The 115,343-nt window shown below is 43.2% G+C and carries 80 protein-coding genes and 1 tRNA gene (1 of these 81 only partly in view); 42 read left to right on the plus strand and 39 right to left on the minus strand.

Features of this window, described 5'->3' with window-relative positions; all coding sequences use genetic code 11:
* Positions 1–52: 52 nt before the first annotated feature.
* From BY457_RS07605 to BY457_RS07665, 13 genes are all read right to left on the minus strand, one after another.
* Positions 53–1,060: an NAD(P)-dependent oxidoreductase gene (locus tag BY457_RS07605; protein ID WP_106152740.1), complete on the minus strand. Its 1,008-nt coding sequence runs from the start codon at positions 1,058–1,060 to the stop codon at positions 53–55.
* A 249-nt stretch (positions 1,061–1,309) separates the two neighbouring features.
* Positions 1,310–1,765 carry a cold-shock protein gene (locus tag BY457_RS07610; protein ID WP_106152741.1) on the minus strand — a complete coding sequence of 152 codons (456 nt, stop codon included), beginning with the start codon at positions 1,763–1,765 and terminating at the stop codon, positions 1,310–1,312.
* 110 nt (positions 1,766–1,875) lie between these two features.
* Positions 1,876–3,159, minus strand: a complete 1,284-nt coding sequence (locus tag BY457_RS07615; RefSeq protein WP_106152742.1) for a DEAD/DEAH box helicase — start codon at positions 3,157–3,159, stop codon at positions 1,876–1,878.
* 59 nt (positions 3,160–3,218) lie between these two features.
* Entirely contained in the window at positions 3,219–3,404 is a 186-nt protein-coding gene (locus BY457_RS07620; RefSeq protein ID WP_106152743.1) for a hypothetical protein, read from the minus strand.
* Between the two features lie 376 nt (positions 3,405–3,780).
* Positions 3,781–4,890, minus strand: coding sequence for an ABC transporter permease (locus tag BY457_RS07625; RefSeq protein WP_106152744.1), 1,110 nt, complete (start codon positions 4,888–4,890; stop codon positions 3,781–3,783).
* 71 nt (positions 4,891–4,961) lie between these two features.
* The gene (locus tag BY457_RS07630; RefSeq protein WP_106152905.1) at positions 4,962–6,071 is read right to left on the minus strand and encodes an ABC transporter permease; all 1,110 of its coding nucleotides are present in this window, start codon (positions 6,069–6,071) and stop codon (positions 4,962–4,964) included.
* A 6-nt stretch (positions 6,072–6,077) separates the two neighbouring features.
* On the minus strand, positions 6,078–6,812 hold the full coding sequence (locus BY457_RS07635) for an ABC transporter ATP-binding protein (RefSeq protein ID WP_106152745.1): 735 nt from the start codon (positions 6,810–6,812) through the stop codon (positions 6,078–6,080).
* 407 nt (positions 6,813–7,219) lie between these two features.
* Positions 7,220–8,125 (minus strand): ABC transporter ATP-binding protein, encoded by a 906-nt coding sequence (locus BY457_RS07640; RefSeq protein ID WP_106152746.1) that lies wholly within the window; start codon positions 8,123–8,125, stop codon positions 7,220–7,222.
* Between the two features lie 65 nt (positions 8,126–8,190).
* Entirely contained in the window at positions 8,191–9,108 is a 918-nt protein-coding gene (locus tag BY457_RS07645) for an HlyD family secretion protein (RefSeq protein ID WP_106152747.1), read from the minus strand.
* Positions 9,109–9,128: 20 nt separating this feature from the next.
* Positions 9,129–10,385 carry a TolC family protein gene (locus BY457_RS07650; RefSeq protein ID WP_258176658.1) on the minus strand — a complete coding sequence of 419 codons (1,257 nt, stop codon included), beginning with the start codon at positions 10,383–10,385 and terminating at the stop codon, positions 9,129–9,131.
* 334 nt (positions 10,386–10,719) lie between these two features.
* Positions 10,720–11,352 (minus strand): TetR/AcrR family transcriptional regulator, encoded by a 633-nt coding sequence (locus tag BY457_RS07655; protein ID WP_106152749.1) that lies wholly within the window; start codon positions 11,350–11,352, stop codon positions 10,720–10,722.
* Between the two features lie 257 nt (positions 11,353–11,609).
* Positions 11,610–11,813, minus strand: coding sequence for a transglycosylase (locus BY457_RS07660; RefSeq protein WP_106152750.1), 204 nt, complete (start codon positions 11,811–11,813; stop codon positions 11,610–11,612).
* A 13-nt stretch (positions 11,814–11,826) separates the two neighbouring features.
* Positions 11,827–12,759 (minus strand): N-acetylmuramoyl-L-alanine amidase-like domain-containing protein, encoded by a 933-nt coding sequence (locus tag BY457_RS07665; protein ID WP_106152751.1) that lies wholly within the window; start codon positions 12,757–12,759, stop codon positions 11,827–11,829.
* Between the two features lie 315 nt (positions 12,760–13,074).
* Here BY457_RS07665 and BY457_RS07670 point away from each other — a divergent pair, with 315 nt between their 5' ends.
* The 10 genes from BY457_RS07670 to BY457_RS07715 all read left to right on the plus strand — a co-directional run bounded on the left by BY457_RS07670 (position 13,075) and on the right by BY457_RS07715 (position 24,667).
* Positions 13,075–14,685 carry a carboxyl transferase domain-containing protein gene (locus tag BY457_RS07670; protein WP_106152752.1) on the plus strand — a complete coding sequence of 537 codons (1,611 nt, stop codon included), beginning with the start codon at positions 13,075–13,077 and terminating at the stop codon, positions 14,683–14,685.
* Between the two features lie 20 nt (positions 14,686–14,705).
* The gene (locus BY457_RS07675; RefSeq protein WP_106152753.1) at positions 14,706–15,491 is read left to right on the plus strand and encodes an enoyl-CoA hydratase/isomerase family protein; all 786 of its coding nucleotides are present in this window, start codon (positions 14,706–14,708) and stop codon (positions 15,489–15,491) included.
* A gap of 16 nt (positions 15,492–15,507) precedes the next feature.
* Complete coding sequence (locus tag BY457_RS07680; protein ID WP_106152754.1) at positions 15,508–17,520, plus strand: acetyl/propionyl/methylcrotonyl-CoA carboxylase subunit alpha; 2,013 nt, start codon at positions 15,508–15,510, stop codon at positions 17,518–17,520.
* Positions 17,521–17,551: 31 nt separating this feature from the next.
* Positions 17,552–18,697: an acyl-CoA dehydrogenase family protein gene (locus BY457_RS07685; RefSeq protein ID WP_106152755.1), complete on the plus strand. Its 1,146-nt coding sequence runs from the start codon at positions 17,552–17,554 to the stop codon at positions 18,695–18,697.
* A gap of 85 nt (positions 18,698–18,782) precedes the next feature.
* Positions 18,783–19,775 (plus strand): type 2 isopentenyl-diphosphate Delta-isomerase, encoded by a 993-nt coding sequence (locus tag BY457_RS07690; protein WP_106152756.1) that lies wholly within the window; start codon positions 18,783–18,785, stop codon positions 19,773–19,775.
* Between the two features lie 264 nt (positions 19,776–20,039).
* Positions 20,040–21,338: a hydroxymethylglutaryl-CoA reductase gene (locus BY457_RS07695; RefSeq protein WP_106152757.1), complete on the plus strand. Its 1,299-nt coding sequence runs from the start codon at positions 20,040–20,042 to the stop codon at positions 21,336–21,338.
* A gap of 1 nt (position 21,339) precedes the next feature.
* Positions 21,340–22,287 (plus strand): GYDIA family GHMP kinase, encoded by a 948-nt coding sequence (locus tag BY457_RS07700; protein WP_106152758.1) that lies wholly within the window; start codon positions 21,340–21,342, stop codon positions 22,285–22,287.
* Entirely contained in the window at positions 22,277–23,317 is a 1,041-nt protein-coding gene (gene mvaD / locus BY457_RS07705) for a diphosphomevalonate decarboxylase (protein ID WP_106152759.1), read from the plus strand. Before BY457_RS07700 ends, mvaD begins: the two co-directional genes overlap by 11 nt.
* A 12-nt stretch (positions 23,318–23,329) precedes the next feature.
* Positions 23,330–24,319, plus strand: a complete 990-nt coding sequence (locus BY457_RS07710; RefSeq protein WP_106152760.1) for a mevalonate kinase family protein — start codon at positions 23,330–23,332, stop codon at positions 24,317–24,319.
* Positions 24,320–24,322: 3 nt separating this feature from the next.
* Entirely contained in the window at positions 24,323–24,667 is a 345-nt protein-coding gene (locus BY457_RS07715) for a phenylpyruvate tautomerase MIF-related protein (RefSeq protein WP_106152761.1), read from the plus strand.
* Between the two features lie 295 nt (positions 24,668–24,962).
* Here the strand turns inward: BY457_RS07715 and BY457_RS07720 are convergent, their stop codons facing one another.
* Positions 24,963–25,313: a P-II family nitrogen regulator gene (locus tag BY457_RS07720; protein ID WP_106152762.1), complete on the minus strand. Its 351-nt coding sequence runs from the start codon at positions 25,311–25,313 to the stop codon at positions 24,963–24,965.
* A 15-nt stretch (positions 25,314–25,328) separates the two neighbouring features.
* A complete protein-coding gene (locus BY457_RS07725; protein ID WP_106152763.1) occupies positions 25,329–26,651 on the minus strand; it encodes an ammonium transporter in 1,323 nt (440 codons plus the stop codon).
* 362 nt (positions 26,652–27,013) lie between these two features.
* Between BY457_RS07725 and BY457_RS07730 the strand changes: the two genes are divergently transcribed.
* The 6 genes from BY457_RS07730 to BY457_RS07755 all read left to right on the plus strand — a co-directional run bounded on the left by BY457_RS07730 (position 27,014) and on the right by BY457_RS07755 (position 34,470).
* A complete protein-coding gene (locus BY457_RS07730; RefSeq protein ID WP_106152764.1) occupies positions 27,014–27,394 on the plus strand; it encodes a hypothetical protein in 381 nt (126 codons plus the stop codon).
* Between the two features lie 313 nt (positions 27,395–27,707).
* Entirely contained in the window at positions 27,708–29,831 is a 2,124-nt protein-coding gene (locus BY457_RS07735) for a TonB-dependent receptor (RefSeq protein WP_106152765.1), read from the plus strand.
* 133 nt (positions 29,832–29,964) lie between these two features.
* Positions 29,965–31,164, plus strand: a complete 1,200-nt coding sequence (locus BY457_RS07740) for an MFS transporter (RefSeq protein WP_106152766.1) — start codon at positions 29,965–29,967, stop codon at positions 31,162–31,164.
* Positions 31,161–32,531, plus strand: coding sequence for an oxygen-independent coproporphyrinogen III oxidase (hemN, locus tag BY457_RS07745; protein WP_106152767.1), 1,371 nt, complete (start codon positions 31,161–31,163; stop codon positions 32,529–32,531). Before BY457_RS07740 ends, hemN begins: the two co-directional genes overlap by 4 nt.
* A gap of 286 nt (positions 32,532–32,817) precedes the next feature.
* Positions 32,818–34,251, plus strand: coding sequence for a protoporphyrinogen oxidase (gene hemG, locus BY457_RS07750; RefSeq protein WP_106152768.1), 1,434 nt, complete (start codon positions 32,818–32,820; stop codon positions 34,249–34,251).
* A 134-nt stretch (positions 34,252–34,385) separates the two neighbouring features.
* Positions 34,386–34,470, plus strand: a tRNA-Ser gene (locus BY457_RS07755).
* A 182-nt stretch (positions 34,471–34,652) separates the two neighbouring features.
* Here the strand turns inward: BY457_RS07755 and BY457_RS07760 are convergent.
* A complete protein-coding gene (locus BY457_RS07760; RefSeq protein ID WP_106152769.1) occupies positions 34,653–35,111 on the minus strand; it encodes a DUF7713 domain-containing protein in 459 nt (152 codons plus the stop codon).
* A gap of 137 nt (positions 35,112–35,248) precedes the next feature.
* Positions 35,249–36,085, minus strand: coding sequence for an ADP-ribosylglycohydrolase family protein (locus BY457_RS07765; protein ID WP_106152770.1), 837 nt, complete (start codon positions 36,083–36,085; stop codon positions 35,249–35,251).
* Positions 36,086–36,653: 568 nt separating this feature from the next.
* Here BY457_RS07765 and xyl3A point away from each other — a divergent pair.
* Together xyl3A and BY457_RS07775 are read left to right on the plus strand one after the other, a co-directional pair.
* Positions 36,654–39,257 (plus strand): xylan 1,4-beta-xylosidase, encoded by a 2,604-nt coding sequence (gene xyl3A, locus BY457_RS07770; RefSeq protein WP_106152771.1) that lies wholly within the window; start codon positions 36,654–36,656, stop codon positions 39,255–39,257.
* A 396-nt stretch (positions 39,258–39,653) separates the two neighbouring features.
* Entirely contained in the window at positions 39,654–40,847 is a 1,194-nt protein-coding gene (locus BY457_RS07775; protein ID WP_106152906.1) for a Gfo/Idh/MocA family protein, read from the plus strand.
* A gap of 3 nt (positions 40,848–40,850) precedes the next feature.
* Here BY457_RS07775 and rimK read toward each other — a convergent pair whose 3' ends face one another.
* A complete protein-coding gene (gene rimK / locus BY457_RS07780; RefSeq protein ID WP_106152772.1) occupies positions 40,851–42,227 on the minus strand; it encodes a 30S ribosomal protein S6--L-glutamate ligase in 1,377 nt (458 codons plus the stop codon).
* Between the two features lie 681 nt (positions 42,228–42,908).
* Between rimK and BY457_RS07785 the strand changes: the two genes are divergently transcribed.
* Together BY457_RS07785 and BY457_RS07790 are read left to right on the plus strand one after the other, a co-directional pair.
* Complete coding sequence (locus BY457_RS07785) at positions 42,909–45,179, plus strand: hypothetical protein (RefSeq protein WP_106152773.1); 2,271 nt, start codon at positions 42,909–42,911, stop codon at positions 45,177–45,179.
* Between the two features lie 26 nt (positions 45,180–45,205).
* On the plus strand, positions 45,206–46,195 hold the full coding sequence (locus BY457_RS07790; RefSeq protein ID WP_106152774.1) for a hypothetical protein: 990 nt from the start codon (positions 45,206–45,208) through the stop codon (positions 46,193–46,195).
* A 231-nt stretch (positions 46,196–46,426) separates the two neighbouring features.
* On the opposite strand, the gene BY457_RS07800 is transcribed toward BY457_RS07790, so the two are convergent.
* On the minus strand, positions 46,427–48,343 hold the full coding sequence (locus BY457_RS07800; protein ID WP_106152907.1) for a S9 family peptidase: 1,917 nt from the start codon (positions 48,341–48,343) through the stop codon (positions 46,427–46,429).
* A 125-nt stretch (positions 48,344–48,468) separates the two neighbouring features.
* Between BY457_RS07800 and BY457_RS07805 the strand changes: the two genes are divergently transcribed.
* Positions 48,469–48,609 (plus strand): zinc ribbon-containing protein, encoded by a 141-nt coding sequence (locus BY457_RS07805; RefSeq protein WP_106152776.1) that lies wholly within the window; start codon positions 48,469–48,471, stop codon positions 48,607–48,609.
* Positions 48,610–48,737: 128 nt separating this feature from the next.
* Here the strand turns inward: BY457_RS07805 and BY457_RS07810 are convergent, their stop codons facing one another.
* Positions 48,738–50,288, minus strand: coding sequence for a PAS domain-containing hybrid sensor histidine kinase/response regulator (locus tag BY457_RS07810; protein ID WP_106152777.1), 1,551 nt, complete (start codon positions 50,286–50,288; stop codon positions 48,738–48,740).
* A 139-nt stretch (positions 50,289–50,427) separates the two neighbouring features.
* The gene (locus tag BY457_RS07815; protein ID WP_106152778.1) at positions 50,428–50,772 is read right to left on the minus strand and encodes a DsrE family protein; all 345 of its coding nucleotides are present in this window, start codon (positions 50,770–50,772) and stop codon (positions 50,428–50,430) included.
* Between the two features lie 873 nt (positions 50,773–51,645).
* On the opposite strand from BY457_RS07815, the gene BY457_RS07820 reads away from it, so the two are divergent.
* Together BY457_RS07820 and BY457_RS07825 are read left to right on the plus strand one after the other, a co-directional pair.
* Complete coding sequence (locus BY457_RS07820; protein ID WP_106152779.1) at positions 51,646–53,085, plus strand: PQQ-dependent sugar dehydrogenase; 1,440 nt, start codon at positions 51,646–51,648, stop codon at positions 53,083–53,085.
* Positions 53,086–53,344: 259 nt separating this feature from the next.
* Positions 53,345–55,606, plus strand: a complete 2,262-nt coding sequence (locus BY457_RS07825) for a TonB-dependent receptor (protein WP_106152780.1) — start codon at positions 53,345–53,347, stop codon at positions 55,604–55,606.
* Here the strand turns inward: BY457_RS07825 and BY457_RS07830 are convergent.
* Positions 55,593–56,378: a PhzF family phenazine biosynthesis protein gene (locus BY457_RS07830; RefSeq protein ID WP_106152781.1), complete on the minus strand. Its 786-nt coding sequence runs from the start codon at positions 56,376–56,378 to the stop codon at positions 55,593–55,595. The genes BY457_RS07825 and BY457_RS07830 overlap by 14 nt on opposite strands.
* Positions 56,379–56,528: 150 nt before the next feature.
* On the minus strand, positions 56,529–57,146 hold the full coding sequence (locus BY457_RS07835) for a YiiX/YebB-like N1pC/P60 family cysteine hydrolase (protein WP_258176659.1): 618 nt from the start codon (positions 57,144–57,146) through the stop codon (positions 56,529–56,531).
* Positions 57,147–57,471: 325 nt separating this feature from the next.
* Between BY457_RS07835 and gdhA the strand changes: the two genes are divergently transcribed.
* The gene (gene gdhA, locus BY457_RS07840; RefSeq protein ID WP_106152783.1) at positions 57,472–58,830 is read left to right on the plus strand and encodes an NADP-specific glutamate dehydrogenase; all 1,359 of its coding nucleotides are present in this window, start codon (positions 57,472–57,474) and stop codon (positions 58,828–58,830) included.
* A gap of 372 nt (positions 58,831–59,202) precedes the next feature.
* On the opposite strand, the gene BY457_RS07845 is transcribed toward gdhA, so the two are convergent.
* Positions 59,203–59,907, minus strand: a complete 705-nt coding sequence (locus BY457_RS07845) for a head GIN domain-containing protein (RefSeq protein WP_106152784.1) — start codon at positions 59,905–59,907, stop codon at positions 59,203–59,205.
* 151 nt (positions 59,908–60,058) lie between these two features.
* Here BY457_RS07845 and BY457_RS07850 point away from each other — a divergent pair, with 151 nt between their 5' ends.
* From BY457_RS07850 to BY457_RS07865, 3 genes are all read left to right on the plus strand, one after another.
* Positions 60,059–61,267, plus strand: a complete 1,209-nt coding sequence (locus BY457_RS07850) for a uracil-xanthine permease family protein (RefSeq protein ID WP_106152785.1) — start codon at positions 60,059–60,061, stop codon at positions 61,265–61,267.
* A gap of 102 nt (positions 61,268–61,369) precedes the next feature.
* Entirely contained in the window at positions 61,370–63,829 is a 2,460-nt protein-coding gene (locus BY457_RS07855) for an AMP-binding protein (RefSeq protein ID WP_258176660.1), read from the plus strand.
* Positions 63,830–64,127: 298 nt separating this feature from the next.
* Positions 64,128–64,691, plus strand: coding sequence for a DJ-1 family glyoxalase III (locus tag BY457_RS07865; protein WP_106152787.1), 564 nt, complete (start codon positions 64,128–64,130; stop codon positions 64,689–64,691).
* Here the strand turns inward: BY457_RS07865 and BY457_RS07870 are convergent.
* Entirely contained in the window at positions 64,688–66,172 is a 1,485-nt protein-coding gene (locus BY457_RS07870) for a radical SAM protein (RefSeq protein ID WP_258176661.1), read from the minus strand. The genes BY457_RS07865 and BY457_RS07870 overlap by 4 nt on opposite strands.
* Positions 66,173–66,231: 59 nt before the next feature.
* Here BY457_RS07870 and BY457_RS07875 point away from each other — a divergent pair, with 59 nt between their 5' ends.
* Positions 66,232–67,512, plus strand: coding sequence for a DASH family cryptochrome (locus BY457_RS07875; protein ID WP_106152788.1), 1,281 nt, complete (start codon positions 66,232–66,234; stop codon positions 67,510–67,512).
* A 59-nt stretch (positions 67,513–67,571) separates the two neighbouring features.
* Entirely contained in the window at positions 67,572–67,766 is a 195-nt protein-coding gene (locus BY457_RS07880; RefSeq protein WP_106152789.1) for a hypothetical protein, read from the plus strand.
* 222 nt (positions 67,767–67,988) lie between these two features.
* On the opposite strand, the gene BY457_RS07885 is transcribed toward BY457_RS07880, so the two are convergent.
* Positions 67,989–68,807 carry a head GIN domain-containing protein gene (locus tag BY457_RS07885; protein ID WP_106152790.1) on the minus strand — a complete coding sequence of 273 codons (819 nt, stop codon included), beginning with the start codon at positions 68,805–68,807 and terminating at the stop codon, positions 67,989–67,991.
* Entirely contained in the window at positions 68,794–69,420 is a 627-nt protein-coding gene (locus BY457_RS07890) for a YdcF family protein (protein WP_258176662.1), read from the minus strand. Before BY457_RS07890 ends, BY457_RS07885 begins: the two co-directional genes overlap by 14 nt.
* Positions 69,421–69,935: 515 nt before the next feature.
* On the opposite strand from BY457_RS07890, the gene BY457_RS07895 reads away from it, so the two are divergent.
* Positions 69,936–70,307, plus strand: a complete 372-nt coding sequence (locus BY457_RS07895) for a nitroreductase family protein (protein ID WP_258176663.1) — start codon at positions 69,936–69,938, stop codon at positions 70,305–70,307.
* Here the strand turns inward: BY457_RS07895 and BY457_RS07900 are convergent.
* Positions 70,294–71,292: a DUF6588 family protein gene (locus BY457_RS07900; protein ID WP_258176664.1), complete on the minus strand. Its 999-nt coding sequence runs from the start codon at positions 71,290–71,292 to the stop codon at positions 70,294–70,296. The genes BY457_RS07895 and BY457_RS07900 overlap by 14 nt on opposite strands.
* A 516-nt stretch (positions 71,293–71,808) precedes the next feature.
* On the opposite strand from BY457_RS07900, the gene BY457_RS07905 reads away from it, so the two are divergent.
* The 8 genes from BY457_RS07905 (at position 71,809) to BY457_RS07940 (ending at position 84,180) form a co-directional block, all read left to right on the plus strand.
* Positions 71,809–73,851, plus strand: coding sequence for a M3 family metallopeptidase (locus tag BY457_RS07905; RefSeq protein ID WP_258176665.1), 2,043 nt, complete (start codon positions 71,809–71,811; stop codon positions 73,849–73,851).
* A 126-nt stretch (positions 73,852–73,977) separates the two neighbouring features.
* Positions 73,978–74,541 (plus strand): helix-turn-helix domain-containing protein, encoded by a 564-nt coding sequence (locus BY457_RS07910; RefSeq protein WP_258176666.1) that lies wholly within the window; start codon positions 73,978–73,980, stop codon positions 74,539–74,541.
* 622 nt (positions 74,542–75,163) lie between these two features.
* The gene (locus BY457_RS07915) at positions 75,164–77,329 is read left to right on the plus strand and encodes a starch-binding protein (RefSeq protein ID WP_106152793.1); all 2,166 of its coding nucleotides are present in this window, start codon (positions 75,164–75,166) and stop codon (positions 77,327–77,329) included.
* An 88-nt stretch (positions 77,330–77,417) separates the two neighbouring features.
* Entirely contained in the window at positions 77,418–79,994 is a 2,577-nt protein-coding gene (locus tag BY457_RS07920; protein ID WP_106152794.1) for an alpha-amylase family glycosyl hydrolase, read from the plus strand.
* Between the two features lie 344 nt (positions 79,995–80,338).
* Entirely contained in the window at positions 80,339–82,774 is a 2,436-nt protein-coding gene (locus BY457_RS07925; protein ID WP_106152795.1) for a heavy metal translocating P-type ATPase, read from the plus strand.
* 143 nt (positions 82,775–82,917) lie between these two features.
* Positions 82,918–83,124 carry a heavy-metal-associated domain-containing protein gene (locus BY457_RS07930; protein ID WP_106152796.1) on the plus strand — a complete coding sequence of 69 codons (207 nt, stop codon included), beginning with the start codon at positions 82,918–82,920 and terminating at the stop codon, positions 83,122–83,124.
* Between the two features lie 159 nt (positions 83,125–83,283).
* A complete protein-coding gene (locus BY457_RS07935; RefSeq protein WP_258176667.1) occupies positions 83,284–83,730 on the plus strand; it encodes a methionine-R-sulfoxide reductase in 447 nt (148 codons plus the stop codon).
* Positions 83,731–83,760: 30 nt separating this feature from the next.
* Positions 83,761–84,180, plus strand: a complete 420-nt coding sequence (locus BY457_RS07940; RefSeq protein WP_146130962.1) for a Dabb family protein — start codon at positions 83,761–83,763, stop codon at positions 84,178–84,180.
* Positions 84,181–84,506: 326 nt separating this feature from the next.
* On the opposite strand, the gene BY457_RS07945 is transcribed toward BY457_RS07940, so the two are convergent.
* The 4 genes from BY457_RS07945 to purB form a co-directional block, all read right to left on the minus strand.
* Positions 84,507–86,003, minus strand: coding sequence for a right-handed parallel beta-helix repeat-containing protein (locus tag BY457_RS07945; protein WP_106152797.1), 1,497 nt, complete (start codon positions 86,001–86,003; stop codon positions 84,507–84,509).
* A gap of 90 nt (positions 86,004–86,093) precedes the next feature.
* Positions 86,094–86,708 carry a hypothetical protein gene (locus BY457_RS07950; RefSeq protein WP_106152798.1) on the minus strand — a complete coding sequence of 205 codons (615 nt, stop codon included), beginning with the start codon at positions 86,706–86,708 and terminating at the stop codon, positions 86,094–86,096.
* 75 nt (positions 86,709–86,783) lie between these two features.
* Entirely contained in the window at positions 86,784–88,604 is a 1,821-nt protein-coding gene (locus BY457_RS07955; protein WP_106152799.1) for an ABC transporter ATP-binding protein, read from the minus strand.
* Positions 88,605–88,681: 77 nt separating this feature from the next.
* Entirely contained in the window at positions 88,682–90,037 is a 1,356-nt protein-coding gene (purB, locus tag BY457_RS07960) for an adenylosuccinate lyase (protein ID WP_106152800.1), read from the minus strand.
* Between the two features lie 506 nt (positions 90,038–90,543).
* On the opposite strand from purB, the gene BY457_RS07965 reads away from it, so the two are divergent.
* The 3 genes from BY457_RS07965 to BY457_RS07975 all read left to right on the plus strand — a co-directional run bounded on the left by BY457_RS07965 (position 90,544) and on the right by BY457_RS07975 (position 97,192).
* Positions 90,544–91,098, plus strand: a complete 555-nt coding sequence (locus tag BY457_RS07965; protein ID WP_106152801.1) for a helix-turn-helix domain-containing protein — start codon at positions 90,544–90,546, stop codon at positions 91,096–91,098.
* Positions 91,099–91,473: 375 nt separating this feature from the next.
* A complete protein-coding gene (locus BY457_RS07970; RefSeq protein WP_106152802.1) occupies positions 91,474–93,129 on the plus strand; it encodes an AMP-binding protein in 1,656 nt (551 codons plus the stop codon).
* A 283-nt stretch (positions 93,130–93,412) separates the two neighbouring features.
* Entirely contained in the window at positions 93,413–97,192 is a 3,780-nt protein-coding gene (locus BY457_RS07975; RefSeq protein ID WP_106152803.1) for a hybrid sensor histidine kinase/response regulator, read from the plus strand.
* A gap of 176 nt (positions 97,193–97,368) precedes the next feature.
* Here the strand turns inward: BY457_RS07975 and BY457_RS07980 are convergent, their stop codons facing one another.
* From BY457_RS07980 to BY457_RS08015, 7 genes are all read right to left on the minus strand, one after another.
* The gene (locus BY457_RS07980) at positions 97,369–98,088 is read right to left on the minus strand and encodes a hypothetical protein (RefSeq protein WP_106152804.1); all 720 of its coding nucleotides are present in this window, start codon (positions 98,086–98,088) and stop codon (positions 97,369–97,371) included.
* Between the two features lie 200 nt (positions 98,089–98,288).
* On the minus strand, positions 98,289–103,007 hold the full coding sequence (locus tag BY457_RS07985; protein WP_106152805.1) for an efflux RND transporter permease subunit: 4,719 nt from the start codon (positions 103,005–103,007) through the stop codon (positions 98,289–98,291).
* Positions 103,004–106,078, minus strand: coding sequence for an efflux RND transporter permease subunit (locus BY457_RS07990; RefSeq protein ID WP_106152806.1), 3,075 nt, complete (start codon positions 106,076–106,078; stop codon positions 103,004–103,006). The genes BY457_RS07985 and BY457_RS07990 overlap by 4 nt, the downstream gene beginning before the upstream one ends.
* 491 nt (positions 106,079–106,569) lie before the next feature.
* Positions 106,570–107,628 (minus strand): efflux RND transporter periplasmic adaptor subunit, encoded by a 1,059-nt coding sequence (locus BY457_RS07995; protein WP_106152807.1) that lies wholly within the window; start codon positions 107,626–107,628, stop codon positions 106,570–106,572.
* A 483-nt stretch (positions 107,629–108,111) separates the two neighbouring features.
* A complete protein-coding gene (locus BY457_RS08005) occupies positions 108,112–109,599 on the minus strand; it encodes a TolC family protein (RefSeq protein ID WP_106152808.1) in 1,488 nt (495 codons plus the stop codon).
* Positions 109,600–110,039: 440 nt separating this feature from the next.
* On the minus strand, positions 110,040–113,447 hold the full coding sequence (locus BY457_RS08010) for a golvesin C-terminal-like domain-containing protein (protein ID WP_106152809.1): 3,408 nt from the start codon (positions 113,445–113,447) through the stop codon (positions 110,040–110,042).
* A gap of 3 nt (positions 113,448–113,450) precedes the next feature.
* Positions 113,451–114,326, minus strand: a complete 876-nt coding sequence (locus BY457_RS08015) for an ABC transporter ATP-binding protein (RefSeq protein WP_106152810.1) — start codon at positions 114,324–114,326, stop codon at positions 113,451–113,453.
* A 319-nt stretch (positions 114,327–114,645) separates the two neighbouring features.
* Here BY457_RS08015 and BY457_RS08020 point away from each other — a divergent pair, with 319 nt between their 5' ends.
* A protein-coding gene (locus tag BY457_RS08020) for an ATP-binding protein (protein WP_106152811.1) crosses the window boundary here: on the plus strand, positions 114,646–115,343 show its 5' end (the start). The gene runs 1,546 nt beyond the window's last position; the window shows 698 of its 2,244 coding nt (coding positions 1–698); its start codon is at positions 114,646–114,648; the stop codon falls past the right edge of the window.

The raw sequence follows: 115,343 nt of genomic DNA on the forward strand, positions 1-115,343 counted from the left end.
AAGCATACTATCATCTAAAAGACTAATTTGGGAAGATTATGGGTCTTTTACTCTATAAAATATTCTCCTGCTTAAATTTGTATTGATCAGAATCTAAAACCCCTGGGTTTACCACAGGAATGCCGGTCATACCCTGGAAAAAATCCTCAATAATACCAACCACCTGCCGGCTCATGATCTCCCGGGTTTCATGAGTAGCACTTCCCACATGCGGGGTCACTACCACATTATCCATTTTCAATAACTCACCTGGGATTTCCGGTTCATTCTGATACACATCCAGAGCAGCACCTGCTATCTCTCTGTTCTTCAAAGCTTCAATCAAAGCACTCTGGTTCAATACAGCTCCGCGTGCAGTATTGATAAGAAAAGCCGATGTTTTCATAAGTTTCAACTCAGAAAGTCCTATCATACCGTTGGTTTCGGGAGTCAGCGGCATGTTTAAAGATACAAAATCCGCATTTCTCAACAGATTCTCCAAATCGGTATAACGGGCCTCCAGCTTTTCTTCAGTTTCTGCAGAGACTCTGTTTCGGTTATGATAGATAATATTCATGCCAAAGGCGGAGGCCCTTCGGGCGAGTGCCCGACCGATAGCCCCCATACCAACAATACCAAGAGTCTTACCCTGAAGTGTGGTACTCAGATTTTCCATAACTCCCCAGTTACGAATAGTACCTGCTCTGAGTTCACGATCCAATTCGGAGATCCTGCGAGCCACATCAAGGATTAATCCTATTGCCAGCTCAGCAGTTGGTTCTGTAACAGCGTCCGGTGTATTGGTAACGACAATACCTTCCCTGTTCGCTGCTTCCAAATCAATATTATCCACTCCGGCTCCATAATTGGCAATCAATTTAAGTTTCGGAGAAGCTTTTATCATTTCTTTTTTGAATGGCTTTCCAAAAACAGTAACCACAGCATCTGCATCTTTCAGATTTTCCAACAAGTCATCCCGGCCAAATGTATCCCCATCGGGCCAGACAATATCAAACCTGTCTTTCAGTGCAGAAAAAGGTTTGCCGGGAAGTTGATGAGTAACAATAAGTTTATTTTTCATCACCTGGATTCAAAAAACAAAAACAATAAAAGAGACAAAAAAACCAACTACTTAGTGTTTGTCTATAAAGCCCAACTTCTGCGTTGATGCTCAAAATCTAAATCCTCATCCCGATTGTGCTTTTTGTTGGTTTTTTGTTCAAAAAACCTTAAAAAGCTACTTCGGGACTGCAGTTTAAATTTTTCGCACGTCTGGAATTTGAACTTTCTAATTCAAACACGTGAAAAACGCTTAGTTTATAGACAGACTCTACTTAATTTGTTTCACATTCACGGCAACCGGTCCTTTTGGTCCCATTTCCACTTCGTAACTAACCAGGTTGCCCTCAATAACATCGTCCACGACATTACTGACATGAAAGAAAACACTCTCCTTCGTTTCAATATCTTTAATAAAACCAAATCCCTTGGAGTCGAAAAATGCATTCACAGTGCCTTTACGAACCGGATCTTCCTCCTCTTGTTCACTCTTCTTCGGAACACTTATCTGGATATCATCCACATCAATCTCTTCCTTCTTTTTAGTAGGATCGGGAGGAGTTGATGTAATATTTCCATGCTCATCAACGTAAGCAATCATGTCGTCAAGATTACCGCTCTTATCTCCCTCTTTGCGAGCAAGACGTTTCTGTTCTTTCTCTTTCCGCTTCTTCTCTTTCTTGTTTCTAACTTCCTTTTTGTTAAACGATTCTTGTGATCTACCCATAAATTAATTTATTTGATTTAAAATTTTCATAAAAATACGGCAATTAACTGCCTTAAACAAGCTCATCCGCCATGCAAAGAACGAAACAAATTCAAATGCCTTGCGGAATATTAATTTCCCGCATTGCGGTTTCGCTTTTGTTTTCTATATCTGTTTCCGGACTGCTGGCTTTTAAAAGAACTTTTCTTACGATTCCCCAAAGGCTTTTCCTCAACTTTTACCTCTGTGTTGGTATCAGGCTGAGGCAAAAACGGATGACCATCAATCACGGGAATGCGTTGATTGATTAACTTCTGAATGTCCTTAAGATAAGGCTTCTCCTCCACATCACAAAACGAAAGTGCCGTTCCCTCTGCATTGGCCCGACCGGTTCGTCCGATTCGGTGCACATAAGTTTCCGGAATATTTGGAAGATCATAATTGATGACCCTTCCCAATCCGGACACATCAATACCCCTCGCAGCGATATCTGTGGCCACCAAAACACTGGCTTCACCTGATTTAAAATCTCCCAATGCCTTTTGACGGGCGCCCTGAGATTTGTTTCCATGAATTGCCAGCGCATTAATTCCCGCCTTCTTTAATATTTTAACAATTTTATCGGCACCATGTTTAGTTCTGGAGAAAACCAGAGTGGAGTCTTCAGGATTTTCTTCCATCAGGTGTACCAATAATTTTGACTTACTTTTCTTGTCAACATAATAAATGGACTGATCCACTTTTTCGGCAGTATTCTGCCTGGGGGTAATGGTTACTTTTCCGGGATTTCCACCTAAAATTTTACCGGAAAGTTTAACAATCTCCGGTGCCATTGTAGCAGAAAAGAACAAGGACTGCCTTTTGGAAGGAAGCAAGTTGATAATTTTCCGCACATCATGAATAAACCCCATATCCAGCATTCTATCAGCCTCATCAAGCACGAAATATTCAATTTCGCGAAGATTGATAAAACCCTGGGAAATCAAATCCAGTAATCTGCCGGGAGTGGCCACCAAAATATCTGTGCCTCGCTGCAACGCTTGTGTTTGGGCACCCTGCTTAACCCCACCAAAAATCACTGTGTTTCGAATACCGGTATGTTTCCCGTAATCCGTAAGACTTTCGCCAATCTGAATGGCCAATTCTCTTGTCGGAGTGACAATAAGAGCCTTTAAACCCGGTTTTCTTCGCCGTCTGGATTGGTGATCAGAAGGGGTATTCAAGTAAATGTTCTGAAGTATCGGAATTGAAAAAGCTGCTGTTTTCCCTGTACCTGTCTGGGCACATCCTAATAAATCTTTACCGCTTAATAAAATAGGAATGGATTGTTCCTGAATTGGTGTTGGTTGTGTATAGCCTTTTTCCTGAAGAGATCTCAGAATAGGATCTATAATTTCTAAATCTTTAAATGTCATCTAATAGTATTAAAAGCACAAAGATATTAGAATTATTTGGATAACAGCTGCTTTTACGACTACATATAAATATATCTCAATGCTTCATACACCAGAAAAGCGGGCCATACCAACGCTTTCAGAAAACCTAACACCCCCATCCAGAAGGTCGTTGCCTGCGAAATATAAAATACTGCGGCACCAATCAGTCCCAGGCCATAAACGGCATTGCCGCTTTGTGAATTACACACATTCTTGTTGCTCATGATTTCGGTTTTTAACATTACAACTGTGTCAGACTCAAAAGTATAAATTTAATGAAATTTTTTATTCTTGCTTAAAGAAGTGTTTTCGTTCGTAAAGATTGCTTCGGGCATGGCCCTCGCAATGACAGATTAGGTGCGGCGGATTCCGATCCCCCGAACCTGCTTCACAAATAATCTTTCCTGGAGTTTTAATTGAGCATCTCAGCTTGTCATATTCCCATTATGCCTCAAAATTTAATTGAGGTGCGAACTCGCAATGCCCCGCTCCCAATCCGTCTCTATGCTGAGGTCATTGCGAGGGCTCCGCCCGAAGCAATCTCGTTACCCCCAACGCAACAATACTAAAGCTAACCAAACCATTAATGGATCAAAGAAATCAGGAAGCTTTTCGGTAATTGAAAACAGCAAGCGTAACCAGTGTGACAGCCAAAAACGAAATGCCCCCCACCTGACGCCATAAATCGGCCAAACCTGCGCCTTTCAACAGAATACTGCGCATCACATCAATAAAATAGAAAAAAGGATTTATCAGATTTACATTCTGGCCCCATTCGGGCATATTGTCAACGGAAGTAAAAATACCACTCATCAGAATAAAAACAAGAAGAAAAAAGTAACTGACAAAGGTCACCTGCTGCTGCGAAGATGAAAAGGTCGAGAGCAATAACCCCAACCCAAGCAAACCGATAAGGTAGAGTGTTCCAATTCCGAAAATAAGCCAGAGACTCCCTTCAATGGGTACATCGTAAACAAGTTTTCCTATTATAAGTCCCAGCCCCAACTCAAACAGTCCAATGATTAGAAAAGGTAATAACTTGGCAACAATAAAGGTCGATTTCCTTACCGGCGTAACATTTATCTGCTCAATGGTTCCCATTTCCTTTTCACGAACCAGATTCATTGAGGTAAGAAACATACCCACAACTGATACCAAAACCACTAAAATTCCGGGAACCATGAAGAATTTATAGTTGAGTTCCGGATTGTACCAAAAAGCCGAGGTAGTGGAAATTTTGGATTCAGGTTCAACGCCCTTCATCTCTACTGCAAAGTTTTGCATTGACCGATGAGCAACCTGCTGCAAATAAGCATACCCCAGTTGTGCCTGTTGCGAATTTATGGCATTGGCCAATAACTGAATCCGGGATGTTTGTCCGGCTATTGCCTCTTTTTCAAAACCGGCTGCAATTACCAACAGAAAATCAACGGTGCCCTCCTCTATTTGATGGATACCCGATTCAACATTCCGGGGCTCGGGAGACAATCTAAAAAACGGTGATGCATCCAGTTCACTAACTAACCGGTTACTAAGGGCTGAGTGGTCGTTGTCACAAACAGCTATGTGAAGATTATTCATCTCCAGGGTGGCAGCGTTAACCAGAATCAGCAATTGAACCACGGGAAGAACAATGATAAGCCTGAGGATGGTTTTGTTCCTGCGTATCTGAATAAATTCTTTCTGTAAAAGAGCCAATAGAATTCTCATTGTTTTAGTTTTTAATATCTCCGATATTGCCTATCTCTAACTTCCTATTTCTATAATTCTAATGCTATGCCTTATTCTAACCTGACTTTAAAATTACGGATACTCAAAAGCAAAAAGGCCCCCAGAAAGCCGGTCATTATGAGCACCTCTTTCCAGACAACAAACAATCCTGCACCTTTAAACATCACGTCCTTAAGTGCTGATATGTAATAGCGTGGCGGCATAATATAGCTGAACCACTGCAACCATACGGGCATATTCTCGATGGGATAAATAAAACCAGACAACAAAATGGTTGGCAACATCAGTGCAAACAAAGAGATAAACATGGCCACCATCTGATTGGGGGCCACAGTTGAAATAAAAATTCCCAATGAGAGAGACAACAGGATATACAACAGACTCACAAAAGCGAGTACCAGATAACTGCCGGACATGGGCACCTGGAACACAAAAACACCAACAGCCAGGATGGTAATGGCATTGACCAGTGAAAGAATTACATAGGGCGCAACTTTCCCAAGAATTATCTGCCAGGGCTGCAATGGAGATATCAGCAACACCTCCATGGAGCCATATTCCTTTTCGCGGGTGATGGAAATGGAGGTCATCATGGCTGACACAAGAATCAGAATCATGGCCATAATGCCGGGAACAGACATCAAAACCCCTCTCAGGGAAGGGTTGTAAAACATCCGGGCCTCAACAATAAGTGGCGCAATCCGTCTGCTTGAAACCTCGGTGGATTCAAATTCATAACCGGCCACAATTCCCTCTGCATAATTGACCAGCATACGCGCAGTATTGGCATCTGAAGCATCAGCAATAAACTGCATATTAGCCCCTCCCGGTCTTTCCATGCTACTTCCGAAATCGGGAGAAAAAACCACTGCCATCTGAATGTCGCCCTTGCGAAGTGCACTTTCCATCTGCCCGCGACCCGAATAATAATCCTGAACCATAAAATACCCAGAAGAAACCAAACGGTCGATAACCTGACGACTGGAATAATCCCGTGCATGATCGAGCACCCCTATTCGCGCATCTTTAATCTCGGTGGAGATGACATATCCGAAAATAAGAATTTGAGCCAGCGGCATGACAAACAAAACAGCCAGGGTCCGTTTATCCCGTAAAATGTGTCTGGCTTCTTTTCTGATAAAACTCCAAAGTTGTTTCACATTCAATCAGTTTGGACGGGTTAATTTTAAAAATACATCATTCATCGTATCGCAATCCAGTTGAGTCTTCAAACCTGCCGGAGTATCCAGCGCAGAAATTCTCCCATCCACCATAATGGTCACGCGATTGCAATATTCTGCTTCATCGAGATAATGCGTCGTCACAAACACCGTAATTCCCTCATCGGCTGCCTGATATATCAATTCCCAGAATTGTCTTCGGGTTATGGGGTCCACCCCACTAGTAGGCTCATCAAGAAAAACAATTTTGGGCCGATGCAACACTGCCACCGAAAAAGCCAGTTTCTGTTTCCATCCCAGCGAAAGGGTACTTAACAATCGGTTACGTTGTTCCTCAATGCCAAGTCGGGAAAGCATTTCACCGGAACGTTTCTTAATTTCACCCGATGACAACCCATAAATGGTCCCGAACAATCGGATATTTTCAAAAACCGTTAAATCGTCATACAAAGAAAACTTCTGACTCATGTAGCCGATACTGCTTTTGACCTTTTCGGGATGTGTTTTCACATTGTAACCGGCAACTTCCACCAGGCCGGAAGTAGGCAATGACAGACCACACAATATTTTTATGGCTGTTGTTTTGCCGGCTCCGTTGGCTCCCAAAAAACCAAAAACCTCTCCTTTTTTAACTTGAAAATTCAAGTGGTCATTGGCTGTAAAATCTCCAAATTTCTTAACCAGGTCTTTGACATTTATTACGTGAGATGATGTTTCCATTTTCTAAACCTAATGTTAGTGACGACTAAACACGACATGCTATTTCCCTTAAGTAGTTTCTGTCCATAAAGTACCACTTGCGTCCCCGAAGGATCGGGGCAGGCTGTTACGCTTGCCGCCAAAATACTCATTTACGATTAGTAAACTCCGTTTTTGGCGGCTTCGCAAGCCTGGCAATTGGCATTTTCTGACCAGAAACAGCTCTAAGAACAAAATTTGCTTAGTTTATGGACAGGCACTAATTAGAGTCTGTCTATAAACTAAGTAAAGTTTCTCAAGTTCGCTGTGTCTGTTCAGAAGGTTCCGTTTACAAGGCTTGCCATTAGCGGAAATGCGGAGTTTACTTGAGTAAATGAGCAATTTCCGCTAATGGCGTAACGCAGTAAACGGGACTTTATGGACAGACTCTAGGTAGTTCCCATTAAAGCCATAAACCGGTCTTCAATACCAGGCTGGATGGCCCGAATTCCAACCTCATCGTTACCTCGATTCTTCAAAAACTCAAGCAACTCAGAGCTGCGGTCCCCTCCACCGTTAAAAGTCAGATGGATTTCTTCCCCAAACGGGAATACCGTTTCAACAGGCTCAAAATCGCGGCAATCAAGAATCAGCCGATACATATTTCCGCCCGAAACACCAAACAACGCTCCCCGAAAACTATCCACAACCTCCTGTGGTGAAGCCACTTCAAGAATTTTGCCCTGTTGCATAAGTGCCACCCGGTCACAAAGTGACGCCTCATCCATGTATGGTGTTGATACAATAATGGTTATTCCAAACTCTTTCAACTGATGAAGCATAGACCAGAACTCACTTCTGGAAACTGCATCAACACCTGTGGTAGGTTCATCCAGGATCAGGAGTTCGGGTTGGTGGATAAGCGCACAGGAAAGTGCCAGCTTCTGTTTCATTCCTCCGGAGAGTTTTCCTGCAGGCCTTTTTCGAAACGGTTCAATTTGCTGATAGATATCTTTTATCAAATGATAGTTTTCTTCAACCGTGGTTCCGAAAACAGAAGCAAAAAAGTTAAGGTTCTCTTCTACCGACAAGTCTTCGTACAACGAAAAGCGTCCGGGCATATACCCTACAATTTTTCGTAACGATTTGTAATCCTTCACAGGGTCCAGTCCCTTAACGCTAATTTTACCTGAATCGGGAAGCAGCAGCGAGAGAATTATCCTGAACAAAGTGCTCTTACCTGCTCCATCGGGACCAATAACACCAAACAACTCGCCCTTTCGAACCTTAAAACTCAGGTCATGAAGGGCAGGAACCTTTCCGTAGTTTTTTGATATGGAATCTATGTCAATCATAAATAACAAACAATAAGGTCGGCTTCAACATCCTGTTTCATTTTTGGACAGGATTGAAAAACTAATTAAAAGATTATTTCTCCCGGCATTCCAATTTTCATTTTTCCATCGGGATTGGGGACTCTTACTTTTACCGCATACACCAAATCCACACGTTCCTCTTTGGTTTGGATGATTTTTGGGGTAAATTCCGCCGAAGAAGCAATCCATGAAACGACCCCACGGGTTTGATGCTCACTTTCAGTATCCTTATCGAACTTTACGGTTACCTCCTGACCAATCGTTACATTATCCAGCTGAGATCCGGACACATAAACCCGAAGTGTCAACTCGTCCAATCCCGCCATTTTAAACAAAGGCTTACCGGCGGTAGTAAATTCTCCCTGTTCGGCATACTTTTCGAGAATAGTACCCGCCACCGGAGTATTGATGCGACAACGAATCAATTGCTCTTTCGCCGCATCAATCCGGGATTGTGTCATGGCCTTTTCTGACTCCAGCACCAACCTTTGAGATTTAACCTGTTCCATTTCCCGAAGTGCCACGTTGTATTGCCCGGCCACCTCATCGTATTTTTGAGTCGGGATAGCTTGCTGTTTATGCAGATTGGTAACTCTGTTGTACTCCTTTTTCAACACAGCAAGCCGTTCCCTTTGTACATCAATACTCCGCTGAAGTTGAGTGATACGGGCATCCACCCCTTTTGCAGAAGCAAACAACTGTTCCATTTCAAACCGGGGCAAAACAGTATCAACGAGACCCACCAAAACACCTTCATCCAAAACATCTCCCTCATTAACATTCAATTGAACAATCGTTCCGTTGGCACGGGAACTGACCACCACCTCTTCAGCCTCAAAATTCCCATAGGCATCCGACAAAGAATCATCTCCATTACAGGAAAGTAAAAAAAAGGCTGCCAGTCCGGTCATAAAAAAGATATTAAAATGCTTTTGCGCAGATTGAAAAATTTCTGAATTCATAACATATTAAGATTAGGTCGTTACTCTTTAATTTTTTTATCTCCCGTGAGGTACTTCATGGTCATTCTCTGTAAATACTCAAGCTGATGCAAATCTTTATTAATTTGTGCACTGATGTAAGCATCCAGGTCATCAATGTAGCCGGAAGTGGTGATGCTACCATTTTTTAGCAGGTGGCTACTGTTTTCTTCGATTCCACGGCGGAGTTCCACAATTTCACTGTCCAGTTCAATCAATTGCTGATAACGCAACAAATCCCCATCCAGTTGATTAACCGCGCGTATTTGGTTTACCCGGAACGTTTCCTCCTCAATATCCACCAGGCGAATCCGGTTTTCCAACACCATTTTGGTGCGTTTAGTTGAGCTCCAGTCCCAGGGAGTCCATTTCAACCTCAGGCCTACCACATAAAAGATATCAAACTCATCCTTCAGCATATTGTAACCAGGATTTCCATAACCTCCCTGTCCAAATGCAGCCAGTACCGGCCAGCGATTTCTTTGCTGCAATTCGGTCATTTGTTCCAGCCGTTTTTTCTGAAGCGAAAACAATGAATATTCAGGACGCGGTTCAGGAGTCAGCAATTCGCCAACAGAGGGTTCTTTCAATACCGAGGCACGCTCCACCGTCTCTCCCAGAAACGATGAAAGATTTGCCAGTAAGGTTTCTTCGTTGGTTTCAACAGAGATTACCTGTTGCTGAACCAGAAGAACCTCCGCTTCAAGTTTCTTAAGGTCACTCTCAGAAACTGCTCCATTGGCCAGCAAAGCATCCAACTCTGTCCTGCGACTCTCCAATACTTTTAATTTATGATTGATTTGTTGCTTCTGCTCCTCCAGCATCAAAATGCTGAAAAACAATTCTGCAACTCTTTTGGAAACATCAAGCATCTGTACTTCAATATTCTGAACTTCTATATCACCTGCCAGTTTCTCCACGCCAACTGCTTTTCCGGTTCTTCCACCATCGTAAAGTGTCTGACTAACATCCAGAGCAACTTTGTATTGGTCTTTAGGGGCTTGCGGAACAGAGAAACCTGGAATCTGAACATCAGCGGTCATCGAAGGAACATCACTTTGCCAGGAAGCCTGTCCGGTAACTTCCATTCGGGGCAACCAGTTGTTTTTAAGATTTTGAATATTCAAATCTGATGATTTCAGCAAAACCTCCCTGCCCTTGAGCAATGGAAAGTTTTGCTCCGACTTATCGAGGCAATCAAACAAAGTAAGAGTTTGCGCAGATATTTGCTCTGAGGCGAGAATTAACCATAAAATCATTATGCCCATAGCGACTTTCCTCCCAGGGAAGGAAAAAAGGAACCACCGGAAAACCCGAAAAATAGTTATTGCACTTTTACCAATAAAGAACCGATTTACTATGTACGGAAACATCATTTGCTGTTTTAGTTTTATTATTAGATACTCCTGATTCAACACTCCGCAATCCGGGAAATCAGATAACCAACAAGCCCGTCAGTACTTTCATATATTCATTTAAGACGGAATTAACCCTTAAATTCAATAAACCACACCCAAATGGAAAAACACAATAGGCTCAAAACAAATACCTTATCTCTATTCCCCTTTGATTTTTGTTGTTTTTTCCGCCCTTTCATGACTGATATTCAGTCAAAACACTTCGACAGATGAACTCAAACAAATCAGTCCTCCTGTTTTCCAAAAATTTAAAAAACTCTTCATCCGATTGGAAGAACATACGCGACAACAACGGTCTGGAAATAAAAGGAAACAGAGACAATCCCACAATATTAATAAGCAATGAGCGAGGTTCGAGAGGAATCACTTCACCCCGGTCAATACCTTTTTGAATGACATCAAGAACAAATTGGGGATTAATTCCCGTTGCCAGCAACAAATCCTCCATTCGTTCGGGAGACCGGTTTATTTCTCCGATCACAAATGCTGGCAGAAAAGGCATCTTCATCAATAAATCTGTATAAGAATGAACAGCTGCCCTGATCAATGACTTTACTGTTCCGTTTCCCCGCTCCAGTTCCTCCTTTACAGAAGGCCAAAAATTCCTGAAGGCCTCTAAAAATATCTTATCAAAAAGCTTTTCCTTACTCCGGAAATAATAATGCAACAAAGCCTTATTGATACCTGCCTCATCAGCAATTTCCTGCATCCGGGCACCTTCATACCCTTTTCGAACAAAAACCTGCCTTGCCGCAATCAGAATCAACTCTTCAGTATCCTCTTTTTCAGACTTTTTCTTATTAACCATATATTAAAACCATTTAGTTTAACCACTTGGTCAAATTTAGTGTGTATTTTTTAAAATGCAAATAATTCCGCCTGTTTTTTTAACTCATTGGCTTCCTGAAAAGAGTTAAGATTGCATCACTGCTTCAGTAATGATGTGCTTTTGCAGTACATTGAGGATTAACAGGAGTTGATTCTGAACATACCGAATCAGAGAAACAAAAAAAAGTGCCACAAAATGTAACACTTTTCAATCATTCAATTATCGATACGATAGAACTACCTCTTTTTCGAGAAAATCATAAGTACAGCTCCTACCACAGTAACCACACCACTTACAATCACGGGGGTCCAGTCGGCTTTACTTACAGCAACATCAACCCCAACCACACTGAAAGATTCAGAGTCCTGAGAGGCCTCAATTCCAAAAAATATAAGTCCGATGATTCCGATAATTAACAATACAAGTCCAATTTTTTTCATGACTATTTCCTTTTTAGTTAAACAAAAGATCTTCTTGCGGCCTTGCAACCAGAACGCCATCTATGTGTTTTTGAGAATTCACATATTCCTCCAGGGTCTGTTCTGATATCCGCACCCTGTTGCCATTGGTCGAGGCATGAATAAACCTGAGCTGCCCATTAGTAAAATATGAAAAACCCAAATGTACGATATCCAAACCATCTATATTGGTTGAGAAAGCTACAATGTCGCCATCATGAATAGAGTTGGTGACATTCGAAATGTGGCCGGGTGAAACTTTCTTAAACTTAATAAGAGATACCAGCTTTTCAACAGACCTCATTTCGTCAACAAAGGAAGAATCATTTGCAAGTGCAGGATATCTGGAAAAATTCTCACTCATAAAGTTTACGGATGCATCAAAATCAGCATCACCAAAATCATTACTAACCACTCTGACAATACCTATCTGCTCATTATCATACAACCAGTCGGTAAAATAATGTAATCTGGAAGGATAACCGGAAAGATTCCCATTTCTGTACCTCAGTTCCTTAAGTAAGTCCACATAACGATCGAATGAAGCATCACCTGATTTTACCACCCATGACAGTGCCAAAACATTTTCAACAAAAGTAGTGCAATCAAATTCACGCAAATTAACCACCAGACATTCCTGATCGGAGATTTCCAGGGTATGGGCAACATAAGGGGCATCCTCAAAGTACAATGCAATATCCACAACAACCTCTGACAACTCCCTTGTTTTAAGATTTTCAAGATCCAAATCAGCAAGCAACTCCTCAAACACCACAGAATCCTGAGCGCTTGAGATTACAGCAAAATCACAATCGGCTGATGGTTCTTTCACATTATTTTCCTGACCTTGATTTTCCTTATTTGCGGAAAAACATCCGATAAACAGGGTAACGGTCATCAACAGAATTATATATTTCAAATGCTTCATTCAAAAAAGTAACAATAAAAGAATTGATCCTATCAAAATTATATCATTCTGTTGAATACTGCAAACCTGTTCCTGAAACAGTCCCCATTCTTTCAGGAAAGGCAACTGCTCTTTTAATTAGCAAAGCTCATCATAAGTTAGTGCCATTCCTGATTAAGATAGAAATTATCATTTTAATAAAACAGGTTAAATAAATTGAGGTAACAAAAAAACAATTCAGTATCTTCCGGGTTAATAAAACGCCGGGGAAAATTCAGGCAACCTCCGTCAGAGAAATATTTCAAAGGCAGCAGCCAATCAATAAAACCTGTCAAGATGCAGTTACTTAAAAGTGAACTAAATACCGATACTGAAGCCTATATCAAAAATCTGGAGGCGAACAAAGCTCTTATAGCCACCTTAAAAAACACATTGGAAACAGCCGCAACTGGTGGGCCATCAGGAATGAGAGAGAAACATACTTCACGGGGAAAGCTGCTTGTCCGCGAAAGAATAGAAAAGCTGCTGGATCCGCATACCGCTTTTTTGGAGCTTTCGCCACTTGCTTCGATTGGGCAATACAAGGATCAATTTCCCTCGGCCGGTATTGTCACCGGAATCGGCACAATTCATGGACGCCAGGTAATGGTGGTTGCCAATGACGCCACAGTCAAAGGTGGAACTTATGTCAAAGAAACCATAAAAAAACACCTCAGGGCACAAGAAATAGCAGGCGAAAACAATCTGCCATGTATCTATCTGGTTGATTCCGGGGGCATTTTTCTGCCACAGCAGGCAGAAGTTTTTCCAGACAAAGATGATTTTGGAAGAATATTTTACAATCAGGCCCGACTTTCGGCACAGGGCATACCGCAAATTTCAATAGTAATGGGCTCATGTACTGCGGGAGGAGCCTATATCCCCGCTATGAGTGATGAAACCATTATTGTAAAAAACCAGGGGACCATTTTTCTTGCCGGTCCCCCATTGGTTAAGGCAGCTACCGGAGAAGAAGTATCCTCAGAAGAATTGGGTGGCGGAGTGGTACACACCAGCATCAGCGGAGTAGCCGACTACCTGGCAGAAAACGACGAACATGCACTCACCATTTGTCGCGACATTATAGAATCATTTGGACCGAAAGAGCCAAAAAACCAAAGTGGTCAGAACAATTACGATGAGCCTGTTTACTCCGCTGAAGAACTCTACGGATTAATTCCCACAGGAAAAGCCCCCTTCCCCGATGTAAGAGAGATTATAACCAGAATGACCGACGGAAGTCTGTTTCATGAATTCAAGCCCGATTACGGAACCACGCTGGTGACGGGGTTTGCCACCATTCATGGATACCCAGTAGGTATTCTGGCCAACAACGGAGTCCTATTCTCAGAATCCGCTCTAAAAGGTACCCATTTTATAGAATTATGCAATCATCGCAAAATTCCAATGGTCTTTTTACAAAACATTACCGGATTTATGGTAGGAAAAGAGTATGAACAGGGAGGAATTGCAAAAAACGGAGCTAAAATGGTCCATGCTCTTGCCAATTCTGTGGTGCCATTTTTCACAGTCATCATAGGAGGATCCTACGGAGCAGGAAACTATGCCATGGGTGGCCGTGCATACAATCCACGCTTTTTATTTATGTGGCCCAACGCACAAATATCTGTAATGGGTGCACGTCAGGCAGCAGGCGTTTTAAAAACCCTGAAGAAAGATCAGGCACAAATAAAAGGTACAGACGTTAGCGAAGAAGAACTGCAAGCCATAGAAGATGAAATCAACCAAAAATACGAAACGGAAGGATCTCCCTGGTACAGCACCAGCCGCCTGTGGGACGATGGAATTATAGATCCTGCAGAGACAAGAGATGTCATCGGACTTGCCATTCAATCAGCTACAGGAAGTACCATTTCCCATCCACGCTACGGAATCTTCAGAATGTAACCAAACATCCACAAATACTTATGAATCATTTAACGAAAAAATACGCTCAGAATGTATGCTACCTTGAGATGAACAGGCCGGAAAAAAGAAATGCCCTCAACAAGGAGTTGATGGTGCAGTTAACAGATTATCTGAAAAGCACTGCCGACAGCAATCAGTTCCGGGTGCTGATGATATCAGGAAGTAATCATTTCTTTTCGGCAGGGGCTGATCTTGCATGGATGAAAGAGGGCAGAGAGCAGAATGAAACACAAAACCTGGAAGATGCAGAATTATTCAACCAGCTCTACCGTACACTTTCAGAATACCCCAAACCGATTATTGCGTGTGTAGAGGGAGGTGCTTATGGAGGTGCCATCGGGTTACTGGCATGTGCTGATATTGTTACCACCACCCCCGATGCGACATTCAGGTTTTCAGAAACTGCCATCGGCCTGGTTCCGGCAACTGTAGCCCCCTGGGTTATTCGCAAAACAGGAAGTGCCTTTGCCCGATCTGCTCTGCTCTCAGGCCTTTCGTTTTCAGGAACCGAAGCACTTAGCAGCGGACTAGTGCAATACCTGTTTCCAAAAGACAAAATAGTTCCCAAAACCCGTGAGATTGCCAACCAAATAGCCCGTAACAGTCCTGAAGCAACTAAAGAAACAAAAAATCTTCTGAACAGAATCGACCATCAGTTTGTTCCAATTGACGAAGATTTAACCCAGTATTGTTCAACAAAAATTGCAAGGGCAAGAATATCTGATCAGGGACAAGAGGGAGTAAATGCCTTTTTTGAAAAGAGAAAACCATCCTGGAACAATTAAAACCATCAGGCAACCAATGAGCCAACGACACATACATAAAATACTGATTGCCAATCGCGGGGAGATTGCATCGCGCATCATCTCCACGGCAAAGAAAATGGGAATCTCAACTGTATTGCCTGTTACAGAAGATGAAGCAGGCTCCCTGCCGGCACGTCAGGCAGATGAAATCTTTATTTTTGACACTTCCAATCTGTCGGACACCTATCTCAATGCCCAAAAACTCATTGATGTTGCCATAAAACACCAGGCAGATGCCATCCATCCGGGCTATGGATTTCTTTCTGAAAATGCCAAATTTGCTTCGGCAGTTGAACATGCAGGCCTCACCTGGATTGGTCCAGCACCGCTTTCGGTAGCCCAAATGGGCAATAAGCTGGAAGCAAGGAAAATTGCCGAAAAAGCCGGGGTCAGAGTTACAAAGGCTCTTTCCGGAACCATTGAGGAAATCCTCAACAATCAGGCGAAACTTCATTACCCTCTTCTGATTAAAGCTGCTGCCGGAGGTGGTGGAAAAGGAATGAAGATAGCTCAAAACGGCAGTGAACTCAGATCCATGTTGGAAGACACCTCGAGAGAGGCTTTGAATTACTTCGGCAACGCGACTGTGTTTGTGGAAGAATACATTGAAAACCCAAGGCACATCGAAGTTCAGGTTTTGGGCGATCAGCATGGCCACATTTTGCATCTTTTTGAGCGTGAATGTTCAATCCAAAGAAGGTATCAAAAAATCATTGAGGAAGCGCCCTCCCCTTTTGTGAAACCTGAACTAAGAGAGAAACTCACCTCTGATGCCCTGAAACTTTGTAAAGAAATAAATTATTACAATGCCGGAACGGTTGAATTTCTGGTAGATGATAGAGGAAACCACTTCTTTCTGGAGATGAACACCCGCCTTCAGGTGGAGCATCCAGTAACTGAAGCAATTACCGGAATTGATCTGGTTGAAGAACAAATAAAGACCGCCATGGGATTACCGCTCTCATTTACGAATGTGGACGTTATCATGAACGGTCATGCTGTGGAAACCCGCATTTATGCAGAGAATGCCCTAAATGATTTCAGTCCGGAACCCGGAACAATAAATTTCATCAGGTGGCCTGAAAAAAGAATTGCCCGTACCGACACTTTTTTTGACAGCAGTACAGAGATACAACCCCATTTTGACCCCATGCTGGCCAAGATTACTGCCTGGGGCCATTCGCGGGAGATGGCAATAAAAAAACTCACCGCATCATTGGAACAAACCACCATACTCGGTGTTACCACCAACCTCCCTTACCTACGGGAAGTTTTAAAAACGGAAGCCTTCAATTCCGGTGAAACCACAACACAATTTACCACGCTTCATAAGGAAGCGCTGAAGCGAGCCATTCATCCCAACGGCACAGACAAAACAAATCTGTTGTTGGCAGGATATCTGATTTGGGTTCTTAATTTCAGAGACCAAAATGCGGACAATCTGTTTTCTCGACTGGGGCATCGTCGCTGGAACGGACATTATAACGTCCGCTTCAGCGAGGAAACCTTTTCTCTGGCCGTAACCAAAAAAATGGATAAAACACTCCAATGGTCAGTCAACGGACAACCAATGGATGAGATCAGGTTACTCAGCTTCGAAGAAAGCGGCATGAAATTTATAATAAGAAACCAGGAACAGATACTCTCATGGTATTCATTGGCCAGCGGAGAACTGATGCTGGGGACCGGAGGATATACGTATCGTTTAAAACCCGGATTTATGCTTTCCGCCAAAAGTCATCTGCCAGAGAGTAATCCTGATGCCGAAACGGACATTGTAGCACCCATTCCCGGAAAGATCACCTCTATCCCCGGACATAAGGGAGATACCGTTGAAAAAGGCTCGCCCATAGTAGTTTTAGAGGCCATGAAAATGGAGAATACACTGTCAGCCATAAAAGGAGGTGTCATCGAGGAAATCCTGGTAAGTTTAAATGAGCAGGTAAAAGCGGGACAATTGCTTGCCAGAATTCAGGTTCCGCAGCTTGTACAATCACATCAGAAATAACTTTCATACAATCAATCATAAAACAGCAACAATGATATTCACAACCGAAGCACACGAAGCTTACAGGCAAAAAGTGCGAGAATTCGCAGAAACCGTCATAAAACCAGAGGCAGAGCGACTGGACAGGGAAGAACTATTTTCTGCAGAACTGACAAAAAAAATGGGTCAGGCCGGATTATTTGGCATAACACTACCAAAAGAATATGGCGGACAGGATCTTGACACCCTCTCCTACATCATTGCCATCGAAGAGTTATCACGAGTGGATGCTTCGCAGGCCGGCACAATTGCAGCGCACAACAGTCTTGGCATCACACCCATCTTCGAGTACGGTACTCAGGAGCAAAAAGAAAAATACCTCCCGAAACTAACCACCGGAGATCATCTTTGGGCCTTTGGTCTGACAGAAGAAACAGCAGGATCAGATGCCAGAGGGACGAAAACACGCGGAGTAAAAGAAGCGGATGAATGGGTCATCAACGGAAGTAAACGATACATAACCAATTCGGCCAACGAACTGACGCTGGGTGTCACCCTTCAGGTAATGACAGCGGATGAAAACGGAAAAGAGAAACTGACCACCATCCTGGTGGAAAAGGACACACCCGGATTTTCGTCGGAAAGAATGACCGGAAAAATGATGTGGAGAGCATCTGATACCGGTCGTATAAATCTCAATAACTGCCGTGTGCCAGTCACCAATACACTTGGGAAAGAGGGTCAGGGTGCCCGCTATATGCTGAAAACACTGGATGCCGGTCGTTTGTCCATTGCAGCCATGGGCGTTGGTCTGGCGCAGGGAGCCTTTGAAATGGCGCTGGAACATGCCCATAAAAGAGAACAATTCGGTCAGCCCATTGCAAAATTCCAAAGCATCAGTTTTAAACTGGCTGACATGGATATGAAACTGGAGCTGGCACGAAACACACTCTATAAAGGCTGTATGCTGAAGGAACAGGGAAAACCATTTGCACGCGAAGCTGCCATTGCAAAACTATACAGTTCTGAAATTGCCCGTGAAATTGCTGATGAGGCCATTCAGATCTTTGGCGGTTCCGGATTGTTCAAAGAGAACCCCATTGAACGGTTCTACCGCGATCAGAGAATTCTGCAGATTGGTGAAGGGACATCTGAAATACTGAGATTTGTAATTGCAAGGCATTTGGGAATTAAGTGAGTTCCGAGTTTGGAGTTCCGGGTTTGAACACAACCCAGAACCCAAAACACGAAACTCCAAACCCAAAACACCACAACTCATAAAAATGACAGACAGAAAAAAAGACCATATCGATTTGGCATTCTCTTCGAGAACTGAAGCAACGGATGCCGACAGAAGGTTTCATTATGAACCCATGCTGGCAGCACATCACAACGGTCAATTTGATGAATTTGATTTTGCAGGAAAAACCATGAAGTTACCCATCTGGGTAAGCAGCATGACCGGTGGCACCCAGCGTGCCGGCACAATTAACCGCAATCTGGCAACCGCCTGTGGAGAGTTTGGGATGGGTATGGGACTTGGCTCCTGTCGGTCATTATTAGATGATGACACTCATTTCCCTGACTTTGATGTCCGTCGGTATATGGGGAAATCCGCACCGCTTTATGCAAACCTGGGAATTGCCCAGATAGAGAAACTGATCGCAACAGGGTCTGAAGATAAGGCAGAAGTGCTGGTTCACAACCTCCAGGCTGATGGACTGATAATTCACGTAAATCCTCTTCAGGAAGCATTTCAACCCGAAGGTGATATCCTAAAGGCACCACCTATCGAAACAATCGAAGCTTTTCTTGCCAAAACCGACCTGAGTGTTATAGTTAAAGAGGTGGGACAAGGAATGGGGCCCGCAAGCCTTGAACGATTGATGGCCCTGCCACTGGAAGCAATAGAATTCGGAGCCTTAGGTGGAACGAACTTCGCCCGGTTGGAATTATCCAGGGTAACCGGCGATAAGGCATCTCACTTTGATGCATTCGGCAGAATAGGCCATACAGCTTCGGAAATGACAGGATTTATTAACGAAATTGTAGCAAAACGAGCTGCAAAGTGCCAACAAATTATAATATCCGGTGGTATCACCAATGTACCTGACGGGTGGTATCTGACGCAACAAAGTAAGTTAAAAGCAGTATTTGGAATGGGATCCGCATTTTTAAAGCATGCCATGGACGACTATGAAACGCTGCAAACCTTTGTAAAACAACTCAGGAAAGCACTGGGTATTGCTCAGAATTTCATGAGACCAATATATTAAAACACTGATTCATTCAAATGATGCTTAGTGACAAGAAATAATTTTTGGGGCCACAAATTTAACGAATGAAACGAGCATGATATTTTTTAAATATAAATATCACAAGAGAATATGTTTAAAAGAATATTATGCGAGAGCGAAGCGGTTCCATTCGTTCTCAAATTTTTAATTAGTTCTTTATCACATAATTACAAAATTTTAAACGAATGAAAAAATCCGTCAGTCGTTTTAATACTCGTTTATATTTTTGATAAACCAATATCTATGGACCAGATTATCAAAGGATTTTCCAAATTATCAAGAGAGGAAAAAATAGAAATACTGAGGAGACATTTTCAACTACCTGAAGATTTCGCCGAAATACTCAAAACCTTCCGGCATCCTGACCGGCAGGAACTTTTTGATGACTTCTCGGAAAACACCCTTTCAAACTTCTACTTACCATTTGGTGTAGCGCCCAACTTTAAAATTGACGACAACATGTACGTGGTCCCCATGGTCGTTGAGGAGAGTTCTGTGGTTGCAGCTGCAAGCAGAGCGGCTTCTTTCTGGGCAAAAAACGGGGGATTCAAAACCACCATTCACAACACCCTGAAAAAAGGACATATCTGGTTTAAATGGGACGGACCTAAAAGCTTTTTCGCGAATATGCCCGAAGGATTAGAAGAGAAACTGCGAGAAGCAGTTGTCCCCCTTACTGCAAATATGGAAAAAAGAGGAGGTGGAGTCCGGGCCATGGAAATTATTCCTTTGGAAGGTGAGTACGGATTATTCCAACTGCATATAAGTTTTGAAACGGTGAACAGTATGGGCGCCAACTTCATCAATTCCTGTCTGGAAGAGATGAAAGAGCCGTTAAAAGAGTTTTTCAACATCAATAAAGATTTCAAACAATACGGTGAAACAGAAATCATCATGGCCATCCTGTCCAATTACACTACTGAATGTCTCGTTACCAGCACCGTGGAATGCCCCATTGAGGCACTCAGCCCTTTCAGCGCAGGAATGGAGCCGGCCGGATTTGCACAGAAATTCAAACGAGCCGTAGATATTGCTTTGTCAGACACATCCCGCGCAGTTACCCACAACAAGGGCATATTTAACGGTACCGACGCAGTGGTAATAGCAACAGGAAATGATTTCAGAGCAGCTGAAGCAGCAGGACATGCCTGGGCTGCAAAAGACGGAAAGTATCGTTCGCTTTCCAGTTGCGAAATCACTGAAAAAGGCACCTTCAAAATGGATCTTACCCTCCCTCTTGCTTTGGGGACCGTTGGTGGCCTGACCCGCCTTCACCCCATGGCGGCACTGGCCCTCGAGATGCTGGGAAATCCATCAGCAGATGAATTAATGGGAATTGCTGCTGCCGCAGGTCTGGCCAATAATTTTTCAGCTGTCGCCTCGTTGGTTACAACAGGTATTCAAAAAGGGCACATGAAACTGCATCTATCCAATTTGCTAAAGTCGCTCAATGCAACTGAGGAAGAACAGAAAGCAGCAATGGACCATTTTAAGAATGAAACGGTTTCTGCGTTGAAGGTGAAAGAGTTTTTGAAAAGATAGTATGCAACAAGAAAGCAACCGGAATTCTTTAAAATTTCATGCCAACGGGAAATTACTGCTCTCGGGTGAATACGTGGTACTCTACGGTGCCAAAGCTCTGGCAGTACCTTTAAAATACGGGCAGAGTATGGAAATAAATGAACATTCCGGAGCAGATTTCACATGGAAGGCAACTCATCCCAAAGGAGACTGGTTTGAGGCCCGTTTTACCCCACAACTGAAATTATTAAGCACCAACGATAAAGCAAAAGCCCTAAAATTAAAGGAAATTCTCTCAGAAGCCGGGAAACAGGCCAAAAACCCTGTTGGTTTTTCAGGAATCACAGTCAACACCCATCTGCAGTTTGCTCCTGAATGGGGCTGGGGCAGTAGTTCAACTCTGATCAGTAATATCTCCCGCTGGATGGATGTGGATCCATACAAGCTTCTGGAAAAAACATTCGGAGGTTCAGGATACGATATTGCCTGTGCAACAAACCACTCGCCCCTCTTCTATTCTGTCACCAATGAAAATCCAAAAGCAGAAACAACCATATTCTCCCCTCCTTTCGCAGATAAATTTTGGGTGGTTTATCTTAACCGGAAACAAAGCTCAGCTGATTCCATACGAAAGCATACACAATCAGGCCCCATTAACCCATCACTCATTCAGCGTATCTCTGAAATCACTGAGCTGATGACCTCAGAAAGATCAGAAAACAACTTCATAAAACTGATGAAAGAACATGAGTTACTGATTGGAAAATTCACAGGAATGGAGCCTGTTCAGTCAAGAATTTTTCATAATTTCCCGGGACAGGTGAAATCGCTGGGAGCCTGGGGAGGAGACTTTATTCTTGCGCTGTCACAAACATCACCAACCGAAACAAAAAAGTATTTTCAAACAAAAGGCTTTCACGTTTTGTTTAACTTGTCAGATATAATACTAGACACAAATCATGCAACATAGCATTCAATCAAATACCACCTGGAAAACGCCATCAAATATTGCCATTGTTAAATACTGGGGCAAAAGAGATGTCCAGGAGCCTGTCAATCCATCCATCAGTTTCTCTCTTTCCGAAGCCACAACAACCACAAAGGTTACGGCCTCTCCCTCGGAAAAAGGAGGTTTCACTTTCCTGTTTGATGGGAAAGAGCAAGGAAGCTTCGATAAGAAAATCAGGAAATTTCTGGAGTTGGCTCAGGTCCGGCTTCCGCTAATAAAAGATCACTTTCTGAAGATTGAAAGCAGCAACACCTTCCCACACAGTACAGGTATTGCTTCTTCGGCGAGTGCCATGAGTGCCCTGGCATTTTGTCTTGCAGATTTACAACATCAAATAACCCCTGAAAATCCGCTGGATATTTCGGAGGTCTCCTCCGTGGCACGTCTGGGCTCAGGAAGCGCTGCACGATCGGTTTACGGTGGTTGGAATCTGTGGGGCCGGTTAACGGAAATCCCCGAGAGTTCCGATCATTACGCTGTGCCGGTTCCGGTTTCTGTAGATCCTGTTTTTCAGAAGTTTCACGATGACATATTGATTGTAAAAAGTGAAAAGAAGCCCGTTAGCAGTTCTGCCGGACATGCACTGATGAACCATCACCCCTACCGAAACGGAAGAATTAAGCAGGCACACGACAACACGCTTAACCTCATAAAATACCTGGAAACTGGGAATCTGGAGGGTTTTATTGAAATGGCAGAATCGGAAGCACTCTCCCTTCATGCTCTGATGATGAGTAGTACTCCTTCCTACACACTCCTGCAACCCAATTCACTCTTACTGATAGAAAAAATCAGGGAGTTCCGTAAAACAAAAGACATCCCTGTTTCCTTTACCATGGATGCCGGCCCCAATATTCACCTTTTGTATCCTGATGAATACCAAAAAGAAATTTCAGGATGGCAGGAAAAAGAGCTACAACCTTTGTGTGAAAAAAGCCGTATCATCAGGGATAATGTGGGCAATGGGCCACAAAAAATCATAAATTCGTAAAGATTGACAACGATGCAGAACGAAGCAGGCGAAATATTTTATTCCAAAATAATGCTCTTTGGTGAATATACCATCATCAAAGGATCCATGGGCTTGACCATTCCTTATGCTCATTTCAACGGGCAACTGGCCTTTCCCAATAAGGACAGTTACACAGACCTGGCTTTTGCCCAGCGCAGCAATCAGCACCTTTATGATTTCTGGTACTACCTGCAATCTCTGGTCAACAACAATTCCATGCTTAGCAACTTCAACACGGATCAACTAAAAGAGGATCTGGACAACGGTCTCTATTTTGAATCAACCATTCCCGAAGGTTACGGACTTGGCAGCAGCGGTGCCTTAGTGGCAGCATTTTTTCAGCGATACGTCAGTCACAATTTTGCTGACCGGGATAATATGACACCTTCGGAGATCCGATCTTTGAAAGAGCAGCTTTCACAACTGGAATCGTGGTTTCACGGCACCAGTTCCGGTATAGATCCGCTCATTTGCTACTTCAAACATCCGTTGCTACTCAAAGACCTGGATCATATTGAACCTGTGGGACTCCCGCGGTACGACAAAGAAAGATCGGATGCCATTTTTCTTATTAACAGCGGAAAGCCGGGCAAAACCGCCCCATTGGTACAACATTTCATGACAAGCTATGACAAGAATGATGCTTTTCGGGATTTCACTGACCATCAACTTACACCTTTGAACAATGCCTGTATCAACAACCTGATAAACAACGACAAAACTGAATTTTATCAAAGCCTGAAAGAACTCTCCTCACTTCAAAAGAAGCATCTGTCACTTATGGTTCCCCCATCGATTCATACACTATGGGAGGAGGGCATTGACTCGCAGGAATATTTTTTAAAACTTTGTGGTTCGGGAGGCGGAGGATTTATTCTGGGATTTACCAGAGATTATGAATCAACCCGCAAATTCATGGATAAGAACGGACTGGAGACCATTCCCGTTTATCAGGATTTAAGAAAAACCATAAAAACTTGAAAAATGCCATTTCTAAAAATCAGCACCAACAAAGCCATTGACATCACGGCACAAACTACCTTTCTAAAAGCCGCTTCAGCACAAATTGCTGAAACACTACAGAAACCCGAGAAATTTGTAATGACGCAATTTGATCAACCCACACCTATGACCTTTGGTGGCACAGATGAAGATGCCGCATTTGTGGAGATCAAGAGTATTGGATTAACCAACGGTCAGGCAGGAATATTGGCCAAAGAGATTCCCACCATCATTGAAAACCATCTTGGCATTGATGCCTCACGCATTTACATTGAATTTTCAGATGCCCCGAGAAGTTTCTGGGGATGGAATAAGGGAACGTTTTGAGGATTGAAGGCTGAGGGTTGAGAGCTCGGGGTTTTGAGTTGGGTTCCGAAATTATAAAAGCACAGACTTCCTCAATCATTTGAGGAGTAATGGGAATTTTGCAACCATCAATTATCGCCAACATTGTTTATCACGGTATTGTATTCTGGTTTCAGGATATAACACAGAAAAGAGCAATCAAAGAATATCGACACAACAAAAGAAAGAAACAAGCTTATTTTTAAATCTGCCACCCATTAAAAAAAACAGGACTCCAACCTAAAATGAAGCCCCATTTTCTTTTCAAATCTCAACATCAAATAGCCTCTCCACCTCTTTCACCGGTACGAATACGCACTACTTGTTCCAGAGGAGTCACAAATATTTTCCCATCTCCGATCTCACCATCCATACCGTTGTGCGACCTGGCAGCAACAACAATAGCATCAATGGTAGGATTTACAAAGTCCTCATTAACTGCAATATCAATTCTGATTTTAGGAATCAGATTGGGAACAATTCTTTTACCACGATAAATTTCTTCCTTTCGCTGAGCACCATGACCTGAGACACGACTTACGGTAATACGTGTGATCCCTGATGCAATCAATGATTCCCGCACCTGATCCAGTTGCGGCTCTCGTATAATAGCTGTAATTAGTTTCATATTCCGGTGTCTTAATTAATTTGGATTCAACATTCCATAACCTCTTTCTCCGTGATAGGAAGGATCAAGTCCCTGCATCTCTTCTTCGGGAGTGGATTTGAGACCCACTGTTTTTTGAACAATCCATAGCAATACCATGGTCACAACCAGCGCATATACGATGGCAATACCCACAGCCGCAGCCTGAACAACAAACTGATCCCATGCTGTCCAGATTCCACCTGCCAGTTCTGATGCATTTGTCATCCACTCGGGACGAATCAAAAAAGCAAGCAGCAATGCCCCCACAATACCGCCAACACCGTGGACGCCAAAGGCATCCAGGCTATCATCGTATCCCCATTTATCTTTCAGAATAATAGCAAAATAGCAAACCAGGGAAGCCACGGCACCCAAAATGAGGGCACCGGCAGGCTGAACCACACCGGCCGCAGGGGTTACCGCAACCAGACCCGCTAAAATACCACTGGCAAACCCCAGCGCAGTAGCTTTTCCCTGGTGAGTCAACTCGATGACCATCCACATCAAAGCACCTGCAGCAGCAGCTACCTGTGTGGCAGTCAGGGCCTGGGCGGTTGTCAAACCACTTGAAACACTACTACCGGCATTAAAGCCAAACCAGCCAACCCAAAGCAAGCCCGCACCAATCAAAGTAATAACCAAATTATTCGGACGCATCTGACGTTGTGGATAACCACGACGGGCACCCAAATAGAGCGCGGCAACAAGACCACTTACTCCAGCTGATATATGTACCACAGTACCTCCGGCAAAATCGATCGCCCCATCGGCCCCCAGATTAAACAAAAATCCATCGGGCGCCCAAACCCAGTGGCAAAGCGGATTGTAAACCAACAGCCCCCACAACGTAATGAATAGCAAGTAACTTTTGAACTTAACACGTTCAGCCACGGCACCGGCAAGCAGTGCAGGAGTAATAATCGCAAATTTTCCCTGAAACATGGAAAAAACATATTCCGGAACTCCTTCTTCCATGATGGTATGATCAATACCTCTCAAGAACAAATAGTCAGAATTCCAGCCAATCCATCCTCCAAGCACATTCTCTCCAAAGGTCATACTATAGCTGACAGCTACCCATAGCACACTCATTACTCCCATAGCGGCAAAGCTGTGCATCATGGTTCCTAATACATTTTTGGATCTTACCAATCCTCCATAAAACATGGCCAGTCCTGGAATCATCAACAACACCAGAGCGGTAGATGTAAGCATCCATGCGGTGGCTCCGGTGTCAATCTCCGGTGTTGCTGCTGCCAATGCCGGGAAAAACCCAACACTCAAAAAGACAGCCAACATCATCAATCGTTTTCTCATAGTTTAAATTTTAATGTTTGGTCGGTTTACTATTAAAAGTTTTTCAGGATTATTTTTGACAAATATACATATTCAAAGAGGGTTTATGAATTTTTTTACATTTTTTTCACAACCACCCCCCATTTCAATGGGGTTAGTGTTATAGTATTCTTGATACTTTTAAAGACACCCCCCTACTCAAACCTCATTAAATTTAAAACTCCGAAAAAACCGGGACAATTATTTTTTTCAAATCAACACCATCTTACATTGGTTCAAATCACTGATGTCCGGTTAAAAGCTTTACCATTGAAATATCAGCACCATAATTCCGAAAAATTCTGCATTTTTTATACCTTTGGCAGTTCGGAAAAGGATTTGATATGTTCCAACTAGGACTTTTTACCACACATCTTCCATACATCCTAATCATTGCTTTTTCTGCCTGGGCATTTTTATTCAAATCTGCTCCGGAAGAAGAAAAGGATTCATTATGCCTGAACATTCCGGAACATAATTTTTATACTTCCTGTAACGACCATTCTTTTCTCCTGAGAAACATTGAACCTGAGGTTACCGATACCACACCGACCTGCAAAAAGCAATGTTTCAAACAAACGAATAAAAACACCATTTCCAGACTCCTATTCAGCCCTGGAGAAAAGCTCCAAACGCCATATCCTAACACGCTCTACGATTTAACACTTTCCGGAAACCATCCGGACCGGGCACCCCCTGCACCATTGCGCCTGCACTTCTCTTAATTGGTAGATCTCCTCAAAGTACCATTTGCTGTGTTTTGCCTGCAACCAGTACTTCCTGAACAAATATTTACCTATTGCCAATTTTTTTTGCGGGTTTACAGCTAACGATTATTCAATCCGGCTACAGGCTATATCTTTGATTATCTTAATGAGACAATAACCATGATGGTGCTGCTTACAATACTTTTTTGTACCATCAGAAATTTCGGTATAAACACATCTTGTTGAACTGCTGTTGTAATCAAATATGAATAACGTATTTGCACCTGCAAAGCACGAAAACAGCAAGACCCGACAGAATAAAATACAATAAATGGAAAAACAGAAGACTCAATCCACTCTCCTTCTGATCATTGGCGTTTTGATATTGAACTCCACCCCACTTAAGGCACAACAAGCTTACGATAAAGATAAAATGCTGGTCTCCCTGGACAGCCTGAATTTCCCTACAGTCCAACTCGGGGAGGTGGTAATTAAAAGTGCACGGGAACAAAGGCCTTTACAGGAACTCCCTATCTCCACCAGTCTTATTCCGGTGAATCAGATAGAGCAGGAGCAGGTAACCGGACTTACCGACCTGACCTCCCGGGTTCCCAACTTATACATGCCATCTTACGGGAGCAAACTTACCTCCCCCATTTATATAAGAGGCATCGGTTCCCGCATCAATAGTCCGGCCATAGGGCTCTATGTGGACAATGTGCCTCAATTTGACAAATCCTCCTTCGACTTTGAGTTTTACAATATTGAGCGTGTGGAAGTTCTTCGCGGACCCCAAGGTACCATGTACGGACGTAATAACCTGGGAGGATTGATTCATGTGTACACGCAAAGTCCCGAAAATAATGAAAGCACCAATGCAGAAATAGAATTTGGCAACTATGGAAAGCAGAATTTTGGTCTGACAATCAACCAACCCCTGGGAGAAAAAACCGATTTCCAGATAGGTGGACAATACCGCCATCAAGATGGTTATTTTGAAAATATCTATACGGGAAAAATGGCCGACAAAATGGATGTTTATAACGGTCGGGCCAGAATTATCCATCGCTGGAACGAAAACTTTAAAAGCGACCTGATCGTCTCCACAGAAAATAGTACGCAAAATGGCTATCCTTACGGAGTTATTAACCCCTTAACCAATCAGCTTCAGCCGGTCAACTACAACGAAACCAGCGGCTATGACCGAAACCTGACCACTGCCGGACTGGTAAATACCTGGTCAATGGACAAATTAACCCTGAATGCGGTAACAAGCGGGCAGTACATAGATGATGAACAAACCATCGATCAGGACTTCACCACAGACTCCCGGTATATTGTATCTCAACCCCAGACCCAGTATGTGTTATCACAAGAAATAACCGCTAAGATGGAAAGAGACAAAACAGAAACAATTTTTGGTGTTTTTGGTTTCTACCATTCTCTGGAAAAAAATGTGAGCGTGGGAACCGGACCTGGTTACTCAACCCAAATCAGAAAAGATTATGAACACACAAATGCCGGTGTAGCCGCTTTTGCACAAAGCACTGTCAGCGACTTTCTGTTCGACGGTTTTTCAATCACACCTGGTGTAAGGATAGACTGGGAAAAAAATACGCAGGACTACTATCACGAAATGATTCGGGACGGCGCAACCATCCCCATGGACACTACCGACTCAGACATGAAATTCTCTGAAATTCTGCCACGCATCACAATCGATTATCAAATTTTGGATGCTTTTAATATCTATGCTTCGCTAACCAAAGGTTACAAAACAGGAGGTTTCAACAGCACCTTTGAGCGGTCGGAAGACCAGACTTTTGATGCCGAACACAGTTGGAATTACGAAGCCGGTCTAAAGTCAAAATGGGTTCTCAATCTCATGCGTTTCAGCATTACCGGTTTTTACATCGACTGGAAAAATCAGCAAATTTATCAACCGGTGCCCAGCGGACGGGGTTCCATGCTCAAAAATGCCGGACGATCAGAAAGCAAAGGCCTGGAAGCAGAGTTGGCCATCAGACCCAATAAAATTCTGGAAACCACTATCAACACAGGATACACAGAGGCTACTTTCTCGGAGTATCAAAAGAACGACAGCACCGACCTTTCGGGAAATCACCTCCCGTATGCCCCACGTGTAACACTATATGCCGGACAAAACATCCACATTCCCATCAAGAGCAACTTGCTCAACAAAGCTCAGATTAACATCAACTATCAGGGAACCGGAAAACTATACTGGGATGATGAGAACAGTGCTTCACAAGAATATTACGGGATCTGGAATGCCTCAGTTACTTTCCATAGAAAAAACGCTAGTCTTTCTTTTCGGTCACGGAATATATTTGATAAGAATTACCAGGTATTCAGGTTCAGTGCATTGGGCAACAATTATGCTCAACGTGGAATTCCTGCTAACTTTAGCGCCCGTTTGAAAGTGATGTTTTAGAAGTTAGAAACTGGAGGTTAGAAGCCGGAGATTGGAGATTAGAGGTTTGCCTGGAAGCGGGAGGTTTGAGAAATTAAAATATAAAATATGCCCCTGAATAAGGGGAATACAAAACAAAAAAGCAGGTCATTCAATGAACCAATCATTTAAAAAATACGGAACTCTTCTGAGTCTATACCTGGCGCAATCCATTCCCATGAGTTTTTTCTCAACCGTTGTGCCTGTAATCATGCGCCAGGAAGAGTATTCGCTTACCTCCATAGGGCTCATTCAGCTCATTAAGATACCCTGGATATTAAAATTTTTATGGGCCCCAATGGTGGATCATACCAGCCCATCGAGAAAACATTACCGTCGCTGGATTCTGGGATCTGAGGTGTTTTATGCAATGGTAATTGTCCTGATCAGCTTCTTCAACCTATCCAGCGATTTCACAACCATCATAATATTGGTGGTCATCGCCTTTATTGCATCAGGCACCCAGGACATAGCAACCGACGCTTTTGCCATACTCACCCTCAAATCGGAAGAACGCAGTTACGGCAACAGCATGCAATCGGGCGGAAGTTTTCTGGGCACCACTATCGGAAGCGGTGTGTTACTTATGGCTTATTACTATATTGGTTGGCAGGCATTACTCTTACTGCTTGCATTTCTGGTAACCATGGCACTAATGCCGGTAACATTTGCGCGATTACCGCTTGAACAAGTCACCACTACCCCCAAACGACGTCCCAAATGGGATGATGGGTTCAGTTTTTTTAAGCAAAAAGGAAACTTACGCCACTTGCTTTTGTTGTTTGTATATTATTCCGGAATCATCGGTCTTTTATCCATGTTTAAACCTTTTATGGTTGATCAGGGATATACCACCAAAGAAATAGGGATGATTTCAGGAATTTACGGAACAGCAGTGGGTGCAGTCTTTTCCCTTGGAGGCGGATGGATTATCCGAAGAGTAAAAAGAACAACTGCACTGCAGATTATTCTACTGGCCGGATTCCTCTCTTCCCTGTTTTTTGTTTGGAAGATGCACGGGCAGGTTCCACTGTGGGGAATTTATGTTGCCAGTTCCATGGTTTGGGGAACTTACGGAATGGCTTCAGTATTCATTTATACCGTTGCCATGGATAAAGTTCGAAAAGGACTTGAAGGGACAGATTTCACCATTCAAATTGTAATCACTCACCTGAGCAGTCTGTTTTTGACCATCGGTCTCAGCAAATTTGCAAACACATACGGCTATCACGGGATGTACATCCTGGAAGCACACATAGCCATCATATTATTAATATTGTCACGAACATTATTTAGGAAAGTAGTAGAGAAATGATAGACCAAAAGCTTTTAAACAAATACAACCAACCTTTACCAAGATATACCAGTTACCCACCGGCCACCTTTTTTAAGGATGGATTTACGGCATCGGACTACATTAAAGCTGTTGAAGAATCAAACGAGCATCAGCCCAAAGCGATCTCCCTTTATCTGCACATCCCGTTTTGTACGCAACTTTGTTTTTATTGCGGTTGCACCACCCTCATATCACGCAACAACAATCTGTATGAGGATTACATCGATGCCATCATCAAAGAAATAGAGCTGATTGCCGGACATATTGATAACTCGCGACAGGTTACCCAGATTCACTGGGGCGGCGGAACCCCAAATGCGCTCTCTGCCGATCAGATTGAACGGATTATGAATGCCATCTATCGCAATTACACCATGGCATCCAACGCAGAAGTTGCCATCGAATGCAATCCGGCGTATCTCACCATTGAGTACATCGACCGGTTGTTAAAAATGGGCTTCAATCGCATGAGTCTCGGGATTCAGGATTTTGATAAAAAGATTTTGCTAGCTTCCAACCGGGAACCATCAGCCATGCCGGTCAAAGACATCGTTCGAATACTAAGAAACCACGGAGTTTCGGTAAACCTCGACTTCATTTACGGCCTCCCCTATCAAACGCCGGAATCGTTCAATGAATCCATCAAACAGGCCATAGATGCCCGTCCCGACAGAATTGTAACGTTTTCGTATGCACATGTTCCCTGGGTAAAAAGCCATCAGAAAACATTGGAAAAAAATGGTATTCCGGGGCCCGATGAAAAGATGCAAATGTTTGATAACGCAAGAGAGACACTACTGGAGGCAGGTTATATTGCCATCGGAATGGATCACTACGCACTTCCCGAAGACCCGCTGAGCATAGCCATCAAAAGCAAAACACTACACCGGAACTTCCAGGGATATTGCACCCGCGACACCACTGGACAGGTTTATGCCTTCGGAATGTCAGCCATAAGTCAGCTGCACAATGCCTACGTACAAAATACCAAGAATGTACCTGCATACATCGAGGCCATAAAAAAAGGAGAAGCCCCGGTAGAAAAGGGTTACCTGATGGATGATACTGATATTGCAGTTCGTGAGGTCATCAACGAAATTATGTGTAACAACCGGTTAAACTGGGAGGAAGTATCCGGACGCATCAATAAAACTGCGGAAGAGCTGAAAACCTTGACTGCTTTTGATGCAAAAAAGCTTGAACCACTGGCCGAAGACGGATTACTCAGTTTTGATGATGAGGAGATAACCGTCACACCAACAGGTCGTTTCCTCATTCGAAACATCGCAGCCATTTTTGACCCTAAACTTAATGCAGGGGAAAAACGTTTCTCTAAGACAATTTGAGGAATGAGAGATAAGCCAAGAGCTATGAGCTAAGTTTCTCTCAACCTCAACCTTAGTCTCAACCCCAATCTAAATAGAATCCGTCTATAAAGTCGGGAAAAATGGTAATTGAAGCTGTGTCGGTTCAGAAAGTTGTGGTTGCAAGGCTTGGCATTTCCAAAAATGCGGAGTTTACCTGAGTAAATGAGTACTTTTCGGGAATGGCGTAACGAAGCAACCGTGACTTTATGGACAGGCACTAAATAACACCCAGCCCTTACAGGGCCCAAAAACATCACCGCATTCTATGAAGAAAGCAACAATCATTGGCGCAGGACTCACAGGACTCACCACGGCTTATTATCTGAAAAAGGCAGGATGGAAAGTCACCATTCTGGAGAAAGATACCAGAACCGGCGGAGCTATTCATACCCATCGGGAAGATGGTTTTGTCTTTGAAAGCGGACCAAACACAGGCATGATTTCTCATCCCGAAGTGGCCGAACTGTTTGAGGAACTAGGCAATCAGGTAGAGGTGGAACCGGCCAATGAAGAGGCTAAACGGCGCCTTATCTGGAAAGAGGGCCGCTGGCACGACCTCCCCTCATGCATGAAAGCAGGTATCAAAACACCGCTTTTCTCCTGGAGGGACAAACTCAGGTTACTAACTGAACCATTCAGAAAGCCGGGGAAAAATCCCGATGAGACACTTGCCGAAATGGTCAAACGAAGAATGGGTAAATCATTTCTCGACTATGCCGTTGATCCATTCATTCTGGGAATATATGCAGGCGACCCATCCCAGTTAGTTACCAGGTATGCGCTGCCAAAGCTCTACAACCTGGAGCAAAACTACGGTAGTTTTATCAAAGGAACCTTTAAAAAGCACTCAGAGCTGATTCGGGAGAAGAAAAACGATCCGGAATTATACAATTACCATAAAAAAGCCAACAAAAAGATGTTCTCCATGGCCGGAGGGCTTGATAATCTGGTGAACGCACTCACCGGAAAGTTTGAGGAAGAAGAAATTCTGTTAGGTTGTGACAACCTCACAATATGTCCTGCCAATAACATCTTTACTGCTAAATTTGAGCACCGGGGCGAGACAAAACTAATGGAGAGCGATGCCCTGATTACAACTACTGGCGCACACGAAGTACCCAACATCCTGCCATTCCTCCGTGATGATGAAAAACAGAAAATCACCAATCTGGTTTACGCCAAAGTGGTTCAGGTAGCCATCGGTTACAAAGAGTGGCGCGGCATTCCGCTGAAAGCGTTTGGAGGTCTTGTCCCCTCCCGTGAGCATCGCGATGTTCTGGGGGTTCTTTTTCTTTCCGCCTTTCTGAAAAACAGGGCCCCCAAAGGCGGAGCACTACTTTCGGTTTTTCTGGGAGGAGTAAGAAACCCCGAGATGGTTAACCTCACGGATGAGGAAATAGAAAAACTGGTATTTCCTGAATTGCAAAAAATGATGATGGTTACGGATAGAAAACCCGAACTCTTTCGGATTTTCCGCCATACACACGCCATTCCTCAATATGGTGCCTCAACAGGAGAGAGAATAAAAGCTGTTGAGGATATTCAAAATCATTTTCCCGGTCTTTTGCTGGGAGGAAACCTCCGGGACGGTATCGGAATGGCCGACCGGATTAAACAGGGAGTGGCCATGGCCAAAGAACTGGATGAAATTTTTGAAAAAAAAGCAACCTCTCAAAATTCTGAGATACAACAAGATTAAGCCACCCTTTAAAAATAGTCTGATTTTTTTACCCAAAAGGTTTTGTGATTTCAATAAAACACCTAATTTTGCAACCGCTTTGACAGAGAAACACACGGTTTCACAAACTGAATAAGCAAATACGTTATTCGACTGGAGAGATGGCAGAGTGGTCGAATGCGGCGGTCTTGAAAACCGTTGTACCGCGAGGTACCGGGGGTTCGAATCCCTCTCTCTCCGCAAAAGAAACCATCCTTTTTTTAAAGGGTGGTTTTTTTTTGCCTGAGAGTGAGGGGGCAAACGAGGCGCGGAGTGACCTTATCAGAAGGATCATTATCGCAGCTTAGGACAAACAGACCACATACTTTCTGATATAACTTTCCAAGAAATACCAGTCAAAAAATTTAATTCAATACCTAATTCTATTCACTTGGATCTATTATTTCAAACCTAAACTTGAAAGTACAATAAAGAGAAATCATCTCACAAAACTTCCGGTAAGAAATCTTCCTGCCATCTACAGCGAACAGGGGTTCTGACCAATCTTCTTCATGATCTGCCAGAATAACACCAGTCAAACTTTTTTCTTCCAAATCTAAAGAGCAATCCTCACCCATTTTTAGAGACTTTTGATTGATTTCTTCTTTGACTTTTCCTTTCAATTGCAGTTCCGCTAATTCTATATCAGCATCATAATCTGATAATATCTCAATTCTTCGGGGATAGTAACTCTCCGTTTCTTCTGCAACTTCAACAGCCAATGATAACATTCCACTGGGAACCTCAAAAGATATTATCTTAAAATGATATTCTTTGCCCCACTTGTCTGAAATATAAAAATCATACCCGTCCTCAAGCGGGCTGGTTGTAATTGTTGTCATAATATATTTGATTAAAACATTCAGTCGTTATAATTTTCTTCTGAGCCTCATAAAACCAGCAAATATCATTAGAGCCTTACCTCGGATTATTCATAAGTGAAATAATTTTTGAAACGAAGTTCCACGAGGTCAATAGTTCAGGTTAAAAAAACGCCTCCAAAAGTTTCTTCATCATTTGAGGATAATTTCCTATAAAAGTCTCTTAAAACTTCCTGCATTTCTTCCGGTAGTCTTGCTTTAACCTCATGGATAAATGCCGGGGGGACCTCTTTGTAATAAACTTCTGCAAGACCGCCTGTTATCGCTGCAATGGTATCACTATCCCCTCCTATCGAAACAGCCAGCCGAATCGCATCCTCAAAATCTCGACTCTCCAAAAATGCAACAATCGCCTGAGGAACGGTAACCTGACAAGTTTCATCAAATTGATTATGCGCCCGAATGGTCTCACAGCCGGCGGAGAGATCGTAGCGATATGTCCGTTCAATAGTCGATTTTATCTCTTGTTTTCGAGCTCCTTTTCTGGCTAAAGACAAGGCCTCTACCACTGCCCGTGCTCCTTTCAGTCCTTCGGGGTGATTGTGCGTCACTCCGGTAACCATGTCAGAGTATTGTAGCGCGTCTTCAAGAAAGGTAAAATAATCTCCCACCGGACTAATCCGCATGGCAGCCCCGTTCCCAAAACTATTGTAGGGTTCCGGTAAATCTTTAGGCGAGGCAATCCACTGAGAAAAACGAGTTCCATAACTCTCGTCAGGATACTTAATGCACCACTCCTTTAACGTGGTGGCAAAACGATCAGCGCTGGTCACCCCCCGCTCGCTCGAGACCAATATCCAGTGAGCCACTGCAATGGTGCAAACTGTATCATCTGTAAATGTGCTTTCTTCGGTAAAAAATTCAAAATCAGTTGCCCGGTAATTGTCAAATTCAAAGCGCGAACCAACAATATCACCAATTATTGCTCCTATCATTTTGTTTTAAGTTTTGTAAAATTTCCACATAAAAACGCCAATAACTGCATTCAGGAAATCCCAACATGGCACTTTATCTTTTTTTGAATCAAGGACTTTCAAACACACCACCGAAAGTCTTGAATCAATTCAGATTATGCAGATTTCTGAGTGGAATCTTTCTTTTTTCTTGAAAATATATTTTGCCATAAAATTAACAATTCGTTCGAACTTTCCGAGTCGAATCATGTTTTGTTCTGCTCTGTTCCGGCATGTCCTAAATTTTCCCCATATTTGAATTCAACTTTACCCAACCCTAAAAACAATAATTGTTTCGTTTTATATCATGAATAGCATTTTGCACAAGATTGGCGGTTAACAACCTGAATTGGAGATTGTAATTGACACTTTATTATTAGACCGTTTAGATTTTTTAAACCATAAGAAATAAGACAAATTGTATATTGCAGAAAGCATTCACTCAATCACAAAAACCTTTTGAACACTAACAATTGATTCAAAAGTCTTGTAAAAGATTAACAGCCAATCCCCCTTTAATCATTTAATTAAAACATAGCTAACAAAAACCATGAAACAAAAACTACCTGGAATCTTATTATTGGGACTATTTTTTCTTACAGGCACAGGATGTACCACAGAAATATGGAAGGACAACAGCTATTCCCCTGAAGAAAGAGCAGATGATTTACTAAAGGAATTGACGCTTGAGGAAAAAGTGTCGCTAATGGTAGATCAGAATGCCCCCATTGAACGATTAGGGATTAAAGAATACAACTGGTGGAACGAAGCTTTGCATGGTGTGGCCCGCGCCGGCAGAGCAACAGTTTTCCCTCAACCGGTAGGTATGGCGGCAGCTTTTGACCGAGACATGGTACTGGATGTGTTTTCTACAATTTCGGATGAAGCCCGCGCCAAACACCATTATTTTAAAGAGCGTGGAGAACGTGAACGATATCAGGGCTTAACCATGTGGACACCCAACATTAATGTATTTCGCGATCCCCGATGGGGACGTGGCATGGAAGCTTACGGTGAAGATCCATTTATGAACGGAGTTCTGGGCACAGCTGTAGTGAAAGGTCTGCAGGGTGATCGCACCGGGAAATATGATAAGCTTCATGCCTGCGCCAAGCATTATGCAGTTCATTCAGGCCCCGAGTGGAACCGCCATTCTTTTAATGCCAAAAACATCAAGCCGAGAGATTTGCATGAGACCTATCTGCCGGCATTTAAAAAATTGGTGATCGATGGTGATGTACGCATGGTCATGTGTGCCTACAATCGTTTTGAAGGTGTCCCCTGCTGCGGAAACGATCAATTATTGCAAGATATCCTGCGCAATGAATGGGGATTTGACGGAGTGATCCTCTCTGATTGCTGGGGCATCAATGATTTTTATAATGAAAATGCACATGCCACCCACCCTGATGCAAAAACGGCATCTGCAGATGCCGTCTTGGCAGGCACGGATCTGAATTGCGGGGATAGCTATCCGGCATTGGTGGAGGCCGTAGAACAGGGATTGATTACTGAAGAACAACTGAATGTTTCCCTGAGACGGTTGCTGATTGCCCGTTTTGAGCTCGGCGAAATGGATTCGGATGAAGAGGTGGAATGGTCAAAAATTCCTCATTCCATAGTTTCCTCTCCGGAGCACGCAGCCAAAGCACTAGAGGCAGCACGCAAATCTATGACTTTGCTGATGAATAAGGATAACGCCCTGCCTCTGAAAAAAGAAGGACTAACTGTAGCAGTTATGGGCCCCAATGCCAACGATTCACTGATGCAATGGGGAAACTACAACGGAACCCCGACAGCTACAACCACCATATTACAGGGAATCCGTAATGCTTTAGGCAATGATGCTCAGGTCATTTACGAGCAGGGAACAGAATGGGTGGACAACCGCATTTTCAAAAGTGTTTTCGACCAGTGCATCAGTGAAAAAGGACAGGGCTTTTCGGCACAATATTGGAACAATCCCGATCGTGAGGGAGAACCTGATGTGGAAACGATTGTCAACACGCCTTTCAATTTTCATACCGGCGGAGCGACCGTTTTTGCTCCCGGAGTTAACCTGACAGATTTCTCAGCCAAATACAAAAGTGTGTTTACGCCGGAACAGTCAGGCGAAGTATTCTTCAATTTTTACGTCAACGGCATTATCCGTTTACTGATAGACGGAAAACCTGTATTCGAACACAGGGCAGGTCATGGCGGCCGCAAGCAGGAATACAAAATGGAAACGGAGGCAGGAAAATCCTACGAAATTGAACTGGAATTTGCACACCATATGTCAGAGGCTGAACTGAATTTCAACATTGGCTACATGGCCAAAGTGGATATTCCCGCATCTGTAGCACGCGTAGCCGGTGCCGATGTAGTGGTATTTGCTTCCGGCATCTCACCTTTTCTCGAAGGTGAAGAGATGGGCGTGGATCTTCCGGGCTTTAAGGGTGGCGACCGCACAGATATAGCCTTACCTGCCATTCAAAAAGAAATGCTCAAAGCACTGCACGAAGCCGGAAAAGAAATAATTCTGGTCAACTGTTCCGGCTCTGCCATCGGCTTTGAGGAAGCAGCTGATTATTCTTCAGCCATTTTGCAGGCCTGGTATCCAGGGCAGGCGGGCGGGCAAGCCGTTGCCGAGGTGCTCTTTGGTGACTACAACCCTGCCGGTCGATTGCCGGTCACTTTCTACAAAAGCGTAGATCAGCTCCCCAATTTTCAGGATTACAACATGGCCAACCGCACTTACCGCTATTTCAAGGGAGAGCCCTTATATCCGTTTGGTTATGGTTTGAGCTATACGACCTTCAGCTATGATCAACCGGAATTAAGCAAAACATCTATCTCAACTGATGAAGAAGCGTCTTTGAAGGTTTCGGTTACCAATACAGGTGACTATGACGGAGAAGAAGTAGTTCAGCTTTATCTTCAGAAGCCTGATGACAAAGAAGGACCACTGTTAACATTACGTGGCTTTCAAAGGATATTTATTCCCAAAGGGGAAACCGTAGAGGTAGAATTTCAACTTACCGAAGATGTTCTGGAATGGTGGAATGCCGATGCTCAGCGCATGACACCGCTTGCAGGCGATTATCGTCTGCTGGTTGGCGGCTCATCCCAAGTACAGGATTTACATGAAGCGGCGCTTACAGTGGTTCAGTAAATCGTTGACTTTCTCAAATATTCAGCCATCTGCATCTCGTGCAGGTGGCTTTTTTTATAGTCTGGACGCTAAAACCTTTTCCATCAAAAGGTTGTTAGTTTTATGGCTTTGAGAAACAGAAAAAAAATATATTAAACCATATAAGACCTATTAGAAAACAAGGTTAATTCTTCTTACCTTACCCATAAAAACAGGCTGAAAGCCTGGAATAAATAGCTCAGGGGGTTTCCCCAGTAGGCGTTGTCTAAAAAAAAGTGTCATATTGAGCTTAGTTGAAACATCTGTATTTCAAACGAGCAGATTCTTCAATAAGCTCAGAATAACATAAAAACTGGACTCTTGGGACAGCCTCAGGTATTTCAATTTCCTTTAATACCGTTCAAAAAAACCAACACCATGGAAAACCAAAAACAATCAAAAGACACTGATCGCAGAACTTTCCTGAAAAATCTGGGAATAATTAGTGCTGCAGGCTTTTTTGGAACAGGCATCTTGAATACAGCCTGTGGAGCCAGCACTTCCGGAAATACCAATGGTAACAACAAAATACCAGGAATTGCGCTGGTTGGATTGGGCGGATATGCAACGGGGCAACTGGCGCCTGCACTGCAGGAAACAAAACATTGCAAACTTACCGGAATTGTGACCGGAACTCCTGCAAAGGAGGAGCAATGGATGAAAAAATACAACATCCCCAGAAAGAATGTGTATAATTATAACAATTTCGACAGCATAGCCGACAATGATGACATCGACATCATTTATATTGTGCTTCCCAACAGTATGCATGCCGAATATTCCATTCGTGCCGCCAAAGCCGGGAAACATGTGATATGTGAAAAACCCATGACCACTACTGTTGAGGATGCCAGAGCCATCATTAAAGCCTGCAAAGAAAATAACGTCAAGTTATCTGTTGGATATCGGCTTCACTTCGAACCTCATCATTTGCGAGCAATGGAACTGGGGCAGACAGAAGAAATGGGTAAAGTGCTCAACACCGATGCCGCATTCAGTTTTGTGCTCAACAACAAGAGCTGGAGACTGGACAAGCAGATGGCAGGTGGCGGCCCACTCATGGACATAGGCATCTACACCATTCAGGGTGCCTGTTACACCAAAGGGCAATGGCCGGTGGAAGTGGAAGCCCGATATGGAGAAGTAACCAAACCAGAGTTGTTTAATTCAGTGGAGCAATCCATCTCCTTTACGCTTAAATATCCTGATGGCACCACATCTAAACACAACACAAGCTATGCCGACAATGCCAATTACCTGAAGACAACAGCCGAAAACGGATGGTGGGAACTGAAACCGGCATACAATTACAGCCACATTAGTGGAACAACCACCGAGGGCGAAATGAACTTCTCAAATGTCAATCAACAGGCGCGGCAGATGGATGCCTTTGCCCTTAGCATTATCAGGGACACCCCCATTCTGGCAACAGGAGATATGGGACTCAGAGATATGATGATACTGGAAGCCATTTATCAATCTGCCGATACGGAAAAACCGGTTTCCCTGGATCTAAGCGGACTATATATCCCTCGTTACAACATTCACCACGAAGTGAATAAATTGATTTAACCCTTAGCACCGCTTAAACTTCAATTCCTTCTCCACTGCCTCAATCATGATTCCGGCAATATCTTTGTTGGATGCCCCTTCTATGCCCTGCAATCCCGGGGAAGAATTGACTTCCAGCAACATGGGGCCATTCTTTCCGCGGATAATATCAACTCCGGCCACTTTCAGATGCAGTGTTTTGGAAGCCAGAATAGCCATGCGCCGCTCTTCCTGGGTTATTTTAGTGAGGGAGGCCACCCCGCCCATGTGAATATTGGCACGAAACTCACCAGGCGCAGCAGTTCTCATAATGCTGGCCACCACTTTACCATTCACCACAAAACAGCGAATATCCTTACCACCGGCCTCTTTCACAAACTCCTGAACCAGAATATTAGCTCTTAGACTCTTAAAAGCATTTATGAGGCTCTCAGCAGCTTTCTTAGTCTCTGCCAGCACCACCCCTTTGCCTTGTGTCCCTTCCAACAACTTAACGATCAACGGGGCACCACCCACCATCCTGATCAGCTCATTGGTATCAAGCGGAGAATTGGCAAACCCCGTAGTAGGAATGGTTAAGCCGTTGTTGATCAGCAACTGAAGAGAGTAAAGTTTATCTCTGGACTGCGTAATTGCTCTGGCAGAATTAAGGGTGTAAACCCCCATGGCCTCAAAATGCCTGGTCAGGGCGCAACCATAAAATGTAGCACTGGGTCTGATGCGGGGAATAATGGCATCAAAATCGTTCAGGATACGTCCGCCACGGTAGTGCATCTCCGGATTACGTCCATCCAGTTTTATGTAACAATCTTTGATATTCAGAAACTCCATCTCATGCCCCCGCTCCTGTCCTGCCTCCATGATACGTTTATTGCTGTACAAAGAAGGATCACTGGCCAAAAGACCTATTTTTAAGCCGGTGGGTCGCGAAACATGAGCATTGTAAAAACCATCAAGCATTTGAGAAGTCATTTCCCCCAACAGGAAAGAGGCCTCTGGATCAACCACTATTCTTCCGGCCATAGCCTGCCGGCCCAAAAGCATCCTGTAGCCCATAGAGTCCCTGTTGGTCAGTGTAATTTCTATGGTCCATGCTTCATCAGCTACAGCCAATGCCGATTCTATCACAAAGCGGGTCTCACTGACACCGCTGGAACTTTTCACTCTTCGCTTACCCAGCACCGGAGCTTCGCAATTAATGGTTGTACGACCATCATCCTGCAAAGGATGAACGTCAAAACTAACCCAGGCTTCTCCGTTTTTGGTAAATGGGGTAATATTTACAGCATGCAATGCCGATGTTCTGGCTCCCGAGTCAATCCTCGCTTTTATGGCAGGAATATTCAAGTGTGGCAAATTGCACCACTCCTCACTCCCAACTACTATTTTATTTAGATTCATCAACTTATACTCATTATATGTTATTGCCTGTCTTAACTTCACTGTTAAAATTAGGCGACCGGAAAATTAGTTGTTTTAGCACAGTAATTTGCATCCCAACAAACAAAACTTTCTGCAAAAAATGTTTTTAACCTATCTTATACATAAAACAGAAAAGGTGTAAGGAAGTTGAAAGCCTGAGAGCAATAGTCGAAGCAACGCCCCGGGTTTTGAGGCATCCCCTGTCTCCCTCTCATGATGACACGAAATACTAAAATTGTTATTATTTACGTCTTTACAGTGATCCCGGTTCATAATAGAATTTTGAAATATCTTTGACCAAGTATTTGACCAATCTATTTAAACAATCTCAGAAATGGCACTAACCAACATCAATAACCTGTTTGTAATAATCATCTTTGGAGGATTAAATTTACTTGCATTCATCAACTTTACCAACCCGCTAAAGATAAATCAACGGGGCAACAAATGGTTTGCTCTGTTTTTATTTCTTCTTTCTTCCTGTTGGCTGGGCCTACGATTTTGAGCAACAAAAGGTAGTGGAATATGGCATTACAATGGTCTATCCATACTTCTCATACAAGTTGCTTTGGTAATCGAAAAAACACCTTACTTATCTATTTATACTTCCACAATTGAAAATTCTTAGCTAAATTTAACCTGCTTAAAAACCCAAAACTTATGAACCTGCTCCACTATTTACCCGATCATCTTCCATCCCGGAATAATCTCCTCCGCGATGCCCCGCTGACAATATATGATAAACTAAAGCTGGATAAAACCACAACGGTAAAGCTGCCTGCCCTGGGAAAGGAAATTATATTCGAACTTCACCAGGATGCTGCTTTTTCTCTAAAGGTATTTAATCATGCAAAGGATCTGAAAGAGGCATCCATCCCGGATTATTTTAAGAAAGGGGAAGCTGAAAAGTTTTTCAAAGATCAATCCCTCTTATCCTACAGGCTTTGGGGAAGGCTTCAAAGTGAAGGAGATTTGCAGGGCGGGGATATAGGAGGCCTCAACATTACCGCAGGTCAAACAGCAGAAATATCCAAAACCACCTCCCACCCCAACGATATTTCCTTAGATATAGCACTGATTAAAGACCTCAAACATTTCACAGCCCTTTTAACCGGGGCGGACCAAGCGTCACTACTCAATTCCCTCAAGGTACATGAAGCTATGGCATACGCATTTACCGGCAATTTAACTTTTGAAATTTCTGTAAATCTGCTAAAATTGCTATCTGTAGCCTTTGCACCTGTATTTTCACTTACACCAGGCCCCAAAACACCGCTTTCAATTAACCCATCCATTCAAATAGGCTTTAACGCCATCAAAAACGACTCTTTCCGGGTACAAATTTCCAAACAGGCAGACGACAGATTCAAACTTTTCCTTCAAAAAGAAATTCTGAATGACAAAACATTTAGCGTTTCTGCCGGTCTGAACATCAGCATTCGTGAGAAAGATGCAGAGAGCATAGCACAGATCATCGATGATTATTTTGAAACATATTTAGGAAAACCCTTTAGTGAAATAGAAAATTTCCTGAATCAGGCCAAAGAGCTTAAAGAAGATAGTTTTTTGGTAGAACTGGCTTATAAAATTGCATTCAATGGCACGGGAATAGAGCAACTCCGGGAACAATTCGATATTTACAAAAATAAGATGTACGAAGCCCGCAAGAAAGTGCTGGAAACAATTACCGCGACCGTAGAAGCCGGGGTAGAATACAAGTACAGAAAAGCTGCTAACCAGAGCACCCTGCTTGAGGCAACCCTTTCAGGCGATTTTCTGATTCAGCAAATTGGTAACATCCTCAAATTAAACATCACTCATCTCATATCTGAAGCCCGGAAAAATGTTCCCGGCATAGAAGTACAAAACTATCTGCAGGAAAAAAATCTAACCATTGAAGAACACCTCACTTTCGGAATTTCTTTGGGAAATATGGCACTCAAATCTGCCACGAAACAGATATTTGTTTACGACGAGAAGCTTTCGGGACTGGAGCGTGAAAGAGCAATTCAGATTGCTTTTCTGGATGAAAGAAAAGTTACTGTTTTTGGAGAAGAAGCAACTGTCAGAGCCTCTCTTGACGCCGAAACACCTACTCCAAAATCCACACTTACCTACAGTGAAATTGATTGCAGCCTAACCCTGACTACCTGGAAAAGTGATCGCAGAATACGTCCATGGGACAAAAAAGATCTTCAACAGTTTCTGCAAACAGCACTTGTTTGGAACATCTTTGATGAAGATGAATCAGAAGATTTTTTTACATCCATCTGGGAAAACCTTCTAAAAAACAGAGACGTGGAATATGAATGTAAGCTACACATACCTCACCAAATTTTCCGGCAGACTATTCAATCTCTTTCCAAAAATGCTTCGATTGAGGCCATCAGCGAGGCAATAGCAGCCTCCATTCTTCCCAATAAATCGGACCAAAGAAGCTTGTTCATTTCAGCACGAAAAGAATTCTACACTCCTCTGATTTTAAACTCCTTTGAGGGACAAGACATCCTTGAAAGTTTAAACCAGCCTCTTTATACCCAAAAATACCCGAAATGGAAACAATACGAAATAACACAGATTAACAATCAGAATTTTAGTGGTTCCGACAGTTTTATGGGGATTTCCAATAACCGGACATTCAAACATTTTCAGAAATTTATTTCAGCAATCAACTTATTAAACCATCAAATACAAAACAATGAAGTTGTTGAATCAAACCTTGAAAAGTCGGTACTTAAGTTCTTCTTTGAGTCCTTCCATACCATTGTGAAGGACCCGTCAGGATTTGCACAGCGATGGATGGGATATTATCTGCTAACAAGTATCGTCAAAGAATTTCCGAAAATCACAACTTCTGTCATCAATACATTAACCATACAATATCCCGACCAAAAGAATAATAAAACAGCCCTTCTGATTGGAGGAAAATAAAACCAAACCACTCAAAAACCACTCATATGATTGACAATCCGGCCCTCGATATTGCCATCGGCCTGGCTTTTACCTACGGCATTTACAGTCTTATCGCTACTGTAGCCACCGAAATCATTTCCACATTTCTAAAACTACGCGGAAAGAATCTCAGAACTGCAATCATCAGGATGCTGGACAATGGAACTGATAAAAATCAGACTACCAAACAGTTGCTTTCCACTACCAGTGACAAACTGGAGACGGACCTTAGCCGGAAATTCCTCAATCAACCGGAAATACGATTTCTGGGACGCATCTCAAACAACGGGAAGGAGCGTTGTCCCTCTTACATTAAGCCTGCAACATTTGCCAGAGCGTTGCTAAATACCATTGATTATTCCTGGTCCGAAAACACTGATCTCACAACCCTTAAAGAGAAGCTTAACCCCGACACCCCCACTCACAAACTCATCATCAATATGCTTGATGAAGCCAATGGAGATATTGCAAAGTTTAAAGAATTATCTGCCCAATGGTTCAATGACACCATGGACAGAGCCAGTGGTTGGTACAAACGAAAGACTCAACTGATTACTCTCATTGCTGCTGCCATCATCGTGTTTCCGCTAAACCTGAACACCATCGAGATAAGTCGCAAACTCAGTTCTGATAAAGAAGCCAGGATAGAAATGGTAGAGGCTGCCGGCAACTACATCCAAACCTACAGCCTTGTAAACGAAACCAACCAGGACAATCTCGCCAAACTCGACAGTCTGAATAACCAAATGCAAATATTGTTGGCCGAAGCCGGAAAAACCGAATCAATTCTTGATATGAATATTCAACCAAAGACACCTGATCAATGGTTTGTCTATATCTTTGGATGTCTGCTGACAGTCATTGCACTTTCTTTGGGAGCCCCCTTTTGGTTCGATCTGCTCAGCCGGTTTATTAAATTGCGAAATACCGGGGTTCCGGAAAAAACAGAAATTAAAGATAGCCGGCAAATTCGAAAAGTTTCGGTGAAAATATAGCCGGTACATATCAAATTAGTAGGGCGTTCTTAACCCGCTTTATTAAATTCTTTGATTGCGCTGCCTGTCTTATGTAAAAGGCAGGGTACAAATTTCCATCATAAAGAAAGGAATTTCCAATATTCATAAAACCATACGACACCTCCAGTGCCGGCATTTCGTTTTTTACTAACAAAAAAGGCTGCCTCAAAAAAATCATTGAGACAGCCCTTAATATTAAATAGAAAATTTTTATTTCTCCTCTTCCGTCAACAGATGCTCTTCCAGGAATTTCTCCATGGCACCGTAAAAATCAAAACGGTTTTCTTCGTTTCGGAAACCATGTCCTTCATTGTCTTTTACCATATATTGCACTTCAATACCGCGTTCTTTCAAGGCTTCCACCATCTGATCCGATTCATCTTTGTTTACTCTGGGGTCGTTGGCTCCCTGAGCAATAAAGAGTGGTGCCTGAATTTTATCGGCATGGAAAACAGGTGAGGTCTGGCGCAGCTGAACACTGTCTTTTTCGGGGTGTCCAACCATCTCGTACATCATATCCAAAAGCGGCTCCCAGTAAGGAGGAATGGTATTCAGAAAAGTAAAGAGATTGGAAACACCAACATAGTCAACTCCTGCAGCATACAAATCCGGTGTAAATGTCATCCCTGCCAGTGTGGCATAACCGCCATAGCTGCCACCATAAATAGCAATCCGGTCAGGATCAGCAATGCCTTTTTCTATCAACCAGTACACACCGTCGGTAATATCATCCTGCATAGAGAGTCCCCACTGCTTAAAGGATGATTCCCAAAATTTCTTTCCATAACCTACCGAACCACGGAAATTCATTTGCAGCACGGCAAAACCTCGATTGGCCAAAAACTGAATCTCGGGATTGAATCCCCAACTGTCCCGTGCCCATGGTCCACCGTGAGGATTCACTACTACCGGAAGATCTTTGGCATTTTCCATGGTATATCCTTTAGGCAAGGTCAGATATCCATGAATGGTCAGCCCGTCACGTGACTGATACTTGATCGGCAGTGTTTTAGCCATGATATTTTCATCCAACCAGGGACTTACATCAGAAATCTTCTTCAGCTCATCAGTAGTAGAATCATAGAAATAATAAGCACCCATTGATCGATCACTGTAGGTACGAATCATTACCTTTTCTTCCTCGTGGTCTGTTCCTACAATACCAATCTCATAGTCACCCAGCTCTTGCTCCAGTCGATTAAAAAGTTTTTCGGTCTCCTCATCAAAGAAGTGACGTTCGCGTTTCCAGGAAGTATAAGAGGCAGTGGTCAGCACCTTTCTTTTTCGGGAATAGCTGAGACCCGAAACATCATACTCGTCATTCTCATAAAGTACTTCCTCTACCTCACCTGTCTTAGGATTAAATATTACAGGCACCTCCTTATCTCTCTCCAGATTGGAAACGGCATACAGCTTCTCATTATCAAAAGTAAAGAAATAAGGACTCAGGGTATTTTTGAAATTGGTTTTCAGCACCACCTCAAAAGCATCCTCCTCTGTATCACGGTAAAGGAGGGTTGAATTAACCCCGTCTTCAATTCCAACCGCTACGCGGAGTTTGCCATCATGGTCGGTTACCCAACCCTGGATATTGCCGGGGTTTTCAGCCAGCATAGTAAGCTCACCGGTCACAATATTCAGTCTGTAAGGATCAAAAACACGAGCATCCCGCTGATTGAGGCCAACAATTACCTCATCTTCAATATCACGGAGTTCATCAATCAACCGAGTCCGGACACCATCAAACTGAGTGAGGGCTTTCATATCGGCCCCATCACGATTTACAGCGTGGAGCGAATAATTTTCGTCTCCTCCGGTATCTTTCAAAAAGAGGATACGATTGTCGTTGGCCCACATATAACCTGCTACATCACGAGCAGTTTCAGAAGTCACCCGAACCGCTGAGTCGCCATCCAACTCCTGAACGAAAACATTCATACGATCCTCATAAGGAGCCATATAAGAGAGATAAGTACCATTTGGAGAAATCTGATAAGCTGTTTTATCAGGGTTTTTGAAAAAATCTTCCATTGGTAACTTCGGGGCTTTTTCTATGGAGCCACCGCAACCGGCCATTGTTAATCCTGCCATAAAAGCAACAAAAATTAAAGATTTAAAATTCTTCATAAATGTAAAGGTTAAATGGGTAAAAGAAATCAAATAAATATCAACCAATAAAATTAGCAAAATCCTTATGAAATTTACTATATTGTTGACTTAAAACAGCTAAACTTTAATTAAAACCAACACTTATGTTTACTTCAGGAGAAAAACCAGGAAAAGGAACCTACAAATGTCAAAAATGTGGGAAAGAAATTTCCCTTGACAACGATTCGCAGGAACTGCCGGTTTGTCCGGTTTGCGGACATGAAAAATGGAACAAAATAGGATAGTGATCCTGGTAATTCACAAACACAATTCTGCATTCCTGATTATTAAGGGAGTGCAGGATTTTTTACAAAATCCGGAAATCACCTGATTCACAAGTGACGCAGAAAGCAATTAAAATTAAAGAGACTATTCATCGTACCGGTAACCAGAAATAAAAGAGAGAGCCTTTGCCCGGTTCCGATTCCACACTTATTGTACCTCCCATCATTTCCACCAATCGCTTCGAAATAGAAAGTCCTAACCCTGTTACTTTGGGATTATCGCTAACACCTTGATAAACCTGAAAAAAACGGTAAAAAATACGCTCGTAGTCGGCATTTGAAATACCGATGCCCGTGTCCTTAACAAAAAAGTACATTCGGTCTTCCTCCGGGTAAACACCGAATCTTACTTCACCGTCATGGGTAAACTTCAATGCATTATTAATAAGATTAATAAGCACTTGTTTCACTTTCATTTCATCACATTCAAATGAATGACATGCCGGATGATCCTCTACTTCATAGGATAAATGATTACGGGTATCTGAAGCAAACGGAACAAAAAAACGACGGATTTCTTCAAATGTGGACATCAGATTAATCCTTGAAAATAAAACCGGCATCTGGCCAGTTTCTATTTTTGAGATTGCCAATACATCATTGATAATATGCAACAATTGTTGCCCGCTGCTAATGATGATATCCAGATAAGTATTTCGACTTTCCTCATTTAAATCAGCGTCTTTAAGCAACTCAGCAAATCCCAGAACACCATTCATGGGTGTTCTTATTTCATGACTCATATTGGCCAGAAAAGCAGACTTTAAACGATCACTCTCCTCTGCTTTTTCTTTGGCCTCTTTCAATTCCCGATTGATACCTCTCAGATTCTCTTCTGCCTTACGTCGTTCTCTAAGATCACGAATAACGGCCAGGTAATTTTCTTTACTGGTACGTTTAGAATTCATCTCAATCGGTATGGGTTCACCGGTTTTACTAATAATTTCTCTTTCAACAATAACCGATTGTCCCAGATCCAACAAATCAAACCGTAAAGGATTCTCTTTCAACTCCTGCGGATTAAAGAAAATGCTTATATGATGATGAAGAATATCGTGTGCTCCATAACCAGTCATATTCAGAAAACTACCGTTTACATCCACAATATACCCAAGGGCGTCACCGATTAGGATTCCATCCGCAGCATTCTCAACCACCGTCCGATATTTATTTTCGCTCTCCAATAATTTTTGTTCCGCAATTTTTCGGGCAGTTATATCCACAACTGTGGACACTCTGAAAGTTCTATTCTCGTATTCAAAAGTGCGTCCTCTGATCTCGGCGCTAAAAAGTGTACCGTCTTTTCGAACTCCTGTGGCTTCGTATGTCTCCGAATCCCCGCTCTCAATCTTCTTTCGGATCAGATCCCGGTGTTCGGGAATAAAAACAGAAGAGGCAGCTTTTCCTATTATTTCCTGATAGGAATAACCAAACATTTCACAGCCACTGTGATTGGCCTCAATGCAAAACCCTTTTTCGAGAATAAAAATCCCTTCATAGGCAGCTTCAGCCAAAATTCTGAACCTATAATCCATAGACCAAAAGGAACTCTTTGAGTTTTCATCCATAAAATAGCCAAGTTTTTCTTCAAGGTATTTTACGCGAACCTCAAGTTCCCTGTTGGAAAGATGCTCTGTCATCGTCAATAGAAGTAATTGTCTGAAAAATAATATAGGATAGCTCCTCCATGTAATAGTCAAGAATGGAGGAGCATCTCAGATGGAAATATACGTATTTTTCGTGACGATAAACAGATTCGGTTGATCTTAACCTGCAAAATCAAAAACTTAAAACTTTCCAATCCTCTTTCAGGTATCCTGTCAAAGGTTCTCCCATTGGAATAACTTCTAACCCGAATTTTTCAAGATCTTCAGCCACTCCATACTCTCCGGCACATACACTGCAGGCCTGAACTTTTACCCCGGATTTCATAAGACCTTTGACCTTCTCCTGAAGCTCACCATCCTCGGCAAGTAATTTGGTGGATGGCCCCCACACAATCAGCACAACTTCACTGAACCAACCTTTCATTTTGGCTCCCTGTGTGTACATTAGCACAACTTTTTCCGCTACATCTTTGTCTCTGCTTGACCATATTACGGCCAGTTTTTCACGATTACCCATAACTATCTTTTTAATTGTTATACGTTTAGCAATAAAACCAAACATCTAAATCCATTCATTTGTTCTTGAGACATCCGAAAACTAAAAATCATTCGTATAAATTTTTAAATCATCACCAATAGGGTTGCCTATTAAATAATTTAATCCATTCAAGAAAGTCACTTCTAATGCGGGACATTGACTTCATCGAAATTCGTATCATAAATTAATCTTTAACCGGGTGTAAACTAAACACAATCCATTTTTGAAAGTAATTTATGAATAGCTCAGTTCTCCCAAAACGTGAGTTTTTCCCCATTTAGGTAACTACAAAATGTTACATTAAAAAGGCGAAGCTTTGTTTTTAAAAGACCGAAGGTTTAAAAGCAATAGCCTGGGGCAGCGCCCCGGGAAAACTATAATAAATCAATCTCCCCTTTTCATTCGTTTAAAATTTTGTAATTATCTGATAAAAAACTAATTAAAAATTTGAGAACGAATGGAACCGCTTCGCTCTCGCATAATATTTTTTAAACATGTTCTCTTGTGATTTATATTTAAAAAATATCATGCTCGTTTCATCCGTATAAAATTAATTTTTCAAGGTCGGATGGAACTCGCATGCAAGGAATTTATACATTGTCTTTGGTGACATCCCTTGCCATGCTCGTTTCATTGGTCGTGTTGTGACCAATGAAAAAGGAGGAGCGGGCCATTGATAATTGGGGTGATGCCATTGATGCCAGTTCCTCCGACTCTTCCGGAGAACCGCACTGCATTCTGGCAGAAGTGGAATTAAAGTTCTGATAAACAAAAGGAGCAAATAAGTGTTTAGATAATAGCTTTCTGACAAACACTGACGAATAACATTTCCACTTCTAAAACCTAATCGTCATGCTCGAAAAAAGACACATTACCCTCACGGGAGTTTTCTCCGCATTTGCAATTCTTATGTGGCTGATTCTTTCCTCCACCACATCAACAGGTTGTGCATCTTCCACATCACAACAAGCTAATGACGGACCACGCCCGGCAGCAGAACTTTACGAAAATTATTGTGCCAGCTGCCACGGTATGTATATGGAACGATTCGCCGGAGAAGACCGGGAAGCTATGTTTGCCATGCCTCAAAGCGAAATGGAGCGCATCATACGTGAAGGAGATTATGAAACCGGAATGCCTGCATTCGGAGAGGTTTTCTCTGAAGAGGAAACGAAAGCATTAGCAGAACACATTCTTACAGACATCAAAAACGATGCGGAAGCGCACGAATACCGGCCGGGATTTCCCGAGGTCGTGGAAAGTGAAAACTTATCCTTCCGGATTGATACCGTGGCATCAGGCCTGAGCATTCCCTGGGGAATGACCTGGTTACCCGGTGGAGACCTGCTCGTATCTGAAAGAGGCGGACAACTTTTCAGGTTTAAAGACAAAACTTTCCAGGGACTTATCGAAGAGGTTCCGGAAGTGTATGCCAACGGACAGGGAGGATTACTGGATATTACACTCCACCCCGATTACGAAGAGAACGGATGGATTTACCTTGCATATTCCAAACCTGAAGGAAGAGGCGGTAACACAGCAATAATGAGAGCACAGTTATATGGCAACAGACTCATCGACAAGGAGGAAATCTTCAAGGCACAACCCAATACACGCAGTGGCGTACACTTTGGCTGCCAGCTGGCCTTCGATAAGGACAACTTCCTGTTTTTCTCTGTCGGAGAGCGTGGAAATCCGCCAAATGCACAGGATTTAACCAACCATTGCGGAAAAATTCATCGCATCCATGATGATGGAAGTATTCCATCGGACAATCCGTTTGTTGATACAAAAGACGCCATGCCCAGCATCTGGTCCTACGGTCACCGCAACCCTCAGGGACTGGCTTTTCATCCCGAAACAGGAGTTTTATGGGAAACAGAACACGGTCCCAAAGGTGGGGATGAGATCAACATCATCGAGAAAGGGAAAAATTACGGATGGCCGGAGATTACCTACGGCATCAATTACAACGGAACCATCATTACTGAAGATACTGTCAAGGCAGGCATGGAACAACCGGTACTGCAGTGGACGCCGTCCATTGCTCCATGCGGGATGGCTTTTGCGGATGCTGAAACTTATCCTCAGTGGGCCAACGATATTTTCTCAGGATCATTGAGTTTCAGGTATGTGGTACGTACGTCCTTAAACAATCAGGAAGCAGTAAAAGATGAAATTCTGCTTAGAGAAGCAGGTCGCGTGCGCTCCATAGAAACAGGTCCGGACGGTTACCTCTACATTGGGGTCGAAAAACCGGGCTATGTCTTTAGGCTGATTCCTGTGAATTGATAAAGCAGTGTTCCTAAATCCCCCGAAAGGGAAGTTCACAACAATTAGTGAACAAGGGTTGAAAAGTCTCGTACGGAAATCAACGTTATATTTAACGAACACGAAGTGATTGCCTCATAAGAACACAAATAAAAAGATTACGAGTTCCGTCCGACCATAATAGACAGATTTTATACGGATGAAACGAGCATGGCAAGGGATGCCACAAAAGACAATGTATATTTTTTTACATGTGAGTTCCATCAGACCAATGATTTAGATGAATTTTACACTGATAAAATTATTTTTAAGAATACTCTTTCTGCTCGTACTACCGGTTTTTTCCACCGGTAGTTACGGGCAATTTTTTGGCCGTTGCATCGATGCCCAAACAGGCAGGGCTATATCCGGAGCCACCATACAGCACTCCGGCGAAATAATTGCTATCAGTGAACCGTCCGGACATTTTTCGTTTCAGGGAGACTCCTCCATTCGGGTAATCGTGGAGCATCCCGATTACAAAAGCATGAGGGAACATATATCACCCAACCGCGAATTGTTTTTTCTACTGACACCATCAGAACATAACATAGATGAAATTACCGTTTCTGCACCACTTCTCAATTATCGAAGCAGAAAAGTCCCTGCAGGTTTTTCTCTCATTACTGCCGATTCCATACAGCCCAATCTTTCGGCAATAGAAATACTGGAACAATCGCCGGGGGTTTTCATGCAAAAAGGGGCACTAAACACAGGACGTATAATGATTCGTGGCATTGGCAGTCGCTCCCCCTATGCTACCACCCGCATAAGAGCTTATTTGGATGACATACCACTCACTTCGGGAGATGGAAACACCACTGTGGAGGACCTTGAGATGAGTAACATTGCCAGAACGGAAATTGTAAGAGGCCCTGCCTCAGCATTGTACGGAAGTGGTCTGGGAGGAGTCATTATTTTTCACCCCGACCACACGCAAACAACTCCGTTTTCCGCAGAAACAGTAATGCAATACGGCCCCTTTGACGGAACAAAAGCCCTGGTAAATACAGGCTTGCGAAGGAACAGATCCATTGTGAAGGCCAATATTGCCCATACGCAAACCGACGGATTCAGAGAGAACAGCAATTATAATCGCTGGAACGGGCAGCTTTTGTTCCGGCATCATTTCAAAAATCATGCACTCTTCTTTTTAACCAATTATACGCGTCTGAATGCTCAGATTCCCAGTTCCATCAACGAATCCGACTACAGGGATTCACCACACAAAGCAGCAGCCAACTGGCTCGCTGTAAGCGGCTATGAAAAATACGATAAATGGCTCAGCGGTCTGACTTTAAAATCAGACTTCAACAACAGCACCAATAAAATCTCGGTTTTCCTGAATCACATCAATGCCTATGAAAGCAGGCCTTTCAACATTCTCGACGACCGGATGCTGACTTATGGTTTTCGGGATGAATTCTCTATCAACATTGGTCAGAGCAGACTCACTTCAGGAGTCGAAGTTTTCAATGAACGATACGACTGGCAACTCATTGAGACAGATGAAGGCACACCCGGAGAGCTATTCTCCGACAATCTTGAAACCCGCTTTTTTGTAAATATCTTTGCAAAAGCAGATTTTAGTCTTACCAACAAATGGCAATTAACCGCTGGTGGCAATCTTCATTTTTTGAAATTTCAACTGACAGACAATTTCTCCGATGACGAAGATATTTCGGGAAACTACCGTTACAATCCGGTTTTCTCACCTCGTCTTGGCATTACCGGCGATTTAACCACCAAAATTACCGTTTACGGTTCCGGTGGTCACGGTTTTTCGCCTCCAAGTGTGGAAGAGACGTTACTTCCGGAAGGATATATTAATCCGAATCTGCAACCTGAAGAAGGGTGGAACTACGATGCCGGAATCAGGGGCAACCTGCTCAACAACCGCTTAAATTTTGACATTACAGCCTATTACGTTGCTTTAAACAACCTATTGGTTACCAAAAGAGAAACCGAAGAAATCTTTTATGGGATCAATGCAGGACGAACCAACCACTATGGAATAGAATCGATGTTGAATATGAAAATTATTTCCGGGCTTTCCCCCTGGTCTGCCACCCTCAACATCAATCATACCTGGATGAAAAACAAATTTAAAACGTTCATTGATGATGACACAAATTACTCCGGTAATCAACTACCGGGTGTTCCGGAGCAATATCTGCGTTCAGGTTTAAAAATTGGGTATAAAGATCTTACTCATCTTCAGCTCACTTGGAAACATTCAGGTTCCCTATTTCTTGATGATGCGAACACAAAAAAGTACGGCGGTCATCATGTTTTTGATCTGTCTCTCTCCCGGCGCATCCATACGGGAAACTCATCCTATGCATCTCTTCAGGGAGGAATCAACAACCTTTTCAATCAGCATTACGCTGCCATGGTATTGGTTAATGCCCCTTCTTTCGGAAATTCCCTGCCCAGATACTACTACCCGGGAGCCCCCGTAAATGCTTACCTGCGTTTAACCTTTAATTTCACAACCGGATAGTACCCTCCAGAAAAGTAACTGCATTTCCGCCAATTTCGCAACGATCTTCCAGATACTTACATTTCAAAACACCTCCTCTTTTTGAAACCTGATGGGCAAGAAACTCATCTTTTTTAAGATTTTCGGACCAGTAAGGAATCAAAACGGTATGTGCCGATCCGGTAACAGGATCCTCAGGAATGCCCAGTTGAGGTGCAAAGAACCGGGAAACAAAGTCAACATTGCTACTGCCTCGGGAAGTAATGATAACCCCTTCAGCATTTAGCCTGCGAATGGCATCCAGATTGGGACGGACATCTCTTATAAATTGCTCATCATTAAAAACGAAAAGATAATCAGCACTTCCTTTCAGCACAGCATCAGGAACACGATCAAAACACGATGAAAACATTTCGGAATAGCTTTGTTTTACCGGTTTGTCGGCGGGGAAATTGAGCACATATTGCTCATTTTTTAATTGAACGGTCAGATTTCCACTCCTGGACCTGAACCTGATTTCTTTTTCGGCATATCCCAAATGCTTAAAAAGCACATGAGAAGATGCCAGGGTAGCATGTCCGCAAAGATTAACTTCCACATCAGGGGTAAACCACCGTATGTAATATTGCCGTTCTTCCGGAACAAAAAAAGCTGTCTCGGAGAGGTTGTTCTCCATAGCGATGTTTTGCAATACTTCATCAGGAAGCCATGTGTCTAGTGGCACCACAGCTGCAGAATTGCCACTAAAAGTCTGGTCGGTGAAGGCGTCAATCTGATATACGTTATAAGTCATGGTTGTTCGTAAATAAAATTCATGAAATTTATTTACCGCCGTAGCAGTAAGAGGCTGAGGCTAAAGTTGAGGTTGAGGCTAAGGTTGATGGCAAGGCTGAGGTTGAGGTTGTGGCTGTGACTGAGGCTGAGGCTGTGGCTATGATTGTAGCTAAGGCTGAGACTCCACAACACCCAGCAAATCTAGTCTGTCAGAAGCAGCCATACCATTCGGATTACATCCCGGAAGTCCTTCTGGGATCTCAATCCCTAGTCTGGAATAATGCTTCCTCCAGCCATCATGAAATTCTCCGGTAGCCGGATCCTTAAAAGTCATGGGTTCCAGAGAAAAAACAGAGTCCGTTGCAAATGCATACCATATTAATTCACTGCAATAAAACCCGGGATCCTCAATAATATAACTATAATTATAGGGCTCTCCAATCAGCGATGAAGCTCTCACTAAAGCAGAATCAACAACACGCTTTTTGTCTCCTTTCAAACGATAAGCTTCCACATAAAGCTGATTCCCTTCGGGATCAGACATAAAATCCGACAACTGCTCACGACAAACGCCCCGGGATCCTTCGGCATGAATGACAAAAACTTCTTCATCCACCACCTCTGCAAGTCCCACATGAGAAAAATGCTTGCCTGCATCGGTTTGCGTAACATCATCAATGGCTGTGGAAAAAGCAGATGGTGTTTTGCCCCTGAAAAGCAAATCGCCGGTTCTGAGACTCACTTTATCCTTATTGTCACAACCCGAAATAATCATCGTCGTGATCATCAAAAATACAAGGTGTTTATACAACATAGTTCAATTATAGGAGAATAAATCTTCTTCATAGAATGCGCAAACACCAACCAAATTAACGATAAAAATATGAATCCTCATAATAAGCAGCCCACACTCCAAAATAATTTGACGACCTGCCGAAAGTTGTACTAAATTTACCCGAACATAATACTAAAACAGAGTTTTGTCTCGAAAAAATGCGAATTACTCAACAAATTATCAATAAAAACACATTTTCACTTCATTTTATTAAGTAAAAACACATTTTTTATTACATTTGCACATCCAAAAAGTCAAAACCTCTAACATATTTCTTATGAATGATTCGAAAGTACTAAAGTACGTTGAGGATTTTATGGCCAATGTAAAAGCCAAAAATCCAAATGAACCGGAATTTCATCAGGCAGTTCATGAAGTAGTAGAAAGCCTTGCTCCTTTTATTCTTGAAAATCCTGTATTGATGAAAAACAAGGTTTTGGAAAGAATGACTGAGCCGGAAAGAATAATCAGTTTTCGTGTACCCTGGGTTGATGATCAGGGCGAAATTCAGATAAACAAAGGATACCGTGTGCAGATGAATAGCGCCATCGGGCCTTACAAAGGAGGACTTCGTTTTCACGCTTCAGTAAACCAAAGTATCCTGAAGTTTCTTGCTTTTGAACAAGTACTTAAAAACAGCCTTACATCACTCCCCATGGGTGGAGGAAAAGGAGGATCAGACTTCAATCCTAAAGGAAAATCAGACAATGAAGTGATGCGTTTCTGCCAGTCTTTCGTAACTGAATTGGAGCGTCACATTGGCCCCAACACAGACGTACCAGCCGGTGACATTGGCGTTGGGGGTCGAGAAATCGGATTCATTTTTGGTCAGTACAAGCGTCTGGCCAATGCCTTCCAGGGAACCTTTACCGGAAAGGGTGCTGAGTGGGGCGGAAGTCCGCTTCGTCCTGAAGCCACCGGTTACGGTGCTGTTTACTTTGCACAGGAAATGATGGCAACCAAAGGCGAAAGCTTCAAGGGAAAAACTGTTACTGTGAGTGGATCAGGAAACGTTGCCCAGTATGCTGTAGAAAAAGTCCTTGAGCTGGGCGGAAAACCTGTTACCCTTTCTGATTCCAGCGGATACATCTATGACCCCAAAGGTATTGATGCAGAGAAACTGGAATACGTTAAGTTGCTTAAGAATGCTATTCGCGGACGGATTAAAGAATATGCAGAAAAATATCCAGAAGCTGAATATCACGAAGGTGAAAGACCATGGAGCGTTAAATGTGACATAGCCATACCTTCGGCAACTCAGAATGAACTAAACGGAGACGATGCACACACCCTTATCGAAAACGGATGTATCTGTGTTTCAGAGGGAGCCAACATGCCTTCTACTCCGGAGGCAGTTGATCTTTTCCATGAGAAGAAAATCCTTTTCGGACCTGGAAAAGCAGCCAATGCAGGTGGAGTATCCGTATCAGGACTTGAAATGTCTCAAAACTCAATGCGCATTTCATGGACACCTGAAGAAGTGGATGAAAAACTGAAAACCATCATGAAAAATATTCACGCCGCCTGTGTTAAGCATGGTAAGGAAGAAGGTGGATTTGTTAACTATGTGAAAGGTGCCAACGTCAGCGGTTTCATAAAAGTAGCAAACGCCATGCTTGCCCAGGGAGTTGTTTAATTTTGCAATAGTTTCTTAGCCGAAACAATAAATTGAATTTGCACAGGAGCTTTGCTGTGGAACGCGTTCCTTTACCTATACCATACATACCCTTTGTCTATAATTTGAACGCACCCGGTAAACGCTCTTCTATAAAAAATCCGCAGGATGAATTTCCCGCGGATTTTTTTTATCATTATACCAACAAGCACTTACGACAAAATATGGCTTAAGTTTATAGTTGCGTGTGAATGTTTAACGATTGCTTCGGGCTGAGCCCTCGCAATGACAGATTTTTGTAATAAACAAAACTACCCCCGGGTTACCCACCCGGGGTAATTCAAATTGGCCCCTTCCAGGGACCTCCGATAGATCAAACGGGTCTGAACCAGTTCAATGTTTTCTCACATCTCCTCCACCCGACTCGCTTATCTTTACTTCTTTTCCGGAGCCATAATAGTCCACATCGGCACCGCCACTGGCAGAAGCTTCAATCTCTTCAGTTACATATACCTCAATATCGGCACCGCCTGAAGCGGAAGCAAAAACTTTCTTCGCATGAAGTTCCCTGGCATTAATGTCGGCACCTCCACTTGACTCTGCATGGAGAACCTCTGTCTGGCCTTCAATACTAAGATCCGCACCACCGCTTGAGTGCAGAATTATGGAGGCAGCCCTCACACTTACTTCAACATCTGCACCTCCTGAGGAATTAATCTCAATGCGATCGGTCCTCAACTCCCCTACTGATTTCAAATCAGCTCCTCCCGAGGATGACAATTTTGAAACGTCAGGCATGGTTAAATAAACATTTACATCTCCTTTTGAAAACCAGCTAAAAAAACTTGACTTGAAATAAACATTCAAACGACTTCCATCCAGCTCCGTTACAAGATTATCGATTGCATCACCATCTCCTTCCACAATAATTTCATAGTCCTCCCCCTGCTTTAAAAACAAGTCCACCCCGGAGGAAACGCTCACTTCATCAAAAGATCCGGAGATCCGGCGCTCTTCTCTCTCCTGGCCTGCAACCGTATTAAATCCTCCGGCAACAACTATGGAAAGTAAAGCCCAAATCAAAAACATTTTCTTCATATCAGTAAATTTAAAGTTTCAAACAAAAGTCTGACGCCATCATGGGGAAATAAGTTACAACCTTTTGTGAAAAGTTTTTAACAATTTATAGAAGTGTTTACATCAAGAGTTTATATTTTCGTGACCGATTTTAAACCAACAAAAAAACACAATGAATTCAAATCGTCCGCTTTCCTTTCCCAGAAAGACCATTCTTGGCATCCAGTTTTTATTTGTAGCTTTCGGAGCCACAGTCCTGGTTCCGCTGTTAGTCGGCATTAGCCCATCCATTGCATTGTTTACTGCAGGAATCGGAACACTTATCTTCCATCTTATCACCAAAGGAAAAGTACCGGTTTTCCTGGGAAGTAGTTTTGCGTTTGTAGCTCCCATCGTTGAGGCCACCCGACTGTTTGGTTTTGCAGGAACACTGTCGGGAATAATCGCTGTAGGAGTCGTTTATTCCATCATGTCGGCCATCGTAAAATGGCGGGGACCTGCTCTGATTGACAAAGTGTTTCCATCGGTGGTGGTAGGACCTGTAATTGTCGTAATTGGTCTATCACTGGCCTCAACAGGTGTGGATATGGCCTCGCAAAACTGGCTTCTGGCTTTGATAGCACTACTTACTGCCATTATAGTTGTGGTTTTTGCCAAAGGTATGATAAAACTGATCCCCATATTCCTGGGAATCATCGCCGGATATGTAGCCTCTATATTTACAGGGGATGTAGATTTTACAAAGATCACGGAAGCCCCCTGGTTTTCACTACCTGCATTTCAGGCACCAACTTTCAGCTGGTCTGCCATTATCTATATGGTTCCTGTTGCCATAGCCCCGCTAATTGAGCATATTGGCGACATGTACGCCATTGGCGCAGTTTCAGGTAAAAACTATGTTAAGGACCCGGGGCTGCAACGCACCATGCTGGGGGACGGAATTGCCACCGCTGTTGCCGGAAGTATGGGTAGTATTCCCAACACCACTTATTCAGAAGTAACAGGAGCAATCTCGCTCACCAAGGTTACCGACCCTGTGGTCTTGAGAATTTCAGCCATTACCGCCATTGCTTTTTCCGTTTTGGGAAAAGTAAGTGGCTTTCTGGAATCCATTCCGGGGGCCGTTCTTGGCGGCATTATGCTATTGCTGTTTGGTATGATTGCCAGTGTTGGCATAAAAACGCTGATCGATTCTAAAACAAATGTCAATAAAACACGTAATCAGGTTATTATTTCAGTGATTCTAACCGTAGGAATAGGTGGTGCTGTCATCCGGTTTGGCAATTTCTCACTGGCCGGAATCGGTCTGGCAGCAGTAACCGGCGTTTTATTGAACCTCATCCTTCCCGACAAGTCCAAACCCGTAAAAATGAAGAAGTAACAAGCAGAACCAAATGGCATAATAATTGTTTAATTATTAAAGCATTTGTGCAAACAGCCGCAAAATATCTATTTTTGCGGCTTCAATTATTGATATAAGAGTATGCTAAAGAACATGGGCAATAAAACGGCCATCACTTACGGAAGTGATTACATTAGTTATAGCCGTTTGACAGGAAACATAGAACAATTTGCAGATCAATACAACATCAGCAAAGGGGCCAGGGTTGCTATTTTTATGGAAAACAGACCGGAATGGGTTTACGCATTCTATTCAGTCTGGAAAAACGGGGGAATTGCAGTACCCATAGATTATCTGGCTACCCCCGATGAGGTCGCCTTTATTCTCAATGATTGCCAACCCGAAGTGATTTTCACTTCTGCAGGCAGTCTGCCGGTAATAAAAGAGGCCATTACCAAAGCGGCCATTGACAACCAAATCATCCTTGCAGACGAAATTACTCTTCAGCAGGAGAAGTCATCAATCAACGATATAGAAATTGCTGATAAGACCCAGACCGCTGTCATCATTTACACCTCGGGAACCACCGGCAGCCCAAAGGGTGTCATGTTGTCTTTCAATAACCTGATGGCCAACATCAAAGGCGTTGCCCACGATATTAAAATTTTCACTTCGGCAAGCAGGACACTGATGCTGCTTCCGCTGCATCATATTTTCCCATTGATGGGAACCATGATTATTCCTCTTTACGCCGGTGGAAGCGTTGCCATAAGCCCTTCCATGGCATCCGAAGATATCATCAAAACACTTCAGGACAATAAAATCACCATTCTCCTTGGAGTACCAAGACTGTATGCTGCCATCCGCAAAGGTATTAAAGATAAAATCAATGCTAGTGCAGTTGCCAGACTTCTGTTTTCCATCGCAGGAAAACTGAACAGTCCCTCCTTTTCCAAGACCATATTTAAGGCTGCCCATCAAAAAATGGGTGGTCATCTGAAATATCTGGTTTCCGGAGGAGCTGCGCTGGATCCCGAAGTTGCACGAGACTATCAGATTCTGGGATTTGAGGTGCTGGAAGGATACGGAATGACAGAATCTGCACCAATGATTACTTTTACCCGTCCCGGGCGTGTTCTCATTGGCTCGCCGGGAGAAGCTCTTCCAGGAACCATTATTGAGAGTATTGACGGAGAAATTACCATCAAAGGTCCGCAAATTATGCAGGGCTACTACAACAGACCCGAGGAGACGGATAAAGTATTAAAAGAGGGTCGTCTCTTTACCGGCGACCTGGGACATGTGGACCAGAAAGGCTATCTGTTTATTACCGGGCGAAAGAAAGAAATCATTGTTCTTTCTAACGGGAAAAATGTCAATCCTTCCGAATTGGAGACCAAGCTGGAAGATTCGCCTTTGGTACGCGAATGCGGGGTGTTTTTCAAGGATGATATGCTTCAGGCCGTCATTGTTCCTGAAAAGAGTGCAATCGGCCAAACAGAAGAACAGAACATTGAAGACATCATGCGCTGGAAGGTAATTGATGTGTTCAACCAACAGGTCTCTTCGTACAAGAAAATCATGCGCTTTCATCTCACCGATCAGGATCTGCCAAGAACAAGACTTTCCAAACTCCAACGATTTAAACTGGAAGAGTTTGCCCTGGAAGAAGAGAAGAGTACTGAACCGAGAGTGCTTCCTGATTTTGAAGAGTACAAAATGATAACCGATTACCTTTCCAGGGAAAAAGGTCGGGACGTGCTCCCGCACTACCACCTGGAAATGGATCTGGGATTGGATTCCCTTGATAAAGTTGGATTTGAAACTTACCTCAACCAAACTTTCGGTGTTAAGATTGATCCGGTGGAAATGCTTCGCTTCAACAATGTGCTGCTGCTTGCAGAACACGTAAGAGAAGTGAAAACAAAAGTGGAAGAGCAAAAAATCAACTGGAGAGCCATTCTTCGGGAGAAAGTACCATTGCAGCTCCCCAAAACCTGGGCTACAGGAAGTATCATGGTTCGTTTGTCGCGATTGTTTTTCCACTCCTACTTCCGTTTCAATGCATGGGGAATGAAAAACATCCCGGAAGGACCTTGTATCATTGCACCCAATCATCAAAGCTTTTTTGACGGGTTGTTTGTGGCATCCTACCTCCGCACAAGGCAGATAAAAAAGACCTATTTTTATGCCAAAGAGAAGCATGTGAAGACTCCATGGTTGAAGTTCCTCGCGAACAGGAACAATATCATCATCATGGACCTCAACAACGACCTGAAGGCTTCCATCCAAAAAATGGCCGAAGTGCTGAAGCGGAATAAAAACCTGATTATCTTTCCTGAAGGAACAAGAACCAAAAACGGACAGCTTGGGCAGTTCAAGAAGACATTTGCCATTTTGAGCCGCGAGCTGAACATTCCGGTTGTACCGGTCTCTATCCGGGGAGCTTTTGAAGCTCTTCCCAAAGGCAGTTTCTTCCCTAAACCATTTAAAAAAGTGGACATTGAATTTCTGAAGCCGGTCTATCCCGGAGAAGACACCTACGACTCACTGGCCGTAAGAGTTAAGGAACAGATTCAGTACAATTTAAAATCTTCCTGAGGGGGGAGTGAGTTGTGAGTTCTGAGTTGTGAGTTCTGAGTTTTGGGTTCCGAGTTCTGAGTTGTGGGTTGTGAGTTGTGGGTTGTGGGTTGTGAGTTGTGAGTTGTGAGTTGTGAGTTCTTGAGTAGCCAACTGTGAGTCGGTGGCCTGACAATAAAATTGTTAAAGCATTTTACCACCGCCTGAAACATGATTTTCAGGCGGTGTTTTGTTGTTTCAAAAAGGAAGGAATTCCTTTGGCAGGAAGCCAGAATATCCTTAACTTTTGAATTGTGTGGAACTTAAAAAATTCAAGAAAATGATAAAAGCAGCCATATTTATTGCACCGGGATTTGAAGAAATTGAAGCCCTCACTCCTGCTGATGTACTCCACAGAGCCGGAGCAGAAGTGGAACTGATTTCCATAACAGAAGACAAAAGCGTAACGGGAGCTCATGGACTGACCATTGTTTGCGATCGTGTATTTGAGGGCAAACCCATTGATGCAAAAGACATCATCATCCTTCCGGGTGGAATGCCGGGAGCCCGGAATTTACAGCATCATGTGCGGCTGACAGATTTAATCAAAAAATATTACCAGGAGAAGAAATGGATTGCTGCAATCTGTGCAGCCCCCATGATTATAGGAGAAATGGGCCTGCTGGAAGGTCGAAAAGCTACCTGCTTCCCCGGATTTGAACACCATCTAAAAAAGGCACACCACTACCCCGCCCCGGCCATCACAGACGGTCACATAATAACCGGCCGGGGAATCGGTGCAGCCATGGAATTTTCCATAGAAATAATTGCCAACCTTTATGGCCCCGAAAAAGCTTCTGAATTACGGGATAAAATGGTGGTACCTCCAGTTGGCGGGGATTAATAGTACTCCGATAACCCTTCCTCAATTATCTCGAAATGGGCAATCCAAAAAAGTTGGTCTGAGGCATACCACTCCTCCGGACGGGCATTTCCTTGAGCAATTCGCTCCAATATACCGCGTAAGGGTGGCAGGATTTCCATATCATTAACGACAAAGGCCGTTTCAATAAATATCTTTCGTGTTTCCTGCAGTTTCACTTCCTCGAAATCAGGAATTTCACCGGGCATTTCAGAGATTCTTACATCACGATAGCCCAATTCAACCGGTAAAGAGGCAGGAATTCGGGACAAATGCTGCAGTTTGAAACGAAAACGGCCCGATTCGTTGTCGAGTTGGATGCCCTTTTCGCCAGAAGGGAACGCCTGCTCCAGCTCAACAAGGGCTTTGGGGTATTTTTTCATATCAATCGACAAATTGCGAATATGCCCGTTTTCAGTGATATCTTCCCACTCTAAAAGACTTTGTGGGGCCAGTTTGTGTCTGAGCCCTGACTTTTGAAATCGGTTTTTATAGACGTACGAACAATAATTTACGGGAAGATCGGTTGAAACAGCCCGTAAATTTTTCAGAACTTTAAGCGCGGCAATCTCGCTTTCAGGGAGTGTGGCGCGGGGTCCATGGGCAACTTTATACCCGCGTGACATCAACTTACCCATATTATAGGGGGTCAGTCTAAGCTGGTGCAAATTCAAAAAAGACAAACCCTGGTCATATAATTCCCTTGCACTCTTAGTGATAAGGTCAACCTCATCAGGGACCGCAGGAATTTCAACGGTAACATTTGGAATGATGCCCAGTGCCTGTTTTACAAACCGTAAATCGTAATGAGTAGCTCCAATGTCAAATCGAAGTTCATTCAGTCCCTCGTCAGCGAGTGTTTTCAGCTTTTTCTCATCCACCAAAGTGCCATTGGTATATCCCCAGATGTAAAGTTGATCTCCAAACTCTTTGCGCAAAACCCTTAAAAAGCGAAGCATCTTATCATAGGTGAGAAAAGGCTCACCACCGCTAAAACTAACACCTTTGAAATCAAACTGTCTCAGATAATCAACATATTCGTAAGGATCTTCAAAAGTCAATGTTTGGGTTACAGGAGATCCCAATTCATTCTGGGGAGCCGGGCAATAAAAACACTTACAATTACATTTCCCGTTGATAAACAAGCAGCTCCACTGGCCCTCAGCACAAAGCTTACATCCGGGAGAAAGTCGGGATACATCCGTTTTGGATCCCTTATAGCCAAACTGTATTTGATCGTTCAGATCACTCAGAAGGGAGTCCCGCTCCAACTCAAGCTCCAGAGCATCCCGGTAATTAATCCAGTTGATATCATCGTAAGAAATTCCATATTCCAAACGATTCCGCTCAACCATACGGTTGCGATGACGCAACAGTCCTTCCATCAGCGTATAAAAATTAAAAAAGCCTGCGAATATAAATCTTTTTTTGTTTAGCCTGATTAACGGATATCCTTTTTTCATGAACTCTTACCTGTTTTTTTTGTTTAAAAAATCACAACTCATCATTAAACAATAAGGATATGTCAAACTCCTCCATAATCTATTGGTTCAGAAACGACCTGAGAATCCACGACAACCCTGCCCTGAAAAAGGCCTTGTCAAAGGGAAGTCCGGTAATACCGGTATTTATTGCAGACGATATCTGGTTTGAATCCTCGCACCGGGAACTGAATTTTCCCAGAACCGGCAGGTTAAGGAAGCAGTTTCTTGCAGAGTCACTGGCCGATTTAAAGAAAACACTCGATGAATATGGCAGCACACTCTATATCTTTAAAGGAGATACGGCAGCCATTCTCAGAAAAATTATCCGGCACACCGGGAGCTCAAAAATAGTAGCACAACGCGAGATCGCAAGTGAAGAGACAACCATTGAGAGTCGCATAAACCAAAACATACCGCTTGAGTTACATTGGGGAAGTATGCTTTACCAACCCGATCAGGTTGATTTTCCGGTAGAAAAATCGCCGTTCTATTATACCAAATTCAAAAACAAAGTTCTTAACCAACCATTTATTCCATCACCTCATGACACTCCGGAAGAGGGTGAACTCAGAAGATTATCAAAAATGTCTTTGCCCCCCGGTTTAACAGAGCTTGACTTGAATGAATGGATGAAGCCGGATATAACAGGGCTTTTCAAAGGTGGAGAAAGCAATGCGCTTGAAAGAATGCGGGAGTATATAAGCTCAGGAGGTGCTGCCCATTATGCCGACACCCGAAATCAATTTGAAGGAGCCAATTTTAGCAGCTTTCTGGCTCCCTGGCTGGCCAATGGTGCTTTATCACCAAGACTCCTTTACCAACATCTGCATAAAGAAAAGGAAAAGCACCCTGAATATTCAGAAAGCTTTAACACACTTACAGAACAACTCATATGGAGGGATAATTTCAGATTTCTCTTTTTGCGTTACGGAAATAAATTCTTTGCCACCAACGGACTCCGAAAACCTCCCCATGGGATGTACAACGACTATGAAGCCTTTGAGATGTGGAAATCCGGTCAAACAGGGCAACCCATAATTGATGCACTCATGCACGAACTTAAAAAGACCGGTTTTATGAGTAACCGCGGCCGAATGCTTGTCAGCTTCTATCTTGCCAAAGAATTAAAGGTAAACTGGCAATGGGGCGCTGCCTGGTTCGAGTCCTTGCTCATCGACTATGATGTTTACAGCAATTATGGAAACTGGGCATATCAGAGTGGTCGGGGAACGGACAGCCGCGTCAACAGAAAGTTCAATCTGGAAACCCAGACCAAAAAATTTGATCCGCACGGCTCTTTCATTCAAAAATGGAAATGATCCCGGGTTGTTGACTTTCTTGTTATATTTGCACCCGTCAAAACACAAGAAACATCCCAATGAGTGAACAAAAAAACATCATGCAGGAGTGCTTTGTTTGCAAAAAAGATTTGTCACAGAGTCAAAACAAATCTTTCAATGCGCGCACCAACCTTCCGGTTTGTGAAGAATGTAAAGGAACCGATGCTGAAAAAAAAGCCGAAAAAGATGCGCTTGATTCACTGGCAGAGGGTTTTGTGTGTGGCTGTATATAATTTTTCTACAAATACTGTATTTTCTGACAAATTCAGGAAGTCAATAAAGCCTCTTTAAAGTCCGTCTATAAACTAAGCAAAATTTGGTTTTGGTCATGTGTTTGTCAAGAAAGTGCCAGTTACAAGGCTTGCGAAGCCCGAAAACACGCAGTTTACTCGGGTAAATGAGTAATTTTCGGGCAAGCGTAACGCAGTAAATGGTACTTTATAGACAAACACTCTTTAATTACCGGGTAAAACCATCCCTTCACCCTCAATATCTTTTTCCAGAAATTCCGGTTGGCCATAATAATAAATTCTGCCATTGCCCGAAATCCTGGTACTCAAGCGACCTGTCACGTTACAAAGTACCAAGCCGCTGCCGAGCAATTCAATCTCAGCATCTGTCATCAACAAATCCCGCAGATCAATTTTACCCGAACCTTCCAACAACAAATCCCCGGAACCCGAAGCACCGGAAAATAAAACATTTCCACTACCCTGCTGATGCACATTTAACTGATTAAAAATGCCGGTTATCTCAACATTGGTACTTCCATCGGAGTACAACTCAAAAATGTCGCATCTTAATGTATCCGTTGTACGCACTTTCGAAACACCAAAAACAGAGAATTTCAATCGATCGAGCACCAGAGAATCAGTCTTTAGTAAGCCGCCACTGACAGTTTCTGCAGATAAAAATTCTCCGGGATAATAAACAGTTAGCATCACCCGCTCACGGGCCTGTATATCAAAATTTGTCCTGGTCCCTATCAAAAGTTGATTATCTACTACTTCTGTGGAAACATAAGCTATCAAGTTAGAATCAGTTTCAATGAGCACTTTGTGACGCTCTCCGCTGCGTAAAATCACTTCAAAATCTGAACTTTCAAGCAAGACTTCATTAAAGACCGACAAATTGCGTTCTTCCTGTTTCAGATTGCCATCCCCGACCACATCTATGGTCAGCAACTCATCACAGGAAGAAACAATCATCAACAAGATAAAAAGCCCGATATTGCGAATAACATGTTTAGCCATGGTAAATTCAAATATATCCATTCACTTTGTACATTACAATGCCTGCCCATTCTCTGAAAAGAGTACTCCATGATTCCAATACACCTGCAGAGGGAATAATATAATCTTTCCATTTTAGCGGACGCGTACTTCCTATCGGATCAGCCGGAAAAGTTTCAACGTTAAATCCCTGCTTCTCAAAACAGGCACGGGCACGTGGCATATGAAAAGACGAAGTTACAAGAATTATATTGGCGGATACCTGCATCTCCTTAAAAACTTTCGCAGCATTTAAAGCATTTTCATAGGTATTTCTCGATTCAGACTCTGTCAAAATATTTCCGGAATGGAGGCCTGTCTCTTCAAGATATTCCTTCCACATCAGAGCTTCGGGCTTTTGCTTATCAAACAATGTCCCCAATCCTCCGGAAATGATCAGCGTATCAGCAACTCCTGTTTTGAGCAAATAGAAAGCCTGCCAAAAACGATCAGCACTCTGATTAAAACGTGGCAAGCCGTTATGCTGATTCTCACTCAGCATTCCTCCCAACACCACAACAATCCGGTTGTTTCCTGATAAATCCGAAACCTCCACAGGCGTTGACTCCCAAAGTCGCACCACTCCCTGAAACAAAGCAGAGTTGGAAAACAACAACAGAATACCTACTGCTGTAAAGTGAATAATTCTCCGAACCCTTTTTTTAAAAAAAAAGACCCGCCAACAAAAGAAGGAACACCCAAACCAACGGCGAAAAAAGTACGTTAAAAATTTTGGAAAGAATGAAGAACATAATAGATCGTTAGATTTTTAGAAGTCAGAGGTTAAAGAAATCGTACAACACTGAAATTCTTAATTTTACAAAAACAATTCGGTAGGTATTAAAACCTTAACTTTCAGAGTTTTGGAAAAGTTTAACGGACTATTGAGAACATGAACACGATAATTTTAATCAAAAATACAAAAAATAATAAAACCCAACATGGCCGTCAAAACTTTTGCATATTTGTATAAATAAAACCAACAACCATGGATTTTAAACCTCTAATGCAAACAAGACATTCCGTTCGAAGTTTCAGGAATGAACTGCTTTCGGAAGAACTGCTCAATGAGTACTGGAAGCGGGACGACTTGCCCCAACAGCGGTCAATAAGCAGCCTTTCATTTTCATTGTGGTCAATGAAGCGGAAAAACTTAAAGAACTTCACGAAGCTTATCCACGTGAATGGTTCAGAAAAGCCCCTCAGGTCATTGTCATTTGTGGAGATCATGAGACTGCATGGAAGCGTGGAAACGACGGGAAAGACCATACCGATATCGATGTGGCCATTGCCACTGATCACATCACACTGCGAGCAGCAGAATTAGGGCTGGGAACCTGCTGGGTATGCAATTTTGAACCATCAAAGGTGGTAAAAGCACTCAGCCTCCCCGGACACATTGAACCGGCAGTGTTGTTGCCGATTGGAAGGCCCGAAGAGGCTGAGATACCTCCAAAAAAGCGAAAACCGCTAACTGATCTGGTCAGATTTAACGGATATTAATACCGACACCGGCTGTCAACACCGAATAGTCGGCAACAGTATAATCAGCATGTAAGGCCAGGAATCCGAGGCGTAGCCGGAGCCCTGCATTAAAATCAATGCCAGAAGTTTTGTATCCCAATGTGAAGGGATCGGTAAAAGTCTTCTGATACGATTCCACATTCACGTCATATTGACCATTTACAGAAAAATCACTATTGGCAGAGCCATACCCTACACCTGTATAAATGGCTATCACAGGGAAATTAGCCCCTACCAGCAGACGCGAGGTAAAAGCACCGGAAGAGATATCCAATGCTCCATCAGTCACTTCAACCTGTGGAGTTCCCGGGATATCCGTAGAACTGTCAAAACTGGTATATCCCGCCAAAAGTGAAAGCTGAAGAAACGGAACCCTTTTCACAAAAGGGATGTAATCTTTTAAACTGTGCTTCACCCCAAACCCGAGTACACTCACTTCTCCGGCATCACCAAATTTCATTTTGGGAACCACACGGGCCATCACTTCGGTATTGAAAGGCAAACCAACAGCTGCCTGAAGCATGGGCAATGGTAATTTGTCGTTTCCGGAACCGTTGGGCAAAACAAATTGAACACCTTCGCTATCACCACCAACAGGTGAAATAGAAGGACGTGAATCCATTTCACCCGCAACTGTAGGCGCAATTCCGTCGCCTGACACACTTACATTCGACAAACCTATATTATTCGCATCAAAAGTTTTTGCAGAAGAAGGTGCCACTGAGTTCATGACACTAAAAGTAAGATCAAAACCACCCAGCTTGTGTACCTTAGCAGTATTATACCAGCCTGCATTCAGAGATGTGCCTAACATCTCGCCATATGGGCGCAAATAGGATTTTGTCAACACTTCGGCATTTGCCTTCCCTGCCTGAAAAAAATCACGCAATGGCTCCTGCGCCATTGTTGCAATACTCAGAGAGCCTGCAACCACCACCATTAAAGTTCTCTTCAACAAATTCATAAACATAGATTTTCAAAATTACTTCTTACCAGCCAACAATTTATATAGCCGACCCTTTATATGAGTTTTTTCTACGATAATATGTCCATCCGGTTTCGTTGAAACCAGAATTTTCTTCTTTACTTAAAGAAACGGCATCAACTCTGATTTGTTTTTTAAACCTTTACAATTTTTTAAAGATTTTTCATCTACCCTCCCTTAAATGATTAGCCAGGCAGGATGTAAACAAGGCTGAAAGGTTGAGGGCGAAGCAGTCAGGGTGTGAGATCCCCCACCGCCCCCTCTCTTATTGGTCGCACCAAAACCAATAAGGAGCTTAAGTTGTAGGTGACAGCCATTGATTTTCATCATAATTTTAAACCCGCCTAATTATTAAAATTGCCATTTAATAACAGGACATTCTACCATTAAGAATTATTACAAATAATACACCCCATGAAAAGATCAAATATTATTATCTTCGCAGTGTTTACAAGTATTGCGTTTATGAATATTGCATGTAAAAATAAATCTGATATGGCCGATAATAATCCCCTATTAAAATCATTTAACACACCGCACCAGACAGCCCCGTTTGACCAACTGACAGAAGAGCACTTCATGCCTGCTTTTGAAAAAGCATTAAAAGATGGCAGGGCTGACATTCAGGAAATTATCAACACCCCGGAAGGACCAACGTTTGAAAACACCATTGAAAAAATGGAAAAGGCAGCAGAACTTCTGGGACGTATCAGCAGCATCTTTTTTAATCTCAATTCTGCCGAAACCAACGACAAAATACAAAGCATTGCCCGCGAGGTTTCCCCGATGCTCTCTGATTTCTCCAACGACATCTGGCTCAACGAAAAACTTTTTGAGCGTGTAAAACAAGTGTATGAAGCACATAAAAACGCTTCATCACTGACAGATGAGCAAATGAAACTTCTGGAAAATACCTACAAAGGATTTGCCCGACGAGGTGCTTTGCTTAACGGAAAAGACAAGGAACGGTACCGTGAAATTTCATCTGAATTATCCAGACTTTCTCTTCAATTCGGAGAAAATGTACTTGCAGAAACCAATGGTTTTCAGCTTCACATTACGGATGAGAAGGACTTATCTGGTCTGCCTGGTGATGCCATTGAAGCTGCAGCACAAAGAGCCCAAAAGGAAAATAAAGAAGGCTGGATTTTCACACTTCACATCCCCAGTTATCTCCCATTTATGAAATATGCGGATAACCGGGAATTGCGGGAAAGAATGTTCAGAGCTTATACTTCACGGGGAAATACCGGAAATGATCGCGACAACAATGAGATCATCAAAAAAACAGTGGCTCTAAGAATGGAAAGAGCCGCTTTGCTTGGCCATAAAAACCATGCCGATTATGTGTTGACCGAAAGAATGGCCAAAAGCCCTGCCAGGGTGGAAAACTTCCTGAATGAATTACTGGAAGCCTCTCTGCCCTTCGCACAGAAAGAGGTGAAAGAAGTTGAAGAGTTTGCCAAAAAAGAAGGATTTGATGGTCAACTGCAACGATGGGATTTTGCCTATTATTCAGAAAAACTTAAAACAGCCAGATTTAATGTGAGTGATGAAATGACCAAACCCTATTTCCAGTTGGAAAAGGTCAAACAGGGCATTTTTGATCTTACCAACAGGCTTTACGGACTTACATACAAAGAAAATAAAGAAATTCCCGTTTACCACGAAGAGGTTCAGGCTTATGAAGTCTTTGATGAAGACGGTTCTTTCCTCTCTGTTCTTTATTTGGATTTCTTTCCGCGCGAAGGTAAACAGGGAGGTGCATGGATGACCTCCTACCGCGAGCAATACAAAGAGAACGGAGAAGATGTACGTCCGCACATCTCTGTGGTAACCAATTTTACACGTCCCACCTCCACAAAACCTTCATTACTCACCTACAACGAGGTAACCACCTTCCTCCATGAATTTGGACATGCTCTGCATGGAATGTTGAGCGATGTAACTTACGAAAGCATGGCCGGAACATCGGTTTACCGCGATTTTGTTGAGCTTCCTTCCCAGATTATGGAAAACTGGGCACAACAAAAAGAGTGGCTCCATGATGTGGCGAAGCATTACGAAACCGGAGGCCCCATCCCCGGTGAGCTGGTGGATAACATCATTGCTGCCGGTAATTTCCAAAGCGGGTATGCCACCGTTCGTCAGTTAAGTTTCGGAATGAACGACATGGCCTGGCACACCATCGAAGAGCCAATCAACCAGGAAGTGGCACAATTCGAGAAAGATGCCATGGAACGCACCGAATTGTTTCCTGAGGTGGAAGGTAGTTGCATGAGCACTGCTTTCGGCCACATCTTCGACGGGGGTTATGCCGCTGGTTATTACGGATACAAATGGGCTGAAGTACTGGATGCCGACGCTTTTGACATGTTTCTGCAAAATGGTATCTTTGATAAAACCACAGCACAGAAGTTCAGGGAAAATATCCTTTCTAAAGGTGGAACCCAAGACCCCATGAAACTTTATGTTTCTTTCAGAGGCCATGAGCCATCGATAGAACCTTTATTGAAACGAAACGGGCTTAAACAATGAACAATGAGCAATTAACAATGATCAATAATCAATGATCAATTTGGTAATTGATAACTGATAATTGGTAATTGATAACTGGTAATTGATAACTGATAATTGATAACTGATAATTGATAATTTAAAAAGATGACTACCATCCACATCAAAAATATGGTTTGTCCACGCTGTATCATGGCAGTAAGGGATCTGCTCACCGAAATGGGACTTACCCCCCTTTCGGTGGAACTTGGTGTGGCCGAAGTTGAAGAAGAACTTTCTGAGGATACCATCTCTGAACTTACCGAAAAGCTTGAATCCATTGGTTTTGAAAGAATTGAAGACCGCAACAAACAGATGGTGGATAAGGTTAAAACCATGGTCATAGAAAAAATCCATCACGACAAATTGCATCAAGGCTTTAACTGGTCCAGATGGATGTCCGATAAAATTCATCACGATTACAAATTTCTGAGTCATCTCTTCTCATCTTTGGAAGGCATTACCATCGAACAATTCATCATTCGCCAGAAAATTGAAAAAGTGAAGGAACTCATTGCCTACAACCAGATGAATTTCTCAGAAATAGCCTATGCCATGGGATATAGCAGTCCTGCACACATGTCGAACCAGTTCCGGAAAATCACCGGAATGGCTCCGGGAGACTTCAAAAAGCTCAGAAAACCAACCCGAAAGGGTATAGATAACTTGTAACCGGAAAAAATTCAGGCACATCAATGACTTGTTCTAACGTACCTTATACATAGTGCTTGCCCAAAAAGTCCAATTTCAGCGTTACGCCCTTTCTGAAAACAGTTATTTACGAAATGTAAACAGACTGAAAGCCTGATAGCAACTGCCTGAAGCGCTTCCCCAGGTTATTGCTTAAAGAACTTTGACGGTTTAAAAACGCACCAACATTATTTATTCCCTAATAGGAAAAGCCTCTCTTTTGACAGGATTGGATTATTGACTTCCTCGAACTTCGTTTCATAAATTATCTATAACGATGTTTTAGCACAAATAAAATTAAGGAACTGCAAGTGGAATTAATTTCTATAACATAAATCCTCTCACCCCACCTCTCCATTTTAACACACATTAACTTTCATCAATCACGGACCTTTTTCAAATCCCTTTTCCAGAACAAAAATACTGCAAAGGTTACCGCAAACGATTGCGGTAACCTTTGCAGTATTTTTTCCTATAAAATTGACTATCACCTTGTTTTATTTGTTAAAAAGTTTCTAATTTTGTATATAAATCCAAGATTCAGGACTATTAGATTTACCTGATTTTAAACTTACATTTTTTAACAAACCAAAATTCTTACATTATGAAGAAATCCTACTACACAATTAAATTACTTTTAATTTTTTCCCTATTTGCTTTAACACCCCTTGCCAAATCCCAGGTTCCGTCCCAATCAACTGATATAATGTTGCAAGGCTTTGGCTGGGACTCCTATTCCGCAAGCAACTGGGCAACGCTAACTTCCATGGCGCCCGAAATTGGTCAGAACTTCGATCTGATATGGCTGCCTCCAAGTGGAAACGACTTAACCACTAATTCTATGGGATACCTTCCCGTTTTCTACTTCGATCAAAACAGTTCATTCGGCACCCAGGCTGAACTAAAAACACTTATCCAAACACTCAACAACAACGGCACCAAAGCCATTGCCGACATCGTTATCAATCACCGAAACGGAGAGACCAACTGGGTAGATTTCCCCGTTGAGACCTACAATGGTACGACTCATTCATGGGGACTGGAAGCTATTTGCGAAGGAGATGAAGTAAAGGATCAAAATCTGGCCTATGATCACACCCCCACCGGAAACCCTGATACCGGAGAGAATTATGCGGCTGCCCGGGATGTGGATCACACAAATGTTAATGTCCAAAACACCATAAAAGCTTATCTGGATTTTCTGAAAAATGAAATCGGCTACGACGGATGGCGATATGATCTGGTAAAAGGTTATGAAGGCGGCTACACAGCAATGTACAACAATTCTGCAAATGCTTATCTTTCTGTTGGTGAATTCTGGGATGGCAACTATGATCTTGTTACCGGATGGATTGATGCTACAAATGCCACTTCAACTGCTTTTGACTTCCCTGCAAAATATGCTCTAAACAATGCTTTTAATAACGGTTATAACCTCACTGAACTAACCTGGTTAAGTGGAACTGAGAACCAACCGGCAGGACTAATCCACAACGATTACTATAAAAAATATGCAATCACCTTTGTGGATAATCATGATACCGGACGGTCTGACAATGCGTCCAGATTCACCGGAAATGTTTTAGCCGCTTATGCATTTATTCTGTCAAGTCCCGGTATTCCTTGTGTATGGATGAATCACTGGAATGACGCCAACTACACGACAAAAATCAATGAACTCATCGAAGCCCGAAAACTGGCGGGTCTTCACAGCGAAAGTAACGTAACCGTAAATCAAAGTGCACAAGATATTTACGTAGCCACTGCAACCGGAAACAACGGGTCGTTGATTGTAAAAATAGGAACAGCTTCTTACGATGCTCCCACAGATTATACACTTCAAACATCCGGAACGGATTATGCAGTCTGGACAAAAACCGCCACAGACCCAACCCCCAATCCGGAACCGACTCCAACAAGTACCATTACTGTAAAATTTTACAATAATAATACATCATGGAGCAATGTAAATGTTCATGCATGGGACGATTCCGGTACGCTCAACACCTGGCCCGGAGAAAGCATGACAAATGAAGGAGATAACTGGTTCTCTTACACCTTCTCCAGTGTAACAGGATACCTGAACGTCATTTTCAATGATGGTACCGATCAAACCATCGACATCACCAATATTGATGCAGATGCCTGTTTCAGCACGACAACAACCACTGATGGTGATGGACACCTCCATCATATTGAAGTAAATTGTACTGACGGAACAACCACAGCCCCTATATCCGTAGCCTATCAAAACACTCAAGCATGGAGTGATATTTACATCTACACCTGGGATAACACAGGAGCAGAATTAACCGGCACCTGGCCTGGAACTGCTATCACTGAATTCCAGGACGGATGGTATCGTTATGATTTTGAGGCTTCGGTAAACCACGTTAATGTCATTTTCAACAATGGAGCCGGCAGTCAAACAGGCAACATCGAAGGCATTACATCCACCAGTTGCTACGCCGGAACAACACCGGATTATGTGGAATGTCCCTCTGTCGTAACCTCGGTGGCAAAAACAGAAAATACAGGCAATCAATTGGAGATTTTCCCAAATCCTGTAAAAAACTTCATTCAGATACTTTCATCCCAACAAGTTGAAAAAGTCTCGATAGCTTCGATCAACGGAAATATCACGGATCTATTTGAAGCTGTCAACCAAAACACCAGAATTGATGTCTCCCATCTGTCACCAGGACTCTATTTCATCATCGTTCAGGATGTCACAGGGAAAGAGACCATCGGCCGTTTCATCAAGCAATAACCCGCTTTTTCTCATAACCATTCCGGACAGTTTGCAAAAACAGACTGTCCGGTAATTCTTCAAGTTTAATTTAACCAAAACCGAGAAAATGAAATCCTTATTTAAAGACCTATTCCTAACCTTAACACTATTATTCTCCTTTCAATCCTTCCTGACTTTCAGCCAGGATTTTTCCCGCACCGACTTTCGCGATGAAACCATCTACTTCGTAATGACCACTCGTTTTTATGATGGAGATCCCGAAAACAATGTACAATGCTGGGATGGCAAAAGCCTGAATCAGGGGGATCCTGCCTGGAGAGGTGATTTTAAAGGGCTCATAGAAAAGCTCGATTACATCAAGGCTCTCGGATTTACCTCCATTTGGATTACTCCGGTGGTGGAGAATGCCAGCGGCTATGATTATCACGGCTATCATGCCATGAACTTCGAAAAAGTGGATCCCCGCTATGAGTCAGACGATGTGCTCTTTCAGGATCTCATTGATGAAGTACACAACCGGGACATGAAAATCATCCTGGATGTGGTATTCAACCATACCGGAAATTTCGGTGAGGCATTTCTCTCCCCCATGTTTGAAAAGGATTATACAGCTGATCTGGCCGATCCGGATGCCTGCATGGTAAAAATACCGGAAAAACTACCCGAAAACTATGACAATCTAACACCCGGAGAACAATACCAGGCACGATTGGCACTCATGAAAAATACCGATGGTCAGAATCATGACTCAGACAATCACTATCACCATTTCGGTAATTTCAACTGGGATGACATCACCTCCCAGTGGGCACAAATAGCAGGAGATTGCGTGGATTTGAATACCGAAAACCCTATTGTTTACAACTACATAGTCCAGGCATACTCCCAATTTATCGAGATGGGCGTGGACGGTTTCCGCATTGATACAGGCCGACATATTTCCAGACTGGTATTCAATAAAGTATTTAATCCGGCTTTTAAAGCAGCCGCCGAAGCTGTTGGCAACAACAACTTCTTTATGTTTGCTGAGATCTGCACCCGTGACCGGAATTACTGGTACCGGGGTACACCTCCTATGTCAACGCCTTTTTACACGTGGAAAGATTCACAATCATATACCTGGAACGATGACCCTTCAGAATATATGGATGTGCACGTTCCCGGGGGAGAATTCCCCTTTACCAATCAACAATCATGCATTGCCAATTACAATGACAACACAAATACCGGCACACAGCCTGTTTCAGACAATGCATTTCTGAACGGAAATGAATACCACGCTCCCGATTATTCCATGCACTCAGGACTTAATGTCATCGATTTCCCCATGCACTGGAACTTTGAAAGCGCCAACACTGCATTTGGAGTGGCTACGGGAGGAGATCACACCTATAACGATCCAACATTCAACGTTGTCTATGTCGATTCGCACGACTATGCCCCCGACCAGGCACCCGAAAGTGAACGTTTTGCCAAACCCCAAAGCGTCTGGGCCGAAAACTTGTCACTCATGTACACATTTCGCGGAATCCCCTGTCTTTACTACGGAAGTGAAATAGAGTTTAAGAAAGGATATCCCATAGACAAGGGACCTACGATTCCATTAAAGGAGTCGGGACGCGCCTATTACGGTGGATATATCTCGGGAAACCTCACAGTAAATGATTTTGCAGATTACACCAACGCTTCAGGCAACGTGGCCGTCACCCTTCAACATCCACTGGCAAAACACATTCAACGTTTGAGCAAAATCAGAATGGCAGTACCGGCTCTGCGCAAAGGGCAGTATTCAACAGCCAACATCAACAGTTCCGGTATCGCATTTAAAAGAAGATATACAGATGCTTCGACCGACAGTTATGTTTTGGTCGCCATATCGGGCAATGCCACATTCTCAGATATCCTCAACGGAACATATACCGATGTGATTACAGGAGATGTTAAAACAGTTTCCAACAACACTTTATCAATTTCTGTTTCAGGTCAGGGAAATATCAGAGCATACGTTTTAGACACCCCACAAACACCGGCACCCGGAAAGGTGGGAGAAGATGGAAAGTACCTTTATTCAAGCAGTCCTATTGAAACCAATCCTGGAACTTACCCGGATGAAACAGAACCTTTACTGGCTTCAGCAGAAAATCCTGTGGAACCCACAGAACCGGTTCTTTACGATAATGAGCAGGCAATTTTCTTTGAAGCCCCGGACCATTGGGGGAATGATGTAAATACTTACATCTATTACGATGACAATGGAAGCGTGGTAATGGTCACTTCAGCTTGGCCGGGATCAGGTATGACGAACCTGGGAAACAACATCTACAAATACACCTTTGAAGGAACCATCACTAACTGGAAAGTACTCTTCAACGACGGAAATAATCAGGCTCCCTCAAGTGTGGGTTTTGATGTGGTAAATGGTGGATACTATACTTCCTCCGGATTAAGTCATACCCTTAGCTCAGTCCCAACAAACATCTATGATATATCCATAAATGAACTGGTTTTCTTCTCCAACAACGGTATTTTATTTGCAAAAAGCACCATTGAAACAGAACTACCCGTTTATTCTGTTTCCGGAAGAATAATCAGAACCATTCAAATCCGACCGGGACAAAACGCTTTTTACGGAATTCCAAAAGGAATATACATTATTAATCACGAGAAGGTATTGATTTACTAAAAAGTGGTTTATTTGAAACCACTAAAATCATTGATATCAGAGTAATAAAGTGGGATTGCTTCACTACGTTCGCAATGAAGGGTTTTTGCAGAATGTTGAGGGTTGGCAGAATTGATTTTTGGCAAAGTCGAAAATCAACCCTGCCAACCCTGCTAATCCTGTGCAAAACAAAAAAGATCTATTAGCCGGTTCTGCCGGCTTCCTTTTCCCATCCAAAGCCAAAGTTGTGGTATAATGCCATCAAACACCTTGGATCTCCATCTACTCCCCCCTGTAAGTTTTTCCGAAAATACTGTAAAACCCATCCCCTCATCGGACATTACCTTTGTATAAAAAAGATAAGTATGTCCGATAAAAACAAACAATGGATACTTCCCATCACCACTTCAAGCAGTGATGTGCAGGAGTCCAATATCGCAAAAGCATTTAAAGAAATTACCACCATCGAAGAATGGAACTGGGAGCCCAACAATCAACGAATCGTATTACAGTCAGTTGATGAGAAAGCTCCCAAAACCGCGGTTGAGCAATTGGAAAATTTTGGTGTTGATGTTCTCATCCATGAGAAATCCATCCCTGTAGAGGGTATGTCATGTGCTGCCTGTTCTTCCAGCGTGGAAAGCATGCTCAATGCACAACAGGGAATCCTGGAGGCCAACGTTAATCTTGCACAAAACACGGTTAAAGTAAAATGGATTCCGGAAAACATCGGACTTTCACAGATGAAGAAAGTCATACAATCTATTGGGTATGACCTTATCATCGACGAGAAAGAAAGCACCGAGGAAGCATTAGAAGAATCACGTCGCAAGAAAAGTGCTCAGACCCTGAAGCGACTTTTATGGGCAGGAATTCTGGCCTTTCCGGTTTTTATGATTGGGATGTTTTTTATGAATATCCCTTACGCCAACTACATTATGTGGGCCTTAACCACACCGGTTCTATTTATCTTTGGTCGTCACTTTTTTGTAAACGCATTCAAGCAGGCCCGTCATGGAGCTGCAAACATGGATACCCTGGTGGCTCTGAGTACCGGAATGGCCTATCTGTTTAGCAGTTTCAACACGCTCTTCCCTGAAGTATGGTCTTCTCAGGGATTGGAAGCACATGTCTATTTTGAGGCCGCTGCAGTCATCATTGTATTTATCATGCTTGGGAAATGGTTAGAAGAGCGCGCCAAAGAGGGCACCTCCTCTGCCATTCGAAAACTCATGGGATTGCAACCCCGGAAGGTAATCAAACAGATGGAAGATGGCAGCTGGCAGGAAACAGATATCCATTTGGTGGAAAAGGGCGATATTCTGAGAGTAAAACCCGGAAATAAGATTCCTGTGGATGGAGAGGTTACAGATGGCACTTCCTTTGTGGATGAAAGTACAGTAACCGGAGAATCTATGCCTGTGGAGAAGAAGAACGGAGCCAAAGTTTATACCGGTACCATCAATCAGGCAGGAAGCTTCAACCTGAAAGCTGAAAAAGTTGGAGGAGATACAGTGCTGGCCCAAATCATCAAAACGGTGCAGGATGCCCAGGCAACAAAAGCTCCGGTACAGAGGATGGTGGATAAAGTGGCCTCCGTTTTTGTGCCGGCAGTAATGGCCACCGCGTTGCTCACATTTGTAGTCTGGATGCTTTTCGGTGGAACAGAATACCTGACACAAGCCTTGCTGGCCACTGTATCTGTATTGGTCATTGCCTGTCCCTGTGCATTGGGCCTGGCAACCCCGACAGCTATTATGGTTGGTGTGGGAAAAGGCGCCAACAAAGGAATCCTGATAAAAGATGCCACAAGTCTCGAAAAGGCTCATAAGGCAAACGCAGTTGTTCTTGACAAAACAGGAACCATAACAATAGGGAAGCCTGAAATCACCAATATGCAGATGATCGATTCAAAAGCTTCTAAAAGTAAGGTCCATGGAATGATACATGCCGTTGAAAGCCACTCCGAACATCCACTCGCCGGTGCTGTAGTTAAATTTATCGAGCAGGAAGGGGATTTTGTCAAATTTGAAGCTGAAAATTTCCAAAACCATTCGGGAAATGGCGTCAGCGCTGACATAGACGGAGAAAAAGTATTTATTGGCAATGAAGGACTGATCAGGCAAAACAAAATAGAAATACCATCTGAGATATCTGATCAAATCAAAGCATGGCAAAGTGAGGCAAAAACTGTCATCCTTGTCACTCTGGATGGTAAGATCACTGCTCTGTTGGCCATTGCAGATAAAATCAAAGAGTCTTCCAGAGAGGCCATCCTCCGGCTCCAAAAGCAAAACATAGAGGTACATATGCTCACCGGAGACAATCAGGAGACTGCCGCAGCAGTCGCAAAAGCTACCGGCATCAAAAACTTCAAAGCACAGGTGATGCCCAACGAAAAGGCGGCTTTTGTGAAAGAGCTTCAGCAAAAAGGAAAAATCGTAGCCATGGTTGGCGATGGCATCAATGACTCGGAAGCGCTGGCTTTGGCCGACCTTTCCATCGCCATGGGCAAAGGAGCCGATGTGGCCATGGATGTGGCAGCAATGACCATCACCTCATCCGACCTGATGAAGATCCCCGAGGCAATGAAGTTGTCTGATAAAACGGTAAAAACAATCAGGCAAAACCTTTTCTGGGCATTTTTCTATAATGTGATTGCCATTCCGGTAGCTGCAGGCGTTTTATTTCCTGTATCAGGGTTTCTGCTTAATCCCATGATTGCAGGGGCAGCAATGGCATTCAGTTCGGTATCGGTGGTCAGCAATAGTCTAAGGCTGAAGAGAGCCAGAATTGATTGAGGCTGAGATTGAGCAAATATTCTGGTATTTTCATTCTTACTCTGCTAGGAGATTTTGATCTGGAAAACAAAAATGATCGGATAAAACGAATTTTCTTAGCCTTAACCGTGGCTTTTTTTAAGAATCTATAAAAAACAATAACTATGCAAACACTTAAATTCAAAACAACCATCAAGTGCAACGGCTGCATCAATGCGGTAACTCCATTTTTGGAAAAATCAAACAATATCAGCAACTGGAGTGTTGATTTAGAGAATCCGGAACGGATATTAACAGTGGAGACAGAAGGTGATTCCGAAGAAGTACAAAACCTTCTGAGTGATGCCGGATATAAGGCAGAGATGATCTGATGTTCTGAGCTCTGAGTTTCGGGTTTATGCAAAACCCGATACTCAGAACTCAAAATAAACAACCACATGAAACGAGCATGGCAATGATTGCCTCAAAAGAACATGTATAAATTCTTGCATGCGAGTTCCATCCGACCTTAATTAATAAATTTTATACGGATGAAAACACTAACAATTCTATTATTCACCCTACTAACAGGCTCTGTTATGGCACAAAACGACAGCACCCGCTTTAATTTTAAGCAACTTACGCCCGAAGAGGAGTATGTCATCATCAATAAAGGAACAGAAAGGCCCTTTACAGGTAAATACTACGAGCATGAGGAAAAAGGGATCTATACTTGCAAAAGATGTGGGGCTCACCTCTACCACAGTAGTTCCAAATTTGATGCTCAATGCGGATGGCCAAGCTTTGACGATGAGATTGAGGGAGCGGTAAAGCGACAGACGGATGCCGACGGAAGAAGAACCGAAATCGTGTGCGCACGCTGCGACGCCCACTTGGGCCATGTGTTTCTGGGAGAAGGTTTTACAGCAAAAAATACACGACATTGTGTGAATAGTATTTCGATGGAGTTTATTCCCGACTCTGCCCTTCAGAAATAGATTTTATCAGTCTCAATATTTACAATTACCATGAATAACCGACGAACATTTCTGAAAAAGGCTGCCGCCACCATTGGACTGGCCGGCCTGGTATCACATTCACTTAAAGCACAGCAACCCATGAAACCACTCTCCAACATTCTGATTCATCATGTTTATTTCTGGCTTAAAAGTCCTGAGGATAAAGAAGCTCGTGAACAGTTCGAAAGAGCATTGAAGAAACTGGTTACCATTGATGAAATCAGAGATTACCACATTGGAGTTCCCGCCTCCACGGAAGAACGTGATGTGGTGGACCACAGCTACTCCTACTCATTGATGGTAATTTTTAAAAACAAACAAGATCAGGACATCTATCAAAAACATCCGACTCACCTTGAGTTTGTTGAGCAAAACGAACATCTTTGGGGCCGAGTGAAGGTATATGACTCTGTAGATATAAACAATTAGTGCCTGTCCATCAACTAAGCATTCTTCACGTGTTGGAGATAGAAAATTCAAATTCAAAGCGTGTGAAAAATATAAAGCGCAGAATACTAATGCATTTTGAGGATTTAGATTTTGAGCAACAACGAAGAAGTTGGACTTTATAGGCAAACACGAATTAGAGTCTGTCTATAAACTAAGTAAAGTTTCTCAAGTTCGCTGTGTCTGTTCAGAAGGTTCCGTTTACAAGGCTTGCCATTAGCGGAGATGCGGAGTTTACTTGAGTAAATGAGCAATTTCCGCTAATGGCGTAACGCAGTAAACGGGACTTTATGGACAGACACTTCTAATTAATCAACGACCACTTTTGCAACCTTAAGAGGTTTGCCATTGGTGCGGAAAAGTGTGACCACATAAATCCCCCTGTTCAATCCAGCAGCTGAAAATATCATCTGGTTTTGAAAAGAAGCAGGTCTTTTATCATCGACCAGAGCACCGGTAATGTTGTAAAGAGCACCGGTAAAGTATTCGTGATCCTCTGTTTGAACAACGATTTGTCCTGCATCACGACGATACCAAAGGTTAAAATCCACATTATCGAACCGATTCACAACTGAGGTGGGGACAAAAGAACTCTCCAAAGCTCCCATATCTATGCGCCCCTGTTGAATGCGGGGATTTCCCGCAAGATCGTAAGCAGGCAACCCCAACCCCGACACATCTTCGAGACCGGCATTGATGCAGGGAGATTGATCAGACAGTTGCCAGTCAGCAGAATTTCCGTCAAACGCAGTCCCCACACCGGAAGAAGCCGAAAGAAACTCCGGAGCTTCATCAATTATATCAGTCCAGGTAACAGCCCCGGGAAGACCGGATACCGAAGACTGTCCTCCTTCAATGAGGCAGTTTTGAAAGACCGGATTATAAGGTTGGCTGCCAAAATTGATTGCCATAGCTTCACCGGAACCATTTTTATTACCAAAAACAATATTATTTACGAATGACAGACGTTCTGTATAACTGGAAACATTTATAGCAGCACCCGAAGTATTATTTGCAAGGTTATTTACAATAGTATTGGAGATGAAAGAAATATCATTGGATGAACTCTGACTAATGGTTACTGCACTTCCATTATCCGATTCATTATTTGCAAAAACAGAGCCTGAAACAGTGAGGCCGGCAGCACTTTCAGCATGAATAGCACCACCGGTATTCGCATTATTGTTATAAAATTCACAATTTTCGATCCGGAGTTCATGCCCGTCCGAGTTCATAATTCGGATTCCACCACCACCATCAAACACTCCTGCCTGATTTGATTTAAAAGTACAGTTTTCAAGAATAAGTTGGGAATAAGCTGAATTAATGGCTCCTCCATATTTATCGGACTGATTATTTTCAAAGAGGCAATTCACAAATGAAATATCAGAGTGATAAGAAATAGAAACAGCACCTCCTGAAGCTCCATCCGCATTCCCATATTCAAACGTAGTATATTCAAAAGATGAGGAAGGATCATCCCCCGTCCCACTGTCAAAAAATATCCCTCTCCATCCGGTGTTTGGATTTTCGGCAGTAAAAACAATCCCACTGCCGGAAGTCCCATTTGCCTGAATACTGCCGACAGAGGTAACTGTAATCATTGTCTGATCAGCCACAACAATCCTTGTGCCTGCCACAATCGTCACTGAAGCAGAAATGGTAACATCACCGGTCACATTTACCTGTTCCGGTCCCCAGGTAGTGTTGGTAGTAACAAATCCTGACACATCAAGAGCATACAACTCTTGTGATAAAAACAGGATAAACAACAAAGAAATTAAGGAGTAGTAGAGTTTTCTCATGGGTCACATCTTTGGACCCTAAATTATATTATTTTTCATTCATAAGCAACTCTCTGCCAGAAGAATGTTAAAAATATCCGTTAATCCAAATTACATCACTTCCAACTCGCCGAGCTTATTCAGTTCCGAAAGAATGGTTTTTGGCTTCATATAAACCCTGCGCTTAAACTCACGGTATTTTTCATCCACGTCTGATTCGTCAAGGACATAAGAGCTCCAGTAGTAAAGAAAGAAGCCAAACCCCGCATCAATAACCATCTGATCAATCTCGTGCTCAAACTTATGCTTGCCTCGTTTGGAAAGATACTGCCAGCCTCGCTCTACCAGCCCGCCAAATCCTCTTGACTGATAATCGCGCACATGCATCAGCTCATGTGCAAGCAAGCCCACACGGGCTTCATGCGGAACATCCCGAAACAACACGCCGGAAAAATCTGCCTTGTTATTGATACACAAGACATAAGTCCGCTTCTCAGGCTTTTTGAAAAACGAAAAAAACGAAGGGCGCATGGCCATGGTAGTCCCAATGCGTTTTTCCTTTACTTTGATATTCACATCCCGAATATCATCCAGACTGTCGGCAAGAAAAACAACAAGCGAATCATACTTTTCGGGGAAATCCCAGTTTTCCGGAGTTTGTCCCTTAACGGAACTATTGGAAAACCAGGCAATCAATAAAAACAATGCAATAACAATTCGTCTCATCCTCTCCAATCAAAAAATTCTTTTGATGATACGAAGCAAAAGCCAAGGGGTTTCATAAGCTCACCCTGTGCAACATCACCTCATCTGCAGGTCATTGAGTTTCTGATAAATACCCTTCATGGAAATCAATTCATCATGGGTACCTGTCTCCACAATCTCCCCTTCATGAAACACGTAAATACAATCAGCATTACGCACAGTGGAAAGACGGTGAGCAATCACAATCGAGGTGCGATTGGCCATCAGGTTTTCCAGAGCCTCCTGCACCAGCTTTTCTGATTCGGTGTCAAGAGCTGAAGTAGCCTCATCCAGAATCAGGACCGGCGGATTTTTCAGTACGGCACGGGCAATACTGATGCGTTGGCGCTGACCTCCTGAAAGACGTCCGCCCCGATCACCCACAATAGTCTGATAACCATTATCGAAAGAGGTGATAAACTCATGAGCATTGGCCACCCGGGCGGCCTCTTCTACCTTTTGGGGTGTGGCATCCTCCACTCCAAAGGCGATATTATTATAGATGGTATCGTTAAACAGAATAGCATCCTGATTCACATTGCCCATCAGGTTTCGTAAGTCATGAATCTTCAGATCACGAATATCCTGTTCATCAATTAAAATGCTTCCTTCAAGCACATCATAAAACCGTGGCAGCAAATCAACAAAGGTGGACTTTCCGCTACCCGACTGCCCCACAAGAGCAATGGTCTTTCCTTTGGGAATAGAAACATCGATATTTTTCAATACCGGAGCCTCATTGTAAGCAAAAGTTACATTCCGGTATTCAATCCCCTTCTTCAATTCATGAATCTCTTTGGCTCCTTCCTTCTCATGGATGGCCACATTGGCTCCCATAATTTCATCAATCCGATCGTAGGCAGCCATACCTTTCTGAATACTATACATGGCTTTGGAAAAATCCTTTGCAGGATTAATTATCTGATAAAAGATACCAAGATAAGCCAAAAACTCGGCTGCATTCAAGGCATCCGGATCTGTCAGAATAAGCGTTCCACCAAACCATACCACAATCACCACCACAATGGTTCCTAAAAACTCACTCATGGGATGTGCCAAATCACGACGACGCATCAGCCGGTTCATAATATTCCGGTATTCATCCACCTCTCCGTCAAAACGCTGATCCATCCGTTTTTCAGCATTAAAAGCCTTAACAATTCTTAATCCTGAAAGTGTTTCTTCAATAATGCCAAGCAACTCCCCCATTTTGTTCTGACCTTCACGGGAAGTCTTTTTAAGACTTTTACCCACACGGCCGATAATAAATCCGGCAATAGGCAAAACAACAAAAACGAAAAGCGTCAATTTAAGACTGAACAGCAACATCGCTATAAGAAACACCACTATAAGCACCGGATTCTTCAGAAACATATTTAGTGACGACATAATAGAAGCCTCCACCTCCTGCACATCTCCGGTGGAACGGGCAATAATATCCCCTTTCTTCTCTTCGCTGAAGAAGGCCATGGGCAGCTGAAGAATCTTATGATAAATATTGTGTCGCAAGTCACGAACCACCCCATTGCGAATGCTAATGCTGGTATAAGCAGCTAAATAAGCGAAACCGGTTTTCAGGAAAGTTCCGACAACCAGAAACAGACCCACGAAAAGCAACGACCAACCGGGACCGTAGGAGGATTTAAGGCTGGTAATATAATAGTACAAATTGTGCTTCAGATCATTAAAATTCAGCTTCCATTCAACCAAGGAATAGACCTCATTGTTTTGTGAAAGAATAATCTCAAGCATAGGTACCATCAATGCCACCGAAAAAACTGCAAAGCTTGCTGACAGAATGTTAAACAGAAAGTTCAGTCCTAAAAGATGCTTGTACGGTGGCAAATACCGCTTCATTACCCTGATAAAATCTCTCATTTTCGGGATGTTCGTTTAATTAACAAAAATCCCTGACACACAAAAAGCTCCGTCAGGGATTCAGGTTACAATTATCGTTAATATAGATCTACTCCGGTATAATTCTTCGGAGTAAAATGTTTCAACTCTTTCTTTACCTCATCACTCACCTCCAATGTATCAATAAATCTGGCAATTGATTCGCCATTGATCACATCGTTGGTGCGGGTAAGATCTTTAAGCGTTTCATAAGGATTGGCAAATCCTTCTCTGCGCAAGATGGTTTGCATAGCTTCAGCCACCACAGCCCAGTTATTATCCAGATCCCTGTCGATGGCTCCCTGGTTAATGATCAATTTGCCAAGACCTTTTTGCAACGATTGAATAGACAACACAGAATGTGCAATAGGCACACCGATGTTCCGCAACACGGTGCTATCCGTTAAGTCTCGTTGTAAACGCGATACGGGAAGTTTGGCCGATAAATGCTCAAACAGCGCATTGGCAATCCCCAGGTTACCTTCCGCATTTTCAAAATCGATGGGATTTACCTTATGCGGCATGGCACTGGAACCAACTTCTCCCTTCTTGATCTTTTGCTTGAAGTACTCCATCATGATGTAGGACCAGAAATCACGGGCCAGATCAATCAGGATCACATTGATGCGCTTCAGGTTGTCGAAAATCGCGGAGAGGTTATCGTAGTTGGAAATCTGGGTAGTAAGCTGCTCTCTTTCAAGCTTCAGCTTATCCCCAACAAATCTGTTTCCAAAGGCTACCCAGTCAATTTGGGGGTAGGCTGCTTTATGTGCATTGAAATTTCCTGTTGCACCACCGAATTTGGCAGGACAGGGAATGTCTTTCAATAATTGAAGCTGAATTTTCAGGCGCTCCACAAAAACCCGGATCTCTTTTCCAAGACGTGTGGGCGATGCCGGCTGTCCATGGGTGCGGGCAAGCATGGTGACCTCCTTCCATTCATTGGACATTTTTTCCAGCTGAGCAATCAACTCCTCCAAAAACGGGTAATAAACTTCGTTGACCGCATCACGCAAAGATGCAGGAACAGCAGTGTTGTTAATATCCTGCGAAGTCAGTCCGAAGTGAATAAACTCCTTGGATTTTTCCAGTCCCAAACCATCAAACTGCTCTTTCAGGTAATATTCCACTGCCTTAACATCATGATTGGTAACCGATTCAATATCTTTGATTCGCTCAGCATCTTCCAGCTGAAAATTGCGATAAATATCCCGTAAAGCATCAAATTTACTGTGATCAAAATTCTTCAACTGCTCAATAGGCTCTTCGCAGAGAGCGATAAAATATTCCACTTCCACCATCACCCGGTAACGGATAAGGGCATATTCTGAAAAATAAAGGGCAAGTCCGTCCACTTTGGTACGGTAGCGCCCGTCGATGGGCGAAATGGCTGTCAACAGGTGCAGATCTGTCATGGTTCTTCAGGTTTTAATTTTTGCAACGACAAAGGTAGTAGTTTTCGAGGAACAATGGTCAAAAGTAATTGCTCAAATGTCTTAAAGAAGGATTGAAGGAAAGAATGATGGTCTGCCAAAAATTGTTTCAAAAACAAAAATCCAACCTTTTTCTGTCATTCCTCCCATGGATTCCTTATTTTTGACTCATCACTTTGCCTGACACCAAAGACAGGTAAAGCTTAAAACAGGCTGAAAGCATGAGAGTCTGAGAGCAACACCCCGGGTTTAGAGGCATCCCCAACACCCCTCTCATTATCGGTGGCATTGCGATCAATAATGAAAGAGGGAGTATTTATTACAATTCCCCCGGAGCGTTGTCCATGCTAATGCCTAAAAACTTAAGACCTTTTAAAAGCACAACAAAGTTGGGTATTCCTCCAAAAGGAAGAGCCTGAATTATGAGGGGACCGGATTAGTCAGGCTAAAAAATTCCGGTAAAAAATCAGAAAACAAAACCCAATAATATGGAAGAACAAATTAAGCAGGTAGCTACCCGCATCAAAGACCTGCGCGAGATTCTAAACATTTCGAAGGAAGAAGCAGCTGATTGCTGCGGAATAACAACAGCGGAATATTCCGAAATTGAATCAGGAAAAGTTGACATCCCTGTTGGTATCATGCATTTGCTGGCCAAAAAATTCAGGGTGGATGTCACCTCATTTCTGAGTGGCTCTGAACCCCGAATGCACTATTACACGCTCACCCGGAAAGGCCAGGGAGTATCAGTAGAACGCAGAAAAGCATACAATTACCGGGCGCTGGCTGCGAATTTCATCAACCGGAAAGCCGACCCTTTCATTGTTACTGTAGATCCCAAATCAGACGATACAGCAACAGAGTTCAACAGCCACCCGGGACAGGAATTCAATTTAATTTTGAAAGGCAGTCTGAAACTGAATCTGAATAACAAGGAGATGCTGCTTAACGAAGGTGACACCATTTATTTTGATGCCAGTCTGCCCCATGGCATGAAAGCCGCAAACAACGAACCCTGCGAATTTCTCGCAATCATTTTGTAAATAGTGCCTGTCCATAAAGTACCGTTTACGGCGTTATACCATTCACGGAAACTACTCATTAACTAAAGTAAGCTCCGCATTTCCGTGAATGACAAGCCGCCGAAGAAAAATCGGGGCAGGCTTTGTAAACGGAACCTTTTGAACAGACACAGTGCTTGTAAAATATTATCCCGATTTTTAGACAGAATCTAAATAGAAGTCTGTCCATAAACAAAGCATTTTTCATGTGTTTGAGATAGAAAGTTCAAATTCAAGGCGTGTAAAAAATCTAAACTGAAGAATACTAATGTATTTGAGGATTTAGGTTTTGAGCAACAACGCAGAAGTTGGACTTTTTAGACAAACACTAATTACCAATATTTCAAAAAAACAATCATGCAGTTATATAAAAATTACTTAGAACAACCTGAATTTGAATCGCTCGCTGACTTTCAAAAGAATTTCAGGATAAAGATTCCCGACAATTTCAACTTTGCCTACGATGTGGTGGACGAATATGCCCGTCTGGAGCCTGATAAAGTTGCTTTGGTTTGGGTAAACGACGAAGGGGCTCATCGGAACTTCACCTATCGTGAGCTGAAAGAAAGATCGGACGAAACAGCTTCCTGGTTTCAGGCTTCCGGAATAGGTCGCGGTGACAAGGTGATGCTGATATTGAAAAGACGCTACGAATTTTGGTTCGCCACGCTGGCATTGCACAAAATTGGAGCTACTGCCATCCCGGCAACCCACCTGCTTACCGAAAAAGACATCATTTACCGCTGCAATGCAGCAGACATCAAAGCACTGGTGTGCGTAGGAGAAGAAAATGTCATCAACCATGTGGAAAAAGCGCTGCCCGATTGCCCCACTGTTGAAAAGCTAATTTCGGTGGGCCCGGATTATCCAAAGAATTGGGAAAACTTCCAGAAAGAGGTGGCAACAGCAGCGCCATTCAAAAAGCCTGATGTCCCCTCACAGAATGATGATTTGCTATTTCTCTACTTCACATCCGGAACCACCGGTAATCCCAAAATGGTGGCACACGATTACACCTATCCATTGGCACACATCATCACAGCCTCTTTCTGGCACAATGTAAAGGAAGATGGCCGTCACCTTACAGTGGCCGATACCGGCTGGGCAAAGGCGGTATGGGGAAAACTTTACGGTCAAATGATGGCCGGATGTAGTGTTTTTGTGTACGATCATCAGAAATTCACTCCGTCAGATATGCTGGAGGTAATTGCCAAATATAAAGTTACCTCCTTTTGTGCGCCGCCCACCATTTTCCGTTTTCTGATCAGGGAAGATTTCTCAAAATATGATTTGTCAGCCCTGGAATATTGCACCACAGCAGGCGAGGCCCTCAACCCTAAGGTTTTTGACACATTCCGTGAACTCACAGGCATCAAACTGATGGAAGCTTTTGGTCAGACTGAGACAGCAGTTCAGCTGGCCACATTCCCCTGGATGGAGCCCAAACCAGGGGCAATGGGCATTCCAACTCCCCAATACAACATTGATTTGTTGAAACCCGATGGCACTTCGTGCGAAGACGGAGAAGAGGGCCAGATTGTCATACACATCGGGGATGAACATCCCATAGGTCTCTTTAAAGGTTATTATCGTGATGAGGAGCGCACCCGCGAAGTTTTGCAGGATGGTATTTATTACACCGGTGACATTGCCTGGCGCGATGAGGACGGTTTTTACTGGTTTGTGGGTCGTGCCGACGATGTAATTAAAAGTTCAGGCTACCGAATTGGACCATTTGAAGTGGAGAGCGTGCTGATGACACATCCGGCAGTTGTCGAATGCGCAGTTACCGGGACACCTGATGAGATCCGCGGTCAGGTAGTAAAAGCAACCATAGTTTTGGCAAATGGATATGATGCCTCTGATGAACTTGCCAAAGAAATTCAGGAACATGTAAAGAAAACTACTGCACCCTATAAATACCCCCGTGTTGTTGAATTTGTGAAAGAGCTGCCCAAAACCATCAGTGGCAAAATTCGCCGTATAGAAATTCGCGGAGACGAAAAAAAGTAATCCAAAAGACAAATAAAGAGCCTGTTGACCGATATTTCACACTACTTGGTTAACAGGCTTTTGCATATAATCTGTTACTCCCTGATTTTGATTATTTCCTCAACCTAAATTCGCTCTTCGTCAACTATTCAAAAAAAAATTCAGTTGTTCCGAAACTTTAGCCTTTAAAGTAAGTAAATACCAAAACAAACCCAACCCCCCATGCGTACCCTCCCTATTATCAGGAACAAACAAAAAAGCACTAATTCTGAACAACCGACAATTAAAAAAAAGAGCCCACTGGATGGTGTCCGGCAGACCCGTCCTTCTCCTTTTCATAATTCTCTCAAATTGTGCAGGTTTATTATGGGCACAACCCACCATAAGATCACTTCCATCCGAGGTACATCAAAGTCTGGTTCGAGACATTCATCGTGACCGGGAAGGATATCTGTGGATTGCCAACAATGGTGTGGGGTTGATGAAGCATGACAGTCACGGAATTACCAGGTATCTTCATGATGCCTCCGACAGCACGTCTGTCAGCAATGACGGCATTATGGCTTTGGCAGAAGACTCCCTCCAAAATCTGTGGATAGGAACTATATCTGGCTTGAATCTTTATCAACGAAAGAGCGACAACTTCAAAAGATATTTGCACACACCAGAAGATTCCACCTCTCTATCAGGAAATTACATCAACGATCTCTATGTGGATAACAAAGGTGACCTGTGGGTACTAACCACCAACGGGCTCTGCAAATACAACCCGGAAACTGACCGGTTCCGGTGCTTTTTCATTCCGGACAATCTAAATGCAAACAATTTCACCGGGATGGATCAGGACCAAAACGGCAATTACTGGGTGGTAACAACCTCCAACGGAATCTATCAATTTTCCCCGGAAGACAATAAGTTCATTCATTTTCGGGATAATAAGACAGAAAAAGGAAGTTTTTACAATAAGAAACTGCTTATTGACTCCGAAAATAACATCTGGATCGCAAACTGGGGCACAGGATTATCCAGATTTATTCCAAAGACCCGGATCTTTAATTATTGGCCGGTCAATGAAACAGGTACCGGAACCAACAAACAGTTGATAATGGACATCCTGGAATGGAGAAACAATAAAATATTATTGGCTGTGGATCAGGGTGGAATCAATGTTCTAGATTTAACCACCAATAAAATCAAATATATCAAAGCAAATGACCCGCTGAACGGCTCGCTTTCTTCCAACGGAGTCTATTGCTTCCATTACGACCGTGAAGAAATCTTATGGATAGGAACTTCTCGTGGCGGAGTGAACTATGTGAATCCCAAGGAAGATATATTTAAGGTCTATACCAACAAAGGAGTAAACACAGAGATAAAAAACGGAATTTACAACTACCCGCTGATGGATATTGTACCGGTATTTTTTGAAGACTCGGAAGGAATTGTCTGGATCGGAACTGATGGTGGCGGACTTGCACAATTTAACAGGAAAACCAAGAAGTTCCGATTCTTTCTCCACACCCCTTCCGATCCACATTCCATATCATCCAATGTAATACGCAGCATCACAGAAGATGCTGATGGCAATATCTACGTGGGAACCTGGGATGGAGGCATCAATAAATACAACAAACAAACCGGCCAATTTACCATTGAAGAATTCGATCGAAAAAATGATGGCGGTTATCACGGCAACAACCATTGGAAAATAGTCAACGATTCCCGAAACCGGTTCTGGGTAACCAATCCGGTTGGTCAGGTAGATCTTTACGACCAGGACAAAAACCTTCTGGGCCAATACTTTATGACTCCCAATCCGGAAATTTTCCATACCCCCGTAATTTTTGAAGATCCCAATAACCATATTTATATAAACACCATCAATGGCGTTTTTGAATTTCAGGAAGAGGGTAAATTCTTCAAAAAAGTGGTTTCTCTTCCCGAAGTATCTTTTGTAAATGCCGAGGATCCCGGGTATTTATGGGTTGGGACGCAGAAAGAGGGACTTTTTCTCTGTTCAAGAAATGGCCGGATCATCGACCATTTCAAAACAGAAGACGGTCTGGCAGACAATTTCATTTCAGCTATTGTTCTGGATTCCCTGAAAAATCCATGGATAGCTACCCACAATAAGCTTAGCTATTACAATAAGGCAAACAGTACCTTTACCAACTACTCTGTCGATGACGGACTGCCTGGAAATCACTTTCACACACAAAGTTTTCTAAAAACAAGAGAAGGGGAGATATTCTTTGGGGGAGTCAACGGATTCATCTCTTTCCATCCTGAAGATATAACTAAAAACAAGGCCATCCCCAAAGTTTACCTTACCGGGTTATACCTCAACAATCAAAAAGTTGACTTTCGGGATGAGGATGCCCCCATCAACAAACCGCTAAAATATGTAAATGAAATAGAGCTGAAACATCATCAAAGAACTTTAACCTTTGATTTTCAGGCCATTAATTTCACCTTCTCAAACAAAACAAGATACCGGTACAAGCTCGAAGGTTACCAAAAGGAATGGCAGGAAACAACCGGGCTGAACACAAAAGCCCACTATACCAATCTGGATCCGAGAGACTACATTTTTAAAGTAAAAGCTGCCAATAGCGATGGGATATGGAACACTGTGCCCACGCAAATACAGATTACCATTGCCCCACCCTTTTACAAAACCAGAGCTTTTATTATTCTCCTGGTACTCACTGGCATTCTTTTAGTTCTGCTTATAATTCGCTGGCGAAACCGAAAACTTTTTCTCCAAACAATACGCCTTGGTGAAAAAGTACGGGAGAGAACTCAAAAAATTGAGCACCAGTCAAGGGAACTGGAAGACAAGAACAGGGTTCTGGAAGATCAGAAAGAAGAGCTCCAGATTCAGCATGATGAGCTGGTAAAACACAAGGAACACCTCGGACAACTGGTGGAAGAGAGAACACATGACCTCAAGCTTGCCAAGGAAAGAGCGGAAAAATCGGATAAACTAAAATCCTATTTCCTGGCCAATATGTCGCATGAGATACGCACTCCGATGAATGCCATTGTCGGCTTTGCAACGCTTTTGGGAGATGAGTCCGGAGATGCCAAACAAAGAGCTGAATTTATTAACCTGATAAAAACCAATGCTGACGGATTGCTCTATCTAATGGAAGACATCCTGGATTTTTCAATGATTGAGGCTGACCAGATGAAATTGCATCTCAAAGAATTTAAAATTAACTCCTTGCTGGAGGATACTTTCTCATCATTTTCTTTACAAAACGAAAATACCTCCATTGAACTCAGGGAAAACAACGATATAAAAAGCCAGGATATTACCATCCGCTCTGATGAATTCAGAATCCGGCAAATCATTTTCAATCTTTTAAGCAATGCTTCCAAATTTACCGAAAAAGGCTTTGTTGAATTAAGGATGACTGAAAGTGAAGAAGAATTAATCATTTCCGTAGCAGATACCGGGCCGGGCATCCCTGAAGCAGAAAAAGAAAACATTTTCAATCAGTTTGTCAGACTTGAAAATGATCAATATATGGCAAAACGGGGTATTGGTCTGGGCCTGGCAATTTCCAACCGGCTGGCGCAATTGCTTGGTGCCCGACTTTCACTCACCTCCGAACCCGGGAAAGGATCCGTATTCTCTTTACGCCTTCCAAAGGCTGTCATTACAAATAAATCAACGCCAAAACCTTCTATGAACTTAAAAGCCCTCGAAACCGACTGGAAAGGGAAAAACCTTCTGATTATTGAAGATGAAAGCTCCAATTTCCGCTATTTGAAAGAGGTATTAAAACCCACTCAAATAAATATTATTTGGGCTAAAGACGGATTGGAAGCCCTGGAATATTTCAAAACCGGACATCGGTTTGATGTTGCATTGCTGGATATTAAAATGCCCAAAATGGACGGATTTGAAACATTTAAAAAGATCAAAGAGCTTGCCCCGGACCAGATTATAATTGCCCAAACAGCATATGCCAGGATTGAAGATGAAATAAAAATCAGGGATTATGGATTTGACGAATATCTGGCTAAACCCATTAATCCCAATCATTTGATAACTATTATTTCTAAGTTCTTTTAGACAGATTTATTCTAACAGAGATTGGGGGTTGAGAGTTCAGAGTTCAGAGTTGAAAGGTGAGAGATGAGAGGTGAGAAGTTGAAGTGATGAGGTGTATTAACTCTTACCTCAAGCCACACTCTATACTCCATGCTCTATTCTCCGTTCTCTATTCTCTATTCTCTATTCTCCAACATCTATCTCATAAACTTCTCACGTCGCTGAAGACTCAACAACCCCCAAAGCACAGAAACGGCTGAAACCACCAGCAAAAACGTCCGGTTGCGAACCACAGCAAGCTCCCAGACCACGGTACTGGTGTCGGAAGGCATGTCAAAAGGGTTAAAAAAAACACTCCAGGTGGTTATCGACAACTCACCGGACACTATTTCCATGAACCAGGCAATAATGGCAAGAATAATTACCACCACTGCAGCGCCATGTCCGTTGCGGATAATTGTGGAGAAAAGGAAGCCAACAGTTCCGAAAAAGGTAACAGGCACCATCAGCTGGATAGACAACAGCAATATATTGTGACGCAGCAAAATGAAATAATCCAGAAATGCCAACAGCACAATGACCAACCAAACCATCAGGAGAATTATCAAAATCCGAACCATCCAAACCTTGAATCGATAATTGGGTATGCTAAAAAGAATTTCCAGAATCCTGACATCCTCATCATTCTGGATCCCGTAAACCGTAGGAAAAAAAATGAGCAACAACGCAGGGAACAACAACTGATAATAGAGCGAGGCAATATCAGGAATGGATGACGAAAACAAACTGATGCCGGTAATCAACAGAAAAAAGATGAAACTTCCACCCAGAAAGTAAACAAACTTATTCCCGAATATCACTTTGATATTGTACCGAATCAAATCACGTATGATGGAGGGTTGAAATTGATTTTCCATTGTATCTACTATTTGTCTTCGTTATTTAGTGCCCGTCTATAAACTAAGCAAAATTTGGTTCTGGTCATGTGTTTGTCAAGAAAGTGCCAGCTACAATGCCTGCCCCGATTTTTCTTCGGGGGCTTGCGAAGCTCGAAAATACGCAGTTTACTTGAGTAAATGAGTAATTTTCGGGCAAGCGTAACGTAGTAAATGGTACTTTATGGACAAACACTATTTAACAACCATAAATAAGAATCCTCCAACACGGCAGTTACCTCCACGGCACGGTTATCAGGCTTTTCGGAAGAAAGACAGCGCAACCTTACCTGTCCGCCCTGGTTCATGTGATGGATGACAGTAAACCGCTGTGTCATTTCCTCTACTTCATGCGGCGACACTTCCACCTGCCAGACCTTCCCCTTAGCTATGTTCACCATGTCGCGCGGTTCTCCCCAATAGCGCAAGGCGCCTTTCGACATTACCGCCACCTGGTTGCACGAACTGGAAATATCTTCAATGATATGCGTGGAGAAAACCACTACCCTTTCGCGACTCAGCTCCACCAGCAAGTTCCGGAACCGTATGCGTTCCCTGGGGTCTAGTCCGGCGGTGGGTTCATCAACAACAAGAATTCTCGGAAGATGCAGCAATATCATGGCTATCCCGATTCGTTGTTTCATGCCTCCCGAATAAGCCCCTATTTTATTGTTGCGCCGCTCCCACATGTGTACTGATTTCAGCACATAGCGAACCCTTTCTTCACGCAAGGTCTCATCTGTAATATTCTTTAAAATGGCCTGATAGTCCAGAAATTCCAGGGCCGTCATATTCTCATACGTTCCGAACTCCTGAGGCAGATAACCAATGAGCCCCTGCAATTCTTCCCTGTAATCGGCGGTATCAAAACCATTGATGAATATCTTTCCATAGCTCTGATCCAGTATTCCGCACAATGTACGCATGATGGTCGTTTTTCCTGCACCATTGGGTCCAAGAAGTCCGATCATACCACTCGACAGTTCCAAAGAAACCCCTTTTACCGCCTTAAACGGCTCTTTGGCTTCCTTTGCAAACGGCAACAACATTACCAACTTCACAAACCGACGCCGAATTACTTTAAACCAGCCACGAATCATTTCAGGTTTCAAACTGCCGGCACGGGTTTTCTTACTTACCAACACCACGGATCCGATAATGATCCACAGCACAATAATGGTAACAGCTCCACCTTGATTCTTCCAGCTTTGCAACATGACAAACAATAAAACCAACGGATAACCAATTCTCCACGTCCACCGGATTATTTTCAAAAACCTGCGACGATTGATCAAATGTCCGGCAGAAAAACGCCATTTGAACCACCGTTGGTGCAAAACATCAAAATAGCCTGCAATAACGAAATAATTGACCACCCAAAAGAACAGCTGCCAGAAACCATCCTCAAGATAGATTAGTGAAAACCAACTGAGAAAAACCAGTAAAGGAATCTGCCAGATAAGACCTGCACGCAACTCAGCAGAACTGAGTGGTACTTTAAGTAATCGATGTCTGAGATTCGTTCGTTGCTTCCACTCCCGCCTGAAACGGTTTGGACGCCCGTAAACCTTCACAATATTTCTGATATTAATCCGGATATCATCGCCATCTCCTATCAACTTGCTACTGGCACGCTTCAGACTATTCAGGGCAAACCAAAGCACCCACGGCACACCGGCAACCGCCAACACAGTGGTTACCATTTGCCAAAGAACCGACATATCACTCCCCCACCAGATCCATACAAACAGAAAAATCCAAACACCAATCAAAGCAGCTCTTAATACCTGTTTAAGCGAACGAATCCAGTTGAGCGCTCTTTCCAATCCCAATCCAAACGCAGGAACAAAAACCAGGGTAAGTACAGAACTAAAAACCAGCCCCCCGATTACCGTTATGGCAAAAGGCGCTCCCAAAGCACCCACGTATTCTCCCTCCCCCAGACTCAACGGCAGCATGGCAACAATAGTGGTTGTGGCAGTAATCAGGATTGGACGCAAACGAGCCATCCCGGCTTCCATATAGGAACGTACTACAGATACGCCGGAGCGACGAAGCTGCATCGCATAATCAATCAGAATAATACCATTATTAACCACGACTCCCAGTAAAATCAGGAATCCGATAAAAGTATTAAAATTGAGCAACGAGTTACCTGTAAAAAGTAGTGCCAGCATAGATCCCACCGCTGCCAGCGGAATGGTAAACAACATCACCACGGGCGCCGAAAATGACTCAAAAACAGATGCCAATATCATAAATATCAGCAAAATGGCCATCCCGGCCAGAAAATAATACTCTTTGGTGGATTCGTCTCGCTGAAGAGTGGCAGTAACACCCTCGGGAAGGCCTGCGACAAGTAACAACTCCTCAATCTCCTTTAGAGCAATCTCTTCCAGCTCACGGGATCCTTCCACCTCCTTCTTCATGGTAAACCGAACCACAATCTGTTTTTCCTGATTTACCCGGTGATATTGAGACTCACTGTTTTGCAAAGCAATATCGGCAAACGACTCCAGTTCTACACGCTCCCCGCCGCCAGTTCTGATCCGGGTATCAGCCAGGGTTTGCATATCCGCAGCCTTAGCTCTTTCCAACGAGTCTTCCTCTGTCTGCTCGTATGCAAGCATGATGTCGTACTCCTGATTGTCGGCCTTAAAAGTGCCTCCTGATTCTGTTTGAGGCGACAAGGTGGTCAACTGTGCAACCACCTGAGCCGGCTGCACTCCATTTATCCCCATCCAGTATGGATCCAGATCGAGCATAACTTCCGGACGCTGCCAGCTTCCCTCCACCCAGACACCATCGAGACTTGTCAGGTTTTCTTTCATCAGGTCCACCAGGTCATTGGCGGTAAGCACCATATCATTAAAATTCTCACCTTTTATCACCACCTGCCGCTGTTCATCAGCAAGACCAAGCATCGACATTGCACCACCGCCCATGCCGGCACCACCACCGCCACTCTCTCCTCCCGTATCGAAACTAACGGAAGCACCCGGCCATTCCACCCACAACTCATTCTCAACTTTTGACCTGATCTCCTGAAAAGAGAGCTTTTGATAATCCATGGAATCTTTATCCACCTCTACAGTTATCACCGCCCTGTCGGTATAGATTTTACTGATCACATCGGCTGGCAGATTCAACCTTGCAAGGCGTTCTTCCATGGTTCGTATCAGTTCATCAGCCTTTTGCAATGTTGAACCCTCATGCATACTTACATTTACCTCGACAGTGCTCTTTTCTACAGGCTTGTTACCGGCAATGCTGTAGGCAAAACTCAGAAAAGCAACCAGAAAAAAGAGCCCCAATCCGCCCATCACCAAACGGGCAGGATGACGCAATCCACCTTTCAGCAACTGGATATAGATCTGTACCAAATGATTGTGAAGCGGAAGCCGCGAGAGCCGCCACGAATGTCCCTTCTGACGTTTCAAAATGGCATTGACAATGGTTGGAATCAACACCAGCGCCACCAACAATGAGACCAGCAACGTTGACACAATCGATACACTCACATGACGGGCCACTTCGCTAAGCACCTGATTGGTTGCAAAAACAAAGGGGAGAAAAACAACAATGGTAGTAAATGTTGCCGCAGTAACTGATCGCCAGATACCTGAGGTTCCTTTCACCACAATATCTTCCGGCTTTCCTCCACGCGAAGTCATCCGGTAAATATTCTCCATCACCACCACCCCATTGTCGATCAGCATCCCCATAGCAAGCGCCAGCCCTATAAGGGTCAGCATATTTATAGTTATATCAGCTGCATAGAAAAAATTAAATGCCCCAAACACAGATACGGGCATTGCAACCATTACCACCAAAACCAGGGGCAGATTCTCGAGAAATATCCACAAAATAAATATGGCCAGCAAGCCACCGATGAGAGCAAGTTGGATGATTTGGTCTATGTTTTTCTCAATCTCCTCAGCTGAGTTTGACTGAATCTCCAAAGTCAGTCCGCGGGGAGCAAAATCCTCATTGACAGCAGCCAATTCATCTTTCACTTTATCGGACAACTCAATCAGGTTAACCTGAGATTCTCTGACAAGCGAAATGGTGACCACATCATTTCCGTTAACACGACTAAAAGAATCAGGTTCGCGCAATCCGTAACTGATAGTAGCAATATCGGAAAGCAGCAATGGTCCATCTTCCCTGATAACAATTTGTCCTATATCCGTTGGTGATAAATACTCAGCGCCGGCATTGACAAAGAAGCGGGTTCCGTGCTGATGCACCTCTCCCACAAAAGTTTTAGATTGCTGACCGGATCTGATCTGTTGACGGATATCATTCATCGTCAAACCGTAACTCTCCAACTCATCGCGATTCACCTTAACCGTTACGGTCTTCTCACGCCCACCAAATACCTGTACCGAGGCCACCCCGTCAACCGCCATAAAGCGATCGTTTACCTCTTGCTCAAGAAGTGTGCGAATACGGTCAGCCCCTCCTTCTCCTATCACCTGAATCTGCATAAATTCAGTATTGATCTGCTCCATATCCACCCGCATCACTTCGGCCATAAATCCCTCCGGCAACCGACTTCTGACAGCATCCACCTGTTCGCTCAGTTTCAGATAAGCATACCTCATATCGGCCTGCTGCGCAAAATAGACAGAAACCATACCTCCATCCGGCATAACCCGCGATTCAATCTTCTCCACTTTATCCAGACGTCCGGCTGCCCCTTCAAGAGGGATGACAGCTTCGCGCTCCACATACTGGAGATCACGCTCCACCGGTGCCATCACGCGAATAAAAAGAACCGGCAACTCCATGGCAGGAATCAGCTCCACCGATAAGGATCGGTAACTGATAACGCCCAGCATGGTGAGCGCCACAAAAAACATGCTTACAAGAACTTTCCTGTTAATCAGTTGCTTCATATCGCTCTCCTCTGTTTGCGTCCGTCTCTGTCGAACAATTCATAAACGCACGGAATAACCACCAGTGTAAGCAAGGTTGAAGTAAAAAGACCCGCAATAACGGCAATAGCAAGCGGCGAGCGCAATGAAGCACTGCGCCCTATGGACAAGGCCAAAGGAAAAAGAGCCAGCATGGTGGTCAGGGAGGTCATCAGGATTGGTCGCAGCCGATCACGGGCGGCATTCAGCACCGCCTCACGCAACTGTAAACCCTGAGTTTTATATTGATTGATGGCATCCACCAAAATAATGGAGTCGTTTACCGCAATACCCCCCAACATTACCACACCAATAAAAGCCATAATGTTAAAGCTGATTCCCAGCAACAAAAAAGTCAGAATGGTCCCTACTCCTGCCAATGGGATAGTCAGCAAAATGGTAAAGGGATGTATCAGAGACTCAAATTGGGCGGCCATTACCATGTAAACCAAAACCACAGAAAGCATGAGAGCAAACAAAAGTTGTGAAAAAGACTCTTTTCTGCGTTGCTCATCCCCGGTTACCTCTACCCGATAGCCGGGAGGTATCGCCATATCTGCTACCAGTGCCTCGACTCGTTCTACTACTTTATCGAACGGTTCACCCGGCAACACCCCTGCGTAAACTTTCCCCACTCTGCTCTGATTATCCCGGAGAATTTCTCCCGGTTCATGACCAACTTCAATGCGGGCCAGTTCATTCAGGCGATAAATCGCATCACCGTTGACAATTTCCAGCGAGGCCAGATCAACAATATTCAATTCCTTACCCGATACTTTTATTTCAGTACGATTCCCACTTTCCTCAATAGAACCGGCATCCTGCTTTTGAAGTGATGCCTGAACCTGTGAAATAATGTTCTGAATACTCAATCCAAGCATTCCGGCTTTCATCCGGTCAATGCGGATATCTATTTCCGGGGCCTCCTCCTCAAATGAGGTGAAAACATTAATTAAATCAGATGATTGACTCAGCATATCGGCAATTTCTGAGGTAGTAGCTTTTAAAACATCGGCATCAGCCCCCCGGACTTCAAGTACAAAAGGTGACTCATCATTGGCCGAAAGTGACTGCAGTGCGGGCTCTGTCTGTCCGTAATGTAATTCCAGCCCGTTAACACCGGCAAACAAACTGTCCAGTGCAGAAGCCAATACCCCGGAAGCTGATTTGGATACCTCAGAAAAGGCAACCTTCAAAAAGCCCTCATTTTCTCCCCTTGAGAAGGATTGTCCCGACTCTGTCACCGCAGGTCCCGAATGCGCATAAATCCACCGAAGGGAGCCCTCCGGCATTATCTGACGAATCGACTGCGATACCGATAAAAGAGTTTCGTTGGTCGATTCCAGGCGTGTTCCCGGAGGCAGGGTTACTTCAATTTCCAGCTCATCAGAAGAAGCATCAGGTAAAAAAGAAGAGCCCACAAAAGGAAGTAAAGCATAACTACCGGCCATCAGAAGAACTGCTGAAATAAGTACAAATCCTTTATGGTCCAGCGCCTTTCTCAAAATTTTATGATAAAATCCCCATTTCAATGGTTTTGATGTTGCCACCGACCGTTTCCGTCCAATCAATTTGGTACTCAACAAGGGGACCACCATCAGGGCAACTCCCAATGAGCAAAAAAGACTAAACGCCACGGTCCAGGCCTGATCTTTGAAAAACTCACCTGAAACACCCTGGAGATAAACAATGGGTAAAAAAACAACCACGGTGGTTAGCGTAGATGCCACGATGGCACCACCCACACTGCCGGCCCCCTCAATGGCTGCATCTTTGAGCGACTTCCCTTTTTCCAGCAGGCGGTAGATGTTTTCCAGTACAATAATCGCATTATCGACCAACATTCCGGCTCCAAGCGCCAGCCCTCCAAGAGTCATCAGATTAAGTGTCAAATCATTAAAATACATTAATCCGAAGGTAGCCACCACCGACAACGGAATGGCAATACTCACAACAAGCGTTGCTCCCCAGTTCCGGAGAAATAGAAACAGTACCACCACAGCAAAAAGAATTCCAAGCATGGCACTTTCACTCACCTCTGCAACCGATGCCTCAATAAATTCACCCTGATTTTCGACTATCTCCATTTTTATCCCCGGATGGTTGGAAGAAAATTCATTCAGTGTTTCAAATACAGAACCGGTCATTTCAACAGTATTGTAACGGTTTTCCTTGTAAATGTATAAACCCAGACAATCTTCCCCATCAATGCTCACCATACTTGAAGGACGATCCTCCATTATTCTTATATCAGCAATGTCTTTCAGTAAAACAGGCGAACCTGCATTTCCTGATTCACGATCCGTCCCGGCCATTTTTATGACCAGAGATTCTATATCGGAAGGTTTTGAAATAGCGCTACTTCCCCTTACCACATATCGTTGTCCTTTCTCTTCAATATAACCACCGCTTACATTCTGGTTGAAATCATTAATCTTCCCCGCAATCTGCTCCAGCGTAATACCAAATGCACTCATGGCACTGCTGTTTGCCTGAACCTCCACAACAAATTCACGCTCGCCGGCAAGGGCAACATCGGCCACTCCCTCCAGGCGCACCAGTTCAGGACGTAACACATTCTCCACCAGCAATCGCAACTGATTCAAATTTCGTCCAAGCGAATCGTACAGGGCAATCTGCACCACCGGGTCAGCATTTGGATTGAACCGGGAAATATTCAATTCTTCCACATCCTCCCGATTGGAATAGGGCGACAAAACTTTCTGAAGCTCAAGAAATGCCTGATCCATATCACTGTCCCAGGAATAAGAGATGGTCAACCGGGCCCTGCCGGCCATGATTCCCGACTCCACATTGGCCACTCCTTTTTGTCTAACCACAAGTGCCTCAATGGGCACCACCAACTGCTTTTCAATTTCAGCCGGAGGACGTTCCCCTGCATCTATATCCACAAACAACCGGGGATTATCAATTTCGGGCATCAGATTGGTTCCCAGACGGGAATATGAGATAAATCCCAGCAACAACACCGCCAGAACGATCATGGATACCGTAACAGGATTTTTTATAGAAAATCGAGGTAAACTTCTCATTATGTTTTAATTAGTGCCTACTGAAAAAGTCAGCAGACCAATTTTTTATTTCTTTATTGATTTTCTTTTTGGCATTGCCCCAAAAACAAAAAAGTATAGTCCGTTTAAACCTATCCGCCCGCATCAAGCTTAATTTCCGGCTAACCCGCAAGGCCTTGAAATCGCCCATTAAGCCTTCTCGCCAACCGCCGGCCCGGAAAACGGACAGGCCTCCCCGCCTTTTGAACAGTAAAACTCATTCAAAGATAAAACATGCTTGTAACCAGTAAGTTGTTGATATTTTACCTTCTCAAGTGCAGACTTATTTAATGATTTACTTGAAAAACCTTGCACTTTAAATAAATTCCCACCTATTAAATTCTTTATTTGTAAGATATTATATGTTATTCAGTAGGCTCTAATTAGAAATATCAAATTAACATCCCTGCCCATTGGGTTCCATAAACTATGAGAGATGAGCTAAGACCCAAGAGCTAAGAGCCATTCCCCACTCACTTCACCTCATCTTCAATCTTTACCTTAGATCCGTCCCGCAAGGTTTCAAAACCTTTAACCACAATCTGTTCACCGGCTTCCAGACCATCCACAATTTCAACACGATCTTTGTTCTCCAGTCCGGTTTGCACAATGCGTTTCCGGGCAGTTTCTCCATCCACCACATAAACAAACTTTCCGCCCATCTGTGATAAAACCACATTGGGAGGTACCGATAAGGTGCTGTCACTCTGTTGCACCACTATGCCGGCATTGACAAACATTCCTGGACGCAGGAGATTGGTGCTGTTTTGAACAGATATCCTTCCTTTAAAAGAACGGGTAGCAATATCCAGGGCAGGGGAAAGCTGTGATATGGTTCCTGTTACAGTATCTTCAGCTGATGAATAGCTGGTAATAAAGGCTGTCTGGCCGGCCTTCACTTTGCCGAAAGAAGCTGCAGGAAGGGTTACATTTAAAATCATCCGGTCATAATTCATAATACTGACCATCTCTACTCCCTGCTGGACTCTTACCCCTTGTGAATAATATGGCAAAGAAGTGATTACCCCGTCAATTGGCGAGTCTATGCTCATCTTTGCCAGATTGATTTGTGCATTTTCATAGGTTTTTCGGGCACTTACCAAATTACGTTCTGCATTTACCAATTCTCTTTGCGTAACGCCTCCTTTTTCATACAAGGCTTTCTGCTTTTCATATTCCTGTTCCGATATTTCCAGGTTGAGTCGCTCCCCTTCAATGTCGGTGGTATTTCGATAGGCTTTGTCTTCCAGTCTGATAATCACACTTCCCTTTTTTACCCTGTCGCCCATTCTGAAAAGAGTGCCTGTTGCAGGATTTGTTTGTAGAAAATATTCTCCCGACATTTCATTGGTCAGTGTTACAGATCCGGCCGGTAGTAAGTCCCCTGTAACGGTTACCACTTCTCTCACCGTACCGGGCGAGAGATTCTGAACTGTTACATCAACAGCCACATCCATATTAAAACGTTGATTCTGATTGCCACAACCGGCAAGAATTACAACGAAGATTAAAGCAGCAATTATATTTTTCATCCGTTTAAAATTTTGTAATTATGTGATAAAGAACTAATTAAAAATTTGAGAACGAATGGAACCGCTTCGCTCTCGCATAATATTCTTTTAAACATATTCTCTTGTGATATTTATATTTAAAAAATATCATGCTCGTTTCATCAGCAAATAATTTATCTAAGTTATTGGTCTGATGGAACTCGCATGGTTGATTGTTTACATTCTCTTTTGAGGCCATCGTTGCCATGCTCGTTTCATCCGTATAAAATTTAATTGTTAATGTCAGATCGAACTCGCATACTAGAACTTATATATGTTCGCTTTATTCTTTTAAAATTTGGTACTATCTATAAATTAAGCATAGTTTGTTTTTAGTCATGTGTCTGGTCAGAAAGTGCCAATTGCAAGGCTTGCGAAGCCGCCAAAAGCGCAGTTTACTTGCGTAAATGAGTATTTTGGCGGCAAGTATAACGCCGCAAGTGGTACTTTATGGACAGATACAAATCAATACTTCGACAAATCAGGCACAATCCCCTCCCCACGTTCAAAATCATAGAGCGTCTGAATTTTCATATTTAGCAATTCAAGCAGGTAGCTGATTCGGGCACTTGTCAGGTCTGTTTTTTTCTGTGTCAGCTGATTCTGATAAAGGTTCAGATCCATACTTGTAAGGTCACCATTCTTATATTTCTCCAGATTAATATCATACGTCAGTTTGGCATTCTCCAGGTTTTTTTGGGCAATATCAATCTGGGTCAACAGATTTTTCAGACTACGATGCACCTGTCTGATGGTCAGGGAAATATTTATTTTCTCATCATCCATATTTATTTCCCTGATTTGCTGAGCTGCCTGAGCTGCTCTCATACGGGCTTTCTTCTCGCCCCAGTCCCACAGCGGAATCTCAAGCGAGAAACCGATGTTCTGGTTGTCTGTGGGACGATCAAATACGCCGGTCAGTTCTTCATTTTCCCCGAAGAGCCCTACAGAAACGCCAATGTTCCCTTTAAATTCATTTTGTGCATTGGTGCGGATAATATCGAACTGTCCTGCTTCAATATCAATTTTTCGTTGTCTGATTTCCAAGCGGTTTTCGACGGCCCTTTGCATGGCATTTTCCAGATCAACATCCACTGCCATCACATTTACCTCGGCCAAAACAAGCACTTCCTCCTCCAACGGCATTCCCAGCATCTGTTTAAACTGGTCTTTAACATTCTCCAGTTCCACCTGCCTGTTTTGATAGCCTGAACGACTGGTCATCAGATCCAGTTCCGCCTGAAGCAACTCTTCACGGGCCACCAGGCCGGCATCGACCTTATTTCGTATAATATCCACACTCTGCGACCTGTTTTCAAACTCTTCACGAGCTGTATTGACCGACACCTGCGCCTCATACACCTGGTAAAACGCCTGTGAAACGGTACGTTCCAAATTCAGTTCCTGCAGAGCATAATTGATTTGTGAATTTTCAAGTGCATACTCCAGCTCCTTGAGTTCCATTTTGGTGCGGTTGTAGGTAAACAAAGGCTGATCCAAATGCAGAGACAGGTTGTTACTGAATCCGCGGAAAGGATCTCCGCTAAACGAACTATTGCTTTGAGAATCCTGCCAGCGCAAACTGTTGCTCAAAGTAAGGACTCCATCAGTAACAGCGATGGGTTGCTGCACACTGAATGTTCCGTAGCTGTTCAAACTTTCGGTGGTGTACCATTCGGACAACGGGTCATTGTACTGACGGTTGTGACTGTACTCTATGGGAGTCAGATTAAGCCGGAAACTCGATTTAAGAGATGCCCTCCGGGCAATCAGGTTCTCTCTGCTCTGTTCCAGATTAAGCCGGGCTTTTTTGATATCCGGGCTCTCCTGTCGGGCGTAATTCAAAGCTTTTTCAAGCGTCAACACCTGCTGGGCATAGGCTTTACCACCTGTAGAAACAGACAGGATGAGAAAAAGCAGTGATACCTTCAAAATCCTTAGTGTTAAGTTCATTCGTATATAATTTATCATTGGTGTCCGGTTAAAAATTGAGATTGCTTCACTACGTTTGCAATGACAGATTTTTGTAATAAACAAAAAATCGGACAATTAATTATTGGCCCCCATCCGGAGACCTGATTCATTTGTTATGCCAACCCCGGATTACCCACCCGGGGTTATTGACTATCGTCGATCTTCGATTCAAATTGGCCCCTTCCAGGGACCTCCCAGATCTGTCATATTCTCATTATGCCTCAAAATTTAGTTGAGGTACTTACTCGCAATGACGGGACATTTCAGTATTTTGAGGGTTGGTAGAGATTGATCAATATACCTATAACTAAAATCCCCACTACCCACTACTGACTACTGACTACTAACTACTGACTATAAACTAACTCCTATCTTCTGCCTTCTGCCTTCTATCTTCTGTCTCTCCACTACCTCAAAACCTAACCGTCTGTTCTAACCCATTTTACCGCATCAGCCACCACATAGGGAAATTCCGATTCATCAGACAACTCCACCACTGCATCTCCCTCATTAAAAAAGAACCTTCCCAGAGAAACCCAGCCACTGCGCTCACGAACAGGCGGGGTCTCAACTTTTTCCTCACCGTTGGCATGATGAATCAGGTAATGAAAACGACCTCCTGAATTACGGCTCCTCCATCCGGTATTTAAGCCTGTGGGAATATAAACCTGAATCTCATACCGGCCTGCTTCCGGGAGTTCGCATTTCCAGCGTGCCATATCATTGCCATTTCCGGATGTTTTCAGAACTGCAGACCGTAAATAGTCACCATAATAATTCTGAGCCAGGGTATTGGTCCAGACCGCTTGGGGTCGCCAGTAATAAAACATCTCGTATTTATCCGCCTTTTTACGTTCACGTCTAAGCCACAAGTCTTTCAGGGTTTTCACCTCATCGCGACTGTTGATTTCGAAATCAACATCCTCATTATCCACCACGTAGGTCTGCCCCCCATCCTGTTTACCAATTTCAAAATCAACATTTTCCACACCCTCCTTCGGATTTAGATCGAAGAGTTCCTCCCCGATATTCGTAAAAGGAAAAACAAAAACCGGGGGAATATTGCGTGAAACACCGGTAAACACTTTCAATTCACGCGGCTGATTGTCATAAACCAGCTTTATGCGCAACTGCTCTCCTGCTCCTACTACATAGAACTTTTTATCCGTATTATCCTCCTCTTTAAGAGCCTGATACCTCCATTGTGAAAACGAACGGTTGTTGTTCTCGGAAAGATCCAGAAATGCCGTTTCTGTATTCAAAATGCCGTCCACATTCCCGGTATTGCTCACCTCCAGAGAAACGAGAAACTGCTTTTTCCCCTGATTCCGGAAAGTAGATGCTTTTACGTTGCCAAATTGAAAGGCAGCAAGCTCCTCCCCGGTAATCACGGATTGATATTCTTCTTTTAAACGACCGCCTTCTCCGGCCATTTCAAGCCATTGTTCAGGACTCCCTGTTTGGAATCGAAACCTGGAAAATGCAGATTCAAAGACTCCGACAAAATCATCCTGACTGTTTTGCGCAGAAATCTTTGAAAAGAAATGAATCCCTTTCAAATTAAGAATTCCTGCCACCGTATCACCAGCATTCTCGCGTGTCAACCACTCCGAAATGCTCCTCTCTCTCAATGCCAGCAACCCTTTATATTGATCACGTTCAGCCCTCCACCCCTCATTTTTCTCTCTTTTTGCCTGCTGGCGCAGTGCTTCATCCATCATTATCTGAAAAACAGGCCATCCCTCCTCTCTTATTTGGTAGGCATGATAGTAGTAGAGGGGAAATATTTGCAACCGATTCCACTCAGTCATCAATCGTCCATCCGCCTCAGATCCCGAAAACACATTCCACTGCGGATAAAAAAACAGATTTCCGGCCATTGTCATCATCGTCTTGGTCTGTACTTCCTGTTCATCAACCTCCTCTCCCTGTGACTCCGCTTCATCTTTAAAATCATTCAGTGTATTTCCCACATCCAGAAACCAACGTCCTCCTCCATTTTCAGGAATCAAAACCATTTCCGGCTGGATGTGATCAGTCCCGGTGCGCCACGAATGCAGGTAGGTGTAAAAATGTACCGGCACCTCAATCAGCTTCAACCGCTCAAATGGATATTCAAGACCTACACCTCTTTCATATTGACCTTTCAAGTCTCTGATGATCGCGGGAATGGTATCTCCCAACTCCCCGAAAGCCTCTTCAAACAGATCATTGTCGCGATGGATTGACAGTGAATATTCCACTCCGTCCACCAGCAAAGTATCGGTTTTATAATACCCCGCAATCAATGTCAAAGCATTGAGTGGTTTGCCTGATGAATAGCGAACCATTTCACCGGAATCAACCCCTGCCCCCTGCGAAATAACCTCCAGATTGTTACCTGATGAAAAATCAAGTACATAGTTGGTAAAATCGGGCTGTTGACGAAAATTGCGCCAGGCAACCTTTGGATACCATCCCGACTCCTGTGTAAGCAAAACATAATCAGACCGGATGAAAAAATGTTCTTTGCCGCCAATCAGAGGTTCAAAGCGACTCAAAGCCTCTCTCTCTTTTTCAAATTCAGGGTAAATGGCCTCCTTGTCAGGATGACCCGAATAAACTATTTTACAGGTAATTCCGGAAGAATCATCCTCAGATACCAAAGATGTACCTACAGCTATAATCCCATCTGAGAAAGTAAAAGGAACCTGTTGATTGTTCAGTGTAACAGAACTTATCTCAAAGCCGGGATTGAGATGCAGGAACAATGTATCCGAGGCCCTCTTTTCTTTGAGCAACAACCGGGCTTCGTTGATAAGGTCATTTCCGTCGTGATGTACACGCAGATAACAGGAATCAACAGAATAAGCAGGTAAAGCCGGAAGTAATTTCTCTGTACCTCTGATTCTTTCCCTGAGATCCTGTCCGTCAATTCCTTTTGAAACAATGTTGAAAAATAAAAACGCGGCCCCACCTGTTAAGACAACACAAAATAAAAGGAGAGAACCTGAACGGCGTCTGGTACCGGGCAAGCGTGGCAGAAAAAAAGCAGTAAGTAAAATCCCCAATAAGCCTAAAAGGAAATAACCACCACGCTGAAACAATAAATAATCAGGATTGGAAAGCCCGGAAAAGCCGGAATAATAACCCGGAATAAAAAAGCCGATAAAATCCCATATCCCCCAATGCATGTTACCCAGGTAAAAAAGCACCATCCCTCCGAAACCCAAAACTATCACAAAAGCAACCGCCTGATTTCGAACCAGCACCATCAACACAAAAGAAAAGCCCAAAATAAAAACAAGCGATGGCAAAGAAAAGATGAAAGGATAAATAAATATTGCCTGCCATACAAAAACGGCATCCGGTGAGATGAGAGTTACCACTGTTGCAAGCAACGCCACCACCATATTTAAGCCCATAAAAACCATCAGCGCACCCCAGGTTTTTCCCAATACATACTGCAAATTCGACATGGGACGTGTATAAAACACTTCTGTGGTATCCATTTTACGCTCTCTACCCAGAAAATCAGCAGATAAAAAAGCGGCAATTACCACTTGAGCAACCGTGAAAAGGTAAAAATTCATGTAAAACACACCTCCCCACATATACCGGCCACTCCAGGCTTCCGATTCAGCAATGCCCAATACCCCAAAAACATCGAAAAGGACGAGAATAGCCAAAATCAGCAGCGAGAAAATACGAAATAACCAGCTCCTCCATAAAATCAGAGCTTCATATTGCCCTACTTTTGAAATGTAATAAAAGAAGGATGAAAATCGGGTAAGGAGCGATTCTCCGGAGAAAGCAGGATTAGAGTTATTTTTAAGGTCGGAATTCATAGTCTAAGCATTATTCTCCATAAAACAAACATAAGCATGTTCCAGTCCGGGTTCTATATTTTCGGCATTTCGCAACGGTTTCTCCCGGGCAATCAACTCCACCTCATACCCCTCTACAGACGGGATGGTGGTAATAACCGGAAATTGCTCTTTTAAAGATTTCAACTCCTCAAAACCAACAGAAGCTCGCCATACCAAACCTTTCGACTGTGCAATGAAATCATCGGGACTGCCGCCATATTTCACCATGCCATTATCCAATAATGCCATAGAGCGACAAGTACTGGAAATATCAGCCACAATGTGTGTGGAAAGAATGATAATGACTCCCTGCTGACTCAGATTACTCAGAATATTACGAAAACGGATGCGTTCGCCGGGATCAAGTCCTGTAGTGGGTTCATCAACAATCAGAAGACGAGGATTACCTATCAGGGCCTGTGCAATTCCCAAACGCCTCTTCATTCCTCCCGACAGCTTATTGGCAAAACGCTCACGAGCATCTGTCAACCCCACCTGCTCAAGCAGACGATCCACCTCCATACGTCGTTTTTTTTTAGATTTGATGCCTGCAAGGGAAGCGGCATAATCAAGAAATTCGTTGGCCTTTAGTTTTGGAAAAAACCGAAAATCCTGAGGGAGATAACCAATCATCTGTCTGATTTGTCTGCGATGATGTGAAAGCGAATAACCATCTATGGTCACTTCACCGGAGCCCAGTTCCTGAAGTGTCACCAAAATTCGCATAAGCGTTGACTTCCCGGCGCCATTAGGGCCCAGAAGGCCAAACATTCCTTCCCGGATAGTCAGGTTTACGTCTTTCAGGGCCTGATGCCCGTTGTCGTAAATCTTGTTAAGGTTTTTTATTTGTAGTTCCAAAGCTCAGGTTTTCTTATCTTGCTCGTCATTATTCAATAAACGAACCAGAAACAACAAATTAAACAAAATCAAATTATTAAAGCAAACCTACTTGACATAAAAGTGTACGATATCAGGCAAAAGGTGTCCTATACTGAACACATTCACTAATTAGTGCCTGTCCATAAACTAAGCAAATTCTGTTTTTAGAGCTGTTTCTGGTCAGAAAGTGCCAATTGCCAGGCTTGCGAAACTAATTAATCAAATAGATTTTGAGCTTCTTGCAGGCTAATAATAATTTATATACTTTTAGTTCTGGTTCAAACAACACAAATCCGGTATGGTCCCAAAAAGAGCCCTGAAAAATGTCATTCTCACAACACTGCTATGGTTGGCTTCCATGGGAATACCGTCGGCACAAAACAACTTTAAGGACATTGTACTCCTAAATTCCTATCATCCTACTTTCAAATGGACTGCCGACATCACCAGAGGGGTATTACAGGAATTACCTCCTGAAGAAAATTACAGGGTTTTTGTAGAATATATGGATTCCAAAAGGTTTCAAAGTGATGACTACCTGAAAGGGTTGAACAAGCTCTTCTCAAAGAAATACGACTCCATCAATATAGACGGCGTTATCCTCAGTGACAATAATGCACTTGACTTTTTCCTGAAATACGGAAATGAGATCTGGGGTAATGTCCCGGTTTCATTTTGCGGGATCAACAACATACACGAATATAGTCTGGATACATCAAAGTTTAGAGGGGTTGATGAAAAAATAAACATCGACAGCACACTGAGCATTATTCAGGTTCTGCAACCAAATTTGGAAGAATTAATTGTGGTTTCTGACTCCACTCATTCCGGCCAAATCTTCTCCAACCAATTTGCCGGGGCCACCAAAAGACATACTTGGCTGAATTATCGATTCCTTCATGCTGATTCTCCCGAACAACTTAGTTCAGAACTTCAAGCCATTTGCACATCTAATAAAGCAATTTACCTTTTAAGTTTGTATATCAACAGGGACGG

The sequence above is a fragment of the Marinilabilia salmonicolor genome, from assembly GCF_003003035.1.
Taxonomy (GTDB): domain Bacteria; phylum Bacteroidota; class Bacteroidia; order Bacteroidales; family Marinilabiliaceae; genus Marinilabilia; species Marinilabilia salmonicolor_A.

Bases quoted from the DNA above. Each gene is read 5' to 3' on its own strand.
- BY457_RS07640 (WP_106152746.1), bottom strand. From the start codon at position 8,125: ATGATTGACATAGATTCCATATCAAAAAACTACGGAAAGGTTCCTGCC.
- BY457_RS07665 (WP_106152751.1), bottom strand. From the start codon at position 12,759: ATGAAGCATTTGAAATATATAATTCTGTTGATGACCGTTACCCTGTTT.
- BY457_RS08010 (WP_106152809.1), bottom strand. From the start codon at position 113,447: ATGAATTCCGACCTTAAAAATAACTCTAATCCTGCTTTCTCCGGAGAA.
- BY457_RS07825 (WP_106152780.1), top strand. From the start codon at position 53,345: ATGAATTTTACACTGATAAAATTATTTTTAAGAATACTCTTTCTGCTC.
- BY457_RS07955 (WP_106152799.1), bottom strand. From the start codon at position 88,604: ATGAGAGATTTTATCAGGGTAATGAAGCGGTATTTGCCACCGTACAAG.
- BY457_RS07765 (WP_106152770.1), bottom strand. From the start codon at position 36,085: ATGATAGGAGCAATAATTGGTGATATTGTTGGTTCGCGCTTTGAATTT.
- BY457_RS07655 (WP_106152749.1), bottom strand. From the start codon at position 11,352: ATGGTTAATAAGAAAAAGTCTGAAAAAGAGGATACTGAAGAGTTGATT.
- BY457_RS07885 (WP_106152790.1), bottom strand. From the start codon at position 68,807: ATGGATATATTTGAATTTACCATGGCTAAACATGTTATTCGCAATATC.
- BY457_RS07875 (WP_106152788.1), top strand. From the start codon at position 66,232: ATGTCAAACTCCTCCATAATCTATTGGTTCAGAAACGACCTGAGAATC.
- BY457_RS07945 (WP_106152797.1), bottom strand. From the start codon at position 86,003: ATGAGAAAACTCTACTACTCCTTAATTTCTTTGTTGTTTATCCTGTTT.
- BY457_RS07675 (WP_106152753.1), top strand. From the start codon at position 14,706: ATGAATCATTTAACGAAAAAATACGCTCAGAATGTATGCTACCTTGAG.
- BY457_RS07805 (WP_106152776.1), top strand. From the start codon at position 48,469: ATGTTTACTTCAGGAGAAAAACCAGGAAAAGGAACCTACAAATGTCAA.
- purB (WP_106152800.1), bottom strand. From the start codon at position 90,037: ATGACAGATCTGCACCTGTTGACAGCCATTTCGCCCATCGACGGGCGC.
- BY457_RS07835 (WP_258176659.1), bottom strand. From the start codon at position 57,146: ATGATCACGACGATGATTATTTCGGGTTGTGACAATAAGGATAAAGTG.
- BY457_RS07920 (WP_106152794.1), top strand. From the start codon at position 77,418: ATGAAATCCTTATTTAAAGACCTATTCCTAACCTTAACACTATTATTC.
- BY457_RS07940 (WP_146130962.1), top strand. From the start codon at position 83,761: ATGAATAACCGACGAACATTTCTGAAAAAGGCTGCCGCCACCATTGGA.
- BY457_RS07610 (WP_106152741.1), bottom strand. From the start codon at position 1,765: ATGGGTAGATCACAAGAATCGTTTAACAAAAAGGAAGTTAGAAACAAG.
- BY457_RS07635 (WP_106152745.1), bottom strand. From the start codon at position 6,812: ATGGAAACATCATCTCACGTAATAAATGTCAAAGACCTGGTTAAGAAA.
- BY457_RS07865 (WP_106152787.1), top strand. From the start codon at position 64,128: ATGATAAAAGCAGCCATATTTATTGCACCGGGATTTGAAGAAATTGAA.
- BY457_RS07910 (WP_258176666.1), top strand. From the start codon at position 73,978: ATGACTACCATCCACATCAAAAATATGGTTTGTCCACGCTGTATCATG.
- BY457_RS07995 (WP_106152807.1), bottom strand. From the start codon at position 107,628: ATGAAAAATATAATTGCTGCTTTAATCTTCGTTGTAATTCTTGCCGGT.
- BY457_RS07725 (WP_106152763.1), bottom strand. From the start codon at position 26,651: ATGAGAAAACGATTGATGATGTTGGCTGTCTTTTTGAGTGTTGGGTTT.
- BY457_RS07650 (WP_258176658.1), bottom strand. From the start codon at position 10,385: ATGATTTTATGGTTAATTCTCGCCTCAGAGCAAATATCTGCGCAAACT.
- BY457_RS07850 (WP_106152785.1), top strand. From the start codon at position 60,059: ATGAATTCAAATCGTCCGCTTTCCTTTCCCAGAAAGACCATTCTTGGC.
- BY457_RS07680 (WP_106152754.1), top strand. From the start codon at position 15,508: ATGAGCCAACGACACATACATAAAATACTGATTGCCAATCGCGGGGAG.
- BY457_RS07925 (WP_106152795.1), top strand. From the start codon at position 80,339: ATGTCCGATAAAAACAAACAATGGATACTTCCCATCACCACTTCAAGC.
- BY457_RS07980 (WP_106152804.1), bottom strand. From the start codon at position 98,088: ATGGAAAATCAATTTCAACCCTCCATCATACGTGATTTGATTCGGTAC.
- BY457_RS07775 (WP_106152906.1), top strand. From the start codon at position 39,654: ATGGAAAACCAAAAACAATCAAAAGACACTGATCGCAGAACTTTCCTG.
- BY457_RS07800 (WP_106152907.1), bottom strand. From the start codon at position 48,343: ATGAAGAATTTTAAATCTTTAATTTTTGTTGCTTTTATGGCAGGATTA.
- BY457_RS07845 (WP_106152784.1), bottom strand. From the start codon at position 59,907: ATGAAGAAAATGTTTTTGATTTGGGCTTTACTTTCCATAGTTGTTGCC.
- BY457_RS07935 (WP_258176667.1), top strand. From the start codon at position 83,284: ATGAAAACACTAACAATTCTATTATTCACCCTACTAACAGGCTCTGTT.
- BY457_RS07720 (WP_106152762.1), bottom strand. From the start codon at position 25,313: ATGAAACTAATTACAGCTATTATACGAGAGCCGCAACTGGATCAGGTG.
- BY457_RS07820 (WP_106152779.1), top strand. From the start codon at position 51,646: ATGCTCGAAAAAAGACACATTACCCTCACGGGAGTTTTCTCCGCATTT.
- BY457_RS07685 (WP_106152755.1), top strand. From the start codon at position 17,552: ATGATATTCACAACCGAAGCACACGAAGCTTACAGGCAAAAAGTGCGA.
- BY457_RS07690 (WP_106152756.1), top strand. From the start codon at position 18,783: ATGACAGACAGAAAAAAAGACCATATCGATTTGGCATTCTCTTCGAGA.
- BY457_RS07990 (WP_106152806.1), bottom strand. From the start codon at position 106,078: ATGAGAAGTTTACCTCGATTTTCTATAAAAAATCCTGTTACGGTATCC.
- BY457_RS07605 (WP_106152740.1), bottom strand. From the start codon at position 1,060: ATGAAAAATAAACTTATTGTTACTCATCAACTTCCCGGCAAACCTTTT.
- xyl3A (WP_106152771.1), top strand. From the start codon at position 36,654: ATGAAACAAAAACTACCTGGAATCTTATTATTGGGACTATTTTTTCTT.
- BY457_RS08005 (WP_106152808.1), bottom strand. From the start codon at position 109,599: ATGAACTTAACACTAAGGATTTTGAAGGTATCACTGCTTTTTCTCATC.
- hemG (WP_106152768.1), top strand. From the start codon at position 32,818: ATGAAGAAAGCAACAATCATTGGCGCAGGACTCACAGGACTCACCACG.
- BY457_RS07625 (WP_106152744.1), bottom strand. From the start codon at position 4,890: ATGAGAATTCTATTGGCTCTTTTACAGAAAGAATTTATTCAGATACGC.
- BY457_RS07710 (WP_106152760.1), top strand. From the start codon at position 23,330: ATGCAGAACGAAGCAGGCGAAATATTTTATTCCAAAATAATGCTCTTT.
- BY457_RS07985 (WP_106152805.1), bottom strand. From the start codon at position 103,007: ATGAAGCAACTGATTAACAGGAAAGTTCTTGTAAGCATGTTTTTTGTG.
- BY457_RS07740 (WP_106152766.1), top strand. From the start codon at position 29,965: ATGAACCAATCATTTAAAAAATACGGAACTCTTCTGAGTCTATACCTG.
- BY457_RS07965 (WP_106152801.1), top strand. From the start codon at position 90,544: ATGGAAGAACAAATTAAGCAGGTAGCTACCCGCATCAAAGACCTGCGC.
- BY457_RS07785 (WP_106152773.1), top strand. From the start codon at position 42,909: ATGAACCTGCTCCACTATTTACCCGATCATCTTCCATCCCGGAATAAT.
- BY457_RS07760 (WP_106152769.1), bottom strand. From the start codon at position 35,111: ATGACAACAATTACAACCAGCCCGCTTGAGGACGGGTATGATTTTTAT.
- BY457_RS07975 (WP_106152803.1), top strand. From the start codon at position 93,413: ATGGTGTCCGGCAGACCCGTCCTTCTCCTTTTCATAATTCTCTCAAAT.
- BY457_RS07735 (WP_106152765.1), top strand. From the start codon at position 27,708: ATGGAAAAACAGAAGACTCAATCCACTCTCCTTCTGATCATTGGCGTT.
- BY457_RS07930 (WP_106152796.1), top strand. From the start codon at position 82,918: ATGCAAACACTTAAATTCAAAACAACCATCAAGTGCAACGGCTGCATC.
- BY457_RS07715 (WP_106152761.1), top strand. From the start codon at position 24,323: ATGCCATTTCTAAAAATCAGCACCAACAAAGCCATTGACATCACGGCA.
- BY457_RS07620 (WP_106152743.1), bottom strand. From the start codon at position 3,404: ATGAGCAACAAGAATGTGTGTAATTCACAAAGCGGCAATGCCGTTTAT.
- BY457_RS07645 (WP_106152747.1), bottom strand. From the start codon at position 9,108: ATGAATTCAGAAATTTTTCAATCTGCGCAAAAGCATTTTAATATCTTT.
- BY457_RS07905 (WP_258176665.1), top strand. From the start codon at position 71,809: ATGGCCGATAATAATCCCCTATTAAAATCATTTAACACACCGCACCAG.
- BY457_RS07730 (WP_106152764.1), top strand. From the start codon at position 27,014: ATGTTCCAACTAGGACTTTTTACCACACATCTTCCATACATCCTAATC.
- BY457_RS07700 (WP_106152758.1), top strand. From the start codon at position 21,340: ATGCAACAAGAAAGCAACCGGAATTCTTTAAAATTTCATGCCAACGGG.
- BY457_RS07660 (WP_106152750.1), bottom strand. From the start codon at position 11,813: ATGAAAAAAATTGGACTTGTATTGTTAATTATCGGAATCATCGGACTT.
- BY457_RS07790 (WP_106152774.1), top strand. From the start codon at position 45,206: ATGATTGACAATCCGGCCCTCGATATTGCCATCGGCCTGGCTTTTACC.
- BY457_RS07900 (WP_258176664.1), bottom strand. From the start codon at position 71,292: ATGAATTTGTTGAAGAGAACTTTAATGGTGGTGGTTGCAGGCTCTCTG.
- gdhA (WP_106152783.1), top strand. From the start codon at position 57,472: ATGAATGATTCGAAAGTACTAAAGTACGTTGAGGATTTTATGGCCAAT.
- BY457_RS07615 (WP_106152742.1), bottom strand. From the start codon at position 3,159: ATGACATTTAAAGATTTAGAAATTATAGATCCTATTCTGAGATCTCTT.
- BY457_RS07880 (WP_106152789.1), top strand. From the start codon at position 67,572: ATGAGTGAACAAAAAAACATCATGCAGGAGTGCTTTGTTTGCAAAAAA.
- mvaD (WP_106152759.1), top strand. From the start codon at position 22,277: ATGCAACATAGCATTCAATCAAATACCACCTGGAAAACGCCATCAAAT.
- BY457_RS07870 (WP_258176661.1), bottom strand. From the start codon at position 66,172: ATGAAAAAAGGATATCCGTTAATCAGGCTAAACAAAAAAAGATTTATA.
- BY457_RS07695 (WP_106152757.1), top strand. From the start codon at position 20,040: ATGGACCAGATTATCAAAGGATTTTCCAAATTATCAAGAGAGGAAAAA.
- BY457_RS07810 (WP_106152777.1), bottom strand. From the start codon at position 50,288: ATGACAGAGCATCTTTCCAACAGGGAACTTGAGGTTCGCGTAAAATAC.
- BY457_RS07855 (WP_258176660.1), top strand. From the start codon at position 61,370: ATGCTAAAGAACATGGGCAATAAAACGGCCATCACTTACGGAAGTGAT.
- hemN (WP_106152767.1), top strand. From the start codon at position 31,161: ATGATAGACCAAAAGCTTTTAAACAAATACAACCAACCTTTACCAAGA.
- BY457_RS07950 (WP_106152798.1), bottom strand. From the start codon at position 86,708: ATGAGACGAATTGTTATTGCATTGTTTTTATTGATTGCCTGGTTTTCC.
- BY457_RS07970 (WP_106152802.1), top strand. From the start codon at position 91,474: ATGCAGTTATATAAAAATTACTTAGAACAACCTGAATTTGAATCGCTC.
- rimK (WP_106152772.1), bottom strand. From the start codon at position 42,227: ATGAATCTAAATAAAATAGTAGTTGGGAGTGAGGAGTGGTGCAATTTG.
- BY457_RS07830 (WP_106152781.1), bottom strand. From the start codon at position 56,378: ATGACTTATAACGTATATCAGATTGACGCCTTCACCGACCAGACTTTT.
- BY457_RS07815 (WP_106152778.1), bottom strand. From the start codon at position 50,772: ATGGGTAATCGTGAAAAACTGGCCGTAATATGGTCAAGCAGAGACAAA.
- BY457_RS07670 (WP_106152752.1), top strand. From the start codon at position 13,075: ATGCAGTTACTTAAAAGTGAACTAAATACCGATACTGAAGCCTATATC.
- BY457_RS07915 (WP_106152793.1), top strand. From the start codon at position 75,164: ATGAAGAAATCCTACTACACAATTAAATTACTTTTAATTTTTTCCCTA.